General features: G+C 71.3%; 96 protein-coding genes, 3 pseudogenes and 1 riboswitch (1 of these 100 running past the window's edge). Of the genes and pseudogenes, 51 read left to right on the forward strand and 48 right to left on the reverse strand.

The window, feature by feature from the left end:
- Together ACFXPL_RS11810 and ACFXPL_RS11815 are read right to left on the reverse strand one after the other, a co-directional pair.
- Positions 1–247, reverse strand: a pseudogene (locus ACFXPL_RS11810) (DEAD/DEAH box helicase); the annotation flags it as partial.
- Positions 244–1746, reverse strand: a complete 1503-nt coding sequence (locus ACFXPL_RS11815) for a DUF4331 domain-containing protein (RefSeq protein ID WP_384916398.1) — start codon at positions 1744–1746, stop codon at positions 244–246. The gene ACFXPL_RS11815 and the pseudogene ACFXPL_RS11810, both read right to left, overlap by 4 nt.
- A gap of 308 nt (positions 1747–2054) precedes the next feature.
- On the opposite strand from ACFXPL_RS11815, the gene ACFXPL_RS11820 reads away from it, so the two are divergent.
- On the forward strand, positions 2055–2738 hold the full coding sequence (locus tag ACFXPL_RS11820) for a hypothetical protein (RefSeq protein WP_384916401.1): 684 nt from the start codon (positions 2055–2057) through the stop codon (positions 2736–2738).
- Positions 2739–2869: 131 nt separating this feature from the next.
- On the opposite strand, the gene ACFXPL_RS11825 is transcribed toward ACFXPL_RS11820, so the two are convergent.
- The gene (locus ACFXPL_RS11825) at positions 2870–3274 is read right to left on the reverse strand and encodes a hypothetical protein (RefSeq protein WP_384916404.1); all 405 of its coding nucleotides are present in this window, start codon (positions 3272–3274) and stop codon (positions 2870–2872) included.
- Between the two features lie 100 nt (positions 3275–3374).
- Here ACFXPL_RS11825 and sigJ point away from each other — a divergent pair, with 100 nt between their 5' ends.
- Positions 3375–4286, forward strand: a complete 912-nt coding sequence (sigJ, locus tag ACFXPL_RS11830) for an RNA polymerase sigma factor SigJ (protein ID WP_384916408.1) — start codon at positions 3375–3377, stop codon at positions 4284–4286.
- Between the two features lie 140 nt (positions 4287–4426).
- On the opposite strand, the gene ACFXPL_RS11835 is transcribed toward sigJ, so the two are convergent.
- Complete coding sequence (locus ACFXPL_RS11835) at positions 4427–4915, reverse strand: ATP-binding protein (RefSeq protein WP_384916411.1); 489 nt, start codon at positions 4913–4915, stop codon at positions 4427–4429.
- 293 nt (positions 4916–5208) lie between these two features.
- Between ACFXPL_RS11835 and ACFXPL_RS11840 the strand changes: the two genes are divergently transcribed.
- Positions 5209–6039 (forward strand): helix-turn-helix domain-containing protein, encoded by an 831-nt coding sequence (locus ACFXPL_RS11840; RefSeq protein ID WP_384916414.1) that lies wholly within the window; start codon positions 5209–5211, stop codon positions 6037–6039.
- 3 nt (positions 6040–6042) lie between these two features.
- Positions 6043–6258: a DUF397 domain-containing protein gene (locus ACFXPL_RS11845; protein ID WP_384916417.1), complete on the forward strand. Its 216-nt coding sequence runs from the start codon at positions 6043–6045 to the stop codon at positions 6256–6258.
- A gap of 14 nt (positions 6259–6272) precedes the next feature.
- Here ACFXPL_RS11845 and ACFXPL_RS11850 read toward each other — a convergent pair whose 3' ends face one another.
- A complete protein-coding gene (locus ACFXPL_RS11850; RefSeq protein WP_384916420.1) occupies positions 6273–7166 on the reverse strand; it encodes an NAD(P)-dependent oxidoreductase in 894 nt (297 codons plus the stop codon).
- Between the two features lie 83 nt (positions 7167–7249).
- Here ACFXPL_RS11850 and ACFXPL_RS11855 point away from each other — a divergent pair, with 83 nt between their 5' ends.
- Positions 7250–7627, forward strand: a complete 378-nt coding sequence (locus ACFXPL_RS11855; protein ID WP_384916423.1) for a winged helix-turn-helix transcriptional regulator — start codon at positions 7250–7252, stop codon at positions 7625–7627.
- A gap of 57 nt (positions 7628–7684) precedes the next feature.
- Here ACFXPL_RS11855 and ACFXPL_RS11860 read toward each other — a convergent pair whose 3' ends face one another.
- From ACFXPL_RS11860 to ACFXPL_RS11875, 4 genes are all read right to left on the reverse strand, one after another.
- Positions 7685–8476: an ABC transporter permease gene (locus tag ACFXPL_RS11860; RefSeq protein WP_384916426.1), complete on the reverse strand. Its 792-nt coding sequence runs from the start codon at positions 8474–8476 to the stop codon at positions 7685–7687.
- Positions 8473–9522, reverse strand: a complete 1050-nt coding sequence (locus ACFXPL_RS11865; protein WP_384916429.1) for an ATP-binding cassette domain-containing protein — start codon at positions 9520–9522, stop codon at positions 8473–8475. Before ACFXPL_RS11865 ends, ACFXPL_RS11860 begins: the two co-directional genes overlap by 4 nt.
- A gap of 90 nt (positions 9523–9612) precedes the next feature.
- Positions 9613–10455: a DUF4097 domain-containing protein gene (locus ACFXPL_RS11870; protein WP_384916432.1), complete on the reverse strand. Its 843-nt coding sequence runs from the start codon at positions 10453–10455 to the stop codon at positions 9613–9615.
- 121 nt (positions 10456–10576) lie between these two features.
- Positions 10577–11095: a hypothetical protein gene (locus ACFXPL_RS11875; RefSeq protein WP_384916435.1), complete on the reverse strand. Its 519-nt coding sequence runs from the start codon at positions 11093–11095 to the stop codon at positions 10577–10579.
- 471 nt (positions 11096–11566) lie between these two features.
- Here ACFXPL_RS11875 and ACFXPL_RS11880 point away from each other — a divergent pair, with 471 nt between their 5' ends.
- On the forward strand, positions 11567–12796 hold the full coding sequence (locus ACFXPL_RS11880) for a glycosyltransferase (RefSeq protein ID WP_384916438.1): 1230 nt from the start codon (positions 11567–11569) through the stop codon (positions 12794–12796).
- Positions 12797–12987: 191 nt separating this feature from the next.
- On the opposite strand, the gene coaA is transcribed toward ACFXPL_RS11880, so the two are convergent.
- Positions 12988–14001 carry a type I pantothenate kinase gene (gene coaA / locus ACFXPL_RS11885; RefSeq protein ID WP_384916690.1) on the reverse strand — a complete coding sequence of 338 codons (1014 nt, stop codon included), beginning with the start codon at positions 13999–14001 and terminating at the stop codon, positions 12988–12990.
- Between the two features lie 196 nt (positions 14002–14197).
- Between coaA and glmS the strand changes: the two genes are divergently transcribed.
- The 8 genes and pseudogenes from glmS to ACFXPL_RS11925 all read left to right on the forward strand — a co-directional run bounded on the left by glmS (position 14198) and on the right by ACFXPL_RS11925 (position 22227).
- On the forward strand, positions 14198–16045 hold the full coding sequence (gene glmS / locus ACFXPL_RS11890; RefSeq protein ID WP_384916440.1) for a glutamine--fructose-6-phosphate transaminase (isomerizing): 1848 nt from the start codon (positions 14198–14200) through the stop codon (positions 16043–16045).
- A gap of 30 nt (positions 16046–16075) precedes the next feature.
- Positions 16076–16444 (forward strand): holo-ACP synthase, encoded by a 369-nt coding sequence (locus ACFXPL_RS11895; protein WP_384916443.1) that lies wholly within the window; start codon positions 16076–16078, stop codon positions 16442–16444.
- A gap of 47 nt (positions 16445–16491) precedes the next feature.
- Complete coding sequence (locus tag ACFXPL_RS11900; RefSeq protein WP_384916446.1) at positions 16492–17961, forward strand: NAD(P)H-hydrate dehydratase; 1470 nt, start codon at positions 16492–16494, stop codon at positions 17959–17961.
- 91 nt (positions 17962–18052) lie between these two features.
- Positions 18053–18618: pseudogene (locus ACFXPL_RS11905) on the forward strand (Uma2 family endonuclease).
- 139 nt (positions 18619–18757) lie between these two features.
- Positions 18758–19966 carry an alanine racemase gene (alr, locus tag ACFXPL_RS11910; protein WP_384916693.1) on the forward strand — a complete coding sequence of 403 codons (1209 nt, stop codon included), beginning with the start codon at positions 18758–18760 and terminating at the stop codon, positions 19964–19966.
- Complete coding sequence (locus ACFXPL_RS11915; RefSeq protein WP_384916449.1) at positions 19963–21204, forward strand: alpha/beta fold hydrolase; 1242 nt, start codon at positions 19963–19965, stop codon at positions 21202–21204. The genes alr and ACFXPL_RS11915 overlap by 4 nt, the downstream gene beginning before the upstream one ends.
- Positions 21176–21742 (forward strand): tRNA (adenosine(37)-N6)-threonylcarbamoyltransferase complex ATPase subunit type 1 TsaE, encoded by a 567-nt coding sequence (gene tsaE, locus ACFXPL_RS11920; RefSeq protein ID WP_384916452.1) that lies wholly within the window; start codon positions 21176–21178, stop codon positions 21740–21742. Before ACFXPL_RS11915 ends, tsaE begins: the two co-directional genes overlap by 29 nt.
- 251 nt (positions 21743–21993) lie before the next feature.
- Positions 21994–22227: a hypothetical protein gene (locus ACFXPL_RS11925; protein WP_384916455.1), complete on the forward strand. Its 234-nt coding sequence runs from the start codon at positions 21994–21996 to the stop codon at positions 22225–22227.
- Between the two features lie 51 nt (positions 22228–22278).
- Here ACFXPL_RS11925 and ACFXPL_RS11930 read toward each other — a convergent pair whose 3' ends face one another.
- A complete protein-coding gene (locus ACFXPL_RS11930; RefSeq protein WP_384916458.1) occupies positions 22279–22842 on the reverse strand; it encodes a hypothetical protein in 564 nt (187 codons plus the stop codon).
- Positions 22843–22945: 103 nt separating this feature from the next.
- Here ACFXPL_RS11930 and tsaB point away from each other — a divergent pair, with 103 nt between their 5' ends.
- Genes tsaB through ACFXPL_RS11950 form a run of 4 tightly spaced genes read left to right on the forward strand, consistent with a single transcriptional unit; the run spans position 22946 to position 25628 of the window.
- On the forward strand, positions 22946–23599 hold the full coding sequence (tsaB, locus tag ACFXPL_RS11935) for a tRNA (adenosine(37)-N6)-threonylcarbamoyltransferase complex dimerization subunit type 1 TsaB (protein WP_384916461.1): 654 nt from the start codon (positions 22946–22948) through the stop codon (positions 23597–23599).
- A gap of 38 nt (positions 23600–23637) precedes the next feature.
- A complete protein-coding gene (gene rimI, locus ACFXPL_RS11940; protein ID WP_384916696.1) occupies positions 23638–24210 on the forward strand; it encodes a ribosomal protein S18-alanine N-acetyltransferase in 573 nt (190 codons plus the stop codon).
- Positions 24203–25342: a tRNA (adenosine(37)-N6)-threonylcarbamoyltransferase complex transferase subunit TsaD gene (gene tsaD / locus ACFXPL_RS11945; protein ID WP_384916464.1), complete on the forward strand. Its 1140-nt coding sequence runs from the start codon at positions 24203–24205 to the stop codon at positions 25340–25342. The genes rimI and tsaD overlap by 8 nt, the downstream gene beginning before the upstream one ends.
- A gap of 7 nt (positions 25343–25349) precedes the next feature.
- Positions 25350–25628: a hypothetical protein gene (locus tag ACFXPL_RS11950; protein WP_384916467.1), complete on the forward strand. Its 279-nt coding sequence runs from the start codon at positions 25350–25352 to the stop codon at positions 25626–25628.
- 36 nt (positions 25629–25664) lie between these two features.
- On the opposite strand, the pseudogene ACFXPL_RS11955 reads toward ACFXPL_RS11950, so the two are convergent.
- Positions 25665–26957 (reverse strand): annotated as a pseudogene (locus ACFXPL_RS11955) (cytochrome P450).
- Positions 26958–27073: 116 nt separating this feature from the next.
- Between ACFXPL_RS11955 and ACFXPL_RS11960 the strand changes: the two are divergent.
- Complete coding sequence (locus ACFXPL_RS11960; RefSeq protein ID WP_384916470.1) at positions 27074–27700, forward strand: TetR/AcrR family transcriptional regulator; 627 nt, start codon at positions 27074–27076, stop codon at positions 27698–27700.
- Between the two features lie 57 nt (positions 27701–27757).
- On the opposite strand, the gene ACFXPL_RS11965 is transcribed toward ACFXPL_RS11960, so the two are convergent.
- Positions 27758–29227: a ricin-type beta-trefoil lectin domain protein gene (locus ACFXPL_RS11965; protein WP_384916473.1), complete on the reverse strand. Its 1470-nt coding sequence runs from the start codon at positions 29225–29227 to the stop codon at positions 27758–27760.
- Between the two features lie 273 nt (positions 29228–29500).
- Here ACFXPL_RS11965 and ACFXPL_RS11970 point away from each other — a divergent pair, with 273 nt between their 5' ends.
- Complete coding sequence (locus ACFXPL_RS11970; RefSeq protein ID WP_384916476.1) at positions 29501–29851, forward strand: YciI family protein; 351 nt, start codon at positions 29501–29503, stop codon at positions 29849–29851.
- A 155-nt stretch (positions 29852–30006) separates the two neighbouring features.
- The gene (locus tag ACFXPL_RS11975) at positions 30007–31293 is read left to right on the forward strand and encodes an RNA polymerase sigma factor (RefSeq protein WP_384916479.1); all 1287 of its coding nucleotides are present in this window, start codon (positions 30007–30009) and stop codon (positions 31291–31293) included.
- A gap of 88 nt (positions 31294–31381) precedes the next feature.
- Here the strand turns inward: ACFXPL_RS11975 and ACFXPL_RS11980 are convergent, their stop codons facing one another.
- Positions 31382–31921: an NUDIX domain-containing protein gene (locus ACFXPL_RS11980; protein ID WP_384916481.1), complete on the reverse strand. Its 540-nt coding sequence runs from the start codon at positions 31919–31921 to the stop codon at positions 31382–31384.
- A 413-nt stretch (positions 31922–32334) separates the two neighbouring features.
- On the opposite strand from ACFXPL_RS11980, the gene ACFXPL_RS11985 reads away from it, so the two are divergent.
- On the forward strand, positions 32335–33186 hold the full coding sequence (locus ACFXPL_RS11985; RefSeq protein ID WP_384916484.1) for a helix-turn-helix transcriptional regulator: 852 nt from the start codon (positions 32335–32337) through the stop codon (positions 33184–33186).
- Here the strand turns inward: ACFXPL_RS11985 and ACFXPL_RS11990 are convergent.
- Positions 33170–37420 carry an amino acid adenylation domain-containing protein gene (locus ACFXPL_RS11990; RefSeq protein ID WP_384916487.1) on the reverse strand — a complete coding sequence of 1417 codons (4251 nt, stop codon included), beginning with the start codon at positions 37418–37420 and terminating at the stop codon, positions 33170–33172. The two genes, ACFXPL_RS11985 and ACFXPL_RS11990, sit on opposite strands and share 17 nt — an antisense overlap.
- A 125-nt stretch (positions 37421–37545) precedes the next feature.
- Here ACFXPL_RS11990 and ACFXPL_RS11995 point away from each other — a divergent pair, with 125 nt between their 5' ends.
- Entirely contained in the window at positions 37546–38178 is a 633-nt protein-coding gene (locus ACFXPL_RS11995; protein WP_384916490.1) for a hypothetical protein, read from the forward strand.
- 46 nt (positions 38179–38224) lie between these two features.
- Here ACFXPL_RS11995 and ACFXPL_RS12000 read toward each other — a convergent pair whose 3' ends face one another.
- Positions 38225–38737 carry a DinB family protein gene (locus ACFXPL_RS12000; RefSeq protein ID WP_384916493.1) on the reverse strand — a complete coding sequence of 171 codons (513 nt, stop codon included), beginning with the start codon at positions 38735–38737 and terminating at the stop codon, positions 38225–38227.
- A 198-nt stretch (positions 38738–38935) separates the two neighbouring features.
- Between ACFXPL_RS12000 and ACFXPL_RS12005 the strand changes: the two genes are divergently transcribed.
- Together ACFXPL_RS12005 and ACFXPL_RS12010 are read left to right on the forward strand one after the other, a co-directional pair.
- Positions 38936–39580, forward strand: coding sequence for a hypothetical protein (locus ACFXPL_RS12005; protein WP_384916496.1), 645 nt, complete (start codon positions 38936–38938; stop codon positions 39578–39580).
- A gap of 71 nt (positions 39581–39651) precedes the next feature.
- On the forward strand, positions 39652–40029 hold the full coding sequence (locus tag ACFXPL_RS12010; RefSeq protein WP_384916499.1) for a hypothetical protein: 378 nt from the start codon (positions 39652–39654) through the stop codon (positions 40027–40029).
- Positions 40030–40090: 61 nt separating this feature from the next.
- On the opposite strand, the gene ACFXPL_RS12015 is transcribed toward ACFXPL_RS12010, so the two are convergent.
- The 8 genes from ACFXPL_RS12015 to ACFXPL_RS12050 form a co-directional block, all read right to left on the reverse strand.
- A complete protein-coding gene (locus ACFXPL_RS12015) occupies positions 40091–40726 on the reverse strand; it encodes a contact-dependent growth inhibition system immunity protein (protein WP_384916502.1) in 636 nt (211 codons plus the stop codon).
- A 10-nt stretch (positions 40727–40736) separates the two neighbouring features.
- On the reverse strand, positions 40737–41036 hold the full coding sequence (locus ACFXPL_RS12020; RefSeq protein ID WP_384916505.1) for an RNase A-like domain-containing protein: 300 nt from the start codon (positions 41034–41036) through the stop codon (positions 40737–40739).
- Positions 41037–41076: 40 nt separating this feature from the next.
- Positions 41077–41805 (reverse strand): hypothetical protein, encoded by a 729-nt coding sequence (locus tag ACFXPL_RS12025; protein ID WP_384916508.1) that lies wholly within the window; start codon positions 41803–41805, stop codon positions 41077–41079.
- Positions 41806–41824: 19 nt separating this feature from the next.
- A complete protein-coding gene (locus tag ACFXPL_RS12030) occupies positions 41825–43555 on the reverse strand; it encodes an RNase A-like domain-containing protein (RefSeq protein ID WP_384916511.1) in 1731 nt (576 codons plus the stop codon).
- 203 nt (positions 43556–43758) lie between these two features.
- Positions 43759–44061 (reverse strand): WXG100 family type VII secretion target, encoded by a 303-nt coding sequence (locus ACFXPL_RS12035; protein ID WP_384916513.1) that lies wholly within the window; start codon positions 44059–44061, stop codon positions 43759–43761.
- A gap of 52 nt (positions 44062–44113) precedes the next feature.
- Positions 44114–44509 carry a WXG100 family type VII secretion target gene (locus ACFXPL_RS12040; RefSeq protein ID WP_384916515.1) on the reverse strand — a complete coding sequence of 132 codons (396 nt, stop codon included), beginning with the start codon at positions 44507–44509 and terminating at the stop codon, positions 44114–44116.
- Positions 44510–44669: 160 nt separating this feature from the next.
- Positions 44670–45203, reverse strand: coding sequence for a pyridoxamine 5'-phosphate oxidase family protein (locus ACFXPL_RS12045; protein WP_384916518.1), 534 nt, complete (start codon positions 45201–45203; stop codon positions 44670–44672).
- Between the two features lie 29 nt (positions 45204–45232).
- On the reverse strand, positions 45233–46546 hold the full coding sequence (locus ACFXPL_RS12050; RefSeq protein WP_384916521.1) for an SAM-dependent methyltransferase: 1314 nt from the start codon (positions 46544–46546) through the stop codon (positions 45233–45235).
- Positions 46547–46628: 82 nt separating this feature from the next.
- On the opposite strand from ACFXPL_RS12050, the gene ACFXPL_RS12055 reads away from it, so the two are divergent.
- The 4 genes from ACFXPL_RS12055 to groL all read left to right on the forward strand — a co-directional run bounded on the left by ACFXPL_RS12055 (position 46629) and on the right by groL (position 50354).
- Positions 46629–47660, forward strand: coding sequence for a polysaccharide deacetylase family protein (locus tag ACFXPL_RS12055; RefSeq protein WP_384916523.1), 1032 nt, complete (start codon positions 46629–46631; stop codon positions 47658–47660).
- Positions 47657–48022, forward strand: a complete 366-nt coding sequence (locus ACFXPL_RS12060; RefSeq protein WP_384916526.1) for a hypothetical protein — start codon at positions 47657–47659, stop codon at positions 48020–48022. The genes ACFXPL_RS12055 and ACFXPL_RS12060 overlap by 4 nt, the downstream gene beginning before the upstream one ends.
- Positions 48023–48317: 295 nt before the next feature.
- Positions 48318–48626, forward strand: a complete 309-nt coding sequence (groES, locus tag ACFXPL_RS12065; RefSeq protein ID WP_023539274.1) for a co-chaperone GroES — start codon at positions 48318–48320, stop codon at positions 48624–48626.
- 102 nt (positions 48627–48728) lie between these two features.
- Positions 48729–50354, forward strand: coding sequence for a chaperonin GroEL (groL, locus tag ACFXPL_RS12070; RefSeq protein WP_384916530.1), 1626 nt, complete (start codon positions 48729–48731; stop codon positions 50352–50354).
- Between the two features lie 215 nt (positions 50355–50569).
- On the opposite strand, the gene ACFXPL_RS12075 is transcribed toward groL, so the two are convergent.
- Positions 50570–51343 (reverse strand): SDR family NAD(P)-dependent oxidoreductase, encoded by a 774-nt coding sequence (locus ACFXPL_RS12075; protein WP_384916532.1) that lies wholly within the window; start codon positions 51341–51343, stop codon positions 50570–50572.
- A gap of 84 nt (positions 51344–51427) precedes the next feature.
- Positions 51428–52102, reverse strand: a complete 675-nt coding sequence (locus ACFXPL_RS12080) for an MOSC domain-containing protein (RefSeq protein ID WP_384916535.1) — start codon at positions 52100–52102, stop codon at positions 51428–51430.
- Positions 52103–52191: 89 nt separating this feature from the next.
- On the opposite strand from ACFXPL_RS12080, the gene ACFXPL_RS12085 reads away from it, so the two are divergent.
- Positions 52192–53082 (forward strand): LysR family transcriptional regulator, encoded by an 891-nt coding sequence (locus tag ACFXPL_RS12085; protein WP_384916699.1) that lies wholly within the window; start codon positions 52192–52194, stop codon positions 53080–53082.
- A gap of 87 nt (positions 53083–53169) precedes the next feature.
- Here the strand turns inward: ACFXPL_RS12085 and ACFXPL_RS12090 are convergent, their stop codons facing one another.
- Entirely contained in the window at positions 53170–53580 is a 411-nt protein-coding gene (locus ACFXPL_RS12090; RefSeq protein ID WP_384916538.1) for a WhiB family transcriptional regulator, read from the reverse strand.
- Positions 53581–54005: 425 nt separating this feature from the next.
- On the opposite strand from ACFXPL_RS12090, the gene ACFXPL_RS12095 reads away from it, so the two are divergent.
- The 4 genes from ACFXPL_RS12095 to ACFXPL_RS12110 all read left to right on the forward strand — a co-directional run bounded on the left by ACFXPL_RS12095 (position 54006) and on the right by ACFXPL_RS12110 (position 58463).
- Positions 54006–54617 (forward strand): response regulator transcription factor, encoded by a 612-nt coding sequence (locus ACFXPL_RS12095; RefSeq protein WP_003948568.1) that lies wholly within the window; start codon positions 54006–54008, stop codon positions 54615–54617.
- Between the two features lie 316 nt (positions 54618–54933).
- Positions 54934–55509: a sigma-70 family RNA polymerase sigma factor gene (locus ACFXPL_RS12100; RefSeq protein WP_329828701.1), complete on the forward strand. Its 576-nt coding sequence runs from the start codon at positions 54934–54936 to the stop codon at positions 55507–55509.
- 187 nt (positions 55510–55696) lie between these two features.
- On the forward strand, positions 55697–57199 hold the full coding sequence (gene guaB, locus ACFXPL_RS12105) for an IMP dehydrogenase (RefSeq protein WP_384916541.1): 1503 nt from the start codon (positions 55697–55699) through the stop codon (positions 57197–57199).
- Positions 57200–57338: 139 nt separating this feature from the next.
- Positions 57339–58463: a GuaB3 family IMP dehydrogenase-related protein gene (locus ACFXPL_RS12110; protein WP_384916545.1), complete on the forward strand. Its 1125-nt coding sequence runs from the start codon at positions 57339–57341 to the stop codon at positions 58461–58463.
- A 113-nt stretch (positions 58464–58576) separates the two neighbouring features.
- Here the strand turns inward: ACFXPL_RS12110 and ACFXPL_RS12115 are convergent, their stop codons facing one another.
- Together ACFXPL_RS12115 and ACFXPL_RS12120 are read right to left on the reverse strand one after the other, a co-directional pair.
- Positions 58577–59065 carry a hypothetical protein gene (locus tag ACFXPL_RS12115; protein ID WP_384916548.1) on the reverse strand — a complete coding sequence of 163 codons (489 nt, stop codon included), beginning with the start codon at positions 59063–59065 and terminating at the stop codon, positions 58577–58579.
- Between the two features lie 129 nt (positions 59066–59194).
- Positions 59195–60457, reverse strand: a complete 1263-nt coding sequence (locus ACFXPL_RS12120) for a nucleotide sugar dehydrogenase (protein ID WP_384916551.1) — start codon at positions 60455–60457, stop codon at positions 59195–59197.
- Between the two features lie 252 nt (positions 60458–60709).
- Between ACFXPL_RS12120 and ACFXPL_RS12125 the strand changes: the two genes are divergently transcribed.
- The 6 genes from ACFXPL_RS12125 (at position 60710) to ACFXPL_RS12150 (ending at position 74201) form a co-directional block, all read left to right on the forward strand.
- A complete protein-coding gene (locus tag ACFXPL_RS12125) occupies positions 60710–62431 on the forward strand; it encodes a glycerol-3-phosphate dehydrogenase/oxidase (protein ID WP_384916554.1) in 1722 nt (573 codons plus the stop codon).
- A gap of 645 nt (positions 62432–63076) precedes the next feature.
- Complete coding sequence (locus ACFXPL_RS12130; protein WP_384916557.1) at positions 63077–65041, forward strand: protein kinase; 1965 nt, start codon at positions 63077–63079, stop codon at positions 65039–65041.
- A gap of 227 nt (positions 65042–65268) precedes the next feature.
- Positions 65269–68469, forward strand: coding sequence for a protein kinase (locus tag ACFXPL_RS12135; RefSeq protein ID WP_384916560.1), 3201 nt, complete (start codon positions 65269–65271; stop codon positions 68467–68469).
- A 182-nt stretch (positions 68470–68651) separates the two neighbouring features.
- Entirely contained in the window at positions 68652–70463 is a 1812-nt protein-coding gene (locus ACFXPL_RS12140) for a serine/threonine-protein kinase (RefSeq protein WP_384916702.1), read from the forward strand.
- A gap of 136 nt (positions 70464–70599) precedes the next feature.
- Positions 70600–72231: a succinic semialdehyde dehydrogenase gene (locus tag ACFXPL_RS12145; RefSeq protein ID WP_384916563.1), complete on the forward strand. Its 1632-nt coding sequence runs from the start codon at positions 70600–70602 to the stop codon at positions 72229–72231.
- 35 nt (positions 72232–72266) lie between these two features.
- A complete protein-coding gene (locus tag ACFXPL_RS12150; RefSeq protein WP_384916566.1) occupies positions 72267–74201 on the forward strand; it encodes a GMC oxidoreductase in 1935 nt (644 codons plus the stop codon).
- 226 nt (positions 74202–74427) lie between these two features.
- Here the strand turns inward: ACFXPL_RS12150 and ACFXPL_RS12155 are convergent, their stop codons facing one another.
- Positions 74428–75489, reverse strand: coding sequence for an LAETG motif-containing sortase-dependent surface protein (locus ACFXPL_RS12155; protein ID WP_384916568.1), 1062 nt, complete (start codon positions 75487–75489; stop codon positions 74428–74430).
- 545 nt (positions 75490–76034) lie between these two features.
- The gene (locus ACFXPL_RS12160) at positions 76035–76403 is read right to left on the reverse strand and encodes a chorismate mutase (protein WP_384916571.1); all 369 of its coding nucleotides are present in this window, start codon (positions 76401–76403) and stop codon (positions 76035–76037) included.
- A 414-nt stretch (positions 76404–76817) separates the two neighbouring features.
- On the opposite strand from ACFXPL_RS12160, the gene guaA reads away from it, so the two are divergent.
- The 3 genes from guaA (at position 76818) to ACFXPL_RS12175 (ending at position 80723) form a co-directional block, all read left to right on the forward strand.
- On the forward strand, positions 76818–78401 hold the full coding sequence (guaA, locus tag ACFXPL_RS12165) for a glutamine-hydrolyzing GMP synthase (protein ID WP_384916574.1): 1584 nt from the start codon (positions 76818–76820) through the stop codon (positions 78399–78401).
- A 346-nt stretch (positions 78402–78747) separates the two neighbouring features.
- A complete protein-coding gene (locus ACFXPL_RS12170; RefSeq protein ID WP_384916577.1) occupies positions 78748–80013 on the forward strand; it encodes a hypothetical protein in 1266 nt (421 codons plus the stop codon).
- 191 nt (positions 80014–80204) lie between these two features.
- Entirely contained in the window at positions 80205–80723 is a 519-nt protein-coding gene (locus ACFXPL_RS12175) for a DoxX family protein (protein ID WP_384916579.1), read from the forward strand.
- A 156-nt stretch (positions 80724–80879) separates the two neighbouring features.
- Here ACFXPL_RS12175 and ACFXPL_RS12180 read toward each other — a convergent pair whose 3' ends face one another.
- Positions 80880–82250, reverse strand: coding sequence for a PspC domain-containing protein (locus tag ACFXPL_RS12180; protein ID WP_384916582.1), 1371 nt, complete (start codon positions 82248–82250; stop codon positions 80880–80882).
- A 156-nt stretch (positions 82251–82406) separates the two neighbouring features.
- Here ACFXPL_RS12180 and ACFXPL_RS12185 point away from each other — a divergent pair, with 156 nt between their 5' ends.
- Together ACFXPL_RS12185 and ACFXPL_RS12190 are read left to right on the forward strand one after the other, a co-directional pair.
- Positions 82407–83705, forward strand: coding sequence for a PspC domain-containing protein (locus ACFXPL_RS12185; protein WP_384916585.1), 1299 nt, complete (start codon positions 82407–82409; stop codon positions 83703–83705).
- Between the two features lie 89 nt (positions 83706–83794).
- Entirely contained in the window at positions 83795–84517 is a 723-nt protein-coding gene (locus tag ACFXPL_RS12190; RefSeq protein WP_384916589.1) for a LuxR C-terminal-related transcriptional regulator, read from the forward strand.
- Between the two features lie 72 nt (positions 84518–84589).
- On the opposite strand, the gene ACFXPL_RS12195 is transcribed toward ACFXPL_RS12190, so the two are convergent.
- Both ACFXPL_RS12195 and ACFXPL_RS12200 read right to left on the reverse strand, forming a co-directional pair.
- Positions 84590–84967, reverse strand: coding sequence for a hypothetical protein (locus ACFXPL_RS12195; protein ID WP_384916592.1), 378 nt, complete (start codon positions 84965–84967; stop codon positions 84590–84592).
- 144 nt (positions 84968–85111) lie between these two features.
- Positions 85112–86161 carry an NlpC/P60 family protein gene (locus ACFXPL_RS12200; protein ID WP_384916595.1) on the reverse strand — a complete coding sequence of 350 codons (1050 nt, stop codon included), beginning with the start codon at positions 86159–86161 and terminating at the stop codon, positions 85112–85114.
- Positions 86162–86433: 272 nt separating this feature from the next.
- On the opposite strand from ACFXPL_RS12200, the gene ACFXPL_RS12205 reads away from it, so the two are divergent.
- Complete coding sequence (locus tag ACFXPL_RS12205; RefSeq protein WP_384916598.1) at positions 86434–86787, forward strand: hypothetical protein; 354 nt, start codon at positions 86434–86436, stop codon at positions 86785–86787.
- A 198-nt stretch (positions 86788–86985) separates the two neighbouring features.
- Here ACFXPL_RS12205 and ACFXPL_RS12210 read toward each other — a convergent pair whose 3' ends face one another.
- The gene (locus ACFXPL_RS12210; RefSeq protein ID WP_384916600.1) at positions 86986–88434 is read right to left on the reverse strand and encodes an MFS transporter; all 1449 of its coding nucleotides are present in this window, start codon (positions 88432–88434) and stop codon (positions 86986–86988) included.
- Between the two features lie 136 nt (positions 88435–88570).
- A complete protein-coding gene (locus tag ACFXPL_RS12215; protein WP_384916603.1) occupies positions 88571–89731 on the reverse strand; it encodes an FAD-dependent oxidoreductase in 1161 nt (386 codons plus the stop codon).
- A gap of 241 nt (positions 89732–89972) precedes the next feature.
- Between ACFXPL_RS12215 and ACFXPL_RS12220 the strand changes: the two genes are divergently transcribed.
- Entirely contained in the window at positions 89973–90554 is a 582-nt protein-coding gene (locus tag ACFXPL_RS12220) for a TetR/AcrR family transcriptional regulator (protein WP_384916607.1), read from the forward strand.
- A 363-nt stretch (positions 90555–90917) separates the two neighbouring features.
- Here the strand turns inward: ACFXPL_RS12220 and ACFXPL_RS12225 are convergent, their stop codons facing one another.
- From ACFXPL_RS12225 to ACFXPL_RS12260, 8 genes are all read right to left on the reverse strand, one after another.
- Positions 90918–91709 carry a MerR family transcriptional regulator gene (locus ACFXPL_RS12225; protein ID WP_384916610.1) on the reverse strand — a complete coding sequence of 264 codons (792 nt, stop codon included), beginning with the start codon at positions 91707–91709 and terminating at the stop codon, positions 90918–90920.
- 15 nt (positions 91710–91724) lie between these two features.
- Positions 91725–92486 (reverse strand): ABC transporter permease, encoded by a 762-nt coding sequence (locus ACFXPL_RS12230; RefSeq protein ID WP_384916613.1) that lies wholly within the window; start codon positions 92484–92486, stop codon positions 91725–91727.
- Positions 92483–93292 (reverse strand): ABC transporter ATP-binding protein, encoded by an 810-nt coding sequence (locus ACFXPL_RS12235; RefSeq protein ID WP_384916616.1) that lies wholly within the window; start codon positions 93290–93292, stop codon positions 92483–92485. The genes ACFXPL_RS12230 and ACFXPL_RS12235 overlap by 4 nt, the downstream gene beginning before the upstream one ends.
- A 216-nt stretch (positions 93293–93508) precedes the next feature.
- Positions 93509–96457, reverse strand: a complete 2949-nt coding sequence (locus tag ACFXPL_RS12240) for a TniQ family protein (RefSeq protein WP_384916619.1) — start codon at positions 96455–96457, stop codon at positions 93509–93511.
- On the reverse strand, positions 96454–97542 hold the full coding sequence (locus tag ACFXPL_RS12245) for an AAA family ATPase (RefSeq protein ID WP_384916622.1): 1089 nt from the start codon (positions 97540–97542) through the stop codon (positions 96454–96456). Before ACFXPL_RS12245 ends, ACFXPL_RS12240 begins: the two co-directional genes overlap by 4 nt.
- Positions 97539–99605 (reverse strand): Mu transposase C-terminal domain-containing protein, encoded by a 2067-nt coding sequence (locus ACFXPL_RS12250; protein WP_384916624.1) that lies wholly within the window; start codon positions 99603–99605, stop codon positions 97539–97541. The genes ACFXPL_RS12245 and ACFXPL_RS12250 overlap by 4 nt, the downstream gene beginning before the upstream one ends.
- A complete protein-coding gene (locus ACFXPL_RS12255; protein ID WP_384189449.1) occupies positions 99602–100273 on the reverse strand; it encodes a TnsA-like heteromeric transposase endonuclease subunit in 672 nt (223 codons plus the stop codon). Before ACFXPL_RS12255 ends, ACFXPL_RS12250 begins: the two co-directional genes overlap by 4 nt.
- Positions 100274–100602: 329 nt before the next feature.
- Positions 100603–101886: a C40 family peptidase gene (locus ACFXPL_RS12260; protein ID WP_384916628.1), complete on the reverse strand. Its 1284-nt coding sequence runs from the start codon at positions 101884–101886 to the stop codon at positions 100603–100605.
- A riboswitch (cyclic di-AMP (ydaO/yuaA leader) is annotated at positions 101885–102059 on the reverse strand. (Overlaps the previous gene by 2 nt.)
- 280 nt (positions 102060–102339) lie before the next feature.
- Here ACFXPL_RS12260 and pcrA point away from each other — a divergent pair.
- Complete coding sequence (gene pcrA, locus ACFXPL_RS12265) at positions 102340–104868, forward strand: DNA helicase PcrA (RefSeq protein ID WP_384916631.1); 2529 nt, start codon at positions 102340–102342, stop codon at positions 104866–104868.
- 84 nt (positions 104869–104952) lie between these two features.
- On the opposite strand, the gene ACFXPL_RS12270 is transcribed toward pcrA, so the two are convergent.
- Positions 104953–106776, reverse strand: coding sequence for a peptidoglycan DD-metalloendopeptidase family protein (locus tag ACFXPL_RS12270; RefSeq protein ID WP_384916634.1), 1824 nt, complete (start codon positions 106774–106776; stop codon positions 104953–104955).
- Positions 106777–107019: 243 nt separating this feature from the next.
- On the reverse strand, positions 107020–107934 hold the full coding sequence (locus ACFXPL_RS12275; protein WP_384916637.1) for an esterase/lipase family protein: 915 nt from the start codon (positions 107932–107934) through the stop codon (positions 107020–107022).
- Positions 107935–108253: 319 nt separating this feature from the next.
- On the opposite strand from ACFXPL_RS12275, the gene ACFXPL_RS12280 reads away from it, so the two are divergent.
- The gene (locus ACFXPL_RS12280; protein WP_384916640.1) at positions 108254–108667 is read left to right on the forward strand and encodes a cobalamin B12-binding domain-containing protein; all 414 of its coding nucleotides are present in this window, start codon (positions 108254–108256) and stop codon (positions 108665–108667) included.
- A 20-nt stretch (positions 108668–108687) separates the two neighbouring features.
- On the opposite strand, the gene ACFXPL_RS12285 is transcribed toward ACFXPL_RS12280, so the two are convergent.
- Both ACFXPL_RS12285 and ACFXPL_RS12290 read right to left on the reverse strand, forming a co-directional pair.
- Positions 108688–110451, reverse strand: a complete 1764-nt coding sequence (locus ACFXPL_RS12285; protein WP_384916644.1) for a DUF5691 domain-containing protein — start codon at positions 110449–110451, stop codon at positions 108688–108690.
- A gap of 189 nt (positions 110452–110640) precedes the next feature.
- Positions 110641–111996, reverse strand: coding sequence for an SWIM zinc finger family protein (locus tag ACFXPL_RS12290; protein WP_384916648.1), 1356 nt, complete (start codon positions 111994–111996; stop codon positions 110641–110643).
- Positions 111997–112128: 132 nt separating this feature from the next.
- Here ACFXPL_RS12290 and ACFXPL_RS12295 point away from each other — a divergent pair, with 132 nt between their 5' ends.
- Both ACFXPL_RS12295 and ACFXPL_RS12300 read left to right on the forward strand, forming a co-directional pair.
- On the forward strand, positions 112129–112596 hold the full coding sequence (locus tag ACFXPL_RS12295; RefSeq protein ID WP_384916651.1) for an MmpS family transport accessory protein: 468 nt from the start codon (positions 112129–112131) through the stop codon (positions 112594–112596).
- Positions 112597–112828: 232 nt separating this feature from the next.
- On the forward strand, positions 112829–113369 hold the 5' portion of the coding sequence (locus tag ACFXPL_RS12300; RefSeq protein WP_384916654.1) for an AAA family ATPase. It continues 584 nt past the right edge of the window; only the first 541 of its 1125 coding nucleotides appear in the window; the start codon lies at positions 112829–112831; the stop codon falls past the right edge of the window.

Raw genomic sequence — 113369 nt, forward strand, 5'->3', positions numbered from 1 at the left:
GGTCGTCGGTGCACGCCCCCGTGCGCCGCCGGGCGGCGGCGACCTTACCCCCGGAGCGGGCGCGGGAGCCGGCGCCGGCGCCGACTGTGGCCCCGGGGCCACGGCCCGCGTCGTCCGTACCGGGGGCGGTGGCGGCGGCCGGAGCGGTGGTCTCCGGCCGGGCGGTGGCGGGGCCGAGACAGAGCAGCCCCGCCACGCACCCGGCCACGGCCACCGCTCCGCCCACCGCGCCGACGAGGCGCCTCACGGGCCCGCGTGGGGGAGGTTGAGATACGGGAAGGCGGCCTGCGCGTCGGCGGGCTCCAGCCGGACGATCGGATCCGGCACCAGGCCGGCCGGGGAGGGCCCCGCTGGTTCGCCGGCCAGCATCCGGAGCAGCGGCCCGTCGACGTGGTCGTTGAGGCGCCGCCCGTTCGGGAAGCCCTGGAGGTCCCCGTCGAGGACCCCGTACGTCTTCGGCGCGGCCGTGACCGGGGTGGTGAGGTTCAGCCGCAGCTCCTCGGCGAGCACGATGCGGGCCGGGTCGGCGTCGGCGTTCATCGTGTGGGTGTTGAGGTCGAAGCCGAAGGCGGAACCGTTGGCCTTGTCCTTGCCGATGCCCTTCATGAGCAGCGCCTGGATGTCGAGGCGCGGGGTGGCCGGCGCCTTGTGCCCCTGGGCACTCTCGAACCGGTGCGGCGGTACGGGGTCGAGCGTGGCGGCCATGAAGTCGCCGTCCTGCCGGTCGTCCTTCGGCACGCGGGTCTGGAACCGGTCCTCGGGGCCGCCGGGCGTGGACAGCCCGACGGTGGTGCCGAAGAGCGCGAGCGGAAGGTGCGGACTGCCCTGCCGGGCCACCTGCCGGAAGGTGGGGGCCTGGGTCGCGAGGCTCCGGTTCAGGTCGGCGCCCGGCCGGGAGACGGACGCCCAGACGCCGACGACCGGGTTGCGCTTCGGGTCGCCCTTCAACGCGATGTCCCGCTTGGGCACCTGTAGCACGATGCTGTTCACGTTGAGCGCCGACAGCGGCTGGCCGTCGGGCAGCCAGCCCGGTACGGGGCCACGCGTGCCGAGCACGTACGGGCCGAGGACCTGGGTGTCGAACTTGAACGAATCCGCCGCCTGGGTGGCCAACGTCCTTCCACCGCCCGGCAGTTCACGGGCCGCCTGGTTCCGCAGCCGGTCATAGGCCGGCATCAGGAGCCGGCCGGTGTGGGTGGGCGAGGCGATCGCGTCGCGCAGCAGCGTCTCGGTGGCGCCGCCCGCCGTGACCTTCTCCAGCGTGTACTTCTGGCGCACCCCGAGCGACCGGTCGTCGAGCGATGTCACCGGCAGCGGACCGACCTTGGGCCCCATGCCGAACGGCCGGCGGTCCTCGTCACGGAAGGTCCAGCGGTACGTGGCGTCGGGCACCCCGTCCCCGTCCGCGTCCGTGTGGATCTCGTACCGCGCGCCGGTCGCGAACGGGAAGTCCACGAGCGCGTTGACGGCGGTGCCCGGAGCCTGGAAGGGGCGGACGTTGGCGATCAGAGTGACCAGGTCCGCGTTCTCGGGGCTGGTGAACGCGTAGACGTCGGTCAGGTCGGTCGCGGGGTCGAGCAGGGTCGACGGGGAGTCGATGTGCCCGCCTGCCGCGCCGGTGCCGGTGAACGGGCCGTACAGGGCGCCGGCGGTGAGCGCGGCGAGGGTGACGGCGAGGGCGGTGAGCCGTCGCCGCGACGCCCGGTCGCATCGTGGCTCTCCGGGTTCGCGGACGTTTCGGGGCATGCGCGTTTCTCCAGTGGCGTCGGGAGTGTGCGCCTCAGAGTGGAGTGTCCGATGATCTTGAGGCGCCCGTACGGCCCGGGGCGCCCCGTTCGCGTGACGGTTTTCCTCCGTACGGCCCAGTGGTGGTTTGTCCTGGTTCATGGCTATGCGTGAATAGGCGTGATCCGGCAGGCCCGACGGGGGAACGCGAGTTCGCCCGGTGGGTGAGATTCCGTGATCTTTCATGAACACGCTTGTCGGACAAGCCTGTTGAGCCAGGCCGGGCGATCGCCCGTGGCCGTTCTCCATCAAAGAAGAGGAAAGCTCTCATGTCTGTGCACGGCCTTCGACGTCTCACCGTCCTCGCCGCAGTCGCCGCCCTCTCCCTGCCGCTCGGCCTGACCTCGGCCGGAGCGACCACCGCCCAGCACCCCGTCACCGCCCACCGGGCGGCGCCCGTCGCCGCCCCGTTCCCGGGCGCGTACATCTCCCCGTGGGGCGACGCGCAGATCGCGCTCGGCGACGAGGCGCTGGCCTGGATGCAGCGCGAGGACATCACGCTGGAGACCATCACCCCGTTCGCGATGGACGCGAACCGCAAGGGCTTCAGCATGCCGATCGGCTCGACGGCCGGTGACGGCCTCGACATCCGCGGGCGGATCTTCTACCCGGGCGGCCTCCGCTTCCACCACGCGGCGTCCGGCAAGACCATCACGCTGAAGCCCACGTACATCCGTGTGATGCCGACGCCCTCCTACGCGGCGGGCATCGAGGTCGACGGCGTGCCGGTCTCCGACGAGGTCGTCATCGCGGAATCCACATACGCGGAGGTCATGCTGGGCGCCCGCCCGAGCCTGACGGGCTTCCGCATCAAGAAGGCGCCGTTCTACATCACGGCGGAGGCGTCCCGCCTGGTCGCCTCGATCACCGGCGGCGAAGCCCCGCCGGTGGGCGCCCTGTTCGGCACGCTCACCCCGAACTTCGACTACATCCCGACGGCCCCGAGGTCGTAACACGGGCGGCCTGAGCCGCCGGTTCGGGCGGGGCCTGTCGGTGTGGGCCGGGGGTGTTCCATGGCGGGCCGCCCGCCATGAGGCACCCCGGGGCCGCCCCGACAGGCCCGGGTCACCCCGGACCCGGTCGCTCATGACGGTATCCGGTGCCCCTGGGGCGCGGGCCGCGTTCTCGTGTGTCCTGCCAGCGCCAGCACGCTCAGGCCGAACATCAGGACGCCCAGGGGGAGATGGACCGACGGTACGTGCGCGATGCCGAGTGCGACCTGCGCCGAGGCGAGGACGAGGAAGCCGGACGCGTGCCACACGGGCCGGGGCGAGCCGCCGCCCGGTTTCCAGGCCAGGACCGCCGCGAGTACGTACAGCATCGACGCCCCGTACATCACCCGGGCTCCGGCGCTGTGCAGTGTCTCGCCGTAGGACGAGGTCAGCAGCAGCCCGGCGGAGACCGCTTGAAGGAAGATGGTCAGGGTCTGGAGGGCGATCGCCGTCCGCAGGAACGAGAAGCGGCGCTGTGCCGTCGCCTTGGTCGCCATGCCACGGTCCCCTTTTCCGCCCGGTGGGCAGTGGATCGGTAAGGTCTCACCAGCCCGACGACGCGGGCCCGCGAAAGGTAAGGCGAGGAGGCGGTCGGGCATGGGCACGGCGGGGGCGAGCGCCGACGAGTTGGCCGGCGAGGGGCGCCAACTGGCTAACGTCGCCTACCGGTTGCTCGGTTCACTGGCAGAGGCCGAGGACGCCGTACAGGAGGCATACGCGCGCTGGTACGCGCTGCCGAAGGAACGGCGGGACGAGATCACGTCCCCCGGTGCCTGGCTGACGACGGTGACCGGCCGGATCTGCCTGGACGTGCTCGGCTCCGCGCGGGCGCGGCGTGAACGGTACGTCGGGGCGTGGCTGCCCGATCCGCTGCCCGACCACGCCGAGTGGGGCCACGGCCGAGGCCAGGGCGCCGACCCCGCCGACCGGATCGTCCTGGACGAGTCGGTGGCCATGGCCTTCCTCGTCGTGCTGGAGTCGATGACCCCCGCAGAGCGGGTGGCGTTCGTCCTGCACGACGTCTTCCGGTACCCCTTCGCCGAGATCGCCGGCATCCTCGGCCGCACCCCCGCCGCCTGCAAGCAGCTCGCGGCCTCCGCCCGGCGCCGGGTACGCGTCGCACCGGCTCCGGTGACGGGGGCCGGACAGGCGGAAGCCGTACGGCGGGTCAAGGAGGCATGGGAGACCAAGGACATCGCGGCCCTGGTCGACCTCCTCGACCCGGCGGCCGTGATGACCGCCGACGGCGGCGGCATGGTCGGAACCGTCCTCCGCCCGATCGAGGGCGGTGCGCGCATCGCCCAGTACCTGGTCGCCATCGCCGGCAAGGCTCCGGGGCTCGAACTCCTGGAACGCTCGGTCAACGGCGCTCCGGGCCTGGTGGCCCGGCAGGCCGGCGCCGTCGCGACCGTGGCGTCGTTCGAGATCGCGGACGGCCGCGTCACGCGGATCTGGGCGGTCCGCAACCCGGAGAAGCTGCGCCCGTGGCTGCGGGGCGGGGCCGTCTGACGCTGTCCCGGGACCGGGCGCGGATCCGTACCCGTATCCGTACCCCAGGGCGGCGAGGAGAGCGGCGGTCGTCAGGCCGGTCAGGGCCGAGTCCAGAAGCCCCCGGCGGTGACCGGGCGGGGCGGTGCCCGTGGGCGGCCTCACGGGGCGGCGTCCGTCTCCGGGCACAGCTCCACCCACACCTGCTTGCCCCACCGCAGGAGTTCCGTACCCCACCGGTCGGCCAGCGCCTCGACCACGAGGAGGCCGCGCCCGTCCTCCGCGCCGTCCTCGGCGGCCCGGGGCACGGGCGGCGTACGGGACTTGTCCACGACGGCCACCCGGACCCGCCCCGGCTCGGGCAGTGAGACCAGCACGCGTACCAGCCGACTCCCGCTGTGCCGTACGGAGTTGCCGATCAGCTCCGAGACGACGAGCGCGGCGGCATCCGAGACATCGGGCACCCCCCACGCGGCACACGCGGCCATGACCAGGAGCCTGGCCCGGCGCGCGGACTCGGGGGCGCAGGGCATGGTCTGGCTGTACGCCGGATGCCCGAGGGGGGAGGAGAGGACGGGCCGGGGCTCCAGGTCGGTCTTTATGCGCGGGGGGTGAACGGGGCGGGCGGGGTTGCTGGGGGGAAGAGGCATGGGGGTCTCCCGGCGGTGGTTCTGTTGCTGGGGCGCACGCCCCCACGGGGCAACTTGCGCGCCGATTACCGCTGGTGATGAGTCGGTAACTGGCCCCAGCGTGAGGTCTGGGACTCGGAATCGGCAACCAAAAGTGGGTACCCCACATGAATTGGTATATGTGATCGAACGCGCTCAAGCCTGTGCATGGCGGACACGAGGCGTCAGACTCGCAACAGGCGCCGCGATGCGGCAGGCTCTCTCACCACGGAGGTACACACGTGGCTGCTCCAACGGGACCCACGGTCCGGCGCATGCAACTCGGATGGGAGTTGCGGCACTTGCGGGACAAGGCTGGATTCACCCTTGCTCAGGCCGTGGCCGGGTTGACGTTCTCGCCGTCGAAGTTGCAGCGCGTGGAGAACGGGCTGACCGGTCTGCCGAAGGTTCAGGACCTCAAGAACCTGCTCGACCGGTACGGCGTGACGGACGAGGAGGACGTGGAATTCCTGGTGAAGGTCCACCGCGACTCGGTCAACCGGGGATGGTGGTCCGTCTACCGCAGCGTCCTGCCGTCCGGCATGGGGATGTACATCGGCCTTGAGAGTGGGGCTCGCCGGATGCGTACCTGGCAACCGTACGTAGTCTTCGGCTTGTTGCAGACCCAACGGTACGCACGTGAGATGTTCCAGACCGCCAAGCCGGTCGAGGAGACGACGACCGAGTTCGTGGAGCGCCACATCCAACTCCGGATGGAGCGGAAGGGGGCCCTGACCCGGAGGGAGGACCCCTTGGAGCTGTGGGCCATTCTCGACGAGGGCGCGCTCCGAAGGGTCGTCGGCGATTCGGACGTGATGCGGGAGCAGTTCGAAGAGATCACCACGCTCGCGCGCCGCGACAACGTGACGGTTCAGATCCTTCCCCTGGGGACGGCCACGTACCGGAGCAGCTTCAACTTCAACCTGCTGGAGTTCGAAGCACCGCTTCCGGTGGTCGTTCAGGTCGACGCGGCCGATGGATCGAACATCAGCGACAAGGACACCACCGCGTGGTCCTTCTCCCGGAGGTTCGACGCGCTGCGGGCGGGCGCCCTCGCCCCGATCGAGACGCCTAATTTCCTCCAACAACTAGCACGAGAGATCTGACTCATGCCCGATCGCATAGAGACCCAGGCCGCCCCCGAACCGGCCTGGTTCACGTCTTCGTACAGCGCGGAGAACGGCACCGCCTGCGTCGAGGTCGCCCACCTCACCCCCACCCACCAGGTAGGCGTCCGCGACTCCAAGGACAAGGCCGGTCCCGCGCTCGTCGTGCCGGTCGCCGCCTGGGCGGAGTTCGTCGCGGGGGCGCGGGCGGGTCTCTGAGCGGGGTGCCGCCCCTATCGCTTCCGGATGCTGTCGATGATGCGCGTCCAGTTGTCGGCGCCGTGGCCGTTCTCGATCGCCTGGCGGTAGTGGGCCTGTACCGCCAGGGGGAGGGCGAGGTCGAGGCCGAGGGAGGCGCTGGTGTCGACGATGTGGTCGGACGTCGCGCCCATCATGGTGACCGTGCTGAGGTCGCCCGGGTGCTCTCCGGCGTCCAGCGCCGCGCCCGGGGTCTCCTCGCCGGCCCTGAGGAGGGCGCCCGTCGAGTCGGCGGAGGAGAGCAGTTCCGGCAGTGTGTCCCTGGCCTTCATTCCTGCCGTGCCCAGCATCGCGGTGGCGTGCATCAGGGCGGACAGGGTGGTGAGGAAGACGGTGAGCTGGGCCTGGTACATCGTCTGGGCGAGGCCCGGATCCTCGCCCAGGTACTTCGGTGTGCCGAGCGGTGCCAACGCCGCCCTGTGGTTCTCCAGCGCCGTGGCGGGGCCGCTGTAGTAGACGTGGGCCGCCTCCGTGCCGACCATCGGCGCCGGGACCATGACCCCACCGGTGAGGAAGGCGGCGCCGTGACCCGCTGCCCAGTGCGCCGCCTCGCGGGTGCGGTCGGGGGTGTCCGAGCTGAGGTTGACCAGGGTGCGGCCCGCCAGTGAGGCGGTGGCGGTGCCGAGGATGTCGTACATCGCCTGGTAGTCGGTGAGGCTGAGGATCACGAGGTCGCTCGCCGCGACCGCCTCGCCGGGGGTGGCCGCGCGGGTCGCTCCGGCCGTGACGAGGGTGTCGGCCCGGGCGGGGGTGCGGTTCCAGACGGTGACCGGGTGGCCGGCGGTGAGGAGGGTGTGGGCCATCGCCCGGCCCATCGGGCCGAGACCGAGCATGGTGACATGGGCGTGTCGTGTGTGTTGTTCGTTCACCCCTCCATGCTCGGAGGGCACCGTTAATCTCGGAAGTACCCACTATTTTCTGCGGTACTTACCTTTCAGTAAGGGGATCGGCGATGGCCAAGGCGCCGCGGCTCGGGCCGTACATCTGCGGTATCGACGCCGGGCTCGACGTGGTGAGCGGCAAGTGGAAGGGGCTGATCCTCTGGGAACTCGACGCCCATGGCGTGCGCCGCTTCGCCGAACTCCGGCGCGGGCTGCCGGGAGTGAGCGAGAAGATGCTGACCCAGCATCTGCGCGAGATGGAGGAGGACGGTCTCGTCCACCGGAAGGTCTACGCACAGGTGCCGCCACGGGTGGAGTACTCCCTGACCGAGCACGGGCGCACGCTCAACGACGCGCTCCGGCCGCTCGGTGTCTGGGGGACGGAGCGGATACGGCGTGAAGGCGTCCCGGTGGCCGACGTCACCGGGGCCGGGGCGGCGCACGCGTAGCGGCTCGTCCCACGGGGTGGGGCGAGCCGCTGTCGGGTTCTCGTCGTGGGTCGCCCGCTACTTCGGGTCGCGGTTGAAGAGCGACGTGGACCAGAGGTAGCCAAGTGCGGAGAGGGCGAGGCACCAGGCGACGGCGAGCCATCCGTTGTGGCCGATCTCGGTGCCGAGGAGCAGTCCGCGCAGCGTCTCGATGGCCGGGGTGAACGGCTGGTACTCGGCGATCGGCCGGAACCAGCCCGGCATCGCGTCGACCGGCACGAAGGCGCTGGAGAGGAGCGGCAGGATCATCAGCGGCATGGCGTTGTTGCTTGCCGCCTCGACGGTCGGGCTGGACAGGCCCATCCCGACCGCGATCCAGGTGAGGGCCAGGGAGACGAGCGCCAGCAGCCCGACCGCCAGGACCCACTCCAGGGCGGTGGCATCCGTGGTCCGGAACCCGATGGCCACGGCCACGGCCCCGACCAGGACCACGCTCATCACGCACTGCAGCACGCTGCCGACGACGTGCCCGATGAGCACCGACCCGCGGTGGATCGCCATCGTACGGAAGCGGGCGATGATGCCCTCGGTCATGTCCATCGAGACGGACACCGCGCTGCCGATCGTGCTGCCGCCGATGGTCAGCATCACGATGCCCGGGAAGAGATACGCGAGGTACGCGGACCGGTCCGCCCCGCCGGCCCCGATGCCGGCGCTCATCACGTCGCCGAAGATGTAGACGAAGAGCAGCAGCAGCATGACCGGCGTGAGCAGCAGGTTCAGGGTGAGGGACGGGTAGCGCCGCACGTGCAGGAGATTGCGGCGCAGCATGGTGTTCGAGTCGCGTACGGCGAGGGTGAGGGCGCTCATCGGACGTTCTCCTCGGGCTGCTCGGGCTGCTCGGGCTGCTCGGGCTGGGTGGACTGGGTGGGCCGGGTCGGCCGGGCGGACTGGTGGGGCACGGTGGCCGGGCCGGTCAGGGCGAAGAAGACGTCGTCGAGGTCGGGGGTGTGCACGGTCAGTTCGTCGGCCTCGACGCCGGCCGCGTCCAGCCGGTCGAGGACGGAGCGCAGCTCGCGCTGGCTGCCGTCGCCGGCGATCTGGAGGGACAGCGCAGTGTCGTCCCGGGTGACCTCGCCCAGTGCGACGGCGGCTCGCTGGTATGTGGACGGGTCGGAGAAGCGGAGCCGTACGTGGCCGCCGGGGATGAGCCGCTTCAGCTCGTCGGCGCTTCCCTCGGCGGCGAGCTTGCCGTTGTTCAGTACCGCGATGCGGTCGGCGAGTTCGTCGGCCTCTTCCAGGTACTGGGTGGTGAGGAAGACGGTGACGCCGTCGGAGACGAGTTCGCGGATGATCCCCCACATGGTGTGGCGGCTGCGCGGATCGAGGCCGGTGGTCGGCTCGTCGAGGAAGATGATGCGCGGGCTGCCGACGAGGGTCATGGCGATGTCGAGGCGGCGTTTCATGCCACCGGAGTAGCTCTGGGCGGGCTTCTTCGCGGCGTCGACGAGGTCGAAGCGCTCCAGCAGTTCGGCGGTGATCCGCCGGGCCTCGCGTTTGGGCAGGTGGTGCAGGTCCGCCATGAGGAGCATGTTCTCCTCGCCGGTGATCAGCCCGTCGACGGCGGAGAACTGCCCGGTGACGCCGATAGCGGCCCGTACCCCGTCGGGTGAGGTGGCGATGTCGTGGCCCGCGACCTGGGCCTGCCCGCCGTCGGCGGCGACGAGCGTGGAGAGGATCTTCACGGCGGTGGTCTTGCCGGCGCCGTTCGGCCCGAGCAGCGCGAACACCGACCCGGCCGGGATGCGCAGATCGATGGAGTCGAGGACGGTCTTGTCGCCGTACGACTTGCGCAGCCCGACGGCGGAGATGGCGGCCGGTGACGGGTGATCGCCACCTTGCTTGGACGTGGGCATGACAGATGAAGGCACGGGGCCCTCCCGTTCGAGGGGTGAGGTGACCGGGCTGAGTGAGGGTGTGCGTGAGCGAGCGTGTGGGACCGGTGCTCAGCCCTGGGCGCGGCGGACGTCGATGTTGCCGTGCCGGGTGCGGGCGCGGACCTTGACGGTGTCCTCGGCCTCCTCCGGGGTCTCGGACGCGGTGAGCGTGTTACGCACCTGGCCGGAGCCCGAGCTGACGTCGAGCCAGGCGGCCGTGCCCACGCGGATGCCGATCTCGATGGCGCCGTAGGACGTCTCCAGCTGGACGGTGCCACGGGCCACTTCACCCACGCGCAGGGTGCCGTGGGCGGTCGTGGCGGTGACCGAGTCCTCGGCGCGCCGGATCTCGATGTCGCCGTTGGCGCCGCTCACCCGCAGCTCGCCGGTGGCTGCGTCGACGGTCGTGGTGCCGTGCGAGTTCTTCAGTACGGCGGGGCCGTTGATGAGCCCGACGCGCAGGCTGCCGGAGCTGGTGCTGATCTCGGCCGGGCCCTCGACCCGGTCCACGGTGATCGAGCCGTGCGCCGCGGTCAGCCTCAGCGGGCCGGTCGTGTCGAGGCGGACGTCGCCGGACGAGGTCTTCACATGGACGTCGCCGAGCCGGCCCTCGCCGAGCACCTGGGTCCAGGCGCCGGTCACGTCGACGTGCGACCCCGTGGGCAGCTCGACCGTCACGTCGACGGTGCCGGTCCGGCCGAGGAGATGGGGCTTGGGCGTCCTGACGGTCAGTACGCCGTTCACGTACGTCACCTCGGTCTGGTCGGCCGCCCGTACGTCCTGGTCCCGCTTCGGGTCGCGGGGCCGCACCTCGGCGACGGTGTCGAGGCGGCCGACCGCGGTGAACTGGAGGGAACCGGCCTCCACGCGGGCGGCGACCGAGATCGGTGCGGGGGTGTCGAAAGAAGGCATGGCTGTCCCGTCCTCTTGGGTCTGGGGAGCGTCCTCGCTGGTGGGGCGCGGTGTGGGTGAAGTGGTGCAGGCGGTGCGGGGGTGCCCGGTGCGGCTGAGGGGTGGGGCTTGCGGAACCGGTCTAGCGCACCCAGCCCGTGAAGCTCTGTCCGATGGTGCGGCTCTTCTCCGTCGTGCGCGGCCGGGTGCCGCCGTCGACCGCGGCCGACACGGCGCGCACCAGCCACGCGTTGACCGACAGGCCCTCGCGGCTCGCGGCTTCCTCGGCGCGGGCCTTGAGGTGGGCCGGCAGGCGCAGGTTGACGCGGGCGGTGCCGCCCTCGTCGCCGTCGGCCGGGGCCGGGGTCCTGAGCGGTTCGACGGACGCGGCCGGTTCCGCGGAGGTGCCGCCGTCGGTGGGCGGCGGGGTCACGACGAAGTCGGGGTCGAGCCCGCGCAGCCGTACGTCGACCGAGCCGGGGGCGAGTTCGCGGGTGATCTCGTCCATCGCGGCGGACAGCACGTTGAGCATGGTCAGCCGGGTCGCCGACTCCAGGGGGGCGGTGAGCCTCTCGGCCAGCTCGCGAGCTTCGCTGCCGCCGGCTTCGGCGGCCACCGCGAGTTCGCGGCGGAGGGTGTCGACGTACGGGGTGAGGTCCATGACGTCATCATGGCACCACTATGGCGCCCTGAGCAAGTGTGGGTGGCGCCTAACGCGGGTGGGGAGGGTGTGGGTGGGTTCTACCTGCGGAAACGTGCGGCGGGCGCCCTTGGGTGGTGGTGGCGCCATGCGTGTTCGTGCGCCCTGGAGGGTCTGGAATGGTGCCGCGTGATGCCGCGTGGTGCCAGATGGAGTCAAGTGACGCCATGCGGTGTCATGCGGTGCCACGCGGTGCCACCGCTCCCGGTGGAGCAGGTCACGCAGAAGCGCCGCATCCCGCGGTGTGCTGCCGCGACGGCGGCGGCGACGATGGCACAGGCCGTGCCTTCCGCCTACTCCCGCCCGAAGCGGAGCCTGTACCGGCAGACGCCCTGATCGCGTAGCGCGTGCCCGGGGTCTTGCGGCAAGGGCCGGGGCGTGCCGCAGAATCGCCGACCAGGGCCGGAGATCACTGAAATGGGGAGTCGCCACATGCGGGTGCTGTTGTCCACGTACGGGTCGCGCGGGGATGTCGAGCCGCTGGTGGGGCTCGCGGTGCGGTTGCGGGAGCTCGGGGCCCAGGCGCGGGTGTGCGCGCCGCCGGACGAGGAGTTCGCGGAGCTGCTGGCCGGGGTCGGCGTGGAGCTGGTGCCGGTCGGGCGGCCGGTGCGCACGTTCATGCACGGGGCGGCGGCGCCGTCGGCGGCGGAACTGGCCCGGCTCCGTCTCGCGATGGTCGCCGAGCAGTTCGACGCCGTCGCCGCGGCGGCCGAGGGGTGCGACGCCGTGGTGGCGGCCGGTCTGGCGCAGGTCGCCGCGCGGTCCGTGGCGGAGAAGCTGGGCATCCGGTACGTGTACGCGAGCTACCACCCGGTCTCCCTGCCGTCGCCGCACCACCCGCCGGCCCGGCGGGAGGGCTGGCCGTCCCCGCCGGAGGGCACCGGCAACCTGGCCCTGTGGGACCTGGACGCCCAGGGCATCACGGAGCTGTTCGGCGACGCGCTCAACACCCACCGGGCGTCGATGGACCTGCCCCCGGTGGACAACGTCCGCGACCATGTCTTCACCGACGAGCCGTGGCTGGCGACCGACCCGGTCCTGGGCCCCTGGCGGGAGCCGGCGGAGCTGGGCGTCGTACAGACCGGCGCGTGGATCCTTCCGGACGAACGGCCGCTGCCGGAGCGGCTGGTGGCGTTCCTGGACGCCGGCGCGCCACCGGTGTATGTCGGCTTCGGCAGCATGCGAGCCCCGGAGGACGTCGCCCGGGTGGCCATCGAGGCGCTGCGCGCGCGGGGCCGCCGCGCGGTGGTCTCGCGGGGCTGGGCCGACCTGGCGGTGATCGACGACCGGGACGACTGTCTCGTCGTCGGTGAGGTCAATCAGCAGGCGCTGTTCGGCCGGGTGGCCGCCGTGGTGCACCACGGCGGCGCGGGGACGACGGCGACGGCCGCCCGGGCCGGCGCGCCCCAGGTGGTCGTCCCGCAGATGGTGGATCAGCCGTACTGGGCGGGCCGGGTGGCCGCGTTGGGCATCGGCGCCGCGCACAACGGCCCGACCCCGACCGTCGCGTCCCTGTCCGCCGCGCTCGCCACGGCCCTGGCCCCCGCGACCCGTGACCGGGCGCGGGCCGTGGCCGCGACGATCCGCACCGACGGGGCCGCGGTGGCCGCCAGGCTGCTGTTCGACGCGGCCGTACGGGAAAGGCGCCCGTCGCCCGCGTGAACCGGGCGGCCTCGCCACCTCGCCCCCCTCGTCACTTCGCCCCCGCCGTGCGCCTACGCGGGGGGAGGAGTGACCGCACGGCGGAGCCCCGGGGCACTCGCCCCGGGGCTGCCGTGTTCCGAGCCGCGCTCCGAACCGGTGGACCGCCGCAGGTACACGTACATGTACATGTGTACACGTACACGTACGTGTCAGAGCTTGCGCAGGGAGAGCCGCTGCACCGTGTGGTCCGGGCCCTTGCGCAGCACCAGCGTGGCGCGGCCCCGGGTGGGCGCCACGTTCTCCAGCAGGTTGGGCCTGTTGATGGTGTGCCAGGTCGTACGGGCGTACTCCAGGGCCTCCTCCTCGGAGACCTGGGTGTACTTCCTGAAGTACGACGACGGATCCTGGAAGGCCGTCTCACGGAGTTTGCGGAACCGGCTGAGGTACCAGCTCTCGATGTCCTCGGGACGCGCGTCGACGTACACGCTGAAGTCGAAGTAGTCGGCGAGCCCCACCCGCGTCCGGCCGTCCTTGCCGGGCAGCGCGGGCTGGAGGACGTTCAGCCCCTCCACGATGAGGATGTCGGGGCGCCGTACGGTGAGCAGTTCGCCCGGCACGATGTCGTAGATGAGGTGTGAGTAGACGGGCGCGGTGACCTCGTCCCTGCCCGCCTTGATGTCCGCGACGAACCGGGTCAGGGCCCGCCGGTCGAACGACTCGGGGAAGCCCTTACGGGACATCAGCCCGCGCGCCTGGAGCTCCTTCATCGGGTACAGGAAGCCGTCGGTGGTGACGAGTTCGACCCGCGGGTGTTCCGGCCAGCGGGCCAGCAGCGCCTGGAGGAGCCGGGCCACGGTCGACTTGCCCACGGCCACGCTCCCGGCGACCCCGATGACGAACGGGGTGCCGCGCTGCGCGCCGTGCCCGTTGCCCGCGTCCCCGAGGAACGTGTTGAGGGCGCCGCGGAGCCCCGCGGTGGACTGGACGTACAGGTTGAGCAGCCGGGAGAGCGGGAGGTAGACGTCGCGTACCTCGTCCAGGTCGATGACGTCCCCGAGCCCGCGCAGCCGCTCGACCTCGTCGGCGGTCAGCGGCAGCGGGGTCTTGTCGCGCAGCGCGCTCCACTCGGCCCGGGTGAGGTCGACGTAGGGGGTCGGCCCGTGGTCGGTCCGGCGGGCGGGGCTCCGGGACGGCGACGGTGGCGACGGCGGCGGGGTGATCACCTGGCCATTGTCCGGCGCGACCGGCGGTCCGGGGAGGCCGCCGGGGGTGGGGTCGGTCACGTGGCGTGCGTGCGAGGTCCCCGCCCCCCGGTGCGCGGTCTGCGACGATGCCGTCCGACGAGGTCGAAAAGGCACGGAACGGCCAGTAGCCATCAGGAACATCAGGAAAGTCAGATACGGCCGGGAAGGAACTGGTATGTGCGGAATCGTGGGTTACGTGGGCGGGCAGTCGGCGCTCGATGTGGTCATCGCGGGCCTCAAGCGCCTGGAGTACCGGGGGTACGACTCCGCCGGGGTCGCCGTCCTCGCCGACGGCGGGCTCGCCGCGGCCAAGAAGGCGGGCAAGCTCCTCAACCTGGAGAAGACCCTGGTGGAAAGCCCGCTGCCGAGCGGCGCCACCGGTATCGGCCACACCCGCTGGGCCACGCACGGCGGCCCCACCGACGCCAACGCCCACCCGCACCTCGACAACGCGGGCCGCGTCGCCGTCGTCCACAACGGGATCATCGAGAACTTCGCCGTGCTCCGCGCCGAGCTGGCCGGACGCGGCCACGACCTCGGCTCCGACACCGACACCGAGGTCGTCTCGCACCTCCTCGCCGAGGCGTTCTCCTCCTGCGGCGACCTCGCCGAGGCGATGCGCCAGGTCTGCCGCCGGCTGGAGGGCGCCTTCACGCTCGTCGCCGTCCACGCGGACGCGCCGGACGTCGTCGTCGGCGCGCGCCGCAACTCGCCGCTGGTGGTCGGGGTCGGGGAGGGCGAGTCGTTCCTCGCCTCCGACGTCGCCGCGTTCATCGCCCACACGCGCTCCGCGATCGAGCTGGGCCAGGACCAGGTGGTGGAGGCGCGCCGCGACGGCGTGAGGGTCACGGACTTCGACGGCGCCCCGGCAGCGGTCCGCTCGTACCACGTGGACTGGGACGCCTCCGCCGCCGAGAAGGGCGGCTACGCCTCCTTCATGCTCAAGGAGATCGCCGAGCAGCCGAAGGCCGTCGCGGACACGCTCCTCGGCCGGATCGACGCCGAGGGCGTGCTCACCCTCGACGAGGTGCGCATCCCGGCGGCCGTGCTGCGCGAGGCGGACAAGGTCGTCATCGTGGCGTGCGGTACGGCCTTCCACGCCGGGCTGATCGCCAAGTACGCCATCGAGCACTGGACGCGGCTGCCCTGCGAGGTGGAGCTGGCCAGCGAGTTCCGCTACCGCGACCCGATCCTGGACCGGCGCACGCTCGTCGTCGCGATCTCGCAGTCCGGCGAGACGATGGACACGCTGATGGCGCTGCGGCACGCCCGCGAACAGGGCGCGAAGGTGCTGGCCATCTGCAACACGAACGGCTCGACCATCCCCCGGGAGTCCGACGCGGTCCTCTACACGCACGCGGGCCCCGAGGTCGCCGTCGCGTCGACCAAGGCGTTCCTGACCCAGCTCGTGGCCTGCTATCTGGTCGCGCTCTACCTGGGCCAGCGGCGCGGTACGAAGTGGGGCGACGAGATCAGGGACGTCGTCCGCGACCTGGGGCGGATCGCGGGCGAGGTGGAGCGCGTCCTGGCCACGATGGAGCCCGTACGGGCCCTCGCACGCACCCTGAAGGACAAGCGGACGGTGCTGTTCCTGGGCCGGCACGTGGGGTATCCGGTGGCCCTGGAGGGCGCCCTCAAGCTCAAGGAACTCGCGTACATGCACGCGGAGGGGTTCGCGGCGGGTGAGCTGAAGCACGGCCCGATCGCGCTGGTCGAACCCGACCTGCCGGTGGTGGTCGTCGTACCGTCGCCGCGCGGGCGCTCGGTGCTGCACGGCAAGATCGTCTCGAACATCCAGGAGATCCGGGCACGGGGCGCGCGCACCATCGTGATCGCGGAGGAGGGGGACGAGGCGGTGGTGCCTTACGCGGACCACCTCATCCGGATCCCGGCGACGCCTACGCTGCTTCAGCCGCTCGTCGCGACCGTGCCGTTGCAGGTGTTCGCGTGCGAGCTGGCGACGGCGCGGGGCAACGAGGTGGACCAGCCGAGGAACCTGGCGAAGTCGGTCACGGTGGAGTAAGCGGTGCAGTGAGGGAAGAGAGGGATTTGAGTGATCATCGGGGTGGGGATCGACGTCGCGGAGATCGACCGGTTCGGGGAGTCGCTGCGGCGCACCCCGCAACTGGCCGACCGGCTCTTCCTGGCGAGCGAGTTGCTGCTCCCCAGCGGCGAACGGCGCGGTACGGCCTCCTTGGCGGCGCGGTTCGCCGCCAAGGAGGCCTTGGCCAAGGCGCTCGGCGCGCCCGGCGGGCTGCACTGGACGGACGCCGAGGTGTACGTGGAGGAGACCGGGCGGCCACGGCTGCGGGTGACGGGGACGGTGGCCGCGCGCGCCGCCGAGTTGGGCGTACGGAGCTGGCACGTCTCGCTCAGCCACGACGCGGGGGTGGCGTCCGCCGTGGTGATCGCGGAGGGTTGACGGCAGGGGGAACGGTAGCCGGGCGAGCCGAGGAGAGAGCAGGGCTGATGCGTACCGCCTACAGCGTGGAGACCGTGAGGAACGCCGAGCGCGAGCTGATGGCGCGGCTGCCGGAGGGCACGCTGATGCGGCGCGCCGCAGCCGGCCTCGCCGCCGCCTGCGCCGGGCTGCTGAAAGACCTGCTCGGACGGGTGTACGGGGCGCGTGTCGTCCTGCTCGTCGGCAGCGGCGACAACGGCGGCGACACCCTGTACGCCGGGGCGCGGCTGGCCCGCAGGGGCGCCGGGGTCACGGCGGTGCTCCTCGCACCCGACCGCGCGCACGGGGGCGGGCTGACGGCGCTGCTGGGCGCGGGCGGCCGGGTCGCCGACGACCCGTACGAGGTGCTGGCCGCCGCCGACCTGGTGCTGGACGGCATCACCGGCATCGGCGGCCACGGCGGGCTGCGGCCCGACGCGGTGCCGGTGGTACGGGCCGCCCGGGGAGCGGGGGCGGTGATCGTCGCCGTCGACCTGCCGAGCGGTGTCGACGCGGACAGCGGGGAGGTCGAGGCGGCGGACCGGGCGGTGCGCGCGGACGCGACGGTCACCTTCGGCACGTACAAGCCGGGCCTGCTCATCGACCCGGCGCGCGCGCACGCGGGCGCGCTGCGCCTCGTGGACATCGGCCTCGGCCCCCATCTGCCGTCCGTCCCCGACCTGGAGGCGCTGCAGCACGCGGACGTGGCGCGGCTGCTGCCCGTACCGACGGCGGAGAGCGACAAGTACCGGCGCGGCGTCGTCGGCGTCGTCGCCGGCTCCGCCCGCTACCCGGGCGCGGCGGTCCTCGCGGTGTCGGGCGCGCTGCGCGGCGGCGCGGGCGCCGTACGGTACGTGGGCCCCGGCAGCGAGGCGGTCCTCGCCCGCTTCCCGGAGACGCTGGTGCACGACGGCCCGCCGTCGCAGGCCGGCCGCGTCCAGGCGTGGGTGGTGGGCCCGGGGCTCGGCGAGGGCTCGTGGGCCCGCTCGGCGGTGGCCGAGGTCCTGGCCTCGGACGTACCGGTCCTGGTCGACGCGGACGGCCTGCGCCACGTCACCGAGGCCGCGGTACGGCGCCGTACCGCCGACACGCTGCTCACCCCGCACGCGGGCGAGGCGGCGACGCTGCTCTCCGTCCCCCGCGCCGAGGTGGAGTCGGGGCGGCTGGCGGCGGTACGGGAACTGGCCGCCCGGTACGGCGCGACGGCCCTGCTGAAGGGCTCGACGACCCTGATCGCCGCCCCGGACCCGGGGACCCCGGTCCGCGTCAACCCCACGGGCACCCCCTGGCTGGCCACGGCCGGCAGCGGCGACGTCCTCTCCGGCCTCGCCGGATCCCTCCTCGCCACCGGCCTCCCGGCCCGCGACGCGGCCTCGGCGGCGGCCTACCTGCACGGCCTGGCGGCCCGCCTGGCCGCGCACGGCGCACCGGTGGCGGCGGACGACGTGGCGGCGGGCGTGGGCGAGGCGTGGCGCAACGTGGTGGGGGACGGGGGCTGACGGGTACTGGCGGGGCGAGGCGGAAGAGCGTGCCCAGTAGGCTGAACCTCAGCGGGAACCCGCCCGCCCCGCGATGTCAGTGAGGCGCGTCATGACCGCCGAGTTGGTCGCCCCCGCGTGGATGCACGAGCAGATCACGGCGGAGCAGTACGACTCCTGGTCCGAGGAGCGGTGCGCGGGAATCGAGATCGTGGACGGGATGGTCGTCGTGAGTCCCAGCGCGTCGAAGCGGCACAACCGCCTGGCCCGGATTCCGGCGAACGCCCTGGACGCCGCCGCCGGTCCTGACCGGAACGCCGACACGGACGTCGACGTCCGGCTCCAGGACGTACCACTCCCAATCGACGTCCGGATGTCATCGTGTACCGCGCGGACACCATCGACACCACACCGACCCGCCCCGAGCATGTGCTGCTGGTCGTGGAGGTCGTCTCACCGGGGTCGGAGACCACGGACCGGGTCGTGAAGGTGGAGCAGTACGCCCAGGCCGGCATCGCCTTCTACTGGAGGATCGAGCAGGCCGCGACCGGCGTTCCCCTCCTGTACACGTACGTTCTCGACCCCGCGGCCAGGGTCTACCGGAACGGAGACGTGTCCACCGGTGTGGTCAAGGCCGCGGCTCCCTTCCCGGTGGAGATCGGCCTCGGCCTGATCTGACTGATCCGGCCAGGCGGCTCGGAAGGCGGCTACGGGGGCGGCTTCGAAGGCGGCACGACGGCGGCTTCGCGGGGGCGGCGCCACCGTGATCACACGGCTCGGACGGCGAACTGAGAGACTGGGCCCGATGACCGGAACCATGGAGACCTCGGCGACCCTGCGGGCGCGGGCCGAAGTCGATCTCGCCGCCCTGCGGGGCAATGTGCGCGCGTTGCGCTCCCGTGTGGGGGACGGCGTCGCGCTGATGGCCGTCGTGAAGTCCGACGCGTACGGACACGGCATGCTGCCCGTCGCGCGCGCCGCCCGCGCCGCCGGGGCCACCTGGCTCGGGACCGCCACACCCCACGAGGCGCTCGCGCTGCGGGCCGCCGGGATCGGCGGCCGGGTGATGTGCTGGCTGTGGACGCCCGGCGACCCCTGGCGGGAGGGGATCGAGGCCGATCTCGACATGTCCGTCAGCGGGCTGTGGGCGCTGCGCGAGGTGACCGCCGCCGCGCGCGCGGCCGGGCGGCCCGCGCGGATCCAGCTCAAGGCCGACACCGGGCTCGGCCGCAACGGCTGCCAGCCCGCCGACTGGCCGGAACTCGTCGGTGCCGCGCTCGCCGCGCAGGCCGCGGGCGAGGTCCGGATCACCGGGCTCTGGTCGCACTTCGCCTGCGCCGACGAGCCGGGACACCCCTCGATCGCCGCCCAGCTGGAGGTCTTCCACGAGGTCGTGGCGTACGCCGAGAAGGCGGGCGTCGAACCCGAGGTACGGCACATCGCCAACTCGCCGGCCGCGCTCACCGTCCCCGAGTCGTACTTCGACCTCGTCCGGACGGGCATCGCCATGTACGGCATCTCGCCCAGCCCGGAGCTGGGCACCTCGGAGGACTTCGGCCTGCGTCCCGTCATGACGCTCTCCGCGTCCGTGGCGCTGGTCAAGCGGGTGCCGAAGGGACACGGCGTCAGCTACGGCCACCACTACGTCACGCCGGAGGAGACCACGCTCGGCCTGATCCCGCTCGGGTACGCGGACGGCATCCCCCGGCACGCCTCCGGGCGCGGACCCGTGCAGGTCGGCGGGGTGCGGCGACGGGTGGCCGGGCGGGTGGCGATGGACCAGTTCGTCGTCGACCTCGGCGGCGACACGCCCGAACCGGGCACGACCGCCGTCCTGTTCGGCCCCGGCGACCGGGGCGAGCCGACCGCGGAGGAGTGGGCGCAGGCGGCGGGGACCATCGCGTACGAGATCGTCACCCGCATCGGTTCCCGCGTCCCCCGCGTCCACCTGAACGAGAGCGGGCATGCTGAGCCGGGCGGTCTCACCACCGAACCGCCGGGGCCGACGACGGGGAGCGCACCGTGAGCGAGAGCGGCAACTGGCGCAGGGCGACGGGGATCGCGGGCGCCGCCATAGGCGTGATCGCCGCCGGGGCCGCCGCCGGTGTGGCGATCGAGAGGATGACCGTCGGACGCGGCATCCGCAGGAAGGCGCGGCTCGCGCTGGACGCGGCGGGACCGTACGGCGCCCTGCGCGGCACCCCGGGCAGGGCCCTCGCGGACGACGGTACGGAGCTGTACTACGAGGTCGACGACGTCACCTCCGGGGAGGCGGCCGAGGCGGAAGGGGCAATCGGGACCACCGGGGCCGCCGGGACCACCGGGCCGGCCGGATCGCGCCGGCGGCGGCTCTTCGGCCGTAAGGCGCCCGCCCCCGTCACGGTCGTTTTCAGCCACGGTTTCTGCCTCAACCAGGACGTCTGGCACTTCCAGCGCGCCGCGCTGCGCGGCCTCGTCCGTACCGTCCACTGGGACCAGCGCAGCCACGGCCGCTCCGCCCGCGGCGCGGCCCAGCGCGGGCCCGGCGCCGTCCCGGTCACGATCGACCAGCTCGGCCGCGACCTGAAGGCCGTCATCGACGCCGCCGCGCCCGACGGGCCGCTGGTGCTGGTCGGCCACTCCATGGGCGGCATGACGGTGATGGCGCTGGCCGACCAGTTCCCGGAGCTGATACGCGACCGGGTCGTCGGCGTCGCGTTCATCGGCACGTCGAGCGGAAAGCTCGCCGAGGTCACGTACGGGCTGCCGACCCTGGGCGTCAACGCCGTACGCAGCGTGCTCCCCGGTGTGCTGCGGATGCTCGGCTCGCAGGCCGAGCTGGTCGAGCGCGGGCGGCGGGCCACCGCGGAGATCGCCGCGGGGGTGATCAAGCGGTACTCGTTCAGTTCGAAGGACGTGGACCCGGCCGTCGCGCGGTTCGCGGAACGGCTCCTGGAGTCCACCCCGATCGATGTCGTCGCCGAGTTCTACCCGGCCTTCACCGAGCACGACAAGGCGAAGGCGCTGCCGGCCTTCCTGGAGGTCCCGGCGCTGGTGCTGGCGGGGGAGAACGACCTCGTGACCCCCAGCTCGCACAGCGAGGCCATCGGCGATCTGCTGCCCGACGCGGAGCTGGTGATCGTCCCTGACGGCGGCCACCTGGTGATACTGGAGCACCCGGAGGTCGTCACGGACCGGCTGGCCGACCTGCTGGTACGGGTCGGGGCGGTGCCCGCACCGTCTAACGTGGGGACGCATGGAAGCACCGCACAGCCCGGCGCCTGACGCCGCTCCTGTCACCTCCCCCGAGGCCTCTGTCACCCTCACCGTCGGTTCGCCCGAACGGATGACGGAACTGGGCCTGCGCCTCGCCGCGCTGCTCCGCCCCGGCGATCTGGTGATGCTCACCGGCGAGCTGGGCGCAGGCAAGACGACCCTGACGCGCGGTCTGGGCGAGGGCCTGGGGGTACGGGGGGCCGTCACCTCCCCGACCTTCGTGATCGCCCGCGTCCACCCCTCCCTGACCGGCGGCCCCGCGCTGGTCCACGTCGACGCGTACCGCCTCGGCGGCGGTCTCGACGAGATGGAGGACCTGGACCTCGATGTCTCGCTGCCGGACTCCGTGGTGGTCGTGGAGTGGGGCGACGGCAAGGTCGAGGAGCTGTCGGACGACCGGCTGCACGTCGTCATCGACCGGGTCGTGGGCGGGGCCGGGCCCGCGCCGGACGCCGGGGAGGACGACCGGCGCACCGTGACACTGACCGGGCTCGGCGCCCGGTGGACGGACGCGGATCTGGCCTCGCTGGCCCCACCGACCTCGTAGAACCGTTCGAAGCACCCCTCGTACGACCGACGGACAACCCCTCGTGCAAGCGACGGACAGCCCCTCGTGGAACCGACGGGCAACCCCTCGTGGAATCCACGGATCGTGCCGTGATCCGGTCAGTCGTTCCGTACGTTCCGACAAGACGTCGGCAAAATGTTGCGTGGGCCGTGCCGTGCGTGGTCACATGGAAGGGAGACTTGGTTAGGTCTACCTAACCATGCCTGCCCCCGGAGCCTCAGGAGGCACCCATGCCGGCGCCCGAGCGTGACATCCGTCCGCAGCCCTCGTCGTACCTGGCGCGATCGCTGTCACCGTCGTCCGTTTCCATGAAAGACCTGCTGGCGTCGTGTGCCGCGGCGCGCGCCGTCTCCACGCCGCCGCACGCGCCCGAGCCGGACGCGGGGCAGGACACCGGGCTGGAGCTGCTGAGGGAGAGCGGCGAACAGCGGTGCGGCGCCGCACGGGAGCGCGACGCCGCCTGACAGGTCCGACAACCGCACATCCGACGTTCGGAGCAGCGGACCGGGAGAGGACTACGGGACGACTTCGACCTTCGAGCCGACCGTCGCGAACGTCCACATCGCGTTCCCGTCCGCCACCCGCATCCTGACTCCGCCCGTCTTCAGCGTCGGGTCAGGGCTGGTGAGCGTGCCGTCGACCGCCGCGCTGAACCCGATCGCCACGTTCTCGACGGTCGTGAAGCGCACCACGTGCTCGATCCGTACGCCGTCCGAGCCGGTCACGGAGCCGGACCGGGAAGTCACGGTGTACGAGCCGGGGGGCGGGCTGACCGTGCTCGGCATGACCGTGAACGTCTTCGTCGACCGGTTCTTCTCGTCCACCAGCCACACCCGCCGGTCGGCCAGCGCGTAGACGACCCGCTCCCCGGTGCCCGAGGCGGCCGGCACGGCCGTCGGGTCCTTCGGCTTCTGCGCCGGTGTGCCGGCGGCGGGGGGCGAGGAGGAGCTGGGGGCGGCTTTCCTGGGCTTCCCGAGGGTGTCGGGGACGTTCGCCGATGCCTGGAAGGCGAGGAAACCGACCACGGCGACAGCCGCTGCGGTGAGCCCGGCCACGATTCCCGAGCTGCTCCTGGACACCTTGATCCACCTCTCGTACGTATGACTCCGTGGTGACGTTAGCAGCAGCGGGATGACGGGGCGGGGCGCCGTGCCCCGGCGCCGGGAGCCGTAGGCTGTTTGCGTGCTTCTGCTCGCCGTTGATACCGCCACGCCCGCCGTCACCGTCGCCCTCCACGACGGTTCCTCCGTCCTGGCCGCCGAGCGCCGGACCGACGCCCGCCGCCACGGGGAGCTGCTGCTGCCCGCCGTCGACCGGGTCCTCGCCCTGGCCGGGAAGAGACTCGCCGACGTGACGGAGGTGATCGTCGGGGTCGGGCCCGGACCGTACACCGGGCTGCGGGTCGGTCTGGTGACGGCCGTGACCTTCGGCTCGGCGCTCGGCGTCCCGGTGCGCGGGCTCTGCACCCTGGACGGGCTGGCGTACGCGTCCGGCCTGACCGAGCCGTTCGTGGTGGCCACGGACGCGCGCCGCAAGGAGGTCTACTGGGCGCGGTACGCGGACGCCCGTACGCGGCTGACCGAGCCCGCGGTGGACCGCCCCGCCGACCTCGCGGAGGAGATGGCGGGCGTGCCCGTGGTGGGCGCGGGGGCGCTGCTCTACCCGGACGTCTTCCCGGACGCGCGGGACCCCGAGCACCAGTCGGCCGAGGCGCTGGCCGCGCTGGCCGCCGAGAGACTCGCCGCGGGCGGGGAGTTCCTGGCGCCGCTGCCGCTCTATCTGCGGCGGCCGGACGCGCAGGTGCCCAAGAACTACAAGGTGGTCACCCCGAAGTGACCGCCTCCCTGGATTCCGCCGCTGTCGTCCTGCGCGAGATGCGCTGGTGGGACATCGAACCGGTGCTCGCGCTCGAACACGAGCTGTTCCCCGAGGACGCCTGGTCACCGGGGATGTTCTGGTCGGAGCTGGCGCACGCGCGCGGCCCGAGGGCGACGCGGCGCTACGTGGTCGCCGAGACGGCCGCGGGGGAGCGGGGCGAGGGGAAGATCGTCGGGTACGCCGGGCTGGCCGCCGCCGGTGGCCTCGGCGACGTACAGACCATCGCCGCCGCCCGCGACCAGTGGGGCACCGGCCTCGGCTCCCGCCTCCTCACCGACCTCCTCCAGCACGCCACCGCCTTCGAGTGCGAAGAGGTCCTGCTGGAGGTACGGGTCGACAACACGCGGGCGCAGAAGCTGTACGAGCGGTTCGGCTTCGAGCCGATCGGCTTCCGCCGCGGCTACTACCAGCCGGGCAATGTCGACGCGCTCGTCATGCGCTTCCGCGCCCAGGACACGGACGGAACAGAGCCGGCGGAGGCAGCGGAGCCGGCGCACGGGGCAGAGCCGGCGTACGGAACAGTGCCGGTAGACGGAACAGAGACGGCAGGAACTGAGAACCATGGCTGACGAACCGCTCGTCCTCGGCATCGAGACCTCCTGCGACGAGACCGGTGTCGGCATCGTGCGCGGTACGACGCTGCTCGCCGACGCCATCGCGTCGAGCGTCGACGAGCACGCGCGCTTCGGCGGCGTGGTGCCCGAGGTCGCCTCCCGCGCGCACCTGGAGGCGATGGTTCCGACGATCGAGCGCGCGCTGAAGGAGGCCGGGGTCGCCGCCCGTGACCTCGACGGGATCTCCGTGACGGCCGGTCCCGGGCTCGCCGGGGCGCTGCTGGTGGGGGTCTCGGCGGCGAAGGCGTACGCGTACGCCCTCGGCAAGCCGCTGTACGGCGTCAACCACCTGGCCTCGCACATCTGCGTCGACCAGCTCGAACACGGCCCGCTGCCGGAGCCGACCATGGCGCTGCTGGTCAGCGGCGGCCACTCGTCGCTGCTGCTCGCGCCGGACATCACCAGCGACGTACGGCCGATGGGCGCGACCATCGACGACGCGGCGGGCGAGGCGTTCGACAAGATCGCGCGCGTCCTGCACCTCGGTTTCCCCGGCGGCCCGGTGATCGACCGGCTGGCGCGGGAGGGCGACCCGGCAGCCATAGCGTTCCCGCGCGGACTGACCGGGCCGCGCGACGCCCCGTACGACTTCTCGTTCTCCGGGCTGAAGACGTCCGTGGCGCGCTGGATCGAGGCGAAGCGGGCAGCGGGCGAGGACGTGCCCGTACGGGACGTGGCGGCCTCCTTCCAGGAGGCGGTGGTCGACGTACTGACGCGCAAGGCCGTCCGCGCCTGCAAGGACGAGGGCGTCGACCATCTGATGATCGGCGGCGGGGTCGCGGCCAACTCCCGGCTGCGCGCGCTCGCGCAGGAGCGGTGCGCGCGCGCGGGCATCCGGCTGCGGGTGCCGCGTCCGGGGCTGTGCACGGACAACGGGGCGATGGTGGCGGCGCTGGGCGCGGAGATGGTGGCCCGGGGGCGGCCGGCGTCGGACTGGGCACTGTCGGCGGACTCCTCGCTGCCGGTGACGGAGCCGCACGTACCGAGCACCGACCACGACCAGACACAGGGCCACGCGCAGGGCCACGCGCACGGTCATGACCACGACCACGTTCACGAGCTGGCGAAGGACAACCTGTACTCATGAGGCAGACATGACGGTCGCGCTGATGTGGGAGGCCAAGGCCGCACCAGGCCGGGGCGGGGAACTGCTGGCCTGGGCGGGCGCGTACGAACTCCCGTACGCGCCCCTGCGCCGCGAACTGTTCCGGGCCCCGGGGGACCGGGTCCTGGTCATCACCTGGTGGCACGGCCCGTACGACGCCGACCGCCCCGAACTCCCCGACCCGGCCCCGGACCTGATCGCCCGCCCGGTCCACCGCTGGCGGTTCGAGGCGCTCGGCGAGGAGATCCCGGAGCCCCCGGAGGGCTGAGCCGGCTCCAGGATGCCCGGGCGCCGCGCGGCCCGGCTACCAGCGGACCGGCAGCCGGTTCAGGCCGCGGAGCAGGCCGGGGCGCCAGTCGGGGGACGCTGCTCCGGTGTCCAGGGTCAGGGACGGGAAACGTTCCAGCAGCGTGCGCAGGGCGATGGCGCCCTCCAGGCGGGCCAGTGGGGCGCCCAGGCAGTGGTGGATGCCGTGGCCGAAGGAGAGGTGGCCCCGGGTGACGGCCGGGTCGCGGTGGATGTCGAAGCGGTCCGGGTCGGGGAAGCGCGCGGGGTCCCGGTTGGCCGCCGCGATCGAGAACATGACGGGCTCGCCCGCGGCGATCCGGGTGGAGCCGAGGGTGACGGGTTCGGCGGTGTGCCGGTACGAAGTGGCCTGTACGGGCGGCTCGTACCGCAGCGTCTCCTCGATCGCACCGTCCAGCAGCGTTCAGTCGGCGCGCAGCGCGGCGAGCTGGTCGGGGTGGCGCAGCAGGTGGTGGACGGCGCTGGAGATCAGGTGCGCGGTGGTCTCGTGCCCGGCGACCAGCAGCACGAAGGCCATGCCGAGCAGTTCCTCCGTGTCGAGGTGGTCCCCGGATCCGGTTCCGTCCTCGTCGGTGGAGTGGATCACCGCGTGCAGCAGATCGCTCTCCGCGGCTGTGTCCGGGAGGGCGCGTTTCGCCTCGATGAGGCCGAGGAAGTACGCCGTCATCTCCTGGTTGGCGCGCTGCCCCGCCTCCGGGCCGGTCGCGGCGACGATCGCCGCCGACCAGGCACGGAACGGCTCCCGGTCGGCGACGGGGACCCCCAGCAGCTCGCAGATGACCGTGACCGGCAGCGGGAAGCCGTACGCGTCGACGAGATCGGCCCGGCCGTCCCCCTCCACGGCGTCGAGCAGCCCGTCGGCGATCTCCTGGACGCGGGGGCGCAGCGCCCGTACGCGGTGTGCGGTGAACTCCCGGGCCACCAGGCGGCGCAGCCGGGTGTGGTCGGGCGGGTCGACCTGGAGCATGTTGCGGCCGACGGCGTGGCCGCCGTCGCTCTTCCAGGAGGAGGAGTGGCGGATGTCGTTGCGCATCCGCGCGGTGTCGGTGAGGGCGGCACGGGACGTGGCGCCGTCGGTGACGAGCCACTGGGGCGCGCCGAGGGGGAGACGTACGGGGTGGACGGTGCCGGCGTCGCGCAGCCGCGCGTAGCGGGGGTAGGGGTCGGCGGTGAAGCCGGGCCGGTCGCCCAGGGCGAGGTCCTCGGCGCCGGCGTCCTCGGCGCGTACCCCGTCACCGGTGGGGTCGGGCGGGTTGAGGGGGTTCGTGGGGTTCGTGGGGTGGGTGGGCATGGCGGGCTCCCGGGGCCGGAGATCTTAAGCGGGGAAAGCTCCCCACTTTCCGGGTCCGACGATAACAGGAAGTGGGGAGTGCTCCACGGTTGGCGGCGTCACGGTACGGTACGGCCGTGAGACAGGACGCGCAGCGCAACCGGGAGCGGGTGATCGCCGCCGCCCGCGCGGTCTACGCCGAGCAGGGCGTCGAGGCCCCGCTCGATGTGATCGCCCGCAGGGCCGAGGTCGGCAACGCCACGCTCTACCGGCGCTTCCCCGACCGGGCCGCGCTGATCGAGGCCGTCTTCGGCGAAGGGCTCGCCGCGACCATCGAGGCCGGGGAGCGCGCCCGGCAGGCGGTGGACCCCTGGGCGGGGCTGACGGCCTATCTGGAGCGCACCTTCGCCGGGCTGGCCACGGACCGGGGCGTCACGGACCTGATGACGACGGCCATGCCGGGCGTCCCCACGCTGGAGGCGCTGCACCTCCACAACGCCGCGACGGTCGACGCCCTGCTGGCACGGTGCCGCCGGGACGGCACCGTACGGGGCGACGTGTCGGTCGAGGACGTGCTGTTCGCGCTGGCGGCGCTGGGCCGCGCCGTACCGGCGGCGGAGACGGCCGCGTCCGGATCCTGGCGTCGGCTGCTCGCGCTCTTCCTGGACGGCCTGCGCGCCGAAGGGGCCCGCCCGTTGCCGGGCGAGCCCCTCACTTCCGACGGTTTGAGTACGGCGCTGGGTGAACTCCACGGCCCCGGATGAGCCCGTCCGTGGCGGCGCCGTCCGTCACCGCTCGCCCGCTGTACGGGCGAGCGGAGCTCAGCCGCCCTGTGCCAGCTCCTTGGCACGCTTCTCCGTGATGAACTTCCAGGCCCCGCCGTCGCCCTCGGTGCACTTCATGACCACGAGCGCCGCGTCCTTGCCGTAGTCGTCGACAGCGGGGTCGAAGCGCGTCAGCTTCAGGCACATGTCGTTGCTGGCGGAGTTGCGTATCCAGTAGTGGGACAGGGTGTCGCCGCCGTTGGGCTGGCGGTCGAGCCACCAGAGCTGGTTGTCGTTGGTGGTGCCGTCGCAGTGGAACTCGCCGATGGGCGTCCCGGACTCCACGGGCCCGTAGCCCCCCAGGTCCATGCACAGCTCGTCCGTGGCGTTCCTGATCTGGAACAGGCTGGTCCCCTTGGGGCTCTTGTTCTCGTAGCGCACCTCAAGGTTCCACAACTGGTTGTCCTCGTCCGGAGGGTTGCAGATCGAGTGCTTGACCGGCCCGTTCACCGCGCCCCTCTCCCGGCCGAGGATGTCGGCGCACTTGTCCGTGCGTATGTCCCTCATCTGGACGCGGGTACGCGACGCCGGGTCCTTCTTCTCCTTCTCCTCGCCCCCTCCTCCGGAGTCCTTCTCGCCGTCGCCGTCGCCCGCGTCCTCCGACGGCGCCGGCGGCTGCTCCGGGGTCTCCGGCGCGCTGGGCGCCTCGGGCAGCTTCGGCGCCGGGGAGTCGGAGGGCTTGATGGACTGGGCGGCGACCGGTTCGACCTTCTCCTTGGCCAGGCTCCGCACGGCGGGCCGGTAGTTGAACCACATGATCAGCCCGGTGATCGTGAGCACCAGCAGCAGACTCAGCACCGTCATCAGCCAGTACGGCAGCACACCGCGCTGCACGTACATCCCTTCCACCGGCGTCGGCTCCGCGCCCGACCTGCGGATGTCCAGCGTGTACGGCCGCTCCTGCTTCTGCCCCGCCCAGGTGATCTGACGGGGCTTCAGCGTCGTCTTGACGAACGCGGCGCGGCCCGGCTCGATCTGGACACTGCCGGGCAGGATCTCGTACGAGAGCTGGTCACCGTTGTCGCTGCCGCTGACGGACGCGGTGAGCTTGACGTTGCCGAGATTGTCGACGGCCAGCTTGGGCCGCCCCCGGAACCGGCCCTTGACGGTCGGCGGCACGAGTTCGGCGCGCAGCTCCGAGAAGGGGGTGATGGTGATGTTGCCCTCGGCCACCGTCGTGGCGTCCGGATGCTCCGTCGGCACGACCTGCACCCCGTACGGATGCGGTCCCGCCGCGGAGTCGGGGGTGCGCGGCGGCGCGAAGGTGATGGCGACGGTACCGGTGGTGCCCGGGTAGAGCCGCAGGGTGGTCGGTTCGACGGTGGCGTACGGTGCGAGGTCGCCGACCGGGACGAAGTGGTACTCATCGACGACGTCACCGGTGTTGCGCAGCCGCAGCGTCACGGATCTGGTCGCGCCCGCGTCCATGGTCGTCGATGCAGGTTCGAGGGAAGTCCATAGGCTCACACTGCCGACCCTAGAGGCGGGCGGGCACGATGAGCAGCGGCCCAGGGGCACGATCGCGGACCAGGAGGGCGTCGCGCGCTGCCCGAAGGAACACCGCCGGACCTCCACCGTGACATCGCCGCGCGCGCCCCGCGATGTCGCCCGCGTCCAGACCCGACGGCACATCCGAAAGATCTTGGAAAGAATTTCCCGGCGTGTGTCGATCCGGCCGTCTCCCGTTCGACGTAAGAGGTGAGAGGCGGGAAACAGCCCGCCCCGAACCGAGGAGTCACCATGCCGCGCTATCTCTCCCTGATCCGTATCGACGAGGCCACCGCGACGGGCGGCCCCAGCCCCGAACTCCAGCAGCGCATGGGCGCGCTGCTGGAGGAGATCACCAAGGCCGGTGTCATGCTCGACACCGCCGGGCTGACGCCGACCTCCGACGGGGTGCGGGTCCGTCAGGACGGCGGGAAGCTCACCGTCACCGACGGGCCTTTCACCGAGGCCAAGGAGGTCATCGGCGGCTACGCGATCATGCAGGCGAAGGACAAGGCCGAGGCCGTCGAGTGGGCGCGGCGCTTCGTGGAGGTGCACGAAGGCGAGTTCGACATCACCTGCGAGGTCCGGCAGATCGCCGAGTAACCCGCCCGCGAGGTTCGCCGCGCCCCCGTCCGGCGGGTGTGCTCTGATGGGTGCCCGTGAGGGCAGACGGGGCAGACAGGCCGGACGGGCGGACCGGGGCGGAGCACGCCGACGGCACGGACGGGGCGGATCACGCGTGCGGCGCGGACCGCGCCGTGGAAGCCGTTTTCCGGATCGAGTCCGCGAAGATCATCGCGGTCGTCGCGCGCATCGTCCGCGACATCGGCATCGCCGAGGAGATCGCGCAGGACGCCCTCGTCGCGGCGCTGGAGCAGTGGCCGGAGTCGGGCGTCCCGGACAGGCCGGGGGCCTGGCTCATGGCCACCGCCAGGCACCGGGCGATCGATCTCGTCCGCCGCCGCGAGACGTACGCCCGCAAGCTCGCCGAGGTCGGCCGCGCCCTGACCGACGCCCCCGGCCCCGAGACCCCCGACGCGGCGCTGACCGGCACCGGCAGCGGAGGCATCGGGGAGGACATCGACGACGACCTCCTCCGCCTCATCTTCACCGCCTGCCACCCCGTCCTCTCCACCGAGGCCCGCATCGCCCTCACCCTGCGCCTCCTCGGCGGGCTCACCACCGGCGAGATCGCCCGCGCCTTCCTCGCCCCCGAGGCGACCGTCGCCCAGCGCATCGTGCGCGCCAAGCGCGGCCTCGCCAGGGCGGGCGTGCCGTTCGAGGTGCCGTACGGTGCCGAGCGCGCGGCGCGCCTCTCCTCCGTCCTGGAGGTCATCTACCTGGTCTTCAACGAGGGTTACTCGGCCACCGCCGGTGACGACTGGCTCCGCCCCGGCCTCTGCGAGGACGCCCTGCGCCTGGCCCGGGTGCTCGCCGGCCTCATGCCCGACGAGCCCGAGGCGCACGCGCTGGCCGCCCTGCTGGAGCTCCAGGCGTCCCGGACGCCCGCCCGTACGGGACCGGACGGCGCGCCCGTCCTGCTCGCCGACCAGAACCGGTCCCGCTGGAACCAGCTCCTCGTCCGGCGCGGCTTCGCGGCCCTCACCCACGCGGGCTCCCTCGCCGCGCGTACGGGCGCCGCGCCGGGGCCGTACGCCCTCCAGGCGGCCATCGCCGCCTGCCACGCCCGCGCGGTGACGTACGAGGAGACCGACTGGCCCGCGATCGCCGTCCTGTACGGCCGGCTCGCCGCGCTCACACCGTCCCCGGTGGTCGAACTGAACCGCGCCGTCGCCGTCTCCCTGGCCGAGGGCCCGGCGGCCGGACTCGCCCTGGTGGACGCCCTCGCCGACGACCCGGCGCTGAAGACGTACCACCTGCTCCCCAGCGTCCGGGGCGATCTGCTGGCCAGGCTGGGCCGTACGGCCGAGGCGCGCGCCGAGTTCGAACGGGCGGCCGGTCTCACCCGTAACGAACGCGAGCGCGACCTGCTCAGCCGCCGCGCCGCCGCACTCGGTCCACCCGGGGCGCGGGAGACCCCGTAGCCCGGTCAGCTCCGCCAGATCGCCAGCGCCAGCGATCCGCCCAGCGCCAACACGGCCAGTACGTAAGCGATCTGCTGCGCGGTCGGGCTCATCTCGACACCGCCAGCCGGTCCTTCAGCCGCGTACGGAGCAGCGGCGGCCCGATCTCGTCCAGCGAGGTCCAGCGCGCCCGGCCCAGCGCGGTCATCGCGGGGACGAGGACGCGCGAGTGCGCCCGGAAGAGGTAGCGGAAGCCGTACCGGGTGCGGCGTCCGTCCTCGGGCGCGGCGGGCGAGGCGTCGACCAGGATCGGGCCCTCCTCGCCGGGCGCCGTCCAGACGTTCTGGACGCCCGCGAACTCCTCCAGCACACGGGTCGCGGTGCGGCTGAGCGACTGGTCCGCGGGGTCGGGGGCGCCCTCGGCGAACCCCCAGGCGTCGCCGTACCGCAGGGCGAGCGCCCGCCCCTGCTCGTCCATCAGGATGGCACCGGCCCTGACCACCGGACAGCTCCCGTGGTGCAGGCACAGCCCTTGCCTGGAGTGGTCCAGCAACGCGTCGAACAGGGGCATCGTCGACGACGTCTCGTCAGGGTGGCCAAGCAGGTAGTGGTTCAACTCCTTGATGATGGCGCTCGCTTCGACAGCCACGGTCAGCTCAACTCCTTGCGCTCTCGGACCTGGACCCGCAACCGGGCTCGGGCCGGGACCTGGAAGCGGTCCCTCCCGGTGCTCGGTCGGCTCCTCGGTCAGCATCAGCCCTCGGCCGTCCCCCGCCGTGGAGGAACGGGCTCACTTCGCTGGAACGGCCGTAGCGAAATCACTGACGGTGACGGACAGATGGGCCTCGGTCGGTGTGACGAGGAGGCCACGGCGGCCACCGGCGTGTTTGTCATGACGCCATGTTTCTACCAGTTCATCGCGGATACGTCCCAGTCCGTCCAGGTGCGCGGCGAAATCGCTTCTCCTGGCGGGGCAAGATATGCCCCCGGCGCTTCATACTGACGAGTGAATCCGCCTCGAAGACATCTCTGCGCGGAGCGGTGGCACGTCACGATGGGTGCATGGCTCACAGTGACATGCCTACGGTGCGCAGCAGGCGGCTCGGCAACGAGTTGAAGCGACTCCGCCTCGAACGGGCATACAAAGTCCAGGACATCGCCGACAAGCTTCAGTGCGGGCAGCCGAAGATCTCGCAGATCGAGAACGGCAAGCGGGGCATAAGGCCGCTCGATCTGACGGTCCTGCTGGACTTCTACGGAATCGACGACACGGCGTACATCGCGAGCATCAAACGGCTCGCCAAGGAGATCCACAAGGTGGACTGGTGGAGCGGTGAAGGCCCTCAGCTCCACGACTCGCTCCGGGACTACCTCACGCTGGAGGCCGACTCCGACCTGGTGCGCGAGTACGACCCGGCGGTGCTCCCCGGCCTGCTCCAGACCGGCGCGTACATGCGGGAGATCTTCGGGACCCGCTTCCCGGCGCAGGAGATCGCCCCGTTCGTCGAGACCCGCACCAAACGGCAGGAACTCCTCGGCCCACAGCAGGACTTCCGGCTGCGTACGATCGTCGAGGCGTCCGTCCTCCACCGCATCAGCAGGTCCCGGGAGGTGGTCAGGGAGCAGCTTGAGCACCTGCTGGACATGGGCGGGCGCAGCGCCGTCGACCTCCGGATCCTGCCCCTCGACGCGGCGGTCCCGGCCGATCAGTACACCCCGTTCACGCTGCTCTCGCTCCGGGGCGAACCGTCCGTCGACGTCGCGTGGTTGGAGCATGTCACCGGCGGCACGCTGCTGGAGACGCGGGCCGACGTCGAGGCATACGCACGCGTGTGGGACGCGTTCACGGCCGCCGCCCTTTCGCCCTCCGCCTCGCGGAAGTACATCCGGGATCTCCTCAAGGAGAGCCGGTGACGGCCTCCGCCGGGATACCGGACCAGTCCGTACCCGACGGGAGGTGTTCGCCCTTCATGAGCAGTGAGAGCGCGCCGAGTTGGGCGTTCGCGCCGACGACGGAGTCGTAGAGCACGACCGAGCGGGCGCCGACGGTCGCACCGTCCTCGACGGTGACCCGCGACATCTTCATGACGCGGTCCTCGAACAGATGGGTCTGCAACGACGCGCGCAGACCGATCGCGCAGTCGTTCCCGAGGTCGACGAGGTCGAACTCCGTGAGGAAGGTGGTGCCGATCCAGACGCCTCTGCCGACCCGCGCCCCGAACCGGCGCAGGACGAACGGCAGATAGGGCGTGCCGATCAGGAAGGCCACCCCGGCGGGGACCGCGGCGGCCTCGAAGAGACCGGTGACGAACTCGGTACGGCGTACGAACAGGCTCCACAGCGGCTCGACCCGGGGCCGGTAGACACCGACGACCAGCCGTTTGGCCGCCGCGCAGAACGCGATGACCAGGAGGCTCGCGGCTCCCAGGAGGACCGGCGTCACGAGGACGGGCACCAGGAGACCCGGCCGGCCGGTCAGCCACGACAGGGCCAGCAGATACAGGTAGACGCCGCAGCTCAGTACCGTCGCGGGCAGGGTGACGCGGAAGAACTCGATGCCCAGGCGCCCGAGTACGGCGCCCCGGGCGGGGCGGAACGTCAGCTCCTCGGGGAACGAGCCGCTGCTCTGGCGTACCGGCAGCCGGAGCGCGGGCGAGCCCAGCCAGGTGGTGCCGTCGGGCACCCCGTCCGGCGGCGGGAGTGTGGACACGCCGACCAGGGCCCCCGCCCCGGTGCGCGTACCGGCGGGTACGAGCGCGGCGTTGCCGACGAACGCGCGCCGCCCGACCTCGGTGGGGCCGAAGGTGACCCGGCCGGACTCGTAGGTGGCGGCCCCGATGCCGGCCAGGTCCGCGACGAAGCTGCCGTCGCGGAGGGTGAGGAGGTCGGGGTCGACGTGCGAAACGGTGGAGATCTCGGCGCGCCGGCCGATCCGTGCGCCGAGGAGCCGCAGCCAGGGCGCGGTGTAGAGGGTGGCGTACAGCGCGTTGGTGTAGGTGAGGCTGAGCTCCAGCAGCTTGTCCGACACCCACTTGCGCAGCCCGAGCCAGGAGTGCGCCGGGTGGACACCGGTGGGCGTCCTCGACAGGACCAGCCGCTTGCCCACGGCGACGGTGCAGCAGACGGTGCCGACGAAGACCGGACCGTACAGCAGGGTCGCGCCGAAGCCGCCGGGGGTGCCCCAGGTCAGCGCCGCCCACCAGAAGAGGGCGATGCCCGGAAGGGTCGTCGCCAGGGCGGCGGCCTCCAGGGCCACCAGGCCGACGAGCGAGGCGGCGAGATGGCGCCGCCGCCAGCCGCCACCGGTCGCGGGTACGTCGGGTGCGGCCTGCACTCCGGGCGCACGTACGTCGGCCGTCCGCGCGTCGGTCGTGTGAGCGTCGCCCGTTCGCGCGTCGGTCGTGTGAGCGTCGGCCGTCCGCATGTCGGCCTCACATGGGGTTTCGACACCGGGGCGGTCCGGGCGGTCCGCCGCGCGGGACGGGGAGCCGGACCAGTACGCGCCCGCGGGCACCGTCCGGTCGGGCCCGATGACGGACTGTTCGCCGAGCCCGGCCCCGGCCCCCATGCGCGCGCCGGGTTCGAGGACGGCGTTGGCGCCCACGAAGCAGCGCGCCCCGATCTCGGTCGGCGCGACCGTGACCCAGCCGTCCGCCACCCGCCACGGGGACAGCAGGACGCCGTAGCCGATCGACGTGTCGTCGCCGACGCGGACCATGGCCGGCAGGGTGATGAGGCCGGTGGCGATCGTGGTGCGCGCGCCGATCCGCGCCCCGAGCAGCCGCAGATAGGCGGCCATCAGCGGGGACCCGCTCAGCGCCGGCAGCGGACCGAGGGCCAGCAGCAGGTGCACCGTCCACAGCCGTAGATACGTACGGCCCCACAACGGGTGGCGGCCCGGCCGGATCCCCGCCGACAGCGGGCGTACAAGCGCGACCGGAAGGAGCCAGCGCACCACCAGATAGCTCACGCCGGCCCCGGCCGTCGCCAGCGCCGACGACCGGAGGGAGATCACTCCGCCGTGCCGGCTGTACACGTACGCCACCGGCAGGCCGAGGACGAGCATCACCAGGTAGATCACGCCCGCCTGGACCGCCCCCGCGACCGCGATACGCCGGCTGCTGTGGCGCACCGGCGCGGGACGCGCGGGCGCACTCTCCGGCTGCCCTGCCGTCGTGGACCCGGCGGCGGTCCGTACGGTGGCGATCCGGGCGGCGAGGCCGCGTACGGTCGGGTACGCGTAGAGGTCGCGCAGCGCGGTGCTCGCCCCGACGTCCCGGTCGCGCAGGACCGAGACGACCTGGGCCGCGAGCAGCGAGTGACCGCCGAGGTCGGTGAAGAAGTCCGCCTCGGCCGACAGCTCTTCGGGTTCGACCCCGAGCACCTGGGCCCAGGCGTCCCGTACCCCCGTCTCCAACTCCCCCTCCGCCGCCACCACGTGGCCGCCACCCACCAGCCGCCGGCCGGTCGGGGCGGGCAGCCGCTTGCGGTCCGTCTTGCCGCTCGGCATGAGGGGCAGCTCGGGCAGGATGTCCACCAGGGTCGGCACCATGTACGCGGGCAGCCGGCGCCGCAGCCGCTCGTGCAGCCGCGCGATCAGAGCATCGTCATCCGGTCCATCCGGTCTGTCCGGTCCGTCCGGTCCGTCCGGTCCCTCCGCCCGGCCCGTTGCGCGGACGACGTAGGCGCACAACTCGCGTCCGCCCCCGGGCGCCTGGCCCGCGCGCGCCGGAGTGGCGGTCAGGACGGTGACGGCTTCCTCCACCGCGTCGTCCTCCAGCAGGACGCTGTCGATCTCGCCCGGATCGACCCGGTGGCCGCGGATCTTCACCTCGTCGTCGGCCCGGCCCAGGAACTCGATCTCCCCGTCCGCCCGCACCCGCCCGAGGTCCCCGGTGCGGTACAGCCGGCCGCCCCCGGGTGCCAGCGGGTGCGTGACGAACCGATCGGCGGTCAGTTCCGGCAGCCCGACATAGCCGCGGGCGACACCGGGACCCGCGATGCAGATCTCCCCGACGGTGCCGGGGGAGACGGCCCGCCGCCGCTCGTCGAGCAGGACCACCGAGTACGTCGGCAGCGGCCTCCCGATGGTCACGGCCCGCCCCGGCCGCAGCGTCGTCCAGGTCGCGGTGACGGTGGTCTCGGTCGGCCCGTAGGTGTTGAGCATCCTGCGGCCGGGCCTGTTCCAGTGCTCGACCAGCGGGGCGGGGCAGGCCTCGCCGCCCACGACGATGGTGCGCAGGCGGGGCAGTTCGTACGGGATGGTCTCCAGCAGGGTCGGTACGCAGTACAGAACGGTGATCCCGCGGTCGCCGAGGAACTCGCCGAGTTCGACGCCGAGCCGCCCGGAGCCCTCCGGGCCCGCGACCAGCGTGGCGCCGGCCGACCAGGTCGGCCAGATCTCCTCGATGGAGAAGTCGAACGAGATCGTCATGCCCTGGTACACCCGGTCGTCGGGGCGCACGTCGTACACCGGGGTCACGACGTCGAGGAAGTTGCAGACGCTGGACTGGGCGATCTCCACGCCCTTGGGCCTGCCGGTCGAGCCTGAGGTGTACATGATGTACGCGGTGGGATCCCCGGCCCCCGCGCCGGACACCGACGTGAACGCGGGCGCGAACCCTGGCGGCGATCCGGACCCGGACCCGGACCCGGATCCCGACCCCGGCCCGGACCCGGGCGGGTCCGGGCGGGCGGCGGACTGGCGGGCGATGTCCCCCGCGCACGCGTCCAGCGTGATCACCCGGCGGGCCGAGCCGTTCATGGAGGGCATCAGCCCCGTCAGGGTCAGTACGGCGTCGACGCGGGCGTCCTCCGCGATGTACGCGACCCGGTCCGGCGGGGACGCCGGATCGACCGGGACGAACGTCGCGCCGGCCTTGCCGACCCCGAGCAGGCACACGTACAGGTCCACCGACCGTGGCAGCACCATCGCCACCCGGGCCCCCGGCCCGATCCCGGCCCCCCGCAGATAGCGGGCCAGGCGGTTGGCGCGCGCGTCGAGTTCGGCGTACGAGAGCACCTGCTGCCCGCACTCCAGAGCCGGAGCCGAGGGCGTACGGTCACAGGCCGACTCGAAGACGAAGTGCAGGCGCCTGCCGTCCACCGCCGGCGACGTCCCGCCTGCCCCGTCAACGAGCCTGGTCATGACGTGTGCCCCTCATCGCCTCGGCCGCCGCTCCCCCCAGTGAACCGGCGTACCCCCGGCGCCGCATCCCGAAGGAACACGACGCGGGCGCGGGCGGGGGACGCCCGGTCGGTAGCCTCGTGCACATGTCACGCCGTACGCCGCTGCCGCCGCCTCCACCGCCCGCGCACCTGCGCTCCTGGCCCGACCGGGCGACACTGCTCGCGGACCGGGCCGGGGTGCTCACCCATCTCGGCGGACGCAGCCTGGGGCCGGCCGCGCTGGTGGTCTTCTGGCTGCTGGTGCTGGGCGTGCAGTTCGGGTGGGCGCTGATCGGCGGCGTACTGGTCGCGCTCGGCGACGGCATGGACCCGCTCAGTGCCGTGCTCACCGTGCCCGTCCTGGCGCTCGGGCTCGGCGCGCTGATCCCGGCGGGGGTCTTCCTCGGCCTCTCGGTCCGCAGGGAGCGCGTGATGCGCGGGCTGATGACCCGGTGGGCGGCGCTGGACAGCGACCCGGAGGGCGACGCGCGGCTGCGGATGCCGGGGCGCAGCCTGAGCTGGCTGCTGACGTCGTTCGCCGCGGGCGCCTCGGGGCTGTGGCTCGCGTTCGTCGTCCCGGCCACGGCCCAGCGGGGCGAGGACACGTACGCGGAGGTCGCCTACGCCATGGGTGCGGGCACCGTCCTGTGGATCGCCGGGCTGATCGGGGTCGCGCGGGCGGTGGCGCACTACCGCTGGGCGCTGCGGCTGGTCGTACCGGAGACGCCGGCCCGCTGAGACCGCGCCCCCGGGCGGGCGTTCAGACGGGTGTTCAGACGGGTGTTCAGACGCCCACCGTGCCGTCGACGGCCTCGCGGAGGAGGTCCGCGTGGCCGTTGTGGCGGGCGTACTCGTGGATGAGATGCAGCATCACCATCCGCAGCGACACCTCCTTCCCGGCGCGCGCGGCATGGACCGTGACGTCCAGGGAGTCGGCCGCGGCCTCGATCCGGCGCGCGTGCTCCACCTCCGTACGCCACGCGGCGAACGCCTCCTCGCGGGTGGCCGTACTCGCGTCGTACGCCACCTGGAAGTCACCTTCGGCCGACCAGACGAGCGGGATGTCCTCCTCGTTGATCACACGCCGGAACCAGGCGCGCTCCACCTCCGCCATGTGCCGGACCAGGCCGAGCAGGGAGAGCGTGGAGGGCGGCGTCGAACAGCGGCGCAGCTCTTCGTCGGAGAGGCCGTCCGTCTTCAGGACGAGGGTGGCGCGGTGGAAGTCGAGGTAGCCGCGCAGCATCTCGCGCTCACCGGCGGTGGCGGGCGGGATGGTGCGTTCGGTGGCGGAGTTCATGGCGTATCCCAAGGCAGTGACGGACGTACGGTCATCCGTACGTCCGGGCTCACGGAGGCGGAGAAGGCGACGCTACCGTCGTACGCCCCGGCCCGCACCGGAGTTGACGCGCACCACGCTGCCCGAGGCCACCGGACGCCCCGGCCGAACGGCCTCCCGGACGGAGCGGCCCCGAGCCGCCCCGCTACCCTCTGCCGCATGATCACCCGCCGGCCCCTGCCGCCGCCCCCGCCTCCCGAGGAACTGCGCTCCTGGCCCGACGACGCGGCCCGCCTCGCCGACCGGTCCATGGCCCTGGCGGAGCTGAGCAGACGCGGTCTGGGGATCGCGCGGCTGTTGCTGCTGTGGCTGCTGGCGGCGGTCGCCGTGCTGGGCTGGGCGTGCGTCGGGCTGGCCATCCAGAGCCTCGGCGAGGGCGGCTTCGACCCGGTGTCCGGAATCGTGGCCCTGGTCCTCGCGGCGGTCCTGTTCGTCCCGGCGGCGGTCGCGCTCGGATTCTGGCTGCACAGGGGCCGCGTCATACGGCTGCGGCTGGAGGAGTGGGCGGACCTCGACCCCGCGCCCGTGAGCGAGGCACAGTCCCTGTCGCACCGGAGGTCGGTGCTGTGGCTGCTGCCGTCGGTGGCGCTCTGCCTGGCGGGGGCGATCGTGGTGGGCCTCGCCCTGGCCGAGGCGTCGTCGAGGGCGTCGAAGGTGAGCGGCACGACGTACCTGACCGGGCTCGGGGCCACGGTCCTGCTCACCGGAGTTCTCGGCCTCGCCCAGTCGCTCTCGCAGCGCCGCTGGTCAGCGCCGTTCCAGAATCCGGTCCCGGCCCGCCGGGGCGGAGGCGCGCATCGCTGAGGCGGTTCCTACGCCCACGGTCCTATCCTGAGGAGGGAACGCATGCGCCATTCAGGTGTAAGGGGCGGCGGATGGACTGGCTTTGGTGGATTTTCGTCTTCTTCATCGTGGGCGGCTTCGGCTGGGTGGCCGACACGGGCAGGACCGCGCTCAAGACCCGGCATGAGCGAAGAATCGAACGCTTCAAACTGGCGGAGAGCGAGCGCCAGGCCGAACGTCACGCCCTGGAAGAGGCCCAGAAACCCCCGGAACCCGTCTGCGGCTGCTCACACCACCTGGCGAAACACGACCGCCAGGGCAAGTGCCACGAGGACGTCGAGGCGCCGACGGAGTGGGACGAGAACAAGAAGCCGCTGCGGTACGAGCGCAGACAGTGCAACTGCCAGCAGTACGTCGGCCCGCAGCCGCTCTCCCAGATCTACGCGGACGAACTGACGGACCTCGGCTGACCACGGCGGAGCGACGGACCTCGGCCGACCACCGCGGAGCGACGGATCCCGCCGACCGCGGTCAGCCGAGCCGCGCGGCGACGCTGCCGAGCCAGCCGCTGGGGGAGTACGGCGCCGGCGGGTCGACCTCCATGCCCAGTTCCGCCGCGGCGAGGGCGTGGTCGGACTCGGTGAGGGGCAGCGCCAGCAGTTCGTACAGCTCACCCGCGAGGCGGGCGGCCAAGCCGGGGTCCGTGGTGTCGAGATAGTCCTGGAGCGCCGCGTCATGGTCCGGGAACTCGTCCGGCATGTCCTGGGAGAACCAGCCGCCGAGGAACTGGGCGAGCTCAGGGAAGCGGGCGTGCCACTCCCAGTGCGTCTGCGGTGTGGCGGGCCGTGGGGCTTCGCCGGTCTCGACGCTCTGCTTGACGCGGTCGGCGAGCTCCCGCAGCCAGTCCTGAATCCCGGAGTCGGGGAGACCGACATCGGGGACGGGGTAGAACTCGCCCAGGCGCAGCCGGAGCCGCCCCGGCGGGTTCGCCGCGTACTCCCGGAGCTGGTGTTCGGCGACGGCGAGGGCCCAGGGGCGGGTCCGCCAGACGTGCCGCAGATACGCGGTCAGCGCCTCCTCGTCCCCGGCGGTCCGGCCGAGGTGGGCGCGTACGACCTCGTCGAGTTCGCCGTACTTACGGTCGTGTTCGAGCGGCTTCAGGGACACGGGGCGGACCTCAGAGGTAGATCGGGAAGGTGGCGTGAACGGTGAACCCGTGGGGGACGGTGGTGTCCCGCTTGAGGACGACACGGGCCGCCCGTACGTCGACGGCGTCCCGCCCGGCCAGCATCATGGCCTGCAGAAGGACCCTCCCGACGGGCTCGGACCGGGACGGCCAGGCCGCCTCGATGGCCAGGCGCTGCCGGGTGGACTGGGCCAGCCAGCGGTGAATGACCTGTTCGTTCCGGGTGACGACCTGCTGAGTGGCCCACTGGGCGGTCTCGCGGTCGGGGTAGGCGGCGGATCGGGTTCGCATCGTCGTCATCTCGTCCTGTGCGGTGGGCGTTGCGCGCGCTTCATGCTCCCTGCCACTCCCACAGAGGTGGGTGGGACTGTGTCAGGTGGTCCAGGCACGCCTGCGCGAGTGCCGGGAAGAACTCCACGAAGTCCAAGGTCCCCGACCCTCCGTTGAGCGCGCTGGAGAAGAACCGGTCCATCGTCTCCTCGTCGTTCCGGAAGAGGACCAGGGCCTCCTGGCACTCGCCGGCCACCCCCGGCAGATGCCAGGGACAGGCGGGGTGGACATCGTCGATCACCATGGCGAGCTGCTCCTCCGCGCTGGAGCCGCTCATCTCGTCGGAGACGGCGATACCGTCCTGGCCGAAGTAGACGGGGAGGAGGCGGCCCAGCCGGGGAAAGCGGAGCGCGAGCTCTCCGGTGGTCGCGGCCGCATCAGCGAATTTCCGTGCCCAGGGCAGAGAGCCCCACTCCTCGACGTGGACGGCGACCTCGCGCAGAACCGCCGGGGTTCTTTCCATCGGGATCACGTGGGGAATGTTCTTCAGCGCCGGTGAAGCGCCCGCCGGATCCGCACCGAAGAGGTCGGCGACGGTGCGGATCTGGTCGGCCACCTCGTACAGGTTGCGGCCACCGCCCTGCTCCGCGTAGGAGAAGCCTCGAAGCACGGGGGCCAGCACGGCATTCCGCCGCACGGCGTCGTCGGGTACGCCCTCGGGGGCGAACGCGGCCAGCAGGGCTCGGGCCCCGGACAGGCGGAAGTACTCCCTGGCTCCCTGGCTCAGCACGGCGATCCTCTTCTCCGGGTCACTTCTTCGGGGTCATCGGCATGGACGTCACTACGGTGAAAGGAGGGTCGAGGTCGGGATCATAGGCGAGACGCGTCTCCACTCCTTTGACATCCACGGCCTTGTCCGAGGGGAAGGGGGAGTTCTTCATCTCGAACTTGTCGATGGCGCGTCCACTGATCTCATCCGGATTCGCCGGATGGGGCACGGTGATGTCCAGGCGTTTGTTCTGGGGATCCGGCTGGCCGGCGAGCCAACTCTCGATCTTCGCCGAGTTCTTGTCGATCGTGTACTGCGTCAGTCGCTGGGCCGAGTCCAGATCCGTGAACGTGGATGCCCTGGCAGGCATGGGCTGTCCGTGAGGCCATTCCGTTCCCGGCCGCGGTGGCTTCTTCAGATCGTCCCGCAGACGCTGCGCGAGCTGGTCGTCGGTCAGGCCGACGTGCTTGTTGACCGTGTGGGAGTTGTTCAGCCACTCGCTGGACGCCAGGTCGATCTGGTAGATGCCCTGAGCCGCGTCGCCTTCGTTCGTCCACCGATGACGCGGCTTGAACTCGTCCATCGAGCGTGCGCCGAACGCCTCCGCCCGGGCCTCCTGCGCCTCGTACGTCGGCGCGCTCTGATACGCCTCCTCCAGTTCGGGGAGGAGGCCGAGGAGGGCGGTGGCCGATTCGTGGAACGCCTTCTGGTATTTGTCCACGGCGGCGTCCACTCCCGACTTGTCCATGTAGGAGCGGAAGGTGAGAACGATCTCGATGAAGGCCGCGCCGGCCGCGAGCCGGGTGAGCTCCCCGAGGTCGAGGTCGGTCAGATCTCTCGCCGTGGCCCTGGCGGCCTCGCCGCCCAGCCGGGAGGTGGTCTCTGTGGTGGTGTCCTTGACGGTCGCCAAAAGATCGAACTCCTTCTTCACCGCGTTCGCGGTTTTCTGGAGCACTTCGATGATGGGCTGCCGCTCGCCGGGCTTCTTCGACGGGTTGGTCCGCCATTCCCGGCCCCCGGACGCGCCCTTGGGTACCGCTGTACCGTCCGGGTTCCGTGGCTCCCCCCAGGCCGTGGTGCCCCAGATCGACTGACAGAAGCCGTTCATCGCGGCCTGCCACTCGCTGTTCCCCTCGTCCGTCAGATAGCTGATGATGTCGGCGAAGTTCTTCGCGGACTTCTTCGCGTCCTCGCCCGCACGGTGCCAGGCGCTGCCGATACTCCGCAGACCTTCCGCGTCGGCGCCCGGCGTGATGTCGTGCGTCTTTCCGAGTCTGAGGCCTTCTTTGATGGCGGGGCGGGCCAGATCGGCGACGAGATCGGGAAAATTACCCGCCTCCGCGACGCCTGGTATGTCGCTGTCGTCCCCCGTCCCCGTCCACTTGACGGACGTGACGGGTTTGCAGCGGATATTGCCGAGAACGGACGGCAACTCCCTCCGGGGCGGCGGACCCTGTTGCCTCCTGGCGTACCAGTCCGAGGCCTGGTAGTGATTGGCCGTCTGGGTGAGTCCGACCGATACCCCACCGATGCTCCGGATACTTCTGCCCCAGACCTCCAGGAAGAGCTTTGCCACCTTGTCGTACGCGGCCGCGAAGGCGTCGGGTCCTTCGCCCTTTCCCGCGGCCTGTCCCTGATCGGAGTCGTCCGACAGCCGGATCGCCGCCGAATAGAAGGCGAACTGCTCGTCACACAGCAGTTCGGCTGTGTAGTAGACGTGTGATGCCCTGATGTCGAAGCCACCGCCACTGTCCGGTGGCGGCGGCTTCAAGTCCTTCAGCTCTTGGGCACGCTTGCGGCGCGCGGAATTGGTGTCCTCGCGGGAGATGTCCTGGCCGTTCGGGTCTTCGAGGGATCCCGGGGTGGGCTCCGGCGTCCTGCTCCCGTCCGGTGCGGAAGGGGCGGAGGAGCCGGGCGCGGAAGGGGTTGGACCAGGAGGGGCAGGCGTCGGACCAGGAGACGGCGGGGTGGTCATCAGGCGGCGCCCCAGCCGCGGAGTACCGCCCGGTGCGCGGCGGCGTAGTTGGTGTGGCCCGTGGTGACGACCTCATGGAGCCAGGCCTGGGCCGCCTGGAGGTCCTGCATCGACCGGTCCCACTTGTCGAGTTCGTCGACGAAAACGTCGCGGGCCTCCCCCTGCCAGGTCAGGACGGCCTTCTCGGTGCGGTCGTAGAGAGTGTCCAGGCGCTCGTTGAGCTGCTTGAGGATGTCCTCCAGCTCGCCGGCGAGGTCGCGCAGGGTGGTGAAACTGACCTTGATGAGGTCGTCGTCCGGCACGTGTTGTACCCCCGTACTGTGGTGAAGACGAGCGGATGGTCCGTCGCGCGGGTCAGAGGGAGTCCAGACGGCTCTGGGGCGGCGGAGTCTGTGGCGGTGGCTCCGATGACAAGTCCCGTGCCTCCCGTGCCACGTCGACCGCCGACTCGACACTCCGCATCTGCCGCAGTACCTCCAACTCCTGCTCGGTGAAACCGTCCCGGCTCAGCAGGGTCGCGCGTTCCAGAACGGCGAGGATCTCCCGGATCCGTACGGCGTCCTCGGCCGCGCCCTGGTGCAGTGCGCGATAGCCCTTGGCGGCCGAGCCCTGCCAGCCGGCCTCGATCCGGTCGACGATCGCGTCCATCCGCCGTACCTGCTGGTCCAGATGGCGCTGCATCTCGTCGAGATCACCGGAGAGAAGTGTGAGGTCGTCGCTCGACACATCGAGGTTCGGCTGGTCCACCATCTCAGTCCCCGTTTCGCCGCTGGTTCCCACCGCGCCGATCACCCGGCCGTCCGATGATCCCTCAATAAGCGAAACATCGTAGCAACGTTGTCCGTGGTACGGGCCCTGTCACAAGGGGAGTTACGGAGGACGGAGTCGGCTGACGCACCGTCGTTCCCCGTCACCCGGCGATGTCGAGGGCGGTTCCGTACAGCCGTCCGACCCTGAGCCGGATGACGACACGGCGCTCGGCGACCTGCTGGGCGAAGAACGCGGTCTCGTCCTCAAGGAGGTTCGGACGGGCGGCGGCGGGGAGCAGCGTGAGCAGTTCGCGGCCGACCGCGTCGCCGGGCGTGGTGGTGGGGTCGGAGACCTCGGCCTCGCCCTCCGCGACGGCGAAGGTCCAGTGGTCGTCGCTGGAGACGTGCAGCGCGGCAAGCGGGTTGTGCCCGATCTGGCGCACCTTGAGGCGGTCGGCGGTGCTGGAGAACCGTACGGTCCGTTCCTCGGGATCCCAGTGGTAGACCATGGTCGTCAGGTGAGGGTGGCCGTCACGCTTGACGGTGGCGAGGGTTCCGAACTGCCGCTCCCCGAGGAAATCGGAGAGCGCCGCGTCGGTCAGCGCGCGGGGGCCGGGGCCGCCGCTCCGCACCTTTTCCGCACCGGTGGTCCCAGTTGTCCCCGTGGTCGTTCCGGTGGTCTCTTCGGCTGCCATGCTGCGTGCCAACTGCCGGTGCGCCGGGGCTATTCCGGCGGGCCGACAGGGGTGGTGGCGGTGGCCGGGTGGCCCAGGAGCATCGTCGGGGCGCCGGCCACGCGGGTCAGGAAGACCGTGGTCGCGTGCGGGCCCTTGAGTTTGAGGCGGCGGCGCAGTTCTTCCGGTTCCACCGCCGAGCCGCGCTTCTTCACCGTCAGTACGCCGACCTCGCGGGTGCGCAGCAGCGCCTTGAGCTTCTTGAGGTTGAAGGGGAGTTCATCGGTGATCTCGTAGGCGGTGGCGTACGGGGTGGGGCGCAGTCCGTCGGCGGTGAGGTACGCGATCGTCTCGTCGATCAGCCGCCCGTCCAGCTCCTCGGCGACCTCCGCGACGAGATGCGCGCGGATGACGGCGCCGTCCGGCTCGTACAGGAAGCGGCCGACCGCGCGGACGGGCGGGTCGGGCAGGCCGCGTCCCGCGAGGGTGGTGGGGGCGGTGGGCGAGGTGCGGGGGGAGAGAAGCGTGGCGCGGCGGGTGCCGGGGGTGACAGGGGGGACGGAAGAGGAGGAGGTCGTTGCCCGCGGTCGCTTGCCCGCGTACCAGAGCACCGCCTCCTTGACATCACCGCCGTCCGAGATCCACTCCGCCTCGAAGTCGTCCGGGACCAGCTCGTGCGGAATGCCCGGCGCGATCTTGATCGCGCCCGCGCCCACCCGCCGTACCGCCTCCACCGCCCAGGACAGCGGCGGCGAGTACGCCTCAGGGGCGAAGATCCTGCCCCGGCCGCCGCGCCGCGCCGGGTCGATGAAGAGGGTGGTGGCCGCGGTCAGGTCGTACTCCAGGACGTCCGCGCGTGTCACGGTCGCGGGCGGGCCGCCGGGGGCCAGGGTCCGTACGTTCGATCGGGCCATCTCGCAGGTCAGCGGGTCGAGATCGACGGCGGAGACGGCGAAGCCCGCCCGCGCCAGCTCGATCGCGTCTCCGCCGACGCCGCAGCAGAGGTCCGTGATCCGGGGCGCGTCCCCGCCTTCCGGCGCCGCGAGGGTACGGAATCTGGCCGCCCGGTAGGCGGCGACCGAGCCGCGTGTGGCCTGCTCGACGCCGTTCGGCGTGAAGTACATGCGGTACGCGTCCGCCGCGCCGAACTTCGCCACCGCGCGCTGGCGCAGCCGTGCCTGCGCCAGCGCGGCGGAGACCAGCTCGGCCGGGTGATCGCGGCGCAGCCGGGTCGCGAGGGCGAGCTCCCCGGCGGGGTCGTGGTCGCGCAGCTCGGCGAGGAGGGCCTGGCCCTCGGGGGAGAGCAGGGGCGCGAGCGTCGAGGCGGGGGCGGAGGAGGGGGCGCGGTCGGTCACCCGGTCCATTGTGGGCCAGGCGAGGGATGGTGTGCGTCGGGCGGCGGTGTCGGCAGGGCGGAGGCTCCACGCGCTGACAGGATGCGGCGCCATGCAGCTAGTAAGACAAAAGGAACAAAAGGAAGCGGCTGGGGCGCACATCGCCGCTCAGGCGCCCCGGAACATCCGGTCCCGACGCGGCAGACGGTGCGCCGCCGCCCTGGCGACACTGCTCGTCGCCGCGGTCGGCTCGGGCTGCGCCTCCGGGGCGGGCGGCTCCGCGGGCGGGGCAGGGCACGGCCGGCCCGGTGAGCACGGCGGGCCCGGTGAGCACGGCCAGGCGGCCCCCGGCGCGCCCGACGGGCAGAAGGCGGGCGGCGCGGGGACGCTCTCGTACGCCGAGCAGACGCGCCGCACGCAGGCCGCGCGCGCCGTCGCGGCGAAGAAGTGGGGGCTCGCCAGTACGCCCCTGGCCGCGCCCCCCGCGCCCGCCGCCAAGCCGGAGATCGCCAACCGGAAGGGCTTCGAGATCGAGGACGAGGGGGAGGGCGAGAACCTGCCGCCCGTCTTCACCACCGTCCCGGTCAAGGACCGGGTCGTCTTCCTGACGATGGACGACGGTTCGGAGAAGGATCCCGACCTGCTGCGGATGATGACCGAGCTGAAGATCCCGTACACCGCCTTCCTCAGCGACTACGTCATCAACGACAACTACGGCTACTTCAAGCGGATGCAGGACCGCGGGGTCACCATCCAGAACCACACGCTCAACCACCCCTACCTGCCCGGACTCTCCTACGAGGAGCAGCGCACCGAGATCTGCGACCAGCAGGACAAGCTGGCGAAGCGTTACGGGAAGCGCCCCACGCTCTTCCGGCCGCCGTACGGCAACTACAACCACGACACGCTGCGCGCCGCCAAGACCTGCGGCGTACGGGCCGTGCCGCTCTGGACCGCCGAGGCCTATCCCGACCACATGGAGTGGCGCGAATGGGACCGGGACCTGCACCCCGGCGACATCGTCCTCACGCACTTCCGTGGCCGCGACGACTGGAAGGGCACCATGCCCGACATGATCCGGCACGCGATGAAGGTGATCACGGACAAGGGGTACGCCGTGGCCAGGCTGGAGGACTACGTATGAGACCCGCGCACCGGCTGCTGGCCGGAGTGCTGGCGGCCGGTGCGTTCCTCACCGCCGGCTGCGCGCAGTCGGTGGACCCCATCGAGCGGCTCGGTCGCAAGGCCGCGCAGAAGGTCGCCCCGGAGGTCCGGGAGATCCGAGGGGGCCGGGGCGCCTCGGGGGCGCCGGAGCCGGTCGCGCGCGCCGTGGTCGTACGCCGTGACTGCGGGCGTCCCGCGCCGCAGGGGCGGACGGGGGCGCGGACGGCGAAGTGCCGGGGCGTGGCGCGCCTGGCCCAGGGCACGGTTCACGGCGCGGTCCAGGGGGCGGTCCAGGGGGCGGCTCGCGGGGCACCGGCGCTGGAAGCGTCCCGTACCGACTGAACCGTACGTACGTCCCCGTGCGCCTCGGCCCGTACGCACGTTCCGGGTCCGTACCCGCGTGCGGAACGATGGCCCTTCCGCTCGCGTTTCCCCCTCGGGAGGGCGCGCCGCGATCATCCGTATTGGCACTCCGCTTGACCGAGTGCTAATCGCGGCCATAGTGTCAGTTCTGGCACTCCCCATTGGAGAGTGCCAAAGCGCGACTGACGGATCCGGCACCCGCGACGACGGGTCCATCTGGTCGCCACCCTCAGACAGTTAACCCCGTGAGATCTCCGAAGGGGGAGGTCGGATCGTGACGACCGCCAGCACCAAGGTTGCCATCAAGCCGCTAGAGGACCGCATTGTGGTCCAGCCGCTCGACGCCGAGCAGACCACGGCCTCTGGCCTGGTCATCCCGGACACTGCCAAGGAGAAGCCCCAAGAGGGCGTCGTCCTGGCTGTGGGCCCGGGCCGTTTCGAGAACGGCGAGCGGCTTCCGCTCGACGTTTCCGTCGGCGATGTCGTTCTGTACAGCAAGTACGGCGGCACCGAGGTGAAGTACAGCGGCGAGGAGTACCTCGTCCTCTCGGCTCGCGACGTGCTCGCGATCATCGAGAAGTAACTCACCCAAGATTTACTTTTGCTTTTGAGCTGCGCCCCTGGCCCCCCTGCGAATGCCGGGTGGACAGGGGCGCAGCTCATTTGAGAGGACAGAGAAGCTCCCATGGCGAAGATCCTGAAGTTCGACGAGGACGCCCGTCGCGCCCTTGAGCGCGGCGTCAACAAGCTTGCCGACACGGTGAAGGTGACGATCGGCCCCAAGGGCCGCAACGTCGTCATCGACAAGAAGTTCGGCGCCCCCACCATCACCAACGACGGTGTCACGATCGCCCGCGAGGTCGAGCTCGACGACCCGTACGAGAACCTGGGTGCCCAGCTCGTGAAGGAGGTGGCGACCAAGACCAACGACATCGCGGGTGACGGCACCACCACCGCCACCGTGCTGGCCCAGGCGCTGGTCCGCGAGGGCCTGCGCAACGTCGCCGCGGGTGCTTCCCCGGCCTCCCTGAAGAAGGGCATCGACGCCGCGGTCAAGGCCGTCTCCGACGAGCTGCTCGCGACGGCCCGCCCGATCGACGACAAGTCCGACATCGCCGCCGTCGCCGCGCTCTCCGCGCAGGACGAGCAGGTCGGCGAGCTCATCGCCGAGGCGATGGACAAGGTCGGCAAGGACGGTGTCATCACCGTCGAGGAGTCCAACACCTTCGGGCTGGAGCTGGACTTCACCGAGGGCATGGCCTTCGACAAGGGCTACCTGTCCCCCTACATGGTGACCGACCAGGAGCGTATGGAGGCCGTCCTCGACGACCCGTACATCCTGATCCACCAGGGCAAGATCGGCTCGATCCAGGACCTGCTCCCGCTGCTGGAGAAGGTCATCCAGGGCGGCAGCTCGAAGCCGCTGCTGATCATCGCCGAGGATGTCGAGGGCGAGGCGCTCTCCACCCTCGTCGTCAACAAGATCCGCGGCACCTTCAACGCGGTCGCGGTCAAGGCCCCCGGCTTCGGTGACCGCCGCAAGGCCATGCTCGGCGACATCGCCACCCTCACCGGTGCGACCGTCATCGCCGAGGAGGTCGGCCTCAAGCTCGACCAGGCCGGTCTGGACGTGCTGGGCTCCGCCCGCCGCGTCACCGTCACCAAGGACGACACGACCATCGTCGACGGTGCGGGTGCCGCCGACGAGATCACCGGCCGCGTCAACCAGATCAAGGCCGAGATCGAGTCCACGGACTCCGACTGGGACCGCGAGAAGCTCCAGGAGCGCCTCGCGAAGCTGGCCGGCGGCGTGTGCGTGATCCGGGTGGGCGCCGCCACCGAGGTGGAGCTGAAGGAGAAGAAGCACCGCCTGGAGGACGCCATCTCCGCGACCCGCGCCGCGGTCGAGGAGGGCATCGTCTCCGGTGGTGGCTCCGCTCTGGTGCACGCCGCCAAGGTGCTGGAGGGCAACCTCGGCAAGGAGGGCGACGAGGCCACCGGTGTCGCGGTCGTCCGCCGCGCCGTCGTCGAGCCGCTGCGCTGGATCGCCGAGAACGCCGGCCTTGAGGGCTACGTCATCACCTCGAAGGTGGCGGAGCTCGACAAGGGCCACGGCTTCAACGCCTCCTCCGGCGAGTACGTCGACCTGGTGAAGGCCGGCGTCATCGACCCGGTCAAGGTCACGCGCTCCGCCCTGGAGAACGCCGCGTCCATCGCCGCGCTGCTGCTCACGACCGAGACCCTGGTCGTCGAGAAGCCGGCCGAGGACGAGGCCGACGCGGGCCACGGCGGCCACGGCCACAGCCACTGAGTTCCGCCTCGCGGCTGAACCCCCGCCGCGGCTTTCTCCCGCGACGAGCAGCCGGGCCCGGTACCCCAGGAGGGGTGCCGGGCCTCGCCTGTTGCCCCGCGGTGCTTCCGCGCCGGCGGTGCCGACGTTGCTGCGGCGCCTTGATGCTGCTGGTGTTCGTAACCGCGTAACCGCGTAACCGCGTAACCGCGTAACCGCGTAACCGCGTAACCGCGTTACTGCGGGCCGTACTTGCGTCCTGTCTTCGACGTGACTCCACCGAGCAGCCCGCGCGGGGCCAGCTTCACCACACCCATCAGCGCCTTGTACCGCGGATCCGGTACGGACACGGTCTTCCCGCGCGCCAGATCGGCCAGCGCGGCCGTCACCAGCTTGTCCGCGTCCAGCCACATCCATCCCGGGATGTTGTCCGTGCCCATCCCGGCCCGGTCATGGAACTCGGTCCGTACGAAACCGGGGCACAGCGCCATCAGCCGCACCCCCGACCCTGTCAGATCCCGTGACACGCCCTGGGTGAACTGCACGACCCACGCCTTCGACGCGCCGTACGTTCCGCGCGGGAGGAACGCGGCGACCGACGCCACATTGACGACCCCGCCCCGTCCACGCGTCTTCATGCCGCCGACCCCGGCCGTGGTCAGCCGCAGCACCGCCTCGCAGTGCACCTTCAGCATCGTCAGCTCGTCGGCCATCGGGACATCGAGGAAACGGCCCTTGTTGGCGAAGCCCGCGTTGTTGACCAGCAGATCCACCGCGAGCCTGGGATCCGAGAGCCGTTTCTCCACCGACTCGATCCCGGCGTCCGTGGACAGGTCGGCGGTCAGCACCTCGGCCTCGATGCCGTGCGCGTCGTGCAGTTCGGTGGCCTGGTCGCGCAGGCGCTCGGTGTCGCGGGCCACGAGCACGAGGTTGTGCCCGTCCGCCGCCAGCCGTCGCGCGAAGGCGGCGCCGATGCCCGCCGTCGAGCCCGTAATCAGAGCAGTCGTCATACGCGCACGGTAGTGCCTGCGCCGCGGCGGCCCGGGCCCCGTCCAGAACCGTCCGCCCCCGCTCCGGCCGGGCGCCCACAGGACCTACCGGCGCCCGCCGTGCTTCTCCACATACTCCCGCGCGATCCTCGACTCCTCCCCGTGCAACGCCTCTCCGGCCGCGAGGACACGCGGCAGCAGCTCCCGCTCCGTCGTGACCGCCCGGAACGCCAGGCCCACCGTCACCTCGTGGTCCGGCCGGTGGACCACCTCGATCGGGTCACCCGCGCGGATCTCGCCCGGAGTGATGACCCGTAGATACGCGCCCGTCACCGCCCGCCGCGTGAAGCGCCTGACCCAGCCCTTCTCGCCCAGCCAGGTCTGGAACGTACGGCACGGAATCCGCCCGCTCGTCGTCTCCAGCACCACCTCGGAACCGATCCGCCAGCGCTCTCCGATCCGCGCGTTCGTGATGTCGAGGCCGGACGTCGTGAGATTCTCGCCGAACGTGCCGTTGGGGAGCGGCCGCCCCAACTCGCGCTCCCAGAAGTCGAGATCCTCCCGCGCGAACGCGTACACCGCCTGGTCGGTACCGCCGTGATGGCGCAGGTCGCAGACCGCGTCGCCCGAGAGTCCGCTCGCCCCCTCGCCCTTGCGGCCCGGGTCGGTCACCTGGACGGGACCCTCGACCGGGCGCTTGTCGATCCCCGTGGCACCGCCGGGCGCGTCCGTGTACTCCACGGTCTTCGGCCGTCCCACATTCACGGTCAGAAGCTTCATGGCCCACACGCTAACCACCCCCCGCCCAAGGGATCCACTCAATAATCATCGATACCCCAAGGATCACTTATATTCAGGACATGCGAGGAATGATCGAGGCCCGCCATCTCCGCGTGCTGCGCGCCGTGGCCGCCACCGGCTCCTTCTCGGCCGCCGCCCGCGAGCTGGGCTGTACGCAGCCCGCCGTCAGCCAGCAGATGAAGGCGCTCGAAACCTCCGCGCGGACGCCACTGATCGTCCGGACGGGCCGCGAGACGCGATTGACCCAGGCGGGTGAAGCCCTCGTACGGCACGCGACCGGCATCCTCGCCGGGCTCACCGCCGCGGAGGAGGAGATGGCCGCCATCGCCGGGCTGCGCGCGGGCCGGGTCCGGCTGGTCTCCTTCCCGAGCGGCAGTTCCACCCTCGTCCCCGCCGCGCTGGCGGCCCTGCGCGCCGCCCACCCCGGCACCCGCGTCTCACTCGTCGAGGCCGAGCCGCCCAGCTCGGCGGCGATGCTGCGGGACGGCGACTGCGAGGTGGCCCTGGCGTTCCGGTACGGCGGCTCCGAGGCGGAGTGGGAGGACCTGGTCGTCCGGCCACTGCTCAGGGACCGGCTCGTGGGCCTCGTCCCCGAAGGCCACCGGCTCGCGGACGCGGACGGGGTCGCGCTCGGTGAGTTCGCCGGCGAGCCGTGGATCGCGGGGTGCCCGCGCTGCCGTACCCAACTCGTCGACGCTTGTGGTGAGGCGGGGTTCACGCCCCGGATCGACTTCGCCACCGACGACTGTCCGGCTGTGGTCGGGCTGGTCGCGGCCGGGCTCGGGGTGGCGATGCTGCCGGAGCTGGCGATGGAGTCGGTCCGTACGGAAGGGGTGCGGGCGCTGAGGGTCGAGCCGTCCGTGGAACGGGAGATCGTCGCGCTCACGCTGCCGGACCTGGCGCGGGTCCCGGCCGTCGCGGCCATGCTGGACCAGCTCAGCCGCGCCGCCGCGCGCTGAGTCGCGGACGTGCTCGTCTCCGCCCCCGAAGGAGACAGGGGGGTGTGCTGAAACGTTTCTGCCGTGAGGTCGTGAGGAGAACCGCGTTCAGTCCACCCGGTGATGCCCTCCGGGGCCCGCGCCCCCGCCAGGCCCCGGCGCGCCCGCGGAAGCCGATGCCGACGGGGACGACGAGGGTGACGGCGGCGACGGCGCGGAGGCGTGCGCCGTGATCAGCCGGGTGCGCGCCCGCCCCATCAGCTCCTCACGTTCGTCCTCGGTCAGCCCGCCCCACACGCCGTACGGCTCCCGTACCGCCAGTGCGTGCGCCGCGCACTCCGCGCGGACCGGGCACCGCATGCACACCTCTTTCGCCGAGTTCTCACGCGCGCTTCGCGCCGCGCCCCTTTCCCCCTCCGGGTGGAAGAAGAGCGAACTGTCCACACCACGACAAGCTGCCAGGAGCTGCCAGTCCCACAGATCTGCGTTCGGTCCGGGAAGGCGGGAGAAATCTGCCATTGCTCATGTCCCCTTGAAACCGTGCTGAGGCGGATACGGGCCCGCTTGGACGCCGGGTTCGAGCCCGGCGCTTACCCGCACCGGTGCCCCCGACCGTACATCTACTATGTAAGTAGATGTAAATATGACTCATTGCGAATCTAGCCACAGACACCAGTAAAAGTGAAGAAAAGCCGCTAAATGGGGCATAGCTCCGACTGAACGCCGGAAGACCTGCCGCCGCTCTCCTCCGTGTGCGACTCCTTACGGGGAGTGCCGAAGTCGGCCGTCGGACCCGTAACTCTTTCGAGTGACCGTCGTTGAATGTGCGAGGCGGTTGAGAGAATGAGCGATCGGGCACATGTCCGAGAGCGTCAATCGCACAGGTGACATATGTACCCAGCCTGGAGGCTCAAGGTGACGCGCACTAGCTGCGGAGGACGGTCATGACATCCGTCCTCGTCTGCGACGACTCCCCGCTTGCCCGAGAGGCGCTTCGCCGCGCGGTCGCGACCGTGCCCGGTGTCGAGCGCGTGACGACCGCGGCCAACGGCGAGGAAGTCCTCCGCCGCTGGGGTGCCGATCGGTCGGATCTCATTCTGATGGACGTACGGATGCCCGGGCTCGGGGGGGTCGAGACCGTCCGCCGGCTGCTCTCGGCCGACCCCGGCGCCCGGATCATCATGCTCACGGTCGCGGAGGATCTGGACGGGGTCGCGCTCGCGGTCGCCGCCGGGGCCCGCGGCTATCTGCACAAGGACGCCTCGCGCGCCGAGCTGCGCGCGACGGTCACGCAGGCGCTCGCCGACCCGACCTGGCGGCTCGCCCCGCGCCGGCTCCGGTCGGCCGAGATGGGCGCGGCGCCGACGCTCACGGCGCGCGAGATCCAGGTGCTCGAAGGCATGAGCCACGGTCGCTCCAACGCAGAGATCGGCCGTGAGCTGTTCCTTTCCGAGGACACGGTCAAGACGCACGCCCGGCGGCTCTTCAAGAAACTCGGCGCCTCCGACCGGGCACACGCGGTGGCGCTCGGCTTCCGCTGGGGCCTGGTCCGCTGACGTACGACCGGTCCTGACCCCTCGCCCGCCGGCGGTTTCCGACGGCGGGCGGGCCGGCGTTCCGGCGCTGTGTGCGCGGGCGTCGCGGCGCCGCGCGAAGTGACTTCCGGGCGCCGGGTGAGGCAACGTACGTCCGTACACACCCGTTTCCCGCGCAATGCCGCATCCTTGAGATGTGGACTTCCACGGGGACGAGTCGGACGAGCGCGAGGGGAGGGCGCAGGAGATGAGTTCTGCCGCACCCGCTCATAACGCTTCGGTGCACAACTACGGACACAGTGCCACCGATCAACAGCCGCCAAGGCACCATGGACCGATGCGCGAAGACGAGCCCACGGTGATTGGTGCGCTCGTTCACCGCGCCGTCGACGGTGACGAACGGGCCACGCACGACCTTCTGGCCCGTGTGCACCCGCTCGCGCTGCGCTACTGCCGTACGAGACTCAACCGGCTGCCGGGTGACGCGCGCCACTTCGTCGAGGACCTCGCACAGGAGGTCTGTGTCGCCGTACTGATGGCGCTGCCGCGCTACCGCGACACCGGACGGCCCTTCGAGGCGTTCGTCTTCGCCATCGCCGGACACAAGGTCGCCGACCTCCAGCGGGCCGCCATGCGGCACCCGGGATCCACGGCCGTGCCGTCCGACGAGATGCCCGAGCGCCCCGACGACTCACTGGGCCCCGAGGAGCGCGCGCTCCTCAGCAGCGATGCCGAGTGGGCCAAGAAACTGCTGGCCAACCTGCCGGAGAACCAGCGCGAGCTGCTGGTGCTGCGGGTCGCCGTCGGGCTCACGGCGGAAGAGACCGGGCAGATGCTGGGCATGTCCCCGGGAGCGGTACGGGTCGCCCAGCACCGCGCGCTGAGCAGACTGCGGGCGCTCGCGGAGCAGTGACGGGCGTGACGCGGGCGCGGACCGGGCGTACACCGGGCGTGCCCCCGGGGGCGCGTGCGCGCGTGCGCGGCCGTTCGCCGTACGAACGTACAAAGCCGGATCGGTGATCTCAAGCGTGGAATGAGAGGCCCGCAGAGGCCGTTAGCATGGACATCCGCACCGATCAAGGCCATTTGGGGAAGGTGTCATGACTGCAAACGTCGACGGAGTGCCCGAGAAGTTCGCGACACTCGGGCTGACATACGACGACGTGCTGCTGCTGCCGGGCGCCTCGGAAGTGCTGCCGAACCAGGTGGACACCGCGTCTCTGGTCTCGCGGAACGTCAAGGTGAACATCCCGCTGCTCTCCGCGGCGATGGACAAGGTCACCGAGGCCCGCATGGCGATCGCCATGGCGCGGCAGGGCGGCGTCGGGGTGCTGCACCGCAACCTCTCCATCGCCGACCAGGCCAACCAGGTCGACCTGGTGAAGCGCTCCGAGTCCGGCATGGTGACCGACCCGATCACGGTCCACCCGGACGCGACGCTCGCCGAGGCGGACCAGCTCTGCGCCAAGTTCCGGATCAGCGGCGTCCCGGTCACCGACCGCGCGGGCAAGCTGCTCGGCATCGTCACCAACCGTGACATGGCCTTCGAGGCGGACCGTACGCGCCAGGTGCGCGAGGTCATGACCCCGATGCCGCTGGTCACCGGCAAGGTCGGCATCTCCGGCGTGGACGCCATGCAGCTTCTGCGCCGTCACAAGATCGAGAAGCTGCCGCTGGTCGACGACGCGGGCATCCTCAAGGGCCTCATCACCGTCAAGGACTTCGTCAAGGCCGAGAAGTACCCGAACGCGGCCAAGGACGCCGAGGGCAGGCTGCTCGTCGGCGCGGCCGTCGGCGCCAGCCCGGAGGCGCTGGAACGCGCCCAGGCGCTGGTCGCCGCGGGCGTCGACTTCCTCGTCGTGGACACCTCGCACGGCCACAACAGCAACGCGCTGAGCTGGATGTCCAAGATCAAGTCGTCGGTCTCCGTCGACATCATCGGCGGCAACGTCGCCACCCGCGACGGCGCCCAGGCGCTGATCGACGCGGGTGTGGACGGCGTCAAGGTCGGCGTGGGCCCCGGCTCGATCTGTACGACCCGTGTCGTCGCCGGCATCGGCGTACCGCAGGTCACAGCGATCTACGAGGCGGCCGTGGCGTGCCAGGCGGCCGGAGTCCCGGTCATCGGCGACGGCGGCCTCCAGTACTCCGGCGACATCGGCAAGGCGCTCGCGGCCGGGGCCAGCACGGTCATGCTCGGCAGCCTGCTCGCCGGGTGCGAGGAGTCGCCGGGCGAGCTGCAGTTCATCAACGGCAAGCAGTTCAAGTCGTACCGCGGCATGGGCTCGCTCGGCGCGATGCAGTCACGTGGCCAGGGCCGCTCCTTCTCGAAGGACCGCTACTTCCAGGCCGAGGTCTCCTCCGACGACAAGCTCGTCCCCGAGGGCATCGAGGGCCAGGTCCCCTACCGGGGCCCCCTCTCCGCCGTACTGCACCAGCTCATCGGCGGACTCCGTCAGACGATGGGATACGTGGGCGCGGCGTCCATCGACGAGATGGAGCGCAAGGGCCGCTTCGTACGGATCACGTCGGCGGGCCTCAAGGAGAGCCACCCGCACGACATCCAGATGACGGTCGAGGCGCCGAACTACACGGGCCGCTGACGCGCCGTACCCGGCCGGTGAAAGCCTCCTCCCCGTGCTGGTCGTCCACCTGGGCGGCTTCACGCGGGTCCTCCCTGAGGAGTGACCGCGGGGATACGGGGATACTGGGACGGCAGACGTAGAGGAAAGGCCACACATCGTGACTGAGATCGAGATCGGGCGCGGCAAGCGCGGCCGCAGGGCGTACGCCTTCGACGACATCGCCGTCGTCCCCAGCCGGCGCACCCGGGACCCGAAGGAGGTCTCGATCGCCTGGCAGATCGACGCCTACCGGTTCGAGCTGCCGTTCCTGGCCGCTCCGATGGACTCCGTGGTCTCGCCGAGCACCGCCATCCGCATCGGCGAGATGGGCGGTCTGGGCGTCCTCAACCTGGAGGGTCTGTGGACCCGGTACGAGGACCCCGAGCCGCTGCTCGAAGAGATCGCCGAGCTGGACGAGTCGAGTGCGAACCGCAGGCTTCAGGAGATCTACGCCGAGCCGATCAAGGAAGAGCTGATCGGCCGGCGGATCAAGGAGGTGCGGGACTCGGGCGTCGTCACGGCCGCCGCGCTCTCGCCGCAGCGCACCGCGCAGTTCTCCAAGGCCGTCGTGGACGCCGGGGTCGACATCTTCGTCATCCGCGGTACGACGGTCTCCGCCGAGCACGTCTCGGGGGCCGCCGAGCCGCTCAACCTGAAGCAGTTCATCTACGAGCTGGACGTCCCGGTCATCGTCGGCGGCTGTGCCACGTACACCGCGGCCCTGCACCTGATGCGTACCGGCGCGGCGGGCGTGCTGGTCGGCTTCGGCGGCGGCGCGGCGCACACCACCCGTAACGTGCTGGGCATCCAGGTGCCGATGGCGACGGCCGTCGCGGATGTCGCGGCGGCCCGCCGCGACTACATGGACGAGTCCGGCGGCCGGTACGTGCACGTCATCGCGGACGGCGGCGTCGGCTGGTCCGGCGACCTGCCCAAGGCGATCGCGTGCGGCGCGGACTCGGTGATGATCGGCTCCCCGCTGGCCCGGGCGACGGACGCGCCGGGCAAGGGGCGCCACTGGGGCATGGAGGCCGTCCACGAGGACGTGCCGCGCGGCAAGCTGGTGGACCTGGGCATCGTCGGCACGACGGAGGAGGTCCTGACGGGCCCCTCGCACATCCCGGACGGGTCGATGAACTTCTTCGGTGCCCTGAGGCGGGCCATGGCGACGACGGGCTACAGCGAGCTGAAGGAGTTCCAGCGCGTCGAGGTGACGGTCGCGGACTCGCAGCACCGCCGCTGACCACTGCCCTGGACAGAGTGTTTCGAGAAGGCCGCTTCCCAGGAAGCGGCCTTCTCGCTGCACGCGTGCGGCCGTCTCCCTCAAGGGGCGGCCTTCTTCCAGAGTTCTTCCAGCTAGGAGTTGGCCTTCTTCGCGCCCGAGAACGCGGCGAACGCGGCCAGGGCGAAGAAGAGGAACGTCATGACGTCCTTGCCCTCGTTCCAGGCATCGGTCAGCAGACCGAAGTGGTCGAGGAAGACGTCCGTCGCGGAGACGTTCAGCTCCTTGGCGACGATGATCGCGATGCCCACGATCTGGCCGAGGTAGACGGCGCCCAGCGCCAGCGCGCCGCTGACGACCGGCAGGACGGGGTTGGTGCCGCCCACCTTGCCCGCGACGAGCCCGATCAGGAAGCCCACCCCGATGGCCGCCCAGCCGATCTCCCGCTCGATGGCCCCGGCGATCCCGCCGTAGACACCGGCGGCGACGAGAGCGGTGACCAGAGCCGCCGCCAGGCCGAGCGCGATGTTGTCACGGGCGGGGGCGGGCGGAGGGGCGAACGGCGCGGGCGGCACGGCACCCGGGGCGAAGGGATTGCCGGGAGGTGGAACGGACTGGCTCATGGTGAAAGATCCCCCCAGGGAAAATGGCGCGAGCATGACTTGCACACGACAGCCCCGGACAGTAGCAGCCAGGTCCGACAATCGGCTGACAATTCCCTGGAAGAGGCACCCCGGAGGCTTCCGCACCGCTCAGAGGCGGTACGCGGCGCCCGCCGGGCTCGCGCCCCTGGTGTCCAGCAGGAGCTGCGCCTTGACCGCCAGGCCCTGGAGGTCGTACGTACGGTGGTGCTGGAGCAGCACCGTCAGATCGGCGTTCGCGGCGGCCTCGTAGAGGGAGTCCGCGCGCGGTACGGGCTGCTCGCGTACGCGCCAGTCGGGGACGTACGGGTCGTGGTAGCTGACCGAAGCACCCAGATCCATCAGCCGGCAGGCGATCTCCGTGGCGGGTGAGCTCTCCTGGTCGGCGAGGTCCGGCTTGTAGGTGACACCCAGGAGCAGCACCCGGGCCGCGCGCGCCGACTTGCCGTGCTCGTTGAGGAGAGCGGCGCACCGCTGGATGACGTACTGCGGCATCCGGTCGTTGATCTCCTGGGCGAGGCCGACCATCCGCAGCGGATGGCCGGGCGTACGGCCCGCGTGCGGCAGGTAGCTGGGGTCCATCGGCACGCCGTGGCCGCCGACTCCCGGGCCCGGCCGGAACGACTGGAAGCCGAAGGGCTTGGTCTCGGCGCAGCGGATGACGTCCCAGAGGTCCACACCGAGGTCGTGGCAGAGCACGGCCATCTCGTTGACGAGGGCGATGTTGACGTGCCGGAAGTTGGTTTCGAGGAGCTTGACGGTCTCGGCCTCGCGCGGGCCCCGCGCCCGTACGACCTTGTCGGTCAGCCGGCCGTAGAAGGCGGCGGCGGACTCGGTGCAGGCGGGGGTGAGGCCGCCGATCACCTTGGGCGTGTTGGCGAAGCAGTGGGTGCGGTTGCCGGGGTCGAGCCGGCCGGGCGAGTACGCGAGGTGGAAGTCGCGGCCCGCGCGCAGCCCCGAGCCCTCCTCCAGGGTGGTGCGCAGGAAGCCCTCCGTGGTGCCGGGCGCGGCGGGCGACTCCAGCAGCACGGTGGTGTGGGGGCGCAGCTTGGCGGCGAGCGCGCGGGCGGCCTCGCCGAGGGCGGTCAGGTCGGGGGTGCGGTCGGCGCCGAGAGGGGTGGGCGCGCAGATCACGGCGGTACGGACCCGGCCCAGCTCGGTCGGGTTGGTGGTGGGCCGGAAACCGCCGGCGAGCATCCTGCGGATGTCGGAGGGGGCGAGCGGGCCGTCGACGGGCGTGTGGCCGGCGGCCAGTTCCGCGATGGGGCGTGGGTCGGTGTCGAAGCCGATGGTCTGGATCCCGGCGGCTACGGCGGCCTGGGCGAGGGGCAGTCCGAGATGACCGAGTCCGATGACGGCGAGATCTGCGGGCATGGCGGCCGTCCTTCCCTTAGCCGGAGTGGACAGTGAGCGCAAGCCCTGTGGACAGAATGGGCGGGCGCAATGTCAGACTAGGCGTAAATATGACCGTTATGCGGCATTGCGTGGCCGGGGGCGTCGTCCTGTCGCCCGCGCGGCGTGGGCGGGGTCCGGCCGGGGTTATCCACAGCCGGTGGCTGAAGTCGGCGAGTGCGGACAGAATCGAGACGTGAGCCCGACCACCGGGGGGACGACGGGAGGCAAGCGGTGAGGACAGCGACACTGGGACCTGCGGAGCGCGCCCGAGCGCTCGCGGCGATGGCCGAGCGCGAACTGGACGTACTGGTCGTGGGCGCGGGTGTGGTCGGAGCCGGGACCGCTCTCGACGCCGCGACCCGGGGCCTGGCGACCGGCCTGGTGGAGGCGCGGGACTGGGCGTCCGGCACATCGAGCAGATCGAGCAAGCTGATCCACGGAGGTCTGCGCTACCTGGAGATGCTCGACTTCACACTCGTACGGGAAGCCCTCAAGGAGCGGGGGCTGCTGCTGGAGAAGCTGGCACCCCACCTCGTGAAGCCGGTGCCGTTCCTGTATCCGCTGAAGCACAAGGGCTGGGAGCGGCTCTACGCGGGCTCGGGCGTCGCGCTGTACGACGCGATGTCCGTCTCGTCCGGGCACGGGCGGGGCCTGCCGGTCCACCGCCACCTCTCGCGACGGCACGCCCTGCGGGTGGCGCCCTGCCTGAAGAAGGACGCCCTGGTCGGCGCCCTCCAGTACTACGACGCCCAGATGGACGACGCGCGCTACGTGGCCACCCTGGTGCGCACGGCCGCCACCTACGGCGCGCAGGTCGCCAGCCGGGCGCGCGTCGTCGGCTTCCTGCGGGAGGGCGAGCGGGTCGTGGGCGCCCGGGTGCGGGACGTGGAGAGCTCGACGCGGGAAGGGGCTGGGGAGTACGAGATCCGGGCGAAGCAGGTCGTCAACGCGACCGGGGTGTGGACGGACGACACGCAAGGGCTGATCGCGGAGCGCGGACAGTTCCACGTCCGCGCCTCCAAGGGCATCCACCTCGTCGTCCCCAAGGACCGGATCCACTCGACCACGGGGCTGATCCTGCGGACGGAGAAGTCCGTGCTCTTCGTCATCCCGTGGGGCCGCCACTGGATCGTGGGCACCACGGACACCGGCTGGGACCTGGACAAGGCCCACCCCGCGGCCTCCAGCGCGGACATCGACTACCTGCTCGAACATGTCAACTCGGTGCTGCACACGCCGCTGACCCGGGATGACGTCCAGGGGGTGTACGCGGGGCTGCGCCCACTGCTCGCCGGGGAGTCCGACGCGACGAGCAAGCTGTCACGCGAGCACACGGTCGCCCATCCGGTGCCCGGCATGGTCGTCGTCGCCGGCGGCAAGTACACGACGTACCGGGTGATGGCCAAGGACGCGGTGGACGAGGCGGTGCACGGCCTCGACCAGCGGGTGGCCGAGTGCGTCACGGAAGACGTGCCGCTGCTCGGCGCCGAGGGATATCACGCGCTGTGGAACGCGCGGGCCAGGATGGCGGAGCGTACGGGCATCCATGTGGCGCGCGTGGAGCACCTCCTGAACCGCTACGGCACGCTGGTCGAGGAGGTGCTGGAGCTGATCGCCGCCGATCCGGGGCTCGGCGAGCCCCTGGGTGGCGCGGAGGACTATCTGCGCGCCGAGGTGGTGTACGCCGCCTCGCACGAAGGGGCGCGCCATCTCGACGACGTGCTGACGCGGCGGACGCGGATCTCGATCGAGACCTTCGACCGGGGGACACGCAGCGCCCGGGAGTGCGCGGTGCTGATGGCGCCGGTGCTCGGCTGGGACAAGGGCCAGATCGAACGGGAGGTGGAGCACTACGAGAAGCGGGTGGAGGCGGAGCGCGAGTCGCAGCGCCAGCCGGACGACCAGACGGCGGACGCGGCGCGGCTGGGAGCGCCGGACATCGTGCCGATCTGAGCCGGGCTCAGGTGATCGGTCCACCTTCTGTCCCGCCTTCGTCCAACTGACGCGTGCTCATCCGGGCGGTGTCTGTCCGGGGTGTGCTTGTTCGGGGTGCCCCTGTCCGGGAGGTGCCTGTCCAGGAGGTGCCTGTCCGGGAGGCCCCTTTCCGCGAGGCTCCTGGCAAGTGCCGCGGCCGGGCACTCCGTGCCATTCCGGTGCGGCCGTCCGCGGGAGTTGAACCATCGGCGGCCGTGTGCCGTACTGATCACAGGCGTGCGTGGGCAGCGTGCGCCGGTGATGGCCGAAGGGCGGGTTCGAGGGCGTCCGGAAGCGTCAACCCGCCCTCGGTGGACGCGGGTGGGTCCTCGTGGGGGATACTCCCGTAACCCCCACTCCGGCATCACGCGTCACAGCAGGCTCATCCGTCACCAGGTATTCCGTTCCGTTGTCGAACGGGCGCCTGACCGGCGGGGTGCTGGGCGGGGCCCGGGGTAGTGGCAGGGTGGGGGCGCCTCCGTCGGGCACCGCCGTGGCGGACGCCGGACCCGGGAGCAGTGGCCGTCCCGGAATGAGGGACAATGAAGGCTCTGCCAGGGCGCGTTACGGCACCGCACGGTGAGGGCGGTCGCGGGCCAGGATCAGGGATCGCAGAGGGGACGCATGTCGGAGTCGGAGCAGTCGCGGGACACGGCGAAGGAACCTCGGCAGGACGCGGGGAAGACCGCCGAGGGCAGCCCTGAAGGGCGTCTGCTCGCAGGCAGGTACCGGCTCGGCGGGGTGCTCGGGCGCGGTGGCATGGGCACCGTGTGGCGTGCCCTCGACGAGACGCTGGGCCGTACGGTCGCGGTGAAGGAACTCCGCTTCCCTTCCAGCATCGACGAGGACGAGAAGCGCCGGCTCATCACGCGCACGCTGCGCGAGGCCAAGGCGATCGCCCGGATCCGCAACAGCGGGGCGGTGACGGTCTTCGACGTCGTGGACGAGGACGACCGGCCGTGGATCGTCATGGAGCTGGTCGAGGGCAAGTCCCTGGCCGAAGCCGTTCGCGAGGACGGGCTTCTGACGCCGCGACGGGCCGCCGAGGTCGGGCTCGCCATTCTCGACGTGCTGCGCTCGGCGCACCGCGAGGGCATCCTGCACCGCGACGTGAAGCCGTCCAACGTGCTGATCGCCGAGGACGGCCGCGTCGTGCTCACCGACTTCGGTATCGCCCAGGTCGAGGGCGACCCGTCGGTCACCTCGACCGGCATGCTCGTCGGCGCCCCGTCCTACATCTCGCCGGAGCGCGCCCGCGGCCACAAACCGGGGCCCGCGGCCGACCTCTGGTCGCTCGGCGGTCTGCTGTACGCGTCGGTGGAGGGCTGCCCTCCTTACGACAGGGGCTCGGCGATCGCCACGCTGACCGCCGTGATGACCGAGCCGCTCGACCCGCCGAAGAACGCGGGCGCGCTCGCCGAGGTCATCTACGGGCTGCTCGCCAAGGACCCCGAGCAGCGGCTCGACGACGCGGGCGCGCGGGCCCTCCTGGAGGACATCGTCCAGGCGCCGGAGGCGGAGCCCGAGCCGCCGCTCGACGCCACCCGGGTCGTCCCGATGCCTCCGTTGCCCGAGGAGCCGGCCGAGCGTACGGGCCGTAAGTCCGCCGCCGAGTCGGGGAGCGACCGGGTGCGCGGAGCGCTGCGCTCCGCGCGCAGGACGGCGGTACCGGTTGCGGCATCGGCCTCCGTCGGCTCGGCGTCGGCCGCCGCCGCGACGGCCGGGCCCCGGCCCGAGCCCGCGGCGGCTCCGTACCGGCCGGCGACGCCGCGCGCTTCGCTCACCGACGTGGTGCCCCGGCGCACGCTGGTGATCATCGCGGTCGTCGCCGCCGTGGCCCTGATCTCCACGATCCTGGCCGTCGCCCTGACCGGTGGCGACGAGAAGGACGCCGGCGCGGGCAAGGCCACCGACGGTACCCACGCGCCGATCGTGCCCAAGTCCGACAGTGCGCGGGGCAGCGCGGACCCGGGCAAGAGCGCGGCCGAGGACGGCAAGGGCGCCGCCGGCACCGGCGGTTCGAACGCGGAGGACGACGACTCCGGCTCCGACGCGGGCTCGTCGGGCGACTCCGACGACGACGCCGAGGACAGCGGCGACCACGCCGACAGCGAGGACGAGGCGGGACTGCCCGACGGGTACGCCACCGTCAGCGACGACCGGTTCCACTTCTCGATGGCGATGCCCGACGGCCTCAAGCGCACCGACATAGCCGGTGTGAACTCCGGCGGTATCTACAACCGGGCCAGCGGCACCTTCCCGCGCGTCCAGATCGACTTCAACGCCAAGCCCACGGACGACGCCGCGGCGGCGTGGCGAAGCCTGGAGCCGGTGGTCGCCAGGAGCAGCAGCAATTACAAACTCCTCGGTATCAAGGAGATCGACTTCAACGGCTACCCGACGGCCGCGGACTGGGAGTTCGAGCGTCAGCAGGGCGGCCAGCAGATACGGGTGCTCAACCGGGGCTTCAAGATCGACGCCACGCACGGTTACTCGATCATGGTGAGCTGCAAGGCGAGCGAGTGGGACGGCGCCGAGTGCACGACTCTCCGGGACACGGCGCACGCGACGTTCGCGCCCAAGGACTGAGCGGGAAGACCGGACTGGTGAGTTCCGGCTGCGGGCGGGAAGGATGCGGCATACCGGATGCGAACGTTCCGCAGCGGGTTGCCGCGACCCGGCGGCATGTTCCCCCGCCGCCACGTATCGTGAGAACTCGCGAACCGTACGCATCCACAATGAGCCGGTAAACGACCGGAATTGGCGGTTTCGCGGGTCTCCGTGACCTGGAGACGGCCTGTTTGTGGGGAGGCGTCGTGGACGAATACGCGGGTCGAGTGCTCGCAGACCGCTATCGCCTGCCGTTGCCGCCCTCCGACGAGTACGAACTCGTCGAGACGCGCGCGTTCGACACGTACAGCGGACAGGAAGTCCTCGTCAGGCAGGTGCCGCTGCCGGAGGTCGTGGAGGCCGAGGTCGTGGAGGCCGACGGCGGACCGCCGCGGCGCGTCCACGGGCGTACGGCACGCAAGGCCACGGATCCGGCGGTGCGGCGGGCCATCGAGGCCGCGCAGAGCGCCGCCCAGATCCCCGACCATCCCCGCCTCGACCAGGTCTTCGACGTCTTCGCGGAGTCCGGTTCGCTGTGGATAGTGAGTGAACTCGTCGCCGCCAGACCACTGGCCGCGCTGCTCGCCGAGAAGCCGCTGAACCCCTTCAGGGCGGCCGAGATCGCCTCCGACGTGCTCACCGCCGTACGCGTGGTGCACGCGCACGGCTGGACCCACCGGAACATCACCGTCCGCACGGTGCTCGTCTGCGACGACGGGCGGGTCGTGCTGACCGGGCTCGCGGCGGGCGCGGCCGAGGAAGCCCTGTGCGGCTACGCACCGGTGCCGGAACCACCGGATCCGGATCCGGTGCCCGATGCCCCTCAAGGCCAGGACCAAGGGCAAGGTCAAGGGCCGGATCCGGTCGATGACACACAGCGGTCGGGGCCCCAGGGGCAGCCGGGACTGCCCGAGGGGTTCGCCCCGACCGGGGGAGTGCCCGGAGCTCTGCGCCAGGGAGCGGCGTACGACCCGGGCCCGACGGCGGGCGTGCCAGGAACCTCCGGCCACGCCGAGCTGGAGCGCGCCCGCCCGGAGAACCCGTACGGGGACGGCACGTCGTCCGGTACGTCAGGCGCCTTCCCCCGGCCACAGGGCGCCACCCCGGGAGTGCCCGCCCCGTTCGACGGCCGGCCCGCGCTGCCGAGCGGGAACGCCTCGGGAGACATCCGGGCCGCGCGCGCCGGCGCCATCGCCGCGTACCGCGCGGGCGCCCGCGCCGCCGCACAGGCCGGCGAGGACCCGAGCTCCGGCAGGACCGCGGTACCCCCGCTCCCCGAGCCGGGCGCCGGTACCGGTACCGGTACCAGCGACGTGGGCAGGAGCACCGGGCCGGGGACGGCGGGCAGCGGTACGGGGAACGGGCCGCGTGAGACGCCGCGTGACTCCCGCCCCGACCCGGACTGGTGGGCCCAGCCGCGCGGCTTCTCGGACGCCGACCCGGACGGTGACGCCGACGCGGACGAGGACGACGAGCCGCCCACCCCCTACCGCCCCCAGCTCGCCGGGACCTGGCGCGACGGCCCGGCGCCCTGGAACGACGCCTCGGGGTCCGTGCCCGCCGGGGGCGGCGGTCTCCCCGGCAGCGGCTCAGGGGCGTACGGCCGGCCGTACGGCCCGGACTCCGCCGGTTCCTTCGGAGGCGGCACCACCTCCGGCATCCCCGTGCACCGCGACGCGGACCAACGGCCGGGCACCGACCTGGTCATGGCCCGGGGCGGCGGTGATGCCCCGTACGGAGGCCCCGGTTCCGGAGCCGGTGGCAGGGACGACGGCAGGGTCGGCCGGCAGAGCGTCGGCGCCCATGACGCCTCGCACACCGGCGCGCGGGGGCAGTCGCTCCAGCTCCCCGCCGTCGCGGGCGGCAACGGCGGCCGTTGGGACGAGGTCATGGCGGGCAGCGCCTCGCCCGCCTACCGCGGCCCGGCCACCCCCCTCGCCGCCGAGCGCGCCCGGCAGGCCCGGATCGCCGTCGTCGGCGCGGTCACGGAGCGCTGGTCACCCGAGCAGGCAGGCCCCGTACACGACAACTGGCAGCTCGCGCCGCCCATCGGCCCCGCCACCGACCTGTGGGCGCTGGGCGCGCTGCTCTACCGCGCGGTGCAGGGGCATGCCCCGTACCCGGAGGAGAGCGCCATAGAGCTGGTGCAGCTCGTCTGCGCCGAGCCGCCCGCGTTCGCCGAGGAGTGCGGCCCGCTGCGGCCGGTCGTCGAGTCGCTGCTGCGTCAGGACCCGACCGAACGGCCGGACTTCGAGGAGCTGCGCGGCTGGCTGCGTTCGCTCGTGCGGTCGGCGCCCGAGCCCGAGGCCGGTCTGGACGTCGTACCGCTGCTGTCCGAGGACGCCACGCGGCTGCCGATAAAGCGGCGCCGGGGCGAGCTGGTCCGCAGGCGACGGCGCCGGGACCTGGGCCACGGACGGCACCGTCAGAAGAAGGGCAACGAGCGCAAGGAGAAGGCGGGGAGGGCCGGGAAGGCCGGGAGCTCCGCCAGGACCGGTGTGGAGGAGCCGCGCCGGTACGAGGAGTACGAAGCGCCCCTGCGGCCCGAGACCGAGGCGATGTTCCATCGCCAGGACCGCCTCGACGACCGCCTGGACAGTGGGGTGGACGACCGGTTGGACGACCGCCCGGCCCGGTCGGGCGGCAGGGCGGGCGGCGCGTCGGGCGGCCGGTGGGACGATCGCGAGGACCGCGACGACAAGGGGCGCGGCCCCCGTTCCCTGGGCCGCAACCTGCTGTTGCTGATCCTGCTTCTCCTCCTGCTGGCCATCGGGTACGCCGTGATGTTCCTGCCGAAGTCCGGCACCACCGAGCAGAAGGGGCAGCGCGTCGGCGAGGCGTCCCCGACCGTGTCGTCGGCGCCCCGGTCCCCGACGGGCGATCCCGCCTCCAACAGCCCGGACGAGAAGCCCAACACGTCCGCACCCCAGACCTCCGGGCCCGCGGCCGATCTCGCCGACGGGTACGCGCTGCGGGAGGACACGGAGGGGTTCCGCACGGCGGTCGACAAGGACTGGCAGCGGCGCCCCATCAACGACAGCGGGCAAGTCCGTTACGTCGGAGGTGACTTCACACTGATCGTGGTACCCGGCCGGGACAGCGTGGCGGACAACGGCGACGATCCGCTGGCCTATCAGCGCGACAAGGAGCGGGAGCTCCAGCCGTTCCGCGACTCCTCCTGGTCCAGTGCCACCGGACTGCGCCGGATCGACGTGGGACGCCAGGCCATGGCGGAGGGTCAGTACACCTGGCAGGACAGCAGCGGACGCCAGGTCTACGTACGGAACCTCGCGATGATCATCGAAGGCAGGTACCACATCGTGCAGGCCATCGGGCCGGACGACCAGCGGGACAAGGTGTCCGAGATCTATCAACAGGCCACCGGGGCCTACCGCGTCACCGGCTGAGACGACCCGAGGTTTCCCGTCACCGTGTTCCCTCCGTACCCTGTGATCCCAAGGAACGGGGCTGGGACGTGGAGCATTCGCAGAGTACGGGCGCGAGCACAGGCGCCGGCGCGGCTACGGGAACGGCCGGGACCGGGACGGCCGCGTCCGGGACGCCCGGTCAGGGCGTCGGTACCGGACCGGTGCTCGCCGGGCGGTACCGCCTGGGCGAGGCCATCGGCCGCGGCGGCATGGGCAAGGTATGGCGCGCGCACGACGAAGTCCTCCACCGCACGGTCGCCATCAAGGAGCTGACCGCGGGACGTTACGCCTCCGAGGCGGACCGGGCCGTACTGCACCAGCGCACGCAGAAGGAGGCGCGCGCCGCCGCCCGGATCAGCCACCCCGCCGTCGTCACCGTCCACGACGTCCTCGACCACGACGACCGGCCGTGGATCGTCATGCAGTACGTCGACGGCCCCTCCCTCGCCGACGCCGTGAAGGAGTCCGGCCGGCTCGGCCCCCGCGAGGTGGCCAGGACCGGCCTCGCGGTCCTCGACGCGCTGCGCGCCGCGCACGCGGCCGGCGTGCTGCACCGCGATGTGAAGCCGGGCAACGTCCTCCTCGCCCGGGACGGCGGCGTCCTCCTCACCGACTTCGGCATAGCGGCCATCGAAGGCGACTCGACGATCACCAGAACGGGCGAACTGGTCGGCTCCATCGACTATCTGGCTCCCGAGCGGGTACGCGGCAAGGACCCCGGCCCCGCCTCCGACCTCTGGTCACTGGGTGTCACGCTCTACACGGCCGTGCAGGGGACCTCACCGTTCCGCCGCGGCACACCGCTGTCCACGATGCAGGCCGTCGTCACGGACGAGCCGGCCCACCCCGACCAGGCGGGCCCTCTCGGCCCCGTCATCGCCGCGCTGCTCCGCAAGGACCCGGCGGAACGGCCGGACGTGGACGCGTGCGCGCGGCTGCTCCGCGAGGTTGCGGAGGGCCGGAGTCCGGGTGTCGCCGACGCGCCGGACGCACCGGACGCGCGGAGCGAGGCGACGACGTACGTCGGGACCCGCGCCGTGGACAGCGGTGCGCACGGCGGGCGGGAGGCGCACGCCGGGCGGGAGGCGCCCGGCGTGCCCGGCGCCCACGGCACGCGCTCCGGCGGCTCCGGCGGCCTCGGTACGGGGCACGTGACCCGGGCCGCGCCGCTGCCCGCCGCCGCGCCCGTACCCGCGCCCGTACCGGAGTGGACGTCCGCAGCGCCGCCGCTACCGGCCGGCGGCGGTCAGGGCCGTCGCGGCCGTTGGCGTACGGCGGTGGTGGCCGTCGTGGCGGCGGCCGTCCTCGGCGGTGGCGCCGGCTTCCTCGCCCTGAGGTTCTCGGACAATTCCCCGGACACCGCGAACGGCAAACCGGGCGACTCGGCGGGAACGAACACCTCGGCCGGGCCGTCCGACGGCGGTGACGAACCCGTCGACGGTTCCGTCACCAGCGGTTCCACCGGCGGTTCGGCCGGCGAGGGGTGGAAGCGCGTCAAGGCGCCGGAGGGCTTCAGCGTCAACCTGCCCGACGACTGGTCACGGGTGACGGACAGTGAGCAGATCGACTACAGCCCGGACGGCGGGCTGCACCTGCTGCGGATCAGCGTCTCCACGCCGGACTTCGAAACCCCGGCCCAGCATATGGAGAGCATGCAGGAGGGCCTGCGGCAGCGGCTGGAGTACAACGTGATCAGGCTGGAGGCCAACCGGTACCGGGACAAGGAGAAGGCCGCGATATGGGAGTTCACCTGGACGGAGAAGGGCGCCCATCCGGGGAAGCGGCACGCCATCGACCAGATCTACTACTCGGACGACAGCGGCACGGAGTACGCCATCTACATGTCGGGTCCTGAGGAGGACTGGGCGGAGACGCGCAAGCAGTTCGACGCCGTACTGCGGAGCTGGCAGGAGCCGCCCGCCGGATCCACCGATTCCACCGGGTCCACCGATTCCGCCGAATCCGGGGGCTGAGCCCGGCCCGTACGGCCTGCTCGACGCAGCGCTCGACTCCTTCGTACCTCCCCGGAGACCCGTACCGGATCCCGTGCGCCGATTGGCTGTTACTGCCGGGTATTCAAAGTCTCGCCCACGGAATACGCTCGGTTTCATGACGGACTCGCAGGTCTCCACCCCCACCTCCGCCCCCGCCGGCCCCCGCACCAACCCCGTGGCCCCCACCCCGGCCGGCGTGCGCACGGCGGCCGACGTGGTCACCCCCGAGGTGGTCGCCCAGCTCACGCGCGGCGTCGTCGGCTCCGGCCGTACCGCCAACCACACCCCGTTCACCGGGGAGAAGCTGGCAGACCTGCCCGAGTCCACCCCCGAGGACGTGGCAGCCGCCTACGAGCGGGCCCGCGCCGCCCAGCCGGTCTGGGCCGCCCTCCCCGTACGGCAGCGGGCGGCCGTGCTGCTCCGCTTCCACGATCTCGTCCTGGAGCGCCAGGCCGAGGTGCTCGACCTGATCCAACTGGAGACCGGCAAGGCCAGGCTGCACGCACACGAGGAGGTCCAGGCGGTCGCCGTGGCCGCCCGCCACTACGGGCGCAAGGCCGCTTCGTACCTGCACACGAGGCGTCACACCGGCGCCGTACCGGTGCTGACCAAGGTCAGCGAGGCGCGCCGGCCGCGCGGGGTCGTCGGCCAGATCGCGCCGTGGAACTATCCGCTGGAGCTGTCCGTCGGTGACGCGCTGCCCGCGTTCGTCGCCGGGAACGCCGTCGTCATGAAGCCCGACACGGAGACCGCGCTCACCGCGCTGTGGGCCCGTGACCTGCTGGTCGAGGCGGGGCTGCCCGCCGAGGTCTTCCAGGTCGTCCTCGGGGAGGGGCCCGTCGTCGGCCCCGAGGTGGTCCGGCACGCGGACTACGTCTCGTTCACCGGCTCGACCAGGACCGGCCGCGAGGTGGCCAGGGGCGCGGCGGACCGGCTCGTCGGCGTCTCCCTCGAACTGGGCGGCAAGAACGCCATGCTGGTGCTGGCCGACGCGGACGTCGAGAAGGCCGCGGCGGGCGCGGTGCGCGCCTGCTTCTCGTCGGCGGGCCAGCTCTGCATCTCCATCGAGCGGCTGTACGTGCACGAGTCGGTGGCCGACGCGTTCGTGGAACGGTTCGCCGCCCGTACGAGGGCGATGCGGCTCGGCAGTGCGCTCGCGTACGGCGCCGACATGGGGTCCCTCGTGGGGGAGCGGCAGTTGGCGGCCACCGTCCGCCATGTCGAGGAGGCCGTCGCCAAGGGCGCCACGGTCGTCGCGGGCGGCGTCGCGCGCCCCGACCTCGGGCCGTTCTTCCACGAGCCGACCATCCTCGAAGGCGTCGAGGCGCCGATGGCGGTGTGCGCGGAGGAGACCTTCGGCCCGGTCGTCTCCCTCTACCGCTTCAGCGACGAGGACGACGTCGTCGACCGCGCCAACGACACGCCGTACGGCCTCAACGCGAGCGTCTGGACACGGGACTCCCGGCGCGGTCACGCGATCGCGGCGCGGCTGCTCACGGGCACCGTCAACATCAACGAGGGGTACGCGTCGGCGTACGGCAGTGCCCAGTCACCGATGGGCGGAATGAAGGAATCCGGCCTCGGCCGGCGGCATGGCTCCGAGGGCATCCTCAAGTACACCGAGGCCCAGACGGTGGCCGAGCAGCGGATCATGCCGATGGCGCCGTTCCTCGGGATGGCCGACGAGAAGTACGCGGCCTTCATGAGCGGGAGTCTGCGGGTCATGAAGGCGTTGCGGCTGCGGTAGTCCATGGCCGCGCGAGTTCTCAACGAGGAGAGCCGATGTCACAGACGGACGACCACGAAGACGAGTACGGCGCGGACAGGGACTCCCCGTACGCCGTCGACGAGGGCTCCGGGTACGGCGCCGACGAGGATTCCGGGTACGACTACGACGTGATCGTGGTCGGCTCCGGTTTCGGCGGTTCGGTCTCCGCGCTGCGGCTGACCGAGAAGGGATACCGGGTCGGGATCCTGGAGGCGGGCCGGCGTTTCACCCGTGAGACGCTCCCCAAGAACTCCTGGGACGTCAGGAACTATCTCTGGGCCCCGGCCCTCGGTCTTTACGGCATCCAGCGCGTCCATCTGCTCGGCAACGTGATGGTGCTGGCGGGCGCCGGGGTCGGCGGCGGCTCGCTCAACTACGCCAACACGCTCTACGTGCCGCCGGCCGCCTTCTTCGAGGACCCGCAGTGGGCGGCCATCACCGACTGGGAACAGGAGCTGAAGCCGTACTACGACCAGGCGCGGCGCATGCTCGGCGTCCGGCTCAATCCGACGACGACCCCCTCGGACGTCCACCTCAAGGCGGCCGCCGAGGCGATGGGCGTGGGCGACAGCTTCCACCTCGCCCCCGTCGGGGTCTTCTTCGGGGACGGCCGGGACGCCGGGGGCGATGCCGGCACGGCCGCCGCGCGGCCCGGGGCGACGGTCGATGACCCGTACTTCGGCGGTACGGGACCGGCGCGGCGTGCCTGCACCGAGTGCGGCGAGTGCATGACGGGCTGCCGGCACGGCGCGAAGAACACCCTCACCGAGAACTACCTGTACCTGGCGGAGCGGGCCGGAGCGACCATTCACCCCATGACCTCGGTGACCGCTGTCACGGAGGACGGGAAGGGCGGCCTCCGCGTCACCACCGTGCCGACGGACCAACGGCGCAAGGGTCGTACAAAAGGTGGTACTGGTGGCCCCGGGAAAGTGCTCCGCGCCCGTCACGTCGTGATCGCCGCCGGCACCTACGGCACCCAGACCCTGCTGCACACGATGCGCGACCGGGGACTGCTGCCGCGTCTCTCACCGCGGCTGGGCGAGCTCACCCGTACCAACTCCGAGGCGCTGGTGGGCGCGCGGACCCTGGACCGGCGCTACCGCGCACGCCACGGCGCACCCAAGGCGGACTTCACCCGGGGCGTCGCCATCACGTCCTCCATCCACCCGAACGCCACCACCCACGTCGAGCCCGTGCGCTACGGGAAGGGCTCCAACGCGATGGGCGCGCTCTGTGTGCTCCAGGTGCCGTACGGCGACCACCGCGTACGGGGCTGGCTCGGGAACGCCGTGCGCCACCCGGTGCTGCTGCTCCGCTCGCTCTGGTACCGCAAATGGTCGGAACGGACGATCATCGGACTGGTCATGCAGTCGCTGGACAACTCCCTCACCACGTACCGCAAGGCCGACGGGGTGGGCAAGGGCCTGCTCACCGCCCGCCAGGGCCACGGCGCCCCCAACCCGAAGCAGATACCCGAGGCGACGCGCGCCGCGACCCTCTTGGCCGAGGAGATCAACGGCTTCCCGGGCAGCAACGTGGGCGAGCTCATGGGCACGCCGCTGACCGCGCACTTCCTGGGCGGATGCGTCATCGGCGCCTCGGCGCGGGAGGGCGTGATCGACCCGTACCACCGGCTCTACGGGCACCCCGGGATCTCGGTGGTCGACGGCTCGGCGGTCTCGGCCAACCTGGGCGTGAACCCGTCCCTGACGATCACGGCGCAGGCGGAGCGCGCGATGTCCTTCTGGCCCAACAAGGGCGAGCGGGACCCGCGCCCGGACCAGGCCACGGAGCCGGGTGCGGGCATCGAGGGGGGCGAGGGGACGGGGTACGTGCGGCTGGCGCCCGTGGAGCCACGGTCGCCGGTGGTCCCGGAAGGGGCGTTCGGCGAGCTGAAGCTGCCGTTCCTGGGAATGCCGTCGGTCCGGCGCGGAACGGCGACCTGACACCGGTCCGCGGCGGGGTGTCGGTCTGGGGCGGGGCGTCGGTGCGTGGCGGACGTCGGTCTGCCGCAGACGTCGGTCCTGAGCCGATGCCGGTCCCGAGCCGACGTCGGTCCTGAGCCGATGCCGGCTCGCGGGACACCGGTCGGCGGCGGACGCGGAGAGGCGCTGCACCCCCCTCCGAGTGCAGCGCCTCTCCAGCTTCAGCGGTTCGTCCTACCCGCGGGTGTTACGCGGCGGCGTCGCCACTGCGACGGCGCTTCATCGCGAACATCACACCGGCACCGGCGACGATGGCGATCCCGCCCGCCATGCCGATGACGGGAACCATCGAGGAGGAACCGGTCTCCGCGAGGTGGCCCACCGGCTTGATCTCGGTGTTGCCGGCCGGCTTCGCCGGGATCGGCTTCTTGCCACCGGTCTGCGGCTTGGCCTCGCCGGGGTCGCCCGCGTCCGAACCGGCGGCGACGATGTCGAACTGGTAGAACGCGTCGTCGTCCGCGAAGACGCAGTTGCCCTCGTCGTCGGCGTAGAGGCCGATGCTGATGGCGTAGCCAAGACCGGCCGGGGCGGACTTGTCCACGCTCAGCCGCAGGTCGATGGAGAACGTCTCCTTCGACCGGACATCGGTGTAACCGAGGTAGCCGGCGCCCTCGTCGTTCCCGTCCAGAGAGATGTCCGTCCACGTGCCCGACGCCGGGTCCTTGTACTGGAGCGTCAGGTGGCTGGAGTCGTCCTCCCAGGTCTTCTCGTTGATCTGGCCCGCGAAGACACCGAGGTCGACGCGCTTGTAGGTGTTCTTGCCCTTGTTCGAGACGTTGAGCTTGAACCCGTGGAAGCCGCTGCCCGCGACGATCCGCTGCGGCAGCCCGGCCAGGCTGGTCTGCAGGTTCTCGTCGAAGGCGACCTCGCCGTCCTCGGCGCACTCGACCGGGCCGCCGGGGGCCTCGGTGGTCGGGGCGGCGGTGGGCTCGGCCGACGTGCTCGCGCTCGCGCTCGGCGAGGTGCTGGTCGAGGGCGTCCCGGACTCGGGGGCGCTCGCCGTGGGCACACCGGGCTTCGTGGCCACCGACTCCGTCGGCTCCGGGGCCTCGCTGGTGGGCGTCGACGGGTCGGCGGGCGGCGTCACGACCTCGGTGGTCTCGCTGGCGTCGGGCGAGGGCGCCTCGGACGAGGTCTGCGGGGTGACGGTGTCGCCTTCGGTCGCGAACGCGGCAGGAGCCGCGAGGAACGCGGCGGGTGCGATGACGGCGGTCGCGGCGGCGACGGCCATGGCGCGGCGGAGCTTCATGAAAGACCTCAGCGAAGTTCGGCGCACCGGTGGGACGCGGTGCGGAGTCGTGGAGCCCTCTCGCATGATGTGGGGTCACGGGTGAGGCCGTTGGTTTCGCATGCAAGACCTGTGACCCGGCGCAATGGTTGCAGCGATCTTCACAGAATCTTTATGTGTCCTGCGTCACGCCTGGCACGCCCGTCGCACCCGTCACGTCCTGCGCGGCTTCTTCCGCGCGGTTTGGTCTGTACGGCTCGCCTCGTGCGGCTCTCGTGCGGCTCGCCTCGTACGGCGGCCGGTTCCGGGCGTCCCCGGAACCGGCCGTTCCTCTGGTGACCGTGCGGCTGTCCCCTGCCGTCCGGTCACGGGCGCCGGGACGAGGTCCCACGACGTACACGTCGCACGCCCCGGCGGAGCCACGCGGTCCTTCTCCCGACTGCGATGAAGTGCGCTGCGTGCCCGTACGGCCCAACGAAGAGCGCCGGGGGCGGTCACGCGCCGTACGGGTGAGAGCGGTGCCCGAACGCAGATACGCCCCGGGCGCCGACCGGAGGGGCGCCGGGTCAGACGCGGCCCCGGCTCAGTTCCAGCAGCGTCATCGCCAGCGCCGTACCCGGTTTGCCGAGGGCGTCCCGGTAGCGGCCGAGGATCTCCATCTCCCGGGAGAGATTGACGCGGCGGCCCCCTGAGGTGATCCGGGCGTCCTGGATCACGGCCGAGACCGCCAACCGCTCCTGCACGAGGCCGATGATGCGGTCGTCCAGCGCGTTGATGCGTTCGCGCGCGCCGCCGATGAGCGAGGCGGCCTCGGTGGTACGGGCGCCGGTGTTCTCGTGGGGGACGGCCGGGACCGTGGTGGTCCGGTCCGGGGCGGTGACGGTGGGGCTCGGGGCGGCGGTCGTGCCGGACGTCATGGATGTCGTGGATGTCATGGCGGGTCCTTGTCGGTTCGGGGGCTTGAGCCATAAGGCCCCGAACGCGACAGGCGCCCCGGGCCTTGTCGGCCCGGGGCGCCTGGGAAGTCGCTTGTCAGCTCAAGCAGCACGACCATGGCAGCCGGACGGGCCGGTGCCATAGGTAAAGACGAAGGTGAGCTGCTTCCGCATGCGCACAGTATGGACCCGGTGCCCCGGCGGGCGGCAAAGCGGGGCCGGATGGTGAGACGAGGCCGGGGCCACGCGTCCTCGACCCGGTGCCGCTCGTCCCCGATCCGGGGCCGACCGCCCTGGTCCGGGGCTGCCCGCCCCGGATCCGGGGACGATCCGTCCCCGACCCCCCACCACCCCCCGTTAGAATCGGGAACACAGCATCGAGCTTTCGTCACACCTCCGCCGGAAGGCCGCCCCGTGCCAGCAGCACCCCCCGCCGCCCCCGACGTCGTACTCGTCGTCGACTTCGGCGCGCAGTATGCCCAGCTCATCGCCCGCCGCGTCCGCGAGGCCCGGGTCTACAGCGAGATCGTCCCGTCCACGATGCCCGTGGCCGAGATGCTGGCCAAGAACCCCAAGGCGATCATTCTCTCCGGCGGCCCGTCCTCCGTGTACGCCGAGAACGCGCCGAGCGTCGACAGCGCGCTCTTCGAAGCCGGTGTCCCCGTCTTCGGCATGTGCTACGGCTTCCAGCTCATGGCGAAGACGCTCGGCGGGACCGTCGACAACACGGGCGCGCGTGAGTACGGCCGTACCGCCCTGAGCGTCTCCCGTACCGACTCCACCCTCTTCGCGGGTACCCCGGCCGACCAGTCCGTCTGGATGTCGCACGGCGACGCCTGCTCGGCCGCGCCCGAGGGGTTCACCGTCACCGCGTCCACGGATGTCGTGCCGGTCGCCGCGTTCGAGAACGACGAGAAGAAGCTGTACGGGGTCCAGCACCACCCCGAGGTGATGCACTCCACCTACGGGCAGCAGGTCCTGGAGCACTTCCTCTACCGGGGCGCGGGCATCGAGCCGGCCTGGACCACCGCCAACGTGGTGGACGAGCAGGTCGCCCTCATCCGCGAGCAGGTCGGCACCAAGCGCGCCATCTGCGGGCTGTCCGGCGGCGTGGACTCGGCCGTGGCCGCCGCGCTGGTGCAGAAGGCCATCGGGTCGCAGCTCACCTGCGTGTACGTCGACCACGGTCTGATGCGCAAGGGCGAGACCGAGCAGGTCGAGAAGGACTTCGTCGCCGCGACGGGCGTACAGCTCCGGGTGGTCGACGCGGAGGAGCGCTTCCTCACCGCGCTGGCCGGGGTCTCCGACCCCGAGCAGAAGCGGAAGATCATCGGCCGGGAGTTCATCCGGGTCTTCGAGCAGGCCCAGGCGGAGATCGTCGCGGAGGCGGGCGCGGAGGGCGAGGACGTCGCGTTCCTCGTACAGGGCACGCTCTACCCGGACGTCGTGGAATCCGGCGGCGGCACCGGCACCGCCAACATCAAGTCGCACCACAACGTCGGCGGGCTCCCCGACGACATCGAGTTCCAGCTCATCGAGCCGCTGCGCAAGCTGTTCAAGGACGAGGTCCGGATGGTCGGCCAGCAGCTCGGCCTGCCGGACGAGATCGTCCAGCGCCAGCCGTTCCCGGGCCCCGGCCTGGGCATCCGCATCATCGGCGAGGTCACGCGCGACCGACTCGACCTGCTGCGCGACGCGGACGCGATCGCCCGCGAGGAGCTGACGGCGGCGGGCCTGGACCGCGACATCTGGCAGTGCCCGGTGGTGCTCCTCGCCGACGTACGGTCCGTGGGCGTCCAGGGCGACGGCCGGACCTACGGCCACCCGATCGTGCTGCGGCCGGTCTCCTCGGAGGACGCGATGACCGCGGACTGGACGCGGATGCCGTACGACGTACTGGCGAAGATCTCCACCCGCATCACCAACGAGGTCCGTGACGTCAACCGGGTGGTCCTCGATGTGACGAGCAAGCCCCCGGGCACCATCGAATGGGAGTAGTCCCCCCGGGCCCGTGATCAGGGACCCGGCATCCAGGACCGGGACCCCGGTCCGGAACTCCCGCAGGTCAACGCCGACGCCGTCGCTCATTCGTTTGGGCGGCGGCGTTGTCGTTCCACCTGGGTACGCTGCTTGAGGAGCCGTTCCCGATCACGATCGACCTGACCGCGATCAACAGGCGTCGCTCTGTCGAGGACTGAGCCTCACGGGTCAACACCGTAACGATGTTGTCACCCGCACCGGCCCGGCAAACTCCGCGTATCCCTCCCTTCGTGCGGGACAATTTCCCTGCGATGTAAGGAAGTTCACTGGGGCGGAGCTCGGGGCGGGGAAGGCGGCAATCGGCGTGGCGGTGCAAGAGGTGCGGCAGGGTGCGCACGGCGGTGGCTGTGCGTGTGGGGACTGTCCGCACGGGGCTCGGGAAGGGCATCGGCGGGCCGTGGCCGCGTTCCTGGCGAAGCGCGACGAACTGGCCGCCGGACAAGGGCTGCCCGCCGCCGTCGCGCACTCCGTGGGCGCCTCCCGGCAGTGGGTCTCCGACGAACTCACCCAGTCCGCCCGCGCCGTGGCGGACCGCAGCCGCGAGGCGGGAAACGCCTGGCTGCACACCGTTTGGCGGCACACGCTGTTCGCCGTGTGGGGCGGTGTCGTCCTGCTCCTGCTGGCCCAGACGGTGACCGCGATCGGCGCCGGCTGGACCCTCGCGCGGACGGCCGGACTGCTCGCCGCCCTCATCTGTGCCGGACTGCTGACCGCGTCCGCCTGGCTGCACCGCGCCCGCGGCGGGCTGCTCGCGCCGCTGATCGGTGAGGACAACCGGCTCTCCACCTCACGGACCGTGGCCTCCACCTGGGTGCTGCTCGTCGTCTTCGCCGTACTCGTTCTCGCCCTTCAGCTCGCCGGAGCCTCCGGGCCGGACCACCGCGACGAGCTGATCGCCGGTCTCGAACTGGCCAGGGGCGCCGGCCTCGTGAGCGTCCTCGCCGCTGTGTGCGCCATCGCCGTCGTCGTCCGCCGTGTGGTGTCCGTACGGGTCCTGGGCCAGCGGCTCCAGAAGGTGCGCGCCGACCGGCCCCGGCTCGCCGATCTGCTCTGCGACGACGGCGGGCGCGGCAGCTTCACCGATGTCCAGTACACGCTGGTGAACGCCGTCGCCGTCGTCTTCGCCGCCGTACGGCTCGCCCGGCGCCCCGAGCAACTGCCCGATCTGCCCTGGGCGCTGGCTCTGCTCGTCGGAGTCTCCGCCGCCACCTACTTCGCCGGGAAGTACGCGGAGGGCGGGCGCCCCGTCGTGCTGTCCGTCGTACGGGCCAGGGAGGCGGGCGACCTCGACGCCCCCATCCGGACCGGCGACGACATCGAGATCCGCGGCGCCGGATTCGTCCCGCCGGGCGCCGGCACCCCCGACCGGCTGGCCCGGATGGTCGTCCGGATCGGTGCGGTCCATGTCCATGTGCCTCTGGTGCCCGTCCCCGGCGGGTTCGCCAACCCGGCGGACACCTCACTCACCGTGTCCGTACCGGTGGAGGTGGAGCCCGGAGCCGTGGAGGTCCAGGTCGTCACCGCGGCGGGGATCGAAACCAACCGCGTGATCATCGAAGTCATGGACTGAGCGAATTCGGCCGATTGTTGCTCCTGTTCTGACAGAGAGTTTTCCCATCTTTTCCGAAGGGACCCGTTCCGCCCGGTCGAACGGCTGGTTCACTGAGCGCCGGATGTGTTCACTGCGTATGCAGGGACAGGGCACGCGGAGGCAGCAGCCCTCGCGTCGGCGGTGCGGAACAGGGAGAGGTGGACCCGGCGATGACACACGGCTACCGGATGGACGGTTACGGAGGGCTCGGCGGCGAGCGCCCCGGCCTGCGGGAGAGCGCCACCCGCCACGCACTCCTGCCGCTGAGGATATTTCTCGGCGTCACCTTCCTCTACGCGGGGATCGACAAACTGACTCAGAACGGCTTCTTCTCGGCCACCGGCAGCGGCTCCGTCGGCGAGATGATGCGCAGCGTCCGCGACAGCTCCGCGCTCCCCGCCCTCGTCGACCTGGCCCTCAAGAGCCCCGCCGGTTTCGGATACGCCATCGCCCTCGGTGAACTCGCCGTCGGCCTCGGCGCCCTCTTCGGCCTCCTCACCCGGATCGCCGCGCTCGGCGGCGCCCTGATCTCGCTCAGCCTCTGGCTCACCGTGAGCTGGCAGGCCACGCCGTACTACTACGGCAACGACCTCCCCTATCTCATGGCCTGGCTGCCGCTCGTGCTCGCCGGGGCGCCCTCGTTCTCCCTGGACGCCGTCCTCGCCGACCGCCGCCGACGAATGCGGTAGTGGCACCAGGTCACCACGGCCGCGAGGAACAACCCCCAGAACACCACGGGGAACGCCGTGAACCATGGCGCGTGCCAGGCGTCCGCCGCGTCGCCCGCGTACGCGGTGGACGCCGTCAGCGCCGTCAGCCCCACGATCAGCCGGCCCGGCCGGAACTCATGCAGCAGCACGGGTCACCTCCACCTGTCCGAGCCCGACTTCGAGACTCAGCCGCAACGTCCCCGCCGGGGCGCTGCCCGTGGACGGCGCCAGGGTGAGCCCCCGCACCTGGTTCGGCGAGACGTCCACATCGTTCGGCGGCTCATCGGGAAGCCGGATGTCCCCGAGACCGGCCTTCGCCGTCACCTCCACCGTCACTCCCTTCGGTACGACGACCTTGAGTTGCCCCGCACCCACCTCGGCCGACGAACTGACCGTCCGCCCCTCCGGAATGGACAGCCCGCTCAGATCGAGCGTGCCTGTGCCCGACCCCAGCTCGTAGCGCGGCTCCACGGCGGCCACCGACGCCGGCGTCCACTCCTGGCGCTGCCACTCCGTCGTGATGTTCTCCGGCAGGGCGGCGCTCCCGGCGAGCAGCCCGGCCGTGACCACCGTCAGAAAGATCGTGCCCACCCCCGTACGGCCCAGGAAGCTGCTGACCGCGATGCCGAGACCGAACACCGCGAGCGCGGCGGCCAGCCCGATCTCCAGACTCGTACCCAGCGGTCGGCTCTCCCAGGACAGCCCCGTACCGAGCCCGCCCGCCAGCAGCGCCAGCAGGAGGACGACCCCGGCGATCCCACGCGGGCCCCGGGGGCGGGGCTCCCGTATTCGTGACGCGGCCCGGTCCCTGCAGGCCCTGTCCTTCCCACCCTTGTGCCAGCCCCAGGGCCGCGCCTCCACCTGCGCGCCCTCCGGGCCCCACAGATAGTCCGCGCCCACCGGGCCCGTGGTGCCGTCCTTCACGATCGGATCCCGCCACCAGGACGGGGCGCCGGGCGTCGGCGGCGCCTTCGTCTCCGGAGGAGCGTCCGCCACCACGTGCGCCGTCGCCGGATCGAGCGGTCCGCCGTCCGGCAAGGTGCCCCGCCGTCGCTGCGACCAGACCGCGGCCCCCGCGACCGTGATCGACAGGATCCCGGCGAAGGTCAGCGTCTCCCCGTTGTCCAGCATCGACAGGAACAGGCCGCACCCCGCCAGCGCGAGCAGCACGGCGATCAGCGACGCGCCGTCCACCCGCCCCGACAGCAGCCTGCGCGCCTCGTTCTCCTCCTCGCCCTCCAGCGGAATCAGGAGCCAGGCGAAGCCGTAGAAGATCAGCCCGAGCCCGCCGGTGGCCGCGAGCACACCGAGCACGATCCGGAAGATGACGGGGTCGACGTCGCAGTACCGACCGAGCCCGCCGCACACCCCCGCGAAGACCTTCTGCCGAGGGCTGCGCTGCAAATGCGCGGGCGCGTCCCCGACCGCCGTGGCGCCCGACGACGGGGGCGACGCGGCGGTCGGCGCGGTCGGCGAGGACGGCGGCTGAATCGGCGGCTGGGTCATACGTCCATGGTGACGGCGCACCGGGCCGGTCTCCACCGGCGACGACCCCGGTCTGACCCTGATATTGGCCCCCGGGGACGCCCGGGGCCGGATCAGGGTCACGTCAGGGGTACGACCCTGATGCCCCGCCACGCCCCGCCGTGTGACGATCGGTGCATGCCAGCCGCCCCGCCTCGCACCGCCGCGTCGCCGCACTCCCGCGCCCCAGGGCCCGAGGAGCAGCCGCCACGCAAGCTGTACCGCAGCGCGGACGGCCGGATGCTCGGCGGCGTCGCACGCGGCCTCGCCGGCCATCTCGGACTGCCGGTGGCCTGGGTCCGGCTCGTCTTCCTCGTCTTCTTCTTCTCGCAGGGGCTGGGCGCCCTGCTCTACGCCGTGTTCTGGATCGTCGTCCCGCTCGGCGTCGGCGGCACAGCCGTCGCGTCACGACCGCTCTTCGAGACCAGCCCGGACGGCAGGCGCCGGCTGCGCAAGCCCGACAAGGGACAGCTCTTCGCCCTGCTCGCGCTGGTCGTCAGCGCGGCCACCTTCATAGGCAACGTCAGCCTGGGCCGCAGCCACGCCGACCGCTACATCTGGCCGATGCTGCTGATCGGCGTCGGCGTCGTCCTCGTCTGGCGCCAGGCGGACAACGCGCGGCGCGCCCGCTGGACCGAGATCGGCCGCCGCCACCGGATATTCCAGCTCGCCCGCGGCCTCTCCGGCGTCGCCCTGGTCGGCCTCGGCCTCGCCGTCTTCATGGTGGTCCGTGGCGCGGCGGCCCAGTTCGGCAATGTGCTGACGGGCGCGATCGCCGTCGTCGCCGGGGTCGCCCTGCTCGCCGGGCCCTGGCTCGTCCGGATGACCCAGGACCTCTCCGAGGAGCGCCTGATGCGGATCCGCGCGCAGGAGCGCGCCGAGGTCGCCGCGCATGTCCACGACTCCGTCCTGCACACCCTGACGCTCATCCAGCGCAACGCGGACGACGGGGGCGAGGTCCGCCGGCTCGCCCGCGCCCAGGAACGCGAGCTGCGCGCCTGGCTCTACAAGCCGGAGGGCACGGGCAAGGACGAGGAGGACGAGCCCACGACGCTCGCCGACGCGGTGAAGCGGACTGCGGCCGAGGTGGAGGACTACCACGGAGTGCCGATCGAGGTCGTGGTCGTCGGCGACTGCCCGCTCGACGAGAAGCTGTCCGCGCAGATGCAGGCCGCGCGCGAGGCGATGGTCAACGCCGCCAAGTACGGTGGCGAGGGCGGCGCCGTACAGGTGTTCGCCGAGGTCGAGGGGCGTACGGTCTTCCTCTCCGTCCGCGACCGGGGCCCCGGGTTCGACCTGGACGCCGTCCCGGACGACCGGATGGGAGTCCGCGAGTCGATCATCGGCCGCATGCAGCGCAACGGAGGCACGGCCCGGCTGCGCGCGGTGCCCGACGGCGGCACCGAGGTCGAGCTGGAGATGGAGCGCGCCGACTGACGGCGGATGGACCGGTCGCCGGGAGGGGACCGTACGGTACGAGGGCCGCGCAGACGGCGGCGGAGCGACAAGGGCGAGGGGCACAGACCATGAGCGAGGGCGTACACGCCGAATCCACTCCCGCGGCGAGCGGGGACCCGGCCGGGGGCGGCCGCCGTGTCCGCGTCGTGCTCGTCGACGACCACCGGATGTTCCGTACGGGCGTCCAGGCCGAGATCGGCCGTACGGAGGAGACCGGTGTCGAGGTCGTCGGCGAGGCGGCCGACGTCGACCAGGCGGTCACCGTGATCACCGCGACCCGGCCCGAGGTCGTCCTGCTCGACGTCCATCTGCCGGGCGGCGGCGGGGTCGAGGTGCTGCGCCGCTGCGCGCCCATGATGACGGCGGCCGAGAACCCGGTGCGCTTCCTGGCACTCTCGGTCTCGGACGCGGCCGAGGACGTCATCGGCGTGATCCGGGGCGGTGCCCGCGGCTATGTCACCAAGACGATCACCGGCACGGACCTGGTCAACTCGATCTTCCGGGTCCAGGAGGGGGACGCGGTCTTCTCGCCCCGGCTGGCCGGCTTCGTCCTGGACGCCTTCGCGTCGACGGACGCGCCCCCGGTCGACGAGGACCTGGACCGGCTCACGCAGCGCGAGCGCGAGGTGCTGCGGCTCATCGCACGGGGATACGCCTACAAGGAGATCGCCAAGCAGCTCTTCATCTCGGTGAAGACCGTGGAGTCCCATGTCTCGGCGGTCCTGCGCAAGCTCCAGCTCTCCAACCGGCACGAACTGACCCGCTGGGCGACGGCCCGCCGACTGGTCTGACGGCTGGGCCGTCCGGCCCGCCTCCGGCGAGTCCGACGGCGCCCGCCCCGTTCTGCCCGGCCCGCCCGTGGCTCACGAGCAGTGCCATCCGGTGACGTACAGCCGCCCCTGGTGGTCCAGGACGCCGCGGATGCACTCGCCCGGCCTGGTGTCGATGACGCCGGTCAGCTCGGCGCGGCCTCGGAGGGTGTACCGGGTGCCGAACCAGCCGGGGAAGGCCGTGATCCGGGCGTCCCTGCGCTGGTACCCGAGGCGTACGGGGATCTCGGGGCCGACCCCGGTCCGTACGTACCGCGTGGTGAAGGCGCCCGCGCCGCCGATCGGGCCCTCGACACAGAGGCGGCCGCCGGAGAGATCCCCGCAGCCTTTCGGGGTGACGCCCACGGGCGCCAGGACGAACAGCGCGCCGACGACGAGGACCGTCGCGCTGACAGCGGTGGTTCGGCTCACGACCGCCCCTTTCCTGTCCCCTTCACCGACCGATGGCGTACTGCTGCTCATCGTGAACCGGAGAACAGGACGGGGCACCCCGGCTTGGGCCGTCGGAGACAGCAGCCCGGCGACCGGGGCACGACGCCGGGGCACCACAGGTCGTCAGGCGGGGCGGGCGGCGCCCGCGAAGGGCATCTCGTCGACCGGCGCGAGCCGGACCGCCGTTCCGGGCCGCGGCGCGTGGATCATCTGCCCGCCGCCCACATAGATCCCGACATGGCTGATGCCGGAGTAGAAGAACACCAGGTCACCGGGGGTCAGTTCGGAGCGCGCGACGCGTCGGCCCGCGTTGATCTGCGTGTAGGTGGTACGGGACAGAGCAACCCCGGCGGCGCGCCAGGCGGCCTGCGTCAGCCCCGAGCAGTCGAAGGAGCCGGGGCCGGTCGCGCCCCACACGTACGGCTTGCCGATCGCCCCGTACGCGAAGGCGACGGCGGCCTCGGCCCGTGCGTTCGGCGCCCGTACCGCACCGCGCGGCGTCCCCCGGTCCGCGCGGTCCGCGTACCCGCCGTCCTGCGCCTCGTACCGGCCGCGCTGCTCGGTGGTGAGCTCGTCCAGGAGCCGCTGGGCGGAGGCGAGCTTCCCCTGGACGGTGGACTTGTGCAGGGCCAGCTCGGCGCGGTGGGCCGTGAGATCCGCGAGCTGGGTGTCCGCGCGGGAGCGCAGCCCGGCGATCCCCGACAGCTCCCTGCGGATCCCGGCGACGGCGGCGGCCTGTCGGCTGCCTGCCCGCTCGGCGATACCGGCCCGCTCAAGATAGTCCTCGGGCCGGGAGCTGAGGGCGAGCTGCACGGCGGGGTCGAGGCCGCCGCTGCGGTACTGCGCGGTGGCGATCGAGCCCAGTTCGGCGCGCGAGGCGTTGAGCCGGTCCGTCCTTCGGGCGGCCTCGTCGCGCAGCGTGGTGAGCGAGGCGCGGGCCTCGTCGGCCTTCACCTTCGCGCCGTTGTACTGCTCGGTGGCGGTCTCGGCCTGCGTGTACAACGCGTCGACCTTGGCCTTGATCTGCGCGGGGGTGAGCCGGGGCTCGGTGTGCGCCGGTCCCGCCGCGGTGGCGGTCGCGGCGCCGGCGAGCGCGAGCGTGGCGGCGGTGCGGCCGGCCTGGCCGGCGAACAGGCGCTGTCTGGGTTTTCGGTGGTTCCGGTGCGCTGCCACGGGGGCGGGGTCCGTTTCCTTCGGTTCCGTCGATTCCGTGCGGTACGGCCGCGCGGTACGGCCCGGGGAGGGGGCCGTACGCAGGACGTTAAGGCGCGGGATCACGACTTGGCTTCGGCATGCCAGGCATTGGCGGGAGGTGAAGGTTCCGGAGCGTTTCGTGATCACGTTCGCCCGCGCGGAGTGCGCCTTTCCGGCCGGATCCGATCGATCCCGGAAGTAAGCCACGCCTCACCGAAGAGGGGTGGTACGGCCCCGGCTACGCTCCCGTCATGGACGTACTGATCAATGTCTTCGTCGCCCTGCACATCATCGGCATAGCCTCGCTGCTCGGCGGATTTCTGACGCAGACGAAGGCGATGAGCGCCGGCACGGCGCGCTTCACCCCGCCGATGCTGCACGGCGCACTGACGATGCTGATCACGGGGATGGTGCTGGTGGGCCTCAACCAGGCCGAGGACCAGACGCTCAACAACATCAAGATCGGCGTCAAGATGGCTGTCCTGATCGTGATCCTGGGCATCGTGTACGTGAAGCGGGACGACGAGGCCGCCGCGAAGCCGCTGTTCGGCGCGGTGGGCGGGCTGACCGTGGCCAACATCCTCATCGCCACGCTCTGGACCTGACCCCGGCTCTCCACACCCCCAGGGGACTCGCACCCCCGCGCTCTCCGCGCGTACCGGACGACCGGTGGCAGGCGCCGAGGCGCCGACCACGGCCGCCGGTGACACGGAGAGCCGGAGGCCGGAGACAGGCCGTACAAGGGCCACTCAGGGGCCACGTAACGACCAGGCCGGGTCAGGCTGAGATCCGGGCGGCGGTGCTCAGGCGGCCGGTACCACGGTGTCTTCCTCCTCGTACTGGGGCATCAGTTCCGACTTCGTGCCGCGGATGAGGAGCGCGGAGATGAGGGAGGCGGCGATCATCGCGATGGCGGACGCGATGAACGTCGCGGAGTAGCCGTCGGTGTAGGCGGCCGACTGCGCGTTGCCGCTGTGGAGGGAGCTTTCCATGGTGCTGTGGTAGAGCACGGTGAAGAGGGCCAGGCCGATGGATCCGCCGATGTGGAAGGTGGAGTTGACGGTGGCCGAGGCGACGCCGGCGTCCTGGGGCTCGACGCCGGTCAGGGCGAGGTTCTGCAGGGGGATGAACAGCATGGACAGGCCGATGCCGAGCAGGACCAAGGCGGGCAGGACCTGGTTGAGGTAGCTGCCTTCGGGGGTGATGCCGGCGAGGTGGAACAGGCCGGCGGCGGAGAAGAGCGGCCCGACGATCATCAGGGGGCGGGGGCCGTAGGTGTTGAGGATCTTGGTGACCAGCGGGACGAGGAACATGATGACGGCGGTCATCGACACGTTCGCCAGACCGGACATGAGGGGGCTCATGCCCATCACGATCTGGAAGTGGAACGTGAGGTAGAGCATCGAGCCGATCATGATGCTGCCGACGACGGCCTGGACCAGGAACGCTCCGCCGCGGACCGGGTGCAGCAGGACGCGCAGGGGCAGCAGCGGCTCCGCGACGCGGGTCTGGATCCGGACGAACACGGCGAGCAGGACGACGCCCAGAGCGAGGAAGCCGATCGTGTCGCTCCGGCCCCAGCCGGCTTCGGCGAGGGTGAAGCCGTAGACGAGGGCGCCCAGGCCGAGGGTGACGGTGAGGGTGCCCCAGATGTCGTAGCGGTTGTCGCCTTCCGCCTTGCTCTCGGTCAGGTGGAGCTTGCCGCCGATGAGTCCGGCGACGACGAAGACGACGTTGACCAGCAGGCACCAGCGCCAGCTGGCGAACTCGGTGAGGACACCGCCCAGGACGAGGCCGACGGCGGCGCCGCTGCCGGCGATGGTGCCGAACACGGCGAAGGCGATGTTGCGCTCACGGCCGTGGGTGAACGTCACGGTGAGCATGGCCAGTGCGGCCGGCGCGAGCAGCGCGGCGAACAGGCCCTGGAAGCCGCGGGCGGCGATGAGTTCGGTGCCGCTCTGTGCGAGACCGCCCCAGGCCGAGGCGGCTCCGAAACCGACCATGCCGAGCATGAAGGCGCGCTTGCGGCCCCAGTAGTCGGCTACTCGGCCACCGAGGAGGAGCAGGGCACCGAAGGTGAGGGCGTAGGCGGTGACGATCCACTGCCGGTGGCCGTCGGAGAGGCCGAGCTCGGCCTGGGCCTGGGGCAGGGCGATGGTCACGATGGTGACGTCGAGGGTGACGATGAGTTCCACCAGCGACAGAACGCCGAGGGCCCACCACCGGGCGGCGGGACGGTGCGGGGCAGACAAGGGGAAGCCTCCTGGCTCCGGGAAGGGATTCTGGAGGTTTCGAGCCTCGGACCGACGGCGGGAATCGCCGTCGACCGCCCCGAGCCGGGTGGCTGGGCAGGATGTCGTACTGCGTGGTGCTGCGGTGTTGGACCGGTCAGACGAGTGAGGCGTCGTCGTTCGCGGACCAGTCGATGGGGAAGGCGTATTCGGGCCAGGACAGGAGACTGGTGATCGAGTCGAAGAGATCGGGGATCGCTTCGAGGATCTCGTCCACCTGCGGCTGGCGGTCGGCGCAATAGTAGAAGAAGGCGTCCTGGTAGTCGTGTTCGCGCAGCATCCGGGACAGGTGCAGGGCGTCTTCCAGGGCGAGGGTCACGCCCAGGCCGGAGATGGGGTTCGTCGTGTGCACGGCGTCCCCGATCAGGGCGACCCGGCCGGAGGACCAGGACGGCAGACGGCCGATACGGAACAGCTGGACGGGGGTGAGGGCGCGGCTGGTGGCCACCATCCGGGGCACCGGGCCGGTCCAGTCCGCGAACAGTTTGGCGAGATCGGCCCGCAGTTCGTCCTTGGGCTTGTGCTCGAAGTTCTTCGACGGGATCTTCCGCTCGGTCTTCCCCGTCAGCAGCCAGGCGTAGTTCTCCGGCTTGGTGGGATGGTCCTGGTAGAGCAGGACGTTCAGCCCGTCCTTCTCGTAGACGACCAGCTCCTTCTCGATCAGCTCCCGCTCCTCGGCGGTGAGGCAGTCGGCGGAGCCCTTGCCGTACACCGCCCAGGTCTTCTTGTGCTGCAACTGCACGTGCGGGAACAGGGCGGAGCGCACCCTGGACTTCGCCCCGTCGGCTCCGATCAGGAGAGAACCGGTGGCCTGGGAGCCGTCCTCGAAGTGGGCGGTCACGCTCTGCGGGCCCTGTTCCAGGGAGAACAGGCGCTTGCCGTAGTGGACTTGGATACCGCGCCGGGCTGCCTCGCCGAGCAGGATCCTCAGAAGTTCGGCCCGCTCCACACAGACGTCGGGAGTGCCGGTGGCGTTCTGGGGCGGGAGGTGGAAGGAGGCGATCTCCTCGTCGATGGAGCTGAAGAACCGGATCCTTCCCGGGTCGGGGACGCTGTTGGCGGCCAACTCGGCGCCGAGGCCCAGCGACTGCAGAATGCGCTGGCCGTTCGGGGCGACGACGAAGCTGGCGCCCGCGTGCTTGTGGTGGGGGTATCCCTCGTACACGGTGCTGTGGATTCCGGCCTTGTCCAGGCAGATGGACATGGCCACACCGGCGATCCCTCCACCGATGATCAGAACGTGCTCGTCACTGCTCAAGGAAACTCCCGAATGGAGGGGTATGCGGGCAGGCGGACAGGCAGCGCCACCGCAGACCCCTGATCGGTTCGGGGCCGGCGGCACGACTGCCTGGTGACGCGGACCGCGGGCATGCACCGCACGTGCCGCACACAGAGGAACGGCGGCACCCAGAGTGGAAGCCCACGATCAATAGTGAAACACACCTGTCCCAAAAAGAAGAAATGATGCTCCAAAATGGGTCGCGTGTAGCATTCCGGGTATGGCGGAAACCACGCAGGAGAGCGCAACACGACTGCGCACCCGAACAGCGATCCTCGACGCGGCGATCCAGGTCTTCAGCCGGGACCGCAACGCCTCCATGTCCGACCTCGCGGTCGCGGCCGGCGTCGGACGCAGCACGCTCCACCGCTACTTCCCCGAGCGCACCGACGTGGTCCGCGCCGCGGCCCGCCACGTCATGCACCAGGCCGACGCCGTCACCCGGCGCATCGACCCGGCGTCCCGGCCCCCGCTGGAAGCCCTGCATCGCATGATCGAAGCCCACCTCGACTTCGCCCCCGCCGTGCTGTGGCTGTCCACCGAACCCCTCGTCCAGGACGACCCCGCCCTGTGGGAGGAATACTCGGCGACCGAAGCAGCGGTCGACGGCCTGTTCCTCCGGGCCGCCGAGCTCCTGCACCCCGGTCTTCCCCCCGCCTGGATCAAGCGCGTCATGCTCGCCCTGCTCTACACCGCCGGTGAAGCCGAACGTGACGGCGTCATGACCCGGCACGAGACCTACACCGCCATCCTCACGACCCTGACCGACGGCGTTCTCCCAGGAGCACCGCCTCGCCCGTAGTGAGCGCACCTGCCGGTACGCGCCCTTAGGAGCGGCAAGCTGGGACGGGACAGAGACGGGCCGGTGCCGGCGTCCGTCATCAACCTGCCGCATGGGACAGGTTGATGACGGAACGGTGAGAAACGGCCAGATCAAACGAGAACCGGTAAGGATCAGGCCGGGTGTAGGTTCTCAGCGCTCTTGTCCGGTCGGGCTCTCGTGAGCTGGGCGTTCGTCGTCACTTCTCATTGATCTGTCCGCGCGGTTTTCTCATTGCCGTGTCCGGTCCCTGGCGGTGGTCAGGCCGTTGGGGTGGCCCAAGAGCCGATAGGACAGCCAGCACGAGCATCTTGAACGACGTCACACCAGGGCCCTGACCTGCCTTCAAGGCGGCGGCGGCTCGGTGTTGAGCCTGTTAGCAGGCACGCGCTCGATGCGGGTCCAGCCGCTCCAGCCACGCTCCTTCAGAATCGCCAGCACCAGTTCGGCGCCCGGTGCGGACTCAAGCATGGTTGAGTCCATCAGGGCGACGAACTGATCGTCGAAGCCGTCGGCACCCACCTCGCCAGCCTCCACGGCGCGAATCATCAGGCGCTCCAGGATGTCGGCGACCTCGACGATCCGTGGATCGCCGGCTAGCCAGTCGGGCTCCCCGGTGAAGAAGCTGTAGAGCCTCACCATGTCGGGGTCGTCCAGCTCCTCGTGTTTCTTGGCAATCACGGAGTCGATCAGGTCCGGCACCTGCGCGGCGATCATGATCCAGGCATCCCGCTCCAGCTCGATGTACCGTTCCCCGACGCCGAGACCGCGCAGCCGGTCGAGGTAGCCCACGACGCTCTGCGGAAGCGCCAGGTGTTCTCCGGCGGCGAGCCGGGCGAGTCGGCTGCGGGTGTCCTGCAGCCGCCGGATCTCGGCGCGCAGATCCTTGTCGATCTCTTGGACGCCGCCGGCGAACTCCTCTGGGCCGGCGGCGAGGAGTTCCTGCACCCGGGCCAGCGGCACGCCTGCATCAGCCAGGGTGCGGATCCGGATCAGTCGCACGACCGCGGCGGCATCGTAGTTCCGGTACCCGGACCGGTCGCGCTCGGGCTCGGGCAGCAGCCCAACCTTGTGGTAATGGCGTACCGCCCGCACCGTCACCCCGGCGTAGGCCGCAAGCTGGCTGATGGTGAGCATAGGTCTCAGACTGCCTCAGGCGATCTTCCGGCGGTAGGCGGCCATCGCGAAGACGTACGCCACGACGAGGATGCCCACACACCACGCGAGCGCGGTCCAGATGTCGTCGCCGACCGGCCGCTGGGCGAACAGGCTGCGGATCGTGTTGACGATCGACGTCACCGGCTGGTTCTCGGCGAACCAGCGCACCGGGCCGGGCATCGTCTTTGTGGGCACGAACGCCGAGCTGACGAACGGGAGGAAGATGAGCGGGTAGGCGAACGCTCCCGCTCCCTCGACCGACGACGCGGAGAGCCCGGGGATCACAGCGAGCCAGGTCAGCGCCAGGGTGAACAAGAGCAGGATGCCGGCGACCGCGAGCCATGCCGACACTCCTGCCCCCGATCGGAAGCCCATGAGCAGAGCGACGCCCACGACGAGCACGAGCGCGATCAGGTTGGCAACCAGCGAGGTGACGACATGGGCCCACAGCACACCCGACCGCGCGATCGGCATGGACTGAAATCGCTCGAAGATCCCGCTCTTCACATCGGTGAACAGCCGGTATGCCGTGTAGGAGATGCCCGATGCGATGGTCATGAGAAGGATGCCGGGCAGCATGTAGTTCACGTACGAAACTGACCCGGTATCAATGGCGCCGCCGAACACGTAGACGAACATCAGCATCATGGCGACCGGTGTGATGGCGGTCGTGATGATGGTGTCCATACTGCGTGTGACGTGGCGCAGGGTCCGCCCCGTGAGGGCGGCAGTGTCGCTGAAGAAGTACGCGGTCATCGTTGTCCCCCAGTTGTCGTGCCGGTGGCGTCGCTCTTGTCGCCGCCGCCGATGACGGCGAGGAAGATCTCCTCCAGCGTCGGTTGCTTCTCGACGTACTCGACCTTGGCCGGCGGGAAGAGCTGTTTGAGCTCGGCGAGGGTGCCGTTCACGATGATCCGTCCCTGGTGGAGGATCGCGATCCGGTCGGCCAGCTGCTCGGCCTCGTCCAGATACTGCGTGGTGAGCAGCACGGTCGTTCCATGGTCGGCGAGCTCCTTGACCGCGTCCCACACCTCAATGCGCGCCTCGGGATCGAGCCCGGCCGTCGGCTCGTCCAGGAAGATCACCGACGGATTCCCGATGAGGCTCATCGCGATGTCCAACCGACGGCGCATCCCACCCGAATACGTGGACACCTTCCGCGTGCCGGCGTCGGTCAGGGAGAAACGCTTCAGCAGGTCATCCGCGATGGCGCCCGGGTCCTTGAGGTGGCGCAGCCTGGCGACGAGTACGAGGTTCTCCCGACCGCTGAGGATCTCGTCGACGGCCGCGAACTGTCCGGTGAGGCTGATGGACTCCCGCACATTCGCCGGTTGCATGGCGACGTCGAAGCCATGGACGGTGGCTGTCCCCGCCTCGGCCTTCAGGAGCGTGGCGAGGATCCTCACGGTCGTGGTCTTGCCCGCCCCGTTGGAGCCGAGCAGGGCGAAGATGCTGCCCCGCGCCACGTCGAAGTCCACGCCGCGCAACACTTCGAGCTTCCCGTACGACTTCTCCAGACCCTGCACGCGAATCGCCGGACCGGCGATTGATTGGGGCACCATGGTCATCTGCCTCCTTCGCGGAGCTCTCCAGTCGGCTGTGAGGAAGCTCCTGCCGGAAGGATGGAGGGTTGACCCAGCGTCAAGGTCAAGCCAGTTCGACCACAGCATCCCGGCGGGTTCCTGGCCTGCCGCTTCAAGATGGCGGCAGCTCATTGGCCAAGGACAAATACCTTCGATGAACGTTGCCCGTACTCGTCTGCAGAACCAAAAGAATCATCAGGCTGTCCGGCGGCGTGGTTTGTGGTGCTGGACTTCGTGCATGGCTGCGCGGAGCCCATCGGGTGTGAGCGTGTAGTAGGTGCGTCGGCGACCGGGACCGCAGCCGACCGGGGCTCGCGCGAGCCAGGAGTCTTCGGCTTCGGGTCGGCTGATGAGCCAGCCCGCTCCTTCCATCCTCTTGAGCTGGGGATAGAGGGTGCCGTTGTCGATGCCGGTTCTCGCATGGATCTGGGCGCCGTAGAACTCTTCGTTCTGGTGGGCGAGCAGGTCGCGCAGCAGGACGAGGGTGGAACTCGTGATTCGGACTCGCCCGGCGGTGATGCCGTCACCGAAAGGCCTGAGCGGTCCGGGGCTTTGCCGGCTGGTGAGGCGGATTTCGGCTGTGGCCAGAGTGGCCGCGTCCGGCACGGGGGTGATCTGGCCGGGGCCGAGTGCGGAGTGCATCAGCGCCTGGATCTGATCGGTGGCGAGGGAGCGCAGGAGGGCATTGCCGTGCCTGGTCGGCCGTTGGGGTTTGTTGAAGGCGGCGCGGTGGAACAGCGTTTGTCCGAGATCGCGTTCCAGGCGCTGGAATTGGTGGACCAGGGCGCCCCGGCAGGCGCCGAGGTAGTCGGCTGCGGTTTCGAGGTTCGGCAGCGCCATGGCGATCTGGAAGCGGTGAAGGCGGAGCCAGCCGTGCAGTGTGCCCTCGACGGCTGCTCGGATGTTGCGCGGGATGCTCTTGTCGACCTTGGCGGTCATGATGGTGTGGCTGTGAACGCCCGGCGGGCGTAGGGGGATGCCGAGTTGCAGGAACCGTCGGCGCACTGTTTCGTCTTCGGTGCCGAGTTGGGCAGCGATGTCGGCTGTTGAGCGCTTGCGGGTCAGGTACTGCTCGCGCAGCCAGGTCGCGTCCATGGGGATGGGGCGCTGCGAGTAGTAGATGGTGAGGCCCGTCGCCTTCGCCTGCTCGACGACGATGTGACGGGAGATGCCAGTTTCCCGCGCGATGCGGGTGAGCGTCTTGCCGTTCTCGGTGTACTCCCGCTCCAGGAAGGCGGGCGTGAGCACCGTGCGGGCATGTTCACGCAGTTTCCAGGCTGAGGTGGGGGTGGTGCGTGCCCATTGCCGTTCGTCATGGTCGATGTTTTCGAGGGCGAGCCGGACATGTGTGACGGTGGTGTTCAGCAGGCGGGCTGCGTCGGACGGCTTGCGTCCTTCGGCGATCACCAGTCGTTTGAGGGCGTCGAGATCGATGTCGTCGAGCCGGGGACCGGGAAGGACCAGTCCGTGGCAGCACTCTTCGGGAGGCTCCCAGGTCACGGGTTCGTCGATCCCGAGGCCTTCGAGTAGCTCCTGGGCGTGCTGGAGCAGACCTTTTCTCTGTTGGAGGGAGAGCGAGACGTTGAAGTCGACGTAGCGGTTGCGGTCGTTTGGGCTCTTCCAGGCCAGGGCGTGCTGGGGGTCGGTCAGGTCGGCTCCGGTGAGTAGCTGGAAGAGATATCTCCTGGCCTGGAGCAGGCGGCCAGGGGCGGTGGGTGTACTTGTTTCGCCGGGATGTGTGTTGGTGCGGAAGCACAGTTCCTGCCACGCGGCTTCGCTGATCGTCTCGGCGGGGATAAGGGTCCGCCGCCGTTGGTAGTTGATCTCGCTGCCGTGTTCGTCGATGTAGTCGGCGATACGGCAGAGGGCGGGAAAGACCTGTTCATACCCGCTATGGCTGATCACTTGCAGTGTGCGTGCGACGTAGTTGGCCAAGTGGCCGTGCAGCGGCTTGAGGAGGGCCTTCTTGTCCCTGCTGCCGGAGCCCGGAAGGAAGAGTAGGGCGGCGGCGGTGCCACGGAACAGGTCGACCCGGAGCCCTTGGGGTGGAAGGAACCGCAAGGTCCAGTGGGGCCAGAGCAGTTGTGGGATGTGCTGGGAGCGGGAGGTGTGCGGGGCATCGCCGGGGGCGGGGATGCGGGCTGCGGGACCGCCCGAGTGCAGGCGGACTCGGTCCAGCTGGCTGAGGTGGGCATCAGCCGCGTGGACGAATCTGCCCCGCATGCGGGGTGAGAGCTTCTTCCAGTTCTCCATGGTCATGTTGGCGGGATGGGGAGCTGTCGCCGCCCCCTGATGCGTGCGGAGTTGCTGAATACGGTGGACGGCGGTGTCGTGGCACGGGCCCAGCAGGGGGCGGGCGTGGTGCGTGATCACTGCGGTGAGCGGGGCGTTCATCGGTGCCAGCCGGTCGGGTGCGACCCTGGTGGGGCGCTCGGCCCAAGCTGTCGCGGCGACGGTTCCCAGACCGGTGATCTCGTGCTCCGGCAGGACGTGCAGGAACCAGCGGGACAGGTGGACCAGATCACTCAGGCTAGCGGTAGCCGATAGGCCGGCATCGGCAAGGAGTTCGTCGATCCAGCGCTGAGCGGATAACAGGGGGCTGGCGTCGGGGAGTCGACTTGCTGACGCGATGCGAAGATCCGCGCCGCAGGGCGAGTTGTCACCGCGGCGGGTGGTGCAGATCCCGGCCGGATGGGAGCGGGTGCGGCCCGGGAGTAGGCGGCGTGGCCGGCAGCCGCAGCCGGGACACGTGTCGTGCAGCAGTGCGCGGTGGGTGGTGCAGGCGAACACGCAGGGCAGCCACCAGACGAGTTTCCAGCGGCCCTCGCGCTCGGCCAGACAGTCCGGGCAGTAGCGCGAGCCGCGGGCCTGCCGTGCCCGCAGCGGCAGGACAGGGTTCGGCAGGGCCTGGTCCAGGTGGTGATCGGGTAGTTGGCAGCGGCGTTCCAGCTCACGAAGCTGGGAGGACGTGATGTTCGTGAAGAGAGTGGAGGTCAGGGAAGGGGTCGGCAGGCCGAAGTCGGCCAGCAGTGCCCGAAGGGAGAGCCCGTTGCGGCGGGCGAGTGCTTCGAACCAGCTGTCGATCCCCTCGCCCGGAGCGACGGGAACCCGCAGCGGCAGGACGCGACCACTGCCGGAGATCACGACGCCGCCTCGGACTTGGAGGACAGGGCGCCGTGGGCGAGAGCGGCCGCGAGTTGCTGGCGGGCCTGCTCGGACGCTTCGTCGAGACGTACTTGGTCGAGCAGGTCGCGGTTCAGGGCCTCGGTTCTGCCACGGATGGCCCGGTAGCAACCGCGCATCAGCAGGGTGAAGTACGACCCAATGTGGCCACTGGTGCGTTCGAAGAGATATCCGGCCAGGTCGACGAGCATTCCGGGACGGTGTTCGGCCAGCACGAGTTGGCGCTCGGATGCCTTGAGCAGGCTCCGCCAGTGCCGGCGTCCCTCGTCGGAGGTGAGGTTAAACGGTTCGACGCCGAGCCGGGTCCAGCGTCGGGCGGTCTGGGCGAGGACAGTGTTCTTCCCGGTCAACCCGTCGGCGAAGAAACGGCGTTCGGCGAGCCCGACGCCCACGTAGACGAAGGTGACGGGAAGTTCGTTGGCGAGCCACTTCAGATGGTTGCTTACCGCGAGCCCTTCCTTGCGGTCGAGGTCGATGAAGTGGATGTCATCGATGATCCCCAGACGGGTGTCGCAGCTGAGCACGCAGTCCAGGGCATGGCTGGCCAGGGCTGCGGCGCTGCTCCGGTCGGTGGCGGGATGCCCGTAGAACTCGCAGATCATCCGGTTCAGCGTGCGCAGGGTGGTGTTCGAGGTCAGCCCGACCCGGAAGACCGGGACGCGCTCATTACCCTCGGCCGTGACCGCTCCGAGGCGGCGACGCTGCTGGCGGTCGTAGGTGCGGCCGTAGAGGTTGGCGATGGTGGTCTTGCCCAGCCCGGGCAGGGCGTCGATGACTGCCGCCGAGCGGATGCGGTCGCCGTCCTGCCGGTTGCTGGCCACGATCTGGTCCAGTTCCTCGTGGAGGGAGGCCAGCTGAGGGGTCTGGATGATGCCGAAGTTCGCGTGCCAGTCGTGACGCCGGTCGTTGTAGTCCTCCAGGGCGTCCTCACCGAGCGCGTTCAGGTGCGCTCGGGCGAGCGTCTCGGGACGCTGCCGCGGCGCAGTGTTGACGTACTGGTTCCAGCCCTCCTTGCGGGACAGGCTGAACAGTCCTGGTGTGCTCATTCCAGTACCTCGAACGCGTCCGCGTAGAAGTCGTCCCCGTCCGGGGCATCGAAGATCTCGTCCTCCTCATCCAGGTCGCTGGCGGCGGACGGCTCCGGAACCAGGTGCAGGCGGGCCGTGCTCACCGGCGTGTGGGGCTCTTCCTCGGGCAGCCGGGGCAGCGGGACCGCAGCGCGTTCGGCCGACAACCGCAGGGCCATGCGGCGTTCGCGCCGGTCGGTGACCATGCCCTGGTCCCAGCGGGCGAGGAGCTCGGCAAGAGCCTCGGATACGTCGAGATGCCGCCCGCGCCGGAGCGACAGCCGCCGGGCATGAGCTGCGGCCTCGGCGGAGAACGCCGTATTCAATGCGGGAGCGTGCTCCCATTCCAGCCGGTGCCAGGAGTCGTCGGCCGGATCCTGGAAGTAGACGAACCGCACGTCATCGGGGTGCACACGGATCGGCCACCGGCCGGCGAGCAGTCCGCCGTACGGGCTCTTCTCGTTGCGGTAGCCGTCCAGGACCGGGCCGTTGTAACGCAGCCCGTCGACCTCGACACCGTAGTGCTGGATAGTTCGCGGCTTGACCTGCAAGAAGTCGAAGACGAGGTCGGGCGACGGCAGAATGCGCAGCCGTCCCGCCCGTGCCAGACCGGCCTGCAGCATTTCCAGCGGCGACAGCTGCACGCCTGGCCACTGCGGGATGACGAGCCCATCGTGCTGGGAACAGTGATAGACCCCCGTGATCCACTCGCGGATCACGTCTTCCAGCTCGTGGATGTAGAAGAACGCCTGGTCCTCCACCTTCTCCCCGCGGCTGTGCAAGTCCGGGCCCTTGTAGGCAGGAAGGTGTTGGATCAGTCCCTCGCGCAGAGTACGGAAGAAGCGCTCGACGGTCGGCTTATCGGTGGGCTTCTTCGGCTGGGCCGGCTGGATCGACATCCCCAGCCTGGTGCAGACGCTGATCACGTGGGCCGACATGAACGCCCGGCCGTGGTCGATGACCAACGTCTCCGGCGGACAAAGCCCCCGGCCAGGGAGCAGATCCTCCTCGCTGAACACCACATGCTCCGGCACTCCGTGATACGGCCCAGCAGCCTGGCCACCGCTGTCGTCCTCCGGCGGAGCGATCGCCTCGAACAGCACCCCAGCGACATCCACCGCCTTCGTGGACACCGCGGTCACCCGCAGACCGACGATGCAGCGACTGAACAAGTCCTGAGCAACGGTCAGTTGAGCCCTCACCCAGCGGCAGGTCACCGGTTCCATCGCGAAGACGTCCAGATCCTGCGTGTCCAGCACCACGTACTCACCGGGTCTGGTGGCCCGCAGCCGCCCATAGACCCCCTTGGGACGGTCAGCGATCGAGCGTCTCGCTTTCGCGCTCCCCGACAGGGCGTTCGTGCCCTTGCTCAACTCCTCAAGCCGCCGGTAAGCCGTCGCTGTCGAAGGCAACGGCACCACTCCCGCGCCGTACGACTCCTCCAGCCAAGCCTCGACCCGGTTCAGCACCGCCGACCGCGTTGGCGTCGACGCCGTGACGTACTCCGCCAGCACGACGCCGACAGCCTCGTCCCAACGCGGATCGACGCGAGAACCTCGCCTCTTGAGCAACCGGGTATCGACCAACGCGGCCTCGCCGCCCGCCTGATAGGCAGCGGCCCACCGCTCCACCGTCCGCGCCGACACCTTCAGCTCGGCGGCCTTGGCCCCGATCCGCTGCGGCAGCGACCGTGCCTCGGAGAACTCATCACGCGGTTCACCGGGCTGGGCACCCTCAGCAAAGCCGGAACGGTAGCCGGTCAGGACCTCACGGATGTGCCCGGCCCGCTCGTTGACTTCATCCCGCTGCTGCAGGGACAACGACGCCAGCACGAGGCCGGCACTGTCATCGGCCCTGGGTAGTGGTCCGGTGTCCACCGGCTTCGAGCCTGTCGCCAGACGCCCTACCGAGACGGTGGAGAACTCGGCGGTCCGCGTATTCCGGATCGTCACACCGAGGTGATCGAACTCGACCACCTCCACGATGTCGCCGCAGAAGACCAGCCGAGAGCCGGGAAACACCGCAACGGCAGCACCCCTCATCCCTCCAAAGCCTCCCCACCCGCGAGGCGAACCGGCGTCTGCGTACTCAACGGACGCGAAAGATCCGCCGACAGGGCACCCGACCACACCAGATGCAAAAGCACGGGACGGACGAGATCCGCAGGATGCCGTTGCCGTACCGCCAACGCCCTCTCGATCCCGCCCACGCTGGCCTGTACTCGTGCGGCTTCAAGTACTTCCGCAGTCAAATGCACTGCGACACGTTCAGGCCGCCGGTAGCCGGCCAGGAACCGGACGTTCTCCACGAGGGCAGGGCTGGCACCAGACCACACCTCGAAGGCCCAGCCCCGCAGCGAACACAGCTTCCGCATCCAGCCGAACTGGGCCACGACCTCCGGCACGTCCACGCGGCACGGAGCCTTGACGTCCACCACCGTGACCAGCCCGTCCGCATGCGTCAGCAGCAGATCCGGCACGTGCCGACGGGTGCGGACTCCGTCGTCCCCGCACACCTGGAACGGTTGGGCGGCGATCCCGACCACATCCTGGGCAAAATCCGCCAGCAAGATCCGGGCGAGCTCCATACGGCTTTCGTATGCCACCAGACGATCGCCCGTCACCGCGTGGTACCAGCCCGAGTAGTGCCGACGCCCCTTGTACCAGCGGAACTCCCGCACCGGCAGTCCGGCCGCTACCTCGTCACTCACCAGCAGATCCCACGACGTCTCAGCGAAGACCCCGTCCGCCTGGCGGTAACGGACCTCGACAGCTCTGGCCTCAGCCGTTGGCTCTCGAACCGAGACGTACGACACTGCCACCCCCGATTTACGTAACCGAAAGGACACAGAACGTGATCCCGGGCGAGACTGCCCACACACGGCGCCGTACCATGCGCCCGAGGACTGCAAGAATGCTGTGAGTAGCTGAGAATCACTCTACGGAGCGATTCTCGGCGATCTGTCGCAGACGACAAGTTGACGACAGATCGCTGAGAATCCGACAGATCTAAAGCGGTCCTACAGGACCGGACTGCGGATCAGGCCGGGCGTACGCTGCCGTAGATCGGCATGTAGTAGATCGATTCCTCGCGTACGTTCGCGCCCGGCTTGGGCGCGTGGATCATCATGCCGTCGCCGATGTAGATCCCGGCGTGGCTGATGTCGTCGTAGAAGAAGACCAGGTCGCCGGGGAGCAGGTCGTCGGTGGTGACGCGCGTGCCGGTGTTCACCTGGGCGCCGGTGGTGCGCGGCAGCTCGACGCCGGCCGCCTTCCACGCCGCCTGGGTCAGGCCCGAGCAGTCGTACGAACTCGGACCCGAGGCACCCCAGACGTACGGCTTGCCGATCTGGGCGCCGGCGAAGGCGAGCACCTTCGCCGCCTTGGCCGCGTAGGTGCCGGCGGTGTCACCGACGGTCACGGCATCCAGACCGGTGCCGCCGCTCGTTCCCGCGTTCGCACGTGCGATCGTGGCCGCGTCCGTGCCCGTGCCCACCTCGGCCGACGGGACCTGGGGCTGGGACGGCCCCGCCTCACGGCGGCGCTCCGCCTCGGCTTCGGCCTCCGCCTTGTCGCGGGCCTCCGCCTTGGCCTTGGCCTCCGCGGCGCGGCGGGCCGCCTCTTCCTGCTTGCGTTCCAGCGCGGCCAGCCGCGCCTGCTCCTCCGCGGTGAGTCGCGCCAGCAGCGAGCGGGCCGCGGCGAGCTTCTTCTGGATCTGCTCCTTGCTGGTTCGCAAGGACTCCTGGGACTCGTCCGGCGACTCCGGAATACGCGGGTCCGCCCCGGCCGCCGGGTAGTCGGCGACGGGGCTCTGCTGACGGTCGGCCGGCTGCTCCGTCGTCCCCGCCTGTTCGGCGTACGTCTGCGGGCCGTCCGCGAACAGCACGGCGGCGGGAGCGGCGGCAGGCACCGCAGGGGCGGTGGCAGGCATGGCAGGCATGGCGGGGGCGGCCGCGGGGGTGCCCGTGCCTTCCCCGGACTGCGCGGCCGCGTAGGAACCGAGCGTACGGCGGGCCTCGTTCAGCTTGTCCGCGCTCTTGGCGACGCCCTCGATGACCCGGTCGACCGTGCGCTTCTGCTTGGCCGTCGTCTCCTTCGCCTTGCTGGACGTCCGCGTCTCTCCACCGGCCTGGCGGTACAGGGCGTCGACCTTCTTCTGCACCTCTTCGACCGACGGTTTGGCTTCCGCGGGCGCGGCGTCCGCGCTTTGCGTCGACAGCAGCGTGACCGAGGCGATGGCGGCCGTCGTCACTCCGACCGCGGGGGAGTCGGGGCGTACTCCGCTACGGCTGCGCGACTTGCGATGCGACGCCAAGTTCGGCATCTCCTTCCGTGGACCGCCTACCGGGTTAGCTGTCGGGTTCGGGCGGAACGGAAGGCTGCCCTACGGGCCTTGCGTGTACGGCGAACGTACGGCCCGATTCACCCCGGTCGTGCAGAGTGGGTCCCCGGTTCCGAACTTCCTTACGGAAAGCCCGGATTCGGCGTGGGCCGCCCGCTCGGCGCGGATCGCCATCAAGGGTACGGGCTGCCTGATCGAGCACGCTAGCCAAAATGTGGCGCTGATGTGAAGGTGGATGGCCGATATGCCCGATACATTTCTGTGACCATTTGCTCGTAGGGAGTGCAACGAGCCTCAATGCGGGGTATAGCGTTACGCTCCGTATGTGAGCCGGGACCCTCCGGTTTACCGGCGCCGCTCACCGGGCCGACTTCCCCGGCCGGCTTTCCCGGTCGGGCGCCGACTGTCAGTGCGGCGGCCTAGACTCGTTAAGCGATGAGCAGCCTCTTTGACGACAGCTTCCTGGCCGACCTCCAGCCCTCCGGTGACGAGCACCCCCCGCCGCCCGAGGAGCAGGACGAGCACGCCCCGGAACAGGTGCCCGACGACCTGTTCCAGGGGGCGTACGACGTGCCCCCGGCCCGGGATCCGTACCACCGCGACGGCGCGCCCCGTACGGTCATCGACCCCGCCGCGCTCCTCGAAGGGCTGAACGAGGAGCAGGGCGCGGCCGTCGTGCACACGGGATCGCCGCTGCTCATCGTCGCCGGGGCCGGATCCGGCAAGACCCGGGTGCTGACCCACCGGATCGCGCATCTGCTCGGCACCCGCAGCGTCCACCCCGGCGAGATACTGGCGATCACCTTCACCAACAAGGCCGCGGGCGAGATGAAGGAGCGCGTCGCTCAGCTCGTCGGCCCGCGCGCCCAGGCGATGTGGGTGCTGACCTTCCACAGCGCCTGCGTGCGGATCCTGCGGCGCGAGTCGAAGCGGCTCGGGTTCACCTCGTCGTTCTCGATCTACGACGCCGCCGACTCGAAGCGGCTGATGGCTCTCGTCTGCCGTGATCTGGATCTTGACCCCAAGCGCTATCCGCCCAAGTCCTTCAGCGCCAAGATCTCCAACCTGAAGAACGAGCTGATCGACGAGGAGACCTTCGCGGGGCAGGCCGTCGACGGCTTCGAGAAGACCCTCGCCGAGGCGTACCGGATGTACCAGGCACGGCTGCGCGAGGCCAATGCCCTGGACTTCGACGACATCATCATGACCACCGTCCACCTTCTCCAGGCGTTCCCCGACGTCGCCGAGCACTACCGGCGCCGCTTCCGGCACGTCCTGGTGGACGAGTACCAGGACACGAACCACGCCCAGTACACCCTCGTACGCGAACTGGTGGGCCCCTCGGGCGAGGGCGAGGACCCGGCCGAGCTGTGCGTCGTCGGCGACGCCGACCAGTCGATCTACGCCTTCCGCGGCGCCACGATCCGTAACATCCTCCAGTTCGAGGAGGACTACCCGAACGCGACGACGATCCTGCTGGAGCAGAACTACCGCTCCACCCAGACGATCCTCAGCGCCGCCAACGCGGTCATCGAGCGCAACGAGAGCCGCCGTCCGAAGAACCTGTGGACCAAGGCCGGCGCGGGCGCCCAGATCACCGGCTACGTCGCGGACACGGAGCACGACGAGGCGCAGTTCGTCGCCGACGAGATCGACCGGCTCACGGACGCGGGCGAGGCCAAAGCGGGCGACGTCGCCGTCTTCTACCGGACGAACGCGCAGTCCCGCGTCTTCGAGGAGATCTTCATCCGGGTCGGCCTGCCGTACAAGGTCGTCGGCGGAGTGCGCTTCTACGAACGCAAGGAGGTCCGCGACATCCTGGCCTATCTGCGGGTCCTCGCCAATCCGGAGGACAACGTACCGCTGCGCCGGATCCTCAATGTGCCCAAGCGCGGCATCGGGGACCGCGCGGAAGCCATGATCGACGCCCTCGCGCTCCGGGAGAAGATCACCTTCCCGCAGGCGCTGCGGCGCGTGGACGAGGCGTACGGCATGGCGGCCCGCTCCGCCAACGCCGTCAAGCGCTTCAACACGCTGATGGAGGAGCTGCGTACGGTCGTCGAGTCGGGCGCCGGGCCGGCCACGGTCCTGGAGGCCGTGCTGGAACGGACCGGTTATCTGGCGGAGCTTCAGTCGTCGACCGACCCGCAGGACGAGACGCGGATCGAGAACTTGCAGGAACTGGCCTCGGTGGCCCTGGAGTTCGAGCAGGAGCGCAGTCAGGCCGCCGCGGCCACCGGCGACGGCGGAGGCGCGGAGGAAGAGGGCGACGGGGACGGTACGGACGCTGCCGCCGCCCCGGCCGCTACGCCGACCCTCGCCGAGTTCCTGGAGAAGGTCGCGCTCGTCGCCGACTCCGACCAGATCCCCGACGAGGACGAGGACGGCTCCGGTGTCATCACTCTGATGACGCTGCACACGGCCAAGGGCCTCGAATTCCCTGTGGTGTTCCTGTCGGGCATGGAGGACGGTGTCTTCCCGCACATGCGCGCCCTCGGGCAGACGAAGGAGCTGGAGGAGGAGCGCCGCCTCGCGTACGTCGGCATCACGCGCGCCCGTGAACGGCTCTACCTGACACGGTCGTCGATGCGCAGCGCCTGGGGGCAGCCCTCGTACAATCCGGCGTCGCGGTTCCTGGAGGAGATCCCGGGACACCACATGGAGTGGAAGCGGACCGGCGCGCAGATCCCGGCGGGGCCGACGTCCGGGATCACGTCGTCGCTCTCCTCCTCCGCGTCGCGGTCGCGGCCGGGGGGCGGGCCCTCGGGCTTCGCCACGCGGCGCGCGAGCGACAAGCCGGTGATCGCGCTGGCGGTGGGCGACCGGGTCACACACGACCAGTTCGGCCTCGGCACGGTCATGGAGGTGACGGGCGCGGGTGCGGACGCGCAGGTGACGGTCGACTTCGGGGACACCAAGCCCAAGCGGCTGCTGCTGCGGTACGCGCCGGTCGAGAAGCTGTAAGCGCCGCAGCCGGTCCGGTCGGCGGGGGTTGGGGCGCGGCGCCGACGGTTCCGGCCGTCGCGCCGCTCGCCCCTCGCCGCTCCGTTACGTCGGATCGAGGCCGTGGCTGCGGAGCCAGGCCAGCGGGTCGATCGCCGAGCCGCCGCCGGGCCGTACCTCGAAGTGCAGGTGCGGACCGGTGGAGTTGCCGGAGTTGCCCGAGTACGCGATCACATCACCGGCCTTGACCGAACCGGAGCGGATCTTCGTGCTGCTGAGGTGGCAGTACCACGTCTCCGTGCCGTCCGCGGAGGTCACGATGGCCATGTTGCCGTAGGCGCTGTTGTACTGCGTGCGTACGGTGCCGTCGCTCGCGGCCAGGACGGGCGTGCCGTACGACACGGGGAAGTCGATCCCGGTGTGCATGGACATCCAGTTGACGCCGGCCTGGCCGTAGTACGCGCTGAGTCCGTGCTGCGAGACGGGCAGGGCGAACTTGGGGCGGGCCGCTTCCTTGCGGGCCGCCTCTTCCGCGGCCCGCTTCCGCTCCTCGGCCTTGCGTTCCTGGAGGTCGATGCGCTCCTGTGTGCGGCTGGCGCGGTCGCCGAAGTCGCGGGCGTCGGCGCTGAGCGCGGCGAGCTGGGTGTCCAGCTTGTTGTTGGCCGCCGCGGCGACGGGCTTGGCGGAGGCTGTGTCCTCGGCGGAGGCCGTGGTGGTGGAGTCGTCCTTGGTGTCCTCGCCGGCGAGTCCGCCGACGGAGGCGGCGGCGATGCCCGCGACGCCCATGACGCAGGCGGAGGGCACGGCGACGGTGAGGAGGGCCGAGCGCTTGGCGGGGGTACGGCGCCGGCCGCGGCTGCCGTTGCCGGCGCCGCCCGACCGCCGGGGGCCGACCGGGGCGACGGTCACGGCGGGTGTGGCCATGGTGGCCGCCATGTGCAGCGCGTGGGGATCGTCATCCGGAGCGGCCGGTTCCGCGAGGCCCTTGGAGTCCGGGGCGAAGTCATCGGCTCCCGTGCGGTGTTCCGCATCGGCTCCGGGGCCGGTCTTCACCGCGTCGGTGTCGGTGGCCACGGTCTCGTAGCCGTGCTCGGCCTCGTACGCCGGCGTCGGCTCCGGCTCCGCGGTGTAGCCCGATTCCGTGTCGTAGCCCGGCTCCGGTTCGTAGCCGGGCTCCGCGCCGTAGGCCCGTTCAGGCTCGGGACCCGGGGCGCCGTACGCGAACGACGTGTCCTCGTGCGCCGTACCCGGCCCGTTCCAGGCGGTCGCGTCGTACGAGCCGGTGTCGAACGTCGGCGTGGTCCACTGAGCGGTCGCCTCGTAGGCGAGCGGAGCCGCTTCGAACTGCGCCGCTTCGAACTGCGCGGTTTCGAGGGCGGCGAGTTGTACGGGATCGAAGGTTGCGTGGGCCGTCGCTGTCGTCCCGGGCGTGTCGTAGCCGCCGTACTGGGAATCGTTGAACTGAGCGCCGTTGAACTGTGTGCTGTCGAACTGACCCGTATCGCCAGGGCCGTTCGGCTGGACGACCTGGTGCCAGGCGCCGGAACCCCACTCACCTGTGGCGTCCTGCGGATAGCCGCTGCCGGTGGGGGCGTCGGGGGAAACGGTCGGCCACTGGCCGCTGGTGTCGTACGCCTGCGTGCCGTACGCGTCGTAGCCCGTGGCCTGGTGGTGGGCGCCGGTGTCCCACTGGGTGTTGTCGTACTGGCCGGAGTGCCCGGCTTGCGGGTGTCCGACCTGGAGGTGGCCGCCCGCCGCGTGGTCGGCCTGCACGGTCGCGTACTGGCCGGTGGAGGCGGAAACGTCGCCGTACCCACCCGTGCCACCCGGACCGTCCGGCAGGGAGCCGAAGAGGGGATCTGTCTCGAAGCTGCCGTTCTGGTAACCGTCGTAAGCGGTGTACCCGGCGTGGGCGTGCTGGTCGTTCACCAACTTCTCTCTCGCCTCGGCAGCAGAACCAGGCTCTGGGAAATCCGGTCCTGTGTGGAAAGGGACCCAGAGGGAAAGCAGTGGCCGCGACTGTACCCGGCGGTATGCGACGGCGACAATCTTCCGCGAGTTTCGTGCTTTGCGGAAACGGGCATTCGGCCGTGTTTCGGCGAACTGCGGGCACAGGCTTGGCCATACGTTCGAAATGCGTTCGAGTGTGAGGCTGGGTCGGGGCCCTCCGGATCAGGCGACGGAAGTGGATCCGGGCCCCTCTGCCGTGGGATGAGGCACGGAATCTTCACCGGAACCGCCCACAGGGGCGGATCCGTCGAGCGCGTGCCGGATCCCGGAGGCGACCCCCGGATGAATCGGCAGGGCGAGGTGGCCGACACCACTCACCAGCACGTTCTCCACGAGAAGGTCCGGATGTTCGATTCTGGCCGTGGTGACCGGCGCCATCAGGGGGTCGGCATCGCTCCAGAAGCTCACGAACCGCGTCCGGCACCCGGGTGCGGGCTGCCGCAGCTCTTCGACGACCGGCGATCCGGGGCGCATCTGCCGTACGACGGGGTGCGCGTCGGCGAGGGGGACGGCCGTCGTGCCCTCATGGGGTGTGCCCAGCGTGACCAGCGTACGTATCCGGGCGTCACCGCCCATGCGCTGTACGTAATACCGCGCGATCAGGCCGCCCAGACTGTGTCCGACGACATCGACCCGCCGATGGCCGGTGCGGGCGCAGATCTCCTCGATGTGGTGGCCCAGCAGCTCGGCGGCTGTACGGATGTCGCAGGTCAGCGGCGAGTAGTTGAGCGAGACCAGATGGTGCCAGCCGTGCCGGGCCAGGGAGCGGCGCAGCAGGACGAAGACGGAGCGGTTGTCCACGAAGCCGTGCAACAGGACGACCGGCGGGTGGGCGCGGCCCTCGGTGGGCAGCCGGGACGCCTCGGGCGGCAGGGGAGCGGCGCGGCGCTCCTGGACGATTCCGGCCGGATAGAGGAGGAGGTGCCCGGTGAAGATCGCCAGATCGAGCGCGCCCGCGCGCAGGGGTGCGGCGAGGCGCAGCGGAGCGACGGCCGGCCCCGCCGGGCGTACGCGGTCCAGTTGGCGGAGGAAGGGCGTCAGGAGGGATGAGAACGGCGCGAACGGCATGACCTTCATGGCCGACCTCCGAACGACATACGGGAGGCGGCTCCGCCCCCGTATGCCCTCATGGGGTGCCACGGAGACATGCCGGGAGCCGTCGGGTCGTGACGGCTCCGTCCGCGGCTCCCCTTGCGCCCGTTCCTGCCCGGCAGGTGGGCCGGGTGGTGACGGAACGGCGCAAAGCGAACATGTCCCATGTGTGATTTCCCCCTCTGCGGCCTCCGCGAAACGGCTGGTTGCGGGATGCTGTGGATAACGTTCGTTCACTACTCCGAGCCTTGGCGGGCGCGGGGACCCGTGCCAATGACGGCGCAGTCGGTAAGTGGAGGCAGTGATGGGTGTGACAGGTCCGATCCGCGTGGTGGTCGCCAAGCCGGGGCTCGACGGGCACGACCGAGGGGCCAAGGTGATCGCGCGCGCCCTGCGTGACGCGGGGATGGAGGTCATCTACACGGGGCTCCACCAGACGCCCGAGCAGATCGTGGACACCGCGATTCAGGAGGACGCCGACGCGATCGGCCTGTCCATCCTCTCCGGCGCCCACAACACGCTCTTCGCGAAGGTGATCGAACTGCTGGAGGAGCGGGACGCGGCGGACATCAAGGTCTTCGGCGGCGGCATCATCCCGGACGCGGACATCGCCCCGCTGAAGGAGAAGGGCGTCGCGGAGATCTTCACCCCGGGGGCGACGACGACGTCGATCGTCACCTGGGTCAGGGCCAACGTCCGCCAGCCCGCGGGCGCGTGACGGGCTCTACGCCTCCTGCTCTACGCTTCCCGGCCGCGTATCCGCTCCCGTATCGCTCCCGTTGCCGGTCCCGGGGCCTGCCCGGGGGCCGGCCCTTGGACCCGCTGGGTCTGCTGGTCCTGCCCCCGGGCCCGCAGGATCCGGCCCTGGTCCTGTCCTTGCACCGGTTTCAGCTCGGCGAGCATCAGGGCCCGCAGGCGCAGGGTGGACACCAGGCGCTGGAACGCCTCCGACCAGTAGCCGCCCGCGCCCGGTGACGCGCCTTCCGGTTCGTCGGGAGTGGCCGTGAGCAGTTCCAGCCTGTTCACCTCCGCCGGGTCCAGGCAGCGTTCCGCGAGGCCCATGACGCCGCTGAAGCTCCAGGGGTAGCTGCCCGCGTCCCTGGCGATGTCGAGCGCGTCCACGACCGCCCGGCCGAGCGCGCCCGACCAGGGCACCGCGCACCCTCCGAGCAACTGGAACGCTTCCGGCAGGCCGTGCGCGGAGACGAACGCGGCCACCCAGTCGGCCCGTTCGGCCTCCGGCAGCGTGGCGAGCAGTTTGGCGCGCTCGGCGAGCGATGTCGTGCCGGGGCCCGCGTCGGGCGGGGCGGTGGGCGCCCCCAGCAGCGCGGCCGACCAGCGCGCGTCCGCCTGCCGTACGGCCGCCCGGCACCACGCGGCGTGCAGTTCGTCCGCCCAGCCGTCGAGGACGGGCAGGGCGACGATCTCCTCGGGGGTCCGTCCGCCGAGTCTGGCCGGCCACCCCGTCAGCGGGGCCGCCTCCACCAACTGGCCCAGCCACCAGGACCGTTCGCCCCGGCCGCCGGGCGGCACGGGAACCACTCCGTCGTGCTGCATGTCCGCGTCGCATTCGTGGGGCGCCTCGACCGCGATGACCTGTCCGCCGCCCGTACGGTCCATGCTGACGCAGGTGGCCGCACGGGCCGCCATCCGGCCCGCGAGCGCGGAACCCGGCAGCGCCGAGAGCAGCTCGGCCGCGGTGGAGCGCACATTGCGGCTGCGGTCCGACAACGCCCGTTCCAGGAAGGGCTCGTCCGCCGCGGACAACCCGTCGCGCAGGGAGTCGAGGAACATGAGCCGGTCCTCGGCGCGCTCGGTCGGCCAGGTCGAGGCGAGCAGCGTGCGCGCCGTCTCCGCGTTCCTGGTCCGTACGGCGGTGAACAGCGCGATCCGCTCGGCGAACAGGCCCTCCTCCCAGAGCCGCCGCATCGCCTCCGCGTCCTCCGCGGCGGGCAGTACGGCGCCGCCTGAGCCTCCGCGCAGCGCGAACTTCCACTCCGGGTTGAGCCGGGCGAGCCAGAGCCCGCGCGGCCCGGCGAATGCCAGGGCCGGCGGCCGCAGATCGGTCCGCGCGCGGGCCGCGTCCAGCAACGCCGGCAGCGCCGGGGCGGGTGCGGCATAGCCGTGCCTGTTGGCCGCGGCGAGCCACTGCGGCAGCAGCTCCGTGAGATCGGGCGCCGTACCGCGACGGCCCCCACTGCCGCCCGTGGGTGCCGCCCGGTCGGCCAGGAGCTGTCCGAGCCGCCGCTCCGCCGCCTCGGGCAGCCTCGTGCGGCCGTCAGGGGGCGCGAGGGCCGGAGGTTCCGCGGCGGGCGCGGGGAGCAGCCCCGCCCTTCGCCGTACGGTGTGCAGCGCGGCGGCGTCCAGGAGGGCGACCGGGGCTTCCTTGCCGGGGGCCAGGACCTCCACGGGCGGCGTGCGGCGGTCGGTCCCGAGCAGCGCCGAGGTGACGAGCCCCTCCCAGGAGGACTCCCACGGCGCCGCGGCCCGGGCGGTGGTCATAGGGGCTGTCGCATCCGTCGCGGTTGTCGCTGTCGTTGTTGTCGTCGTGAGGGCCCGTGCGGTCGCGCGGGTCTCGCCGACCGTGTCGTGCGTGCGGGGCGAGTGGGGCGGCCGGGGTGCGCCGGGCGTGTGGGTCATCGGGATACTCCGTCCGTACGTCGTATCAGGGCTCCGGGAGCGTGGGCGGGGTCAGGTGAGCGGGACCGTCCCCGGTATCTCCGCCGACCAGGCCGTGAGCGGCCGGAAGCCGCGGTGGCCGCACTCGCCGAAGACCGTGACCGGGCCGCCACCGGACAGCGCGGCCAGCTTCCACAGCCCGGGGTGCCCGAGGGCGACGGGTGCGACCGGCAACGCGGATCCTCCGTCGGCGTCGGCCAGTTGCCAGCCGCCGCCCATCCCGGGGACGGGGATGACGTCGCGCAGCGTCACCGGGCACGCGTCCAGCCAGGGATCGGCGCGCAGCGCGGCGCCGTACACCTCGATCGCAGCCGCCACGGAGCCGCCCGGCGGCGGTCCCTCGACCGGGGCCGGGGCGCCGAACCGCTCGCCCCAGTCCGCCCGTAGCTGTCCGGCGCCAGGGTGCGGAACGATCTCGGCGTCGATCGTCACACCAACGGGCAGCGCCAGCTCCGGCGCGCGGCCGGCCGCTCCGAAGGAGAGCAGCAGTGCCGAACGCCCCGAGTCCCTGCCGTACAACCGGATCCTGCGCGTGACGAGTTTGCCGTCCGAGGTGTCGTACTGCGCGAGGACCAGCCAGTGGTCCCGGACCGACGGGCCTCCGGCGGGCGAGGGGAGGCCGACGCGCGTACGGACCGTCGTCGCCAGTGGTTCGGGCAGCCGGTCGAGCCCGAGCCACGCCGTGTTCAGCAGATGCAGGAGCGCGGACTCCTCCAGCAACCGCACCGGCCAGCCGGGACCCGAGCCAGGTATCGCCCCCAACTCCCGCACCCGGCCCGCCAGCCCCGGTGCCTGCGCGTCGACCATCCGCGCGGCCGTCTCCTCCCACAGTCCGTACCCCGACCGCTCGGCCGCCGCGAGACCGCCGCGCACCAGATCCGTCAGCCGCTGCTCCAACTCCGTGGCGCCCGAGGTGATCCGCGCGGCCCGCCGCTCCGCCCTGCGCCGGGCGGCCACCGGGTCGACGGTCTTCGACGCCGTGCTCGTCGCCCCGTTCGCCGCCTTCTCCGCCGGCCGTTTCCTGCGCGTGTCGAGCCATTCCCCGGCCCAGCCGCCGGGCGCCTGCGCGCTCTCCGCCACGGTCGCTCCGTCGGTCGCCCAGAGCAGCAGCAGGCCCAGTGCGTGTTTGCACGGGAACTTCCGGCTCGGGCACGAGCAGTCGCTGGCCGGGCCCGTCGTGTCCACCACCGTCCGGTACGGCTTGCTGCCGCTGCCCCTGCACACCCCCCACACGGCGCCCGCGGCGTCGCAGCCCGTCTCCGACCACGGCCCGGCCGTGCCGAGCTTGTCGCCCGCTCTGCGTGACGCGTCGTCAGGAGCCAGAGCCAGCACCTGTTCCGACGTCCAGCGCACCCCCGTCTGATTCATGTCCACGACGTTAGGCGGCCCCACTGACAATCGCTCTGACCTGCGGGTTCGTCGATTCTTCCCGCACTTGAATTTGCGTTGCCTTTGCTATGCTCGTGCAGTTTCTACGCCACGTCCCGGGGGGAATCACCGATGAACCGCACCGTCCGCACCACACGTGTCACCCGCACCAGTCGTGCCGCCCGCGCCGCTGTCACGACCCTCGCCGTCGCCGGCCTCGCGCTGGGCCTCGGCGCCTGTTCCGAGGCCACCGAGCGGGTCGACAAGACCGTGTCCGACGAGGTCGACAAGGTCGTCAACGAGAGTTACGAGGTCACCTACGAGGTCACGGGCAAGAACATCGACACGATCGACTTCCACGGTGGCGGTGGCGAGGCATTGGAGCCGAAGATCGAGACGGTCGAGAAGCCCAGGCTGCCCTGGAAGAAGACCGTGACGCTCCGCGGCATCATGCCGCCCGCCGTCATGCCGGTCGCGCTGGGCGCCGACGCGGAGGTCACCTGCAAGATCATTTACAAGGGTGAGGTCATCAAGGAGGAGACGGACGCGGGCAGGGCCGCGGCCGGCGGCTGCGTCGCGGTCTCCCCGATCGCGGGGTAACTCCCGCCCGCTGCTGGACCGCCCCGTCGCCGGACCGCCCCGTCGCCCGGTCGCACGCCGCTTGGTCGCACGCCGCCGGACCGCTCCCGTCGGGCGCCCGGCAACTTCCGCCGCCGTCGGCCAACTCAGCGCGGAGGCCGGTCGACCGGCTCCGGCCTGCGGAGACGGTCGATTGTCAGTGGCGTGGTGCACCGTGGGATCCACAACAGGTCGACCGATCTGAGGGGGATTCATGACCATGCCCGAAACCACCGCGACCGCGGCCGGGGCCACCGGCGACCAGGCCCTGCGCCCGCACGCGGAGGACGCGTTCGCCCACGAACTGGCGGCGCTGGCCGCGGCCGACGACCGGCAGCGGCCCGCCCGCTGGCGGCTCTCGCCCTGGGCCGTGGCCACGTATCTCCTCGGCGGCGCACTGCCCGACGGGACGGTGATCACGCCGAAGTACGTGGGACCGCGCCGGATCGTCGAGGTCGCGGTCACCACGCTCGCCACCGACCGCGCCCTCCTCCTCCTCGGTGTGCCCGGCACCGCCAAGACCTGGGTCTCCGAGCACCTGGCGGCGGCCGTCAGCGGCGACTCGACCCTGTTGGTGCAGGGCACGGCCGGCACCCCCGAAGAGGCGATCCGCTACGGCTGGAACTACGCGCGGCTCCTCGCCAACGGCCCGAGCCGCGACGCGCTGGTGCCCAGCCCCGTGATGCGGGCCATGTCCGACGGCATGACCGCGCGGGTCGAGGAGCTGACCCGTATCCCCGCCGACGTACAGGACT

It is taken from the genome of Streptomyces sp. NPDC059092 (assembly GCF_042756365.1).
Classification (GTDB): Bacteria; Actinomycetota; Actinomycetes; order Streptomycetales; family Streptomycetaceae; genus Streptomyces.

Bases quoted from the DNA above. Each gene is read 5' to 3' on its own strand.
- ACFXPL_RS11815 (WP_384916398.1), bottom strand. From the start codon at position 1,746: ATGCCCCGAAACGTCCGCGAACCCGGAGAGCCACGATGCGACCGGGCG.
- ACFXPL_RS11820 (WP_384916401.1), top strand. From the start codon at position 2,055: ATGTCTGTGCACGGCCTTCGACGTCTCACCGTCCTCGCCGCAGTCGCC.
- ACFXPL_RS11825 (WP_384916404.1), bottom strand. From the start codon at position 3,274: ATGGCGACCAAGGCGACGGCACAGCGCCGCTTCTCGTTCCTGCGGACG.
- sigJ (WP_384916408.1), top strand. From the start codon at position 3,375: ATGGGCACGGCGGGGGCGAGCGCCGACGAGTTGGCCGGCGAGGGGCGC.
- ACFXPL_RS11835 (WP_384916411.1), bottom strand. From the start codon at position 4,915: ATGCCTCTTCCCCCCAGCAACCCCGCCCGCCCCGTTCACCCCCCGCGC.
- ACFXPL_RS11840 (WP_384916414.1), top strand. From the start codon at position 5,209: ATGCAACTCGGATGGGAGTTGCGGCACTTGCGGGACAAGGCTGGATTC.
- ACFXPL_RS11845 (WP_384916417.1), top strand. From the start codon at position 6,043: ATGCCCGATCGCATAGAGACCCAGGCCGCCCCCGAACCGGCCTGGTTC.
- ACFXPL_RS11855 (WP_384916423.1), top strand. From the start codon at position 7,250: ATGGCCAAGGCGCCGCGGCTCGGGCCGTACATCTGCGGTATCGACGCC.
- ACFXPL_RS11860 (WP_384916426.1), bottom strand. From the start codon at position 8,476: ATGAGCGCCCTCACCCTCGCCGTACGCGACTCGAACACCATGCTGCGC.
- ACFXPL_RS11865 (WP_384916429.1), bottom strand. From the start codon at position 9,522: ATGCCCACGTCCAAGCAAGGTGGCGATCACCCGTCACCGGCCGCCATC.
- ACFXPL_RS11870 (WP_384916432.1), bottom strand. From the start codon at position 10,455: ATGCCTTCTTTCGACACCCCCGCACCGATCTCGGTCGCCGCCCGCGTG.
- ACFXPL_RS11875 (WP_384916435.1), bottom strand. From the start codon at position 11,095: ATGGACCTCACCCCGTACGTCGACACCCTCCGCCGCGAACTCGCGGTG.
- ACFXPL_RS11880 (WP_384916438.1), top strand. From the start codon at position 11,567: ATGCGGGTGCTGTTGTCCACGTACGGGTCGCGCGGGGATGTCGAGCCG.
- glmS (WP_384916440.1), top strand. From the start codon at position 14,198: ATGTGCGGAATCGTGGGTTACGTGGGCGGGCAGTCGGCGCTCGATGTG.
- ACFXPL_RS11900 (WP_384916446.1), top strand. From the start codon at position 16,492: ATGCGTACCGCCTACAGCGTGGAGACCGTGAGGAACGCCGAGCGCGAG.
- alr (WP_384916693.1), top strand. From the start codon at position 18,758: ATGGAGACCTCGGCGACCCTGCGGGCGCGGGCCGAAGTCGATCTCGCC.
- tsaE (WP_384916452.1), top strand. From the start codon at position 21,176: ATGGAAGCACCGCACAGCCCGGCGCCTGACGCCGCTCCTGTCACCTCC.
- ACFXPL_RS11925 (WP_384916455.1), top strand. From the start codon at position 21,994: ATGCCGGCGCCCGAGCGTGACATCCGTCCGCAGCCCTCGTCGTACCTG.
- rimI (WP_384916696.1), top strand. From the start codon at position 23,638: ATGCGCTGGTGGGACATCGAACCGGTGCTCGCGCTCGAACACGAGCTG.
- tsaD (WP_384916464.1), top strand. From the start codon at position 24,203: ATGGCTGACGAACCGCTCGTCCTCGGCATCGAGACCTCCTGCGACGAG.
- ACFXPL_RS11950 (WP_384916467.1), top strand. From the start codon at position 25,350: ATGACGGTCGCGCTGATGTGGGAGGCCAAGGCCGCACCAGGCCGGGGC.
- ACFXPL_RS11970 (WP_384916476.1), top strand. From the start codon at position 29,501: ATGCCGCGCTATCTCTCCCTGATCCGTATCGACGAGGCCACCGCGACG.
- ACFXPL_RS11985 (WP_384916484.1), top strand. From the start codon at position 32,335: ATGGCTCACAGTGACATGCCTACGGTGCGCAGCAGGCGGCTCGGCAAC.
- ACFXPL_RS11990 (WP_384916487.1), bottom strand. From the start codon at position 37,420: ATGACCAGGCTCGTTGACGGGGCAGGCGGGACGTCGCCGGCGGTGGAC.
- ACFXPL_RS11995 (WP_384916490.1), top strand. From the start codon at position 37,546: ATGTCACGCCGTACGCCGCTGCCGCCGCCTCCACCGCCCGCGCACCTG.
- ACFXPL_RS12000 (WP_384916493.1), bottom strand. From the start codon at position 38,737: ATGAACTCCGCCACCGAACGCACCATCCCGCCCGCCACCGCCGGTGAG.
- ACFXPL_RS12005 (WP_384916496.1), top strand. From the start codon at position 38,936: ATGATCACCCGCCGGCCCCTGCCGCCGCCCCCGCCTCCCGAGGAACTG.
- ACFXPL_RS12010 (WP_384916499.1), top strand. From the start codon at position 39,652: ATGGACTGGCTTTGGTGGATTTTCGTCTTCTTCATCGTGGGCGGCTTC.
- ACFXPL_RS12020 (WP_384916505.1), bottom strand. From the start codon at position 41,036: ATGCGAACCCGATCCGCCGCCTACCCCGACCGCGAGACCGCCCAGTGG.
- ACFXPL_RS12040 (WP_384916515.1), bottom strand. From the start codon at position 44,509: ATGGTGGACCAGCCGAACCTCGATGTGTCGAGCGACGACCTCACACTT.
- ACFXPL_RS12045 (WP_384916518.1), bottom strand. From the start codon at position 45,203: ATGGCAGCCGAAGAGACCACCGGAACGACCACGGGGACAACTGGGACC.
- ACFXPL_RS12050 (WP_384916521.1), bottom strand. From the start codon at position 46,546: ATGGACCGGGTGACCGACCGCGCCCCCTCCTCCGCCCCCGCCTCGACG.
- ACFXPL_RS12055 (WP_384916523.1), top strand. From the start codon at position 46,629: ATGCAGCTAGTAAGACAAAAGGAACAAAAGGAAGCGGCTGGGGCGCAC.
- ACFXPL_RS12060 (WP_384916526.1), top strand. From the start codon at position 47,657: ATGAGACCCGCGCACCGGCTGCTGGCCGGAGTGCTGGCGGCCGGTGCG.
- groL (WP_384916530.1), top strand. From the start codon at position 48,729: ATGGCGAAGATCCTGAAGTTCGACGAGGACGCCCGTCGCGCCCTTGAG.
- ACFXPL_RS12075 (WP_384916532.1), bottom strand. From the start codon at position 51,343: ATGACGACTGCTCTGATTACGGGCTCGACGGCGGGCATCGGCGCCGCC.
- ACFXPL_RS12080 (WP_384916535.1), bottom strand. From the start codon at position 52,102: ATGAAGCTTCTGACCGTGAATGTGGGACGGCCGAAGACCGTGGAGTAC.
- ACFXPL_RS12085 (WP_384916699.1), top strand. From the start codon at position 52,192: ATGATCGAGGCCCGCCATCTCCGCGTGCTGCGCGCCGTGGCCGCCACC.
- ACFXPL_RS12090 (WP_384916538.1), bottom strand. From the start codon at position 53,580: ATGGCAGATTTCTCCCGCCTTCCCGGACCGAACGCAGATCTGTGGGAC.
- ACFXPL_RS12095 (WP_003948568.1), top strand. From the start codon at position 54,006: ATGACATCCGTCCTCGTCTGCGACGACTCCCCGCTTGCCCGAGAGGCG.
- ACFXPL_RS12100 (WP_329828701.1), top strand. From the start codon at position 54,934: ATGCGCGAAGACGAGCCCACGGTGATTGGTGCGCTCGTTCACCGCGCC.
- guaB (WP_384916541.1), top strand. From the start codon at position 55,697: ATGACTGCAAACGTCGACGGAGTGCCCGAGAAGTTCGCGACACTCGGG.
- ACFXPL_RS12115 (WP_384916548.1), bottom strand. From the start codon at position 59,065: ATGAGCCAGTCCGTTCCACCTCCCGGCAATCCCTTCGCCCCGGGTGCC.
- ACFXPL_RS12120 (WP_384916551.1), bottom strand. From the start codon at position 60,457: ATGCCCGCAGATCTCGCCGTCATCGGACTCGGTCATCTCGGACTGCCC.
- ACFXPL_RS12130 (WP_384916557.1), top strand. From the start codon at position 63,077: ATGTCGGAGTCGGAGCAGTCGCGGGACACGGCGAAGGAACCTCGGCAG.
- ACFXPL_RS12145 (WP_384916563.1), top strand. From the start codon at position 70,600: ATGACGGACTCGCAGGTCTCCACCCCCACCTCCGCCCCCGCCGGCCCC.
- ACFXPL_RS12150 (WP_384916566.1), top strand. From the start codon at position 72,267: ATGTCACAGACGGACGACCACGAAGACGAGTACGGCGCGGACAGGGAC.
- ACFXPL_RS12155 (WP_384916568.1), bottom strand. From the start codon at position 75,489: ATGAAGCTCCGCCGCGCCATGGCCGTCGCCGCCGCGACCGCCGTCATC.
- ACFXPL_RS12160 (WP_384916571.1), bottom strand. From the start codon at position 76,403: ATGACATCCACGACATCCATGACGTCCGGCACGACCGCCGCCCCGAGC.
- ACFXPL_RS12175 (WP_384916579.1), top strand. From the start codon at position 80,205: ATGACACACGGCTACCGGATGGACGGTTACGGAGGGCTCGGCGGCGAG.
- ACFXPL_RS12180 (WP_384916582.1), bottom strand. From the start codon at position 82,250: ATGACCCAGCCGCCGATTCAGCCGCCGTCCTCGCCGACCGCGCCGACC.
- ACFXPL_RS12185 (WP_384916585.1), top strand. From the start codon at position 82,407: ATGCCAGCCGCCCCGCCTCGCACCGCCGCGTCGCCGCACTCCCGCGCC.
- ACFXPL_RS12190 (WP_384916589.1), top strand. From the start codon at position 83,795: ATGAGCGAGGGCGTACACGCCGAATCCACTCCCGCGGCGAGCGGGGAC.
- ACFXPL_RS12205 (WP_384916598.1), top strand. From the start codon at position 86,434: ATGGACGTACTGATCAATGTCTTCGTCGCCCTGCACATCATCGGCATA.
- ACFXPL_RS12220 (WP_384916607.1), top strand. From the start codon at position 89,973: ATGGCGGAAACCACGCAGGAGAGCGCAACACGACTGCGCACCCGAACA.
- ACFXPL_RS12225 (WP_384916610.1), bottom strand. From the start codon at position 91,709: ATGCTCACCATCAGCCAGCTTGCGGCCTACGCCGGGGTGACGGTGCGG.
- ACFXPL_RS12230 (WP_384916613.1), bottom strand. From the start codon at position 92,486: ATGACCGCGTACTTCTTCAGCGACACTGCCGCCCTCACGGGGCGGACC.
- ACFXPL_RS12235 (WP_384916616.1), bottom strand. From the start codon at position 93,292: ATGGTGCCCCAATCAATCGCCGGTCCGGCGATTCGCGTGCAGGGTCTG.
- ACFXPL_RS12245 (WP_384916622.1), bottom strand. From the start codon at position 97,542: ATGAGCACACCAGGACTGTTCAGCCTGTCCCGCAAGGAGGGCTGGAAC.
- ACFXPL_RS12250 (WP_384916624.1), bottom strand. From the start codon at position 99,605: ATGAGGGGTGCTGCCGTTGCGGTGTTTCCCGGCTCTCGGCTGGTCTTC.
- ACFXPL_RS12260 (WP_384916628.1), bottom strand. From the start codon at position 101,886: ATGCCGAACTTGGCGTCGCATCGCAAGTCGCGCAGCCGTAGCGGAGTA.
- pcrA (WP_384916631.1), top strand. From the start codon at position 102,340: ATGAGCAGCCTCTTTGACGACAGCTTCCTGGCCGACCTCCAGCCCTCC.
- ACFXPL_RS12275 (WP_384916637.1), bottom strand. From the start codon at position 107,934: ATGAAGGTCATGCCGTTCGCGCCGTTCTCATCCCTCCTGACGCCCTTC.
- ACFXPL_RS12280 (WP_384916640.1), top strand. From the start codon at position 108,254: ATGGGTGTGACAGGTCCGATCCGCGTGGTGGTCGCCAAGCCGGGGCTC.
- ACFXPL_RS12285 (WP_384916644.1), bottom strand. From the start codon at position 110,451: ATGACCACCGCCCGGGCCGCGGCGCCGTGGGAGTCCTCCTGGGAGGGG.
- ACFXPL_RS12290 (WP_384916648.1), bottom strand. From the start codon at position 111,996: ATGAATCAGACGGGGGTGCGCTGGACGTCGGAACAGGTGCTGGCTCTG.
- ACFXPL_RS12295 (WP_384916651.1), top strand. From the start codon at position 112,129: ATGAACCGCACCGTCCGCACCACACGTGTCACCCGCACCAGTCGTGCC.